Below are 104,891 nucleotides of genomic sequence, written 5' to 3'. Positions count from 1 at the left end.
ACTACGTCGGTGCGCTCCAAGCCGTACTCGGCTTGCATCCACACCAAACGGTTCACGATCGAACCATGACTGACCGCGACACCCTTCGGACGGCCCGTCGAACCCGACGTGAAGATCACATACGCCGTATTCGACGGACGAAGCGGCGCACGACGATCCGCATCAGTCACCAGTGCATCCGAGTAGTCCGACAGCTCCACGCGATCGAGCTCGACAGCGGGCGTCTTGCCCGCATCGAACTCATCACGCGCGGTAGTCAGTACACAGACCGGTCGCGCGGTGTCGAGCACGTAGTGGGTGCGCTCGGCCGGATGATCAGGATCCAGCGGCACGTAAGCACCACCAGCAACGCTGACCGCGTACATACCGACAACCAGGTCGATCGACCGGCGCATACCGAGCGCGACCATCGAGTCAGGGCCTACGCCCATCGAGATCAGGTGCCGGGCAAGACGATTAACCCTCGCCGAGAACTCGGCGTAGGACAGACTCGTCCCCTCGAACGTCACCGCGATCGCGTCAGGGGTCCGCGCGGCTTGCGCCTCGAACATCGACACCAACGTCGCCGAACCATCCACCGCATGCACGGTGTCGTTCCAGCGCGCGACAACCTGCGCGTGCTCAGCCGAATCCAGCAGCTCGACATCGCCGATCGCCACGGAAGGATCCGCCACAACAGCGGTCAACAGCCGGACGAGCCGATCCGCGACGCCGGCAATCGTGCCCGCATCGAACATGTCCGTCGCATAAGCGAATTCCGCGGTCATACCATCGGCGGAGCCGTCGGCATCGATCCGGTCGGACAGGCTCAGGTGCAGATCGAACTTGGCCGTCACCACGTCCAGGGGCACACCGGCGACCTCGAGACCGGGCAGCTCGAACGAGGCTTCGCCGGTGTTCTGGAACGACAGCATCACCTGGAACAGCGGGTGCCGCGCCTGCGAGCGGGCCGGGTTCAGGATCTCGACCAGCCGCTCGAACGGCAGGTCCGCGTGCCCGAAGGCGGCGAGGTCGCGGTCCTTGGTGTGCGCGACCAGGTCGGCGAACGGCGCGGCCGGGTCTACCTCGCTGCGCAGCACGAGCGTGTTGACGAACATGCCGATGGCGTCATCGAGCACCGCCTCACCACGACCGGCCACCGCGGTACCGATGGCGATGTCGTCGCTGCCGGACAACCGGGCGAGCAGCGCGGCGAACGCGGCGTGCACCACCATGAACAGGCTCGCGCCGTGTTCCCTGGCGAGCGCGTTCAGATCGTGCAGCAGCCGCGCGTCGAGCGAGAACTCGTACACGCCACCGCGATTCGACGCGACGGCGGGCCGCGAGCGGTCCGACGGCAGGTCGAGCTGGTCGGGCAGCCCGGCCAGGCTGCCGGACCAGTAGGCGACCTGCTGGGCGATCAGCGAGGTCGGATCATCTTCGGAGCCAAGGGTTTCCCGCTGCCACAGCGCGTAGTCGGCGTACTGCACCGGCAGTGGCGGCCAGGCCGGGGCGTCGCCGCGCGAGCGGGCCGCGTAGGCGATCATCACGTCGCGGGCCAGCGGGCGCACCGACCAGCCGTCGCCGGAGATGTGATGCACCACGAAGACCAGCACGTGGGTGTCCGGCTGGGAGCCGTCCATCGACCCGGCGACCCGGAACAGCTGGGCCCGGACCGGCACCTCGGTGGTGACGTCGAAGCCGGTCAGCACCAATTCGCTGACGCGGTCCTGGATTTCGGTCTCCGACACCTCGATCGGGGTGAGGTCGATGGTTTCCTGCCCGGCGGGCTGCACCACCTGGACACCTTGACCGTCGGCGGTCTCCGGGTAGACGGTGCGCAGCACCTCGTGCCGGTCGACCACGTCGGCGACGGCTTGGCGCAGCGCGTCGGTGTCGAGCGAGCCGGTGAGCCGGACAGCAAGGGGGATGTTGTTGACCGCCGAATCGGTGTCGAACCGGTTCAGGAACCACATCCGCTGCTGGGAGAGCGACAGCGGAATCCGGGCCGGCCGCTGCCCCGCGACCAGTTCGCGGCGACGTCCGGTGCCCTGGTGGGCTTCCATCCGCGCGGCCAGCGCGGCGACGGTCGGCGCCTCGAACAGCATCCGCACCGGGACCCGGGTGTCGAGTGCGGCACCGAGCCGGGCGACCACCTGGGTCGCGATGAGCGAGTTGCCGCCCAGTTCGAAGAAGTCGTCGTCGATGCCGACCGCGCGTTCACCGTCGGTGCTGGTGAGGCCCAGCACCTCGGCGAAGGTGTTGGCCACGATCTCTTCGATCGGGGTGGACGGTGCGCGGAATTCCTTTGCCTCGAAGGCGGGTTCGGGCAGCGCACGCCGATCCAGCTTGCCGTTCGGGTTGAGCGGCATGGCGTCGAGCACCACGAGCGCGGCGGGCACCATGTACGACGGCAGTCGGGTGGCCAGGTGTGTCCTGAGCTCATCGACGTCCACCGTCGCACCGCTCGCCGGCACCACGTAGCCGACGAGTTGATCGCCGGTGTGCCCGTCCGAGCGCACCATGGCGACCGACTGAGCCACCGAATCGTGTGCGGCGAGCGCGGATTCGATCTCGCCGAGCTCGATACGCAGGCCACGCAGCTTCACCTGGAAGTCGGTGCGGCCGATGTAGACGATGGCGCCGGTGTCGTCGCGGGTGACGAGGTCACCGGTGCGATACATCCGGGCACCGGCGGTACCGAACGGGTTGGCCACGAAGCGATCCGAGGTCAGGTCGGCGCGGCCGAAGTAGCCGCGCGCCAGCTGAGCGCCCGCGAGGTACAGCTCACCCGCGACACCGGAGGGCACCGGCTTGAGCCGGGCATCGAGCACGTAGGCCTGGGCGTTCCACACCGGCAGGCCGATCGGCACCGCGCCGGTCACGTCGCCGGCCACCGGGCCGTGCGTGGCGTGCACGGTGAATTCCGTTGGGCCGTAAAGGTTGTAGAGCTCGGCCGAGCTGACCCGGCGGATCGCGTCGACCGCCTCGGCGGTGAACGCCTCACCGGCGATGAACAGCGTCCGCAGCGAGGCGAGCGCGTCGCTGCCGTCGGTGATGTCGACGTTGCCCGCGAAGACGGTGAGCATCGACGGCACGAACGAGGTCATGGTGACGCGCTCGGCGGCGATCACGTCGGCGAGGTACTGCGGATCGCGGTGACCGTCCGCACTGGCCACCACGATGCGGCCACCGGTGGTCATCGGGCCGAACAGCTCCCAGACCGACACGTCGAAGGTGGCGGGCGTCTTGAACAGCACGACATCGTCGGCGCCGATGCCGTATTCACCGGTGATCCAACGGATCTGGTTGACCACCGCAGCGTGCGGCACCGCGACGCCCTTGGGGCGACCGGTCGAACCGGACGTGAAGATCACGTACGCCGGGTGCTCCGGCCGCAGCGGCGCGAGCCGTTCGGCATCGGTCACCGGCTCGTCCGAGTAGCCGGACAGATCCAGCTCATCGATCGACAGGATGATCCGCCCGTCCGCCTCGAACGCGTCGCGGGACGTGGTCAGCACGCACACCGGGTCGGCCGAATCGAGCACATAGTTCACCCGGTCGGCGGGCTGGTCGAGGTCGAGCGGCACGTAGCCACCACCGGCCTCGTGCACGGCGTACGCGGCGACCACCAGGTCCACCGAGCGCCGCAGCCCCAAGGCGACCAGGGACTCCGGGCCGACACCGGCCTCGATCAGCTTGCGCGCCAACCGATGCACGCGAGCACTGAACTCGGCGTAGGTAAGCGAGCTTCCGGTGGCCGGGTCGATCACGGCGACGGCATCCGGGGTGGCCCGAGCCTGCGCGGCGAACTCGGCGACCAAGGTGGTCGGTGCGCCGAGGTCACGCTCGGTGTCGTTCCACCCGCGCAGCGCCTGCTCGGTCTCCCGCTCGTCCAGCAGCGCGATATCGCCGATCGGCCGATCCGGTTCCGCCGCAAGCGCACCGAGCAAACGGTTGAACCGCTGCCCCAGCTCCGCCATTGTCTCGGGATCGAAAAGGTCGGTGGCGTAAATGAATTCGGCAGTGATACCGGCCGGGGCCGCCGCCGTACCGTTGACCGCCTGAGTGGCGTTCTTCTCCGACAGCGTCAGCTGCAGATCGAACTTCGCCGTGTCGATCGGCAATTCGACGCCACTGACCGTGAGGCCCGGCAGTTCGAGACTGTTCTGGCCGAGGTTCTGGAACGACAGCAGCACCTGGAACAACGGATGCCGCGCCTGCGAGCGCGCCGGGTTCAGGATCTCGACCAGCCGCTCGAACGGCAGGTCCGCGTGCCCGAACGCGGCGATATCGGTGGCGCGCACCGTGCGAAGCAGATCGGTGAATGTCGCACCGCTGTCGATCGGCGTCCGCAGCACCAGGGTGTTGACGAACATGCCGATCAGGTCGTCGAGGGCCCGCTCGCCACGACCCGCGACCGGGGTGCCGATGGCGATGTCGTCCGCGCCGGACAGGCGGGCCAACAGCACCGCGAGCGCGGTGTGGGTGACCATGAACAGGGTCGCGCCCCTGGTGCGGGCGAGTTCGGTGAGCCTGCCGTGGGTTTCGGCGTCGATCTCGAAGGTGTGCGTCGCGCCGCGACCGGAGGCGACCGCGGGGCGGGGCCGGTCGGTGGGCAGGTCGAGCTGATCGGGCAGCCCGGCCAGCGAGGTCGACCAGTACGCGATCTGCTGGGCGATCACCGATTCCGGATCGTCCTCGTCGCCCAGGACCGCGCGCTGCCACAGCGCGAAGTCGGCGTACTGCACTTCCAGTGGCCGCCAGGCGGGTTCGCCGCCCTCCACGCGAGCGCCGTAGGCGGTCATCACGTCTCGGGTCAGCGGGCCCATGGAGAAACCGTCGGCCGAGATGTGGTGCACCACCAGGGCCAGCACGTGCTCGGTCGGGCTGACCTCGAACAGCCTGGCCCGGAAGGGCACCTCGGTGGTGACGTCGAAGGCGGTCAGCACCAGCTCGGAAAGCCGTTGCGGCAGTTCGGCTTCGGTGACCTCGAAGGGCGCGAGGTCCGGAATCACCTTGGCGGTCGGCACCGTCTGCTGATGCGCGGTGCCGTCGACCTCCGGGTAGAAGGTGCGCAGCGACTCGTGCCTGGCCAGCACGTCGGCGACCGCGATCTGCAGCGCCTGCCGGTCCAGCAGACCGGACAGCCGCACCGCGGCCGGGATGTTGTCCACGGCCGAGTCCGGGTCGAAGCGGTTGAGGAACCACATCCGCTGCTGCGCCAGCGACAGCGGCACCAGGTCGGGCCGCTGCTGCGGCGCCAGGGCCGCGCGGGCACCGGCACCGGTGTGCGTCTCCGTCCGGGCCGCGAGCGCGACCACGGTGGACGCCTCGAACAGTTCCCGGACACCGAGATCGGCGTCCAGCGCGGCGGACAACCGCGCGGCGACCCGGGTCGCGGTCAGCGAGTTGCCGCCGAGCGCGAAGAAGTCGTCGTCCAGGCCGACCCGTTCCACGCCGAGTACCTCGGCGAAGGTGGCCGCGACGATCTCCTCCACCGGTGTCGTCGGCGCGCGGAACACCGCGGCCTCGAAGACCGGCGCGGGCAGCGCCTTGCGATCGAGCTTGCCGGAGGCGTTGAGCGGGAACTCGTCGAGTACGAGCACCACGGCCGGCACCATGTACGCGGGCAGCCGCTCGGCCAGGTCCTCGCGCAGCAGCTCGGTGTCCACCCGGACATTCGGCGCGGGAATGACGTAGGCGACGAGCTGATCGCCGGTGTGCTGGTCACCGCGGACCACGACGACCGACTGGGCGACCTCGTCCAGCGCGGTCAGCGCGGTCTCGATCTCGCCGAGCTCGATGCGCAGGCCGCGCAGCTTCACCTGGAAGTCGGTGCGGCCCAAGTACTCCAGCTCACCGGCAGAGGTCCAGGACACGAGGTCACCGGTCCGGTACATGCGCTCGCCGGTGGCGCCGTAGGGGTTCGCGACGAACCGGTCACTCGTCAGATCCGGCCGCGCGACGTATCCGCGGGCCAGCTGGGCGCCCGCCAGATACAGCTCACCCGCGACACCCACCGGCACCGGCCGCAGCCGCGAATCCAGCACGTACACCTGGGTGTTGAACACCGGAGCACCGATCGGCACCGTGTCCGTGTCGGTCTCGACGACCTCGTGGAAGGTGACGTCGACCGCGGCCTCGGTCGGGCCGTACAGGTTGTGCAACACCGCACCGGTCAGCTCACGCAGGCGATGGGCGGGCTTGGGCGGCAACGCCTCACCGGAGGCGAATACTAGGCGCAGCGAATCACACTGGGCCGCAGCGGCATCGGCGACGAACACCGCGAGCATCGACGGCACGAAGTGGGTGACGGTGATCCGCTCGGTGTTGATGATCTCGGCCAGGTAGGCCGGGTCCCGATGGCCGTCGGGCTTCGCGACGACCAGCCGCGCGCCGATCTGCAAGGGCCAGAAGAACTCCCACACCGACACATCGAAGGTTGCGGGTGTCTTCTGCAGCACCGCGTCCGTGGCGTTCAGCTCGTACGCGGACTGCATCCACACCAGGCGGTTGACGATCGCCGCGTGCGGCACACCGACACCCTTGGGGCGGCCGGTGGAACCGGACGTGAAGATCACGTACGCGGTGTTCGACGGACGCAACGGCGCCCAGCGATCCGCGTCGGTGATCGCCGCTTCGGACAGCCCGCTCAGATCGAGCAGATCGATACGCACCTGCGCGGTATCGATGTCGAGATCGGTGCCGGAGGTCAGCACACACACCGGATCGGCCGTGGCCAGAATGTATTCCGTGCGCTCGGCCGGGTGATCCGGATCCAGCGGCACGTACGCACCACCGGCAACGGTGACCGCGTACATACCCACGACGAGATCGATCGAGCGCCGCATACCAAGCGCCACATACGATTCCGCGCCGACACCGCGGGCGATCAGCCAGCGGGCCAGCTGATTCACTCGACTGGCGAACTCGTCGTAGGACAGAATTGTCCCCTCGAACGAGAGCGCGGTCGCATCGGGCGTGCTCGCGACCTGCTCGTAGAACTTCGAAACGAGCGTCGCGGTCGAATCCACCTCGTGCCCGGTGTCGTTCCAGCCGGACACCACGAGCTCACGCTCAACGGTATCGAGCAGCTCGATATCACCCACCGGCACAGTCGGTTCGGTGGTGATCGCGGTCAGCACGCGGATCAGGCGATCGGCGATCCGGCGCACGGTCTGCTCGTCAAACAGATCACGCAGGTAGCCCGCGCGGACCCGCAGCTTCGAGTCCAGCTGGGCGATCAGCGTCAACGGGTAATGCGTGGCATCGGCCGCGTCGAGGCCGACAACCGCCATGCCGTCGATGTCCGCCGCCTGCGCCTGCAGCCCCTCGGCATCCACCGGGTAGGACTCGAATACCACCAGCGTGTCGAACAGGCCACCGATGCCCGCGGCGGACTGGATGTCCGCGAGACCGACGTAGTGGTGATCGAGCAGATCCGCCTGCTCACCCTGGGTCCGGGCCAGCAGCTGCTGCGCGGACTCCGCCGGGTCGAAGCGCACCCGCACCGGCACGGTGTTGATGAACAGACCGACCATCGACTCCACGCCGGACAGATCCGCGGGACGCCCGGACACCGTGGTGCCGAACAGCACGTCGTCGCGACCGGTCATCCGGCCGACCAGGATGCCCCACGCGGTCTGCAGCACGGTGTTCGGCGTGACGCCGAGCGAACCCGCCAGCGCGGTGAGCCGCGCGGTGGCAGTCTCGTCGAGCTCGAAGAAGTATTCGCCGGACAGCGAGGTGATCTCGCGTCCGGCATCCGGGCGGGCCAGCAGCGTCGGCTCGGTGACCCCGCGCAGTGCGTTCGTCCAGGCCGCGACCGAGGCCGAATGATCCTGCTGCGCAGTCCATTCCAGGAAGTGCCGGTAGGACCGCACGGCGGGCAGCACGCTGGTGTCCGCGTGTGCCGCGTAGAGCACCAGCAGATCCTGCATGAGCAGCGGCATGGACCAGCCGTCGAGCAGGATGTGGTGGTTGGCCACCACGAACTGCCAGCGGTCGCGCGCCACCTGGATCAGCGTGAAGCGGATCAGCGGCGGCTCGGTCAGATCGAAGCGCTTGGTGCGGTCCGCGGCGATCAGGTCGTCGCCGTCGCCCTGCTCGATCCGATCGTGCTCGGACCAGGCGACCCGGACGCTGTCCAGCACCACCTGCACCGGGCTGCCGTCGCGATCGGTGACGAACGCGGTACGCAGGTTCTCGTAACGATCCACCAAAGCCTGTGCGGCCGAACGCAACCGGGCCGCATCCACCCGGCCGGTGAGGGTCAGCACCGCCTGCGCGGTGTACACGTCCACCGAGGAGGCGGCGAGCCTGGCGTGGAACAGCAGACCCGACTGCAGTGCGGACAGCGGCCAGATATCGGCCAGGTTCGGGAAACGCCGCTCCCAGCCGTCGATATCACCCTGCGTGCTGCGCACCAGCGCGAAGTCCGACGGCGTATGCCCACCCGCACCGGTCGAATTGGCGTGCCGGGCAACCGCTTCCAGCGCGGTCGTCCACAGCTCGCCGAACTCACGCACGGCGGCGGCATCGAGCAAGGTCGACGGGTAGCCGATGTTCGCGGTCAGCTTGTCGCCGGTGACGATCGCGTTGATGTCCAGGGGCGCCATCGCGGGCATGTCCGCGTCGTAGGCCCCACCCAGCGCGCCGAGCTCGGCGGCCGGGATCCAGCCGAAGCCGCGCAGCGACTCGGGCACGTCGCCCTCGGAGACGCGGCCCAGGTAGTTGAAGCTCACCTGGCCCGGCAGCTCGACGGGCAGCTCGGCGGCGGTCTCCGGGTTCAGGTAGCGCAGCAGGCCGTAACCGACGCCCTTGTCGGGCACCGCGAGCAGCTGCTCCTTGATCGCCTTGACGGCCTGGCCGAGCGCGGGCCCGCCGGCCAGCGCGGCATCGATGTCGATGCCGGACAGGTCGAAGCGGACCGGGAAGATCGCGGTGAACCAGCCGACGGTGCGGGACAGGTCCGCGCCGGGCACGATGTCCTCTTCGCGACCGTGGCCCTCCAGGCGGATCAGCAGCGAATCGCCGCGGGCGCCCGCCCGGCGGGCCCGCCACTTCGCGGTCGCCAGGGCGAGCGCGGTGAGCAGGCCGTCGTTCACGCCGCCGTGGAACAGCGCGGGCACCGTGGTCAGCAGCGCCTTGGTGACCTCGGCGGACACCTCGACCTGCAGCTTCTCGATGACGCCCGAGGTGTCGATCGCCGGGTCCAGCGGCCGCTCGGTGAGCAGCGGATCGGCCGCGTCGACCACCGAACGCCAGTGCTCGAGTTCGGCGACCCGTCCGGCACTGCGCGCCTCGCGTTCGAGCCCGTGCGCCCAGGCCCGCATCGAGGTGGCCGGTGCGACCAGTTCGGGCTGCTGACCGGCGGTGCGCTGACCCCAGGCCGCGACGAAGTCCGGCACCAGGATGCGCCACGAGACACCGTCGACCACCAGGTGATGACCGACGACGATCAGGCGTCCGGCGCGTTCGCCGCTCGACGGCTCCAGCCAGACGAACCGAACCACAACGCCCGCAGCGGGATCCAGCAGATCCAGCGAGGAATCCAGTGCGGCGGAAGCGATCTCGATCAGCTCGGCATCATCGATACCGGCATCGAAGGTGTGGTGATCGACCAACGCGTCCACGTCGACCGTGCTGGCAGCGGCGGTTTCGAGAATCCACTCGCCGTCTACCTGTCGCAGGCTCGCCCGCAGCATGTCGTGCCGATCGATGACCGCGCCAACCGTCGCGACGATGCCCGCCCGGTCGATGCCGACCGGCAGCTCCAGCGCGAGAGTCTGATTGAACCGGCCGAACGAGCCGCGCCGCTCCGCCATGAACCGCACCACCGGGGTCAGCGGCATCGTGCCGACGCCACCACCGGGCAGCTCGGCGAGTACCACGGCCGAAGCCGCCGCGGCGTCGGCGGTTCCGGCGACCGAGGCCAGCCCGGCCACCGTGCGCTGCTCGAAGACGTTGCGCGGCGTGAACACCACGCCGCGCGCCTTGGCGCGCGACACCAGCTGGATGGAGACGATGCTGTCGCCACCGAGCGCGAAGAACGAATCATCGACGCCGACCCGCGCCACGCCGAGCACCTCGGCGAAGACCTCGGCGATGGCCTGCTCGATCGGCGTGCGCGGGGCCCGGAACACGACCTCGGTCGCGAACACCGGCTCCGGCAACGCCTTTCGGTCCAGTTTGCCGACCGGGGTGAGGGGCACCCGGTCGATCACCATGATCGACGACGGCACCATGTACGCGGGCAACCGGTCCTCGACATGCGCGGTCAGCGCCGCGACGTCGATCGTCCGGCCCTGCGCCGCAACGACATAGGCCACCAGCGAGGTGGCACCGGCGGATCCCTTGTGCCCGACGGTGACCGCGAAGTCGACGTTCTCGTGCGCGGCCAGCGCCGCGTCGATCTCACCGAGCTCGATGCGGAAACCGCGCACCTTGACCTGGAAGTCGGACCGGCCGACGTATTCGACCTCACCGGTACGGGTCCAGCGGACCACGTCACCGGTGCGGTACATCCGCGCACCGGCCACGTACGGGTTCGCCACGAAGCGATCGGCGGACAGCCCGGCACGCGCGTGGTAGCCGCGAGCCAACTGGATGCCCGACAGATAGAGCTCACCTGCGACGCCCACCGGAACGGGCCGGAGCTGGGCGTCCAGGATCAGCGACTGCATGCCGCGGGTCGGGCCACCGATGGTGACCAGATCGCCCGGCGTCAGCGCGTCGCTGATGTTGGTCATGATGGTGGTCTCGGTCGGGCCGTAACCGTTGTGGAAGCGCCGCCCCGAACCGTCCGGCGCGCCACCCCACTTGGTGACCAGGTCGGCCGGGACCGCCTCACCGCCCGCCACGATCACCCGCATGCCGGCCAGCGCGGCCGGATCCAGCGAGGCGAGCACGGACGGCGTGATGAACGCGTGCGTGACGCGTTCGGTGCGGATCAGCTCGGCCAGCTCGTCGCCGCCGTACACGCCGGGCGGGCAGACCACCAGGGTGCCGCCGCGGCCGATCGCCAGCAGGAACTCGAGGATCGACGCGTCGAAGCTCGGCGACGCGAAATGCAGTGCGCGCGTGGACGAATCGACGTCGTAGCGAGCGTTCTGCTCGTCCCGGAAGTTGGCGAGACCGGTGTGGGTGACCACGACGCCCTTGGGGACGCCGGTGGAACCGGAGGTGTAGATGACGTAGGCCGGGTGTTCCGGACGCACCGGGCGCACGCGCTCGGCATCGGTGATCGCGGCCGCGTCGACGCCGGTCAGATCCAGCTCGTCGAGGACGAGCCATTCGACCGAGTCCGGCAGGTCACCGCGCACCGACGTCACGGTCAGGCCGACCGGCGAACCCGAATCGGTGACCATGTGCGCGATGCGGTCGGCCGGGTAGGTCGGGTCGATCGGCACGAACGCGGCACCGGACTTGGCGACGGCCCACTCGGCGAAGTAGGAGTCGTCCGAGCGCGGCACGGCGACCGCGACCAGATCTTCAGTGCCGAGACCACGCTCGATCAGCAAGCGGGCCAAGCGGTTCGAGCGCTCGTCCAGCTCCCCGTAAGACAGACTGCGCCCCTGGAACACGACCGCGGGTGCGGCCGGGTCGATGGCGGCGGCCTCGGCGATCAGGTCCGGCAGCGTCCGCGCGACCGTGGCCTCCGGGCCGGTGCGGGCGGTCAGGTCGGCCCGCTCCGACGCATCGAGCACGTCGATCTGACCGACCGCGATCGTCGGGTTCGCGGCGATGGCCTCGAGCACTCGCTGCCAGCGCTGCGCGATCTCCGCGGCGGTCGACTCGTCGAACAGCTCGGTCGCGTAGGTGAGCGCCAAAGCCATTCCGGCCGTGCCGGGTTCACCCAGTTCCGACAGCGTGAACTGCAGGTCGAAGCGCGCCACGTTCTCTTCGAGGTCGAGCGCGGACACCGACAGCCCGGGCAGTTCGAGGCTGGTGCGGTCCAGGTTCTGGAAGGCCAGCATCACCTGGAACAGCGGGTTACGGGCCTGCGAGCGTTCCGGTGCGAGCAATTCCACCAGTCGTTCGAACGGCACGTCGGCGTTGCCGTACGCGTCCAGGTCGGTGCGCCGCACCCGATCGACCAGTTCGGTGAACGATTCGGCGGCGTCGATGCCGGTGCGCAACACCAGGGTGTTGACGAACATGCCGACCAGATCATCGAGGGCCTGCTCGCCACGGCCCGCGATCGGCGTGCCGACCGCGATGTCGTCCGCGCCGGACAGCCGCGACAGCAGCACCGTCAGCGCGCCGTGCATCACCATGAACAGCGACGCACCGCGTTGCCGCGCAATGTCTTCCAGCGCGGCGATCAGGTCGCCGGGCAGCTCGCGGTGCAGCGTCGCGCCGCGGAACGAGGCGATCGCCGGACGCGGCCGGTCCGCGGGCAGGGTCAGCTCGTCCGGCACACCGGCCAGGACCTGCTGCCAGTGCGCCACCTGACGCGCCATGAGCGAGTCCGGATCGTCTTCGGTGCCAAGGACTTCGCGCTGCCAGACGGCGAAATCGGCGTACTGCACTGCTAGGGGCGCCCAGCCGGGCGCGCTGTCCTGGGTGCGCGCCGAGTAGGCGAGCATCACGTCGCGGGTCAGCGGTCCCATCGAGAAGCCGTCCGCGGCGATGTGGTGCACCACGACGACGAGCACATGCTCGTTCGGGCCTGCGCTGTAGAGCCTGGTGCGCAGCGGAACCTGTTCGGCCACATCGAATCCGGTGGTGACGAAGTCGGTCACCACGGCGGTCAGCTCGGCCGGATCCACCTGCACCGGATGCAGGTCGAGCGCGATGTTCTCGGCGGGCACGATCACCTGGACCGGGGTGCCACCGTGCTCCGGGTAGCGGGTGCGCAGCGATTCGTGCCTGCGCACCACGTCGGCCACCGCGAGCCGCAGCGCGGCCACATCGAGCGCGCCGGTGAGGCGGATGGCGACCGGCAGGTTGTAGGCCGCCGAGGAGGTGTCGTACTTGTTGAGGAACCACATGCGCTGCTGCGCGAACGACAGCGGCACCAGTTCGTCGGCATTGCGCGGCCGGGCGACCAGCCTGGCCCGCGCGGCACCGTCTGCGTGCGATTCCACCCGTGCGGCCAGCGCGGCCACGGTGGGTGCCTCGAACAGCGCGCGCACCGCGACGGTGGTGCCCAGCGCGGCACCGATGCGGGAGACCACCCGGGTGGCGATGAGCGAGTTGCCGCCGAGATCGAAGAAGTCGTCGTCGACGCCGACCCGGGGCAGGTCGAGCACCTCGGCGAACACCGCGGCCACCGTCTCCTGCACCGGGGTGACCGGCGCGCGGAAGGCACGGGACTGCACGGCGGGCGCGGGCAGCGCACGGCGATCGAGTTTTCCGTTGACCGTCAACGGAATCCACTCGAGCCGCACCAGCGCCGAGGGCACCATGTACGACGGCAGCCGCTCGGCGGCACCGTCACGAACGTGGTCGAGTACCGGCACAATGTCGGGCTCGGCGACCACGTAGGCCACGATCCGCTGATCGCCCGGCTGGTCCTCGCGCACGATGACGGCCGCCTGGGCGATGCCTGGCTGAGCCAGGATGGCGGACTCGATCTCGCCGAGTTCGATGCGGAAGCCGCGGACCTTCACCTGATCGTCGGCGCGGCCCAGGTATTCGAGTTCGCCGAAGCGGTTCCAGCGCGCGAGGTCGCCGGAGCGGTACAGGCGCGAACCCGCCGCGTCGGAGCCGCCGAGCGGGTTGGCGACGAAACGGGTGGCGGACAGGTCGGGGCGACCGAGGTAGCCGCGCGCCAATTGCGGTCCGGCCACATACATTTCGCCCGCGACACCGACCGGGACCGGCCGCAGCCGGTTGTCGAGCACGAACACCCGCAGACCGGCGATGGCCCGGCCGACCACGCTGCCGGAGGCGGCGGCAATGGTCGCGGCATCCAATGCGCGGTAGGACACGTGCACGGTGGTCTCGGTGATGCCGTACATGTTGACCAGCAGCGGAGCTGAATCGCCGTGGCGGGCAACCCAATCCGAGAGCCTGCGCAGCTCCAGTGCCTCGCCGCCGAACACCACGTAGCGCAGGGCCAGCGGTGTGGCGTCGGGTGCGGCGTTGCGATCCGCTTCCGCCAGTTGGTAGAACGCGGACGGGGTCTGGTTGAGCACCGTGACCCGTTCGGCGCGCAGCAGTTCCAGGAACTGCTCGGGCGAGCGCGAGGTGTAGTAGTCGACCACCACGAGGGTGCCGCCGAACAGCAGCGGACCCCACAGTTCCCACACCGAGAAGTCGAAGGCGTAGGAATGGAACAGCGTCCACACATCGTCGGGGCCGAAATTGAAGTCGCGATCGGTATTGGCGAACAGCCGCACCACATTCCGGTGCGTGACCGCGACACCCTTCGGGCGGCCGGTCGAACCGGAGGTGTAGATCACGTACGCGACATGGTCGGGCGAGAGCGCCGCGTTGCGGTCCGCGTCGGTGATCGGCGCGTCGTCGGCGTCCTCGATATTGCCGGTTTCCACGGCGAAGCCGTCCAGCACCACGCTCGGCAGGTCCACCGGCACCGTGACCTGGACCGTCGAGTCCAGGATCACGCTGGTCGGCTGGGAATCCCCGAGCACGTAGGCGATGCGATCGGCCGGGTAGGTCGGATCGACGGGGACATAGCCCGCGCCGGTCTTGACCACCGCGACCAGCGCGACAACCAGGTCGAGCGAGCGCGGCAGGATCACCGCGACCAGCGACTCGGGTCCCGCGCCGTCCGCGATCAGCCTGCGCGCCAGGATGTTCGCGCGCCGGTCCAGTTCGCCGTAGGTCAGCGTCTCGACGCCGAAGCGGGCCGCCGTACGGTTCGGGTGCGCGGCAACGGCCGCGTCGAACACCGTGCTGAGGGTGGCGTCGCGCTCGCCGAAAACGCCTGCGCCGCCGTCCATTCCGGAGGACACCCAGCGCTGCGAGACGTCGAGGCGCTCGGACTCGCCGAGCAGGTCGATGTCGCCGACGGCGATCTCGGGATCCTCGGCGATGGTGTGCAGCACGCGCACCAGCCGGTCGGCGAACGAGGCCACCGTCTCCGGATCGAACAGTTCGGTCGCGTAGTTCCACGACATGGCCAGCGAACCGTCGGCGTGCTCGCCGACGGTCAGCTGCACGTCGAATTTCGCAGTGCCCGCATCGAATTCGACCACATCGAGAGCGAGGCCGGGCAGTTCGACAGTGCCCATGTCGGCGGCCGAGGCCGCCTCGAAGGTCAGCGCGACCTGGAACAGCGGGTGGTGCGCCTGCGAACGGGCCGGGCTGATGACATCTACGAGGCGCTCGAACGGCACATCGGCATTGCCGAACGCCGCGAGATCGGTGCGGCGGACCTGCTCGAGCAGCTCGCTGAACCGTGCGGCGGGGTCGACCTCGCTGCGCAGCACCAGCGTGTTGACGAACATGCCGACCAGGTCGTCGAGGGCCCGCTCGCCACGTCCGGCGATCGGGGTGCCGATGGCGATATCGGAGCTGTTGGACAGCCGGCCCGCCCACGCGGCCAGCGCGGCGTGCACCACCATGAACAGCGTTACCCCGCGACGGCGGGCCAGCTCGGCCAGTGCGGCGTGCAGTTCGGCATCGATCGAGAAGCCGTGCGTGCCACCGGCATTGGAGGCGATCTCCGGGCGCGGCCGGTCGGCGGGTAGCTCGATCTGGTCGGGCAGATCACGCAGCTGCTCGGTCCAGTACGCGATCTGCTGGGCGGCAACGGATTCCGGATCGTGCTCAATGCCGAGCACGTCGCGCTGCCACAGCGCGTAGTCGGCGTACTGCACGTCCAGGGGTGCCCAGGAGGGTGTTTCGCCGCGGGTGCGCTCGCTGTAGGCGACGACCACGTCACGCAGCAGCGGCCGCAGCGAGAAGCCGTCGGCGCTGATGTGGTGCATGACCAGCACCACGACGTGATTGCGCTCGTCCAGGCCGAGCAGGCTGGCGCGGAACGCGATCTCACGGGTCACGTCGAAGTGGAAGCCGGCCAGTTCGACGATGCGCGCAGGCAATTCGCCCGCGGTCACCGGCTCGCGGGCGACCGTGAACGAGACCTCGGAAACCGGCAGGATGCGCTGGTAGCCGGTGCCTTCCACCTCGGGGTACACGGTGCGCAGCACCTCGTGCCGGGCCAGCACATCGCCGATGGCGGCGTTGAGCGCATCGATATCGAGTTCGCCGGTGAGCCGGATGGCGACCGGGATGTTGTTGACCGCAGTGCGGTTGTCGAACCGGTTGAGGAACCACATCCGCTGCTGCGCCAGCGACAACGGCACCAGGCCGGTGCGCTCCTGCGGCACCAGCGGCGCCCGGCCGCCTTGTCCGGCAGCCGATTCCACGCGTGCGGCCAGCGCGGCGACACTGGACGCCTCGAACAGCGCACGCACCGGAATCTGGGTATCGAGTGCCTCGCCGAGCCGAGCCGCCACCTGGGTGGCCACCAGGGAGTTGCCGCCGAGCTCGAAGAAGTCGTCGTCCAGGCCGACCCGCTCGACACCGAGCACCGCGGCGAAGGTGTCGGCGACGATCTCCTGCACCGGGGTGGTCGGCGCGCGGAAAGTCTTGGCCGCGAACGTCGGTTCGGGCAGTGCCCGGCGATCCAGCTTGCCGGACGGGTTCAGCGGGAACGCGTCGAGCTCCACGTAAGCCGAGGGCACCATGTACGTGGGCAGTTGCTCGCCGAGCGCGGCCTTGACCGACTCGACGTCCAACGCCCGATCCGGGTCGCCGACCACGTAGGCGACCAACTGATCGCCGGTCCGCTCGTCGGTGCGCACCAGCACCACCGCCTGCGCGACCGATTCCAGCGCGGTGAGCGCGTTCTCGATCTCGCCGAGCTCGATGCGCAGACCGCGCAGCTTGACCTGGAAGTCGGTGCGGCCCAGGTACTCCAGCTCGCCGTCCTCGGTCCAGGAGACCAGGTCGCCGGTGCGGTACATGCGCTGGGCATCGCCGAACGGATTCGCGATGAACCGCTCGGTAGTCAGGTCCGGGCGTGCCACGTAGCCGTGCGCCAGCTGCGCGCCGGCCAGGTACAGCTCGCCGGGCACGCCGACCGGAACCGGCCGCAGCCGCGAATCCAGCACGTACACCTGGGTGTTGAACACCGGGGCGCCGATCGGCACCGAGCTGGTGTCGGCCTCGGTCACCTCGTGGAAGGTGACGTCGACGGCGGCCTCGGTCGGGCCGTACAGGTTGTGCAGCCTGGCGCCGGTCAGCGTGCGCAGGCGCTGCGCGGTGACGGCAGGCAACGCCTCACCCGAGGCGAAAACATTACGCAGACTGACGCATTCGGCCGCGCGCTCCTCGGCGACGAACACCGACAGCATCGACGGCACGAAATGCGCTGTGCTGACGCGTTCTTCGATGATCAGCCGCGCCAGGTAGGCGGGATCGCGGTGGCCGTCCGGCTTGGCGACGACCAGGCGCGCGCCGACCTGCAAGGGCCAGAAGAACTCCCACACCGACACGTCGAAGGTGGCCGGGGTCTTCTGCAGCACCACGTCGTAGGCGGCGAGGCCGTACTCCGCGTGCATCCAGACCAGGCGGTTGACGATGGCCGCGTGCGAAACCGCGACACCCTTCGGGCGACCGGTCGAACCCGAGGTGAAGATGACGTAGGCCGTGTTGGCCGGGCGCAGCGGCTTGTGCCGGTCCGCATCGGTCAGCGGCGCGTCGGAGTACTCCGACAGGTCGAGTTCGTCGATGCGCACCTGCCGGGAGCCCGTGGACTCCAGATCGGTGCCGGAGGTCAGCACGCACACGGGGCGCGCGGTCTCCAGGATGTAGTCGGTGCGCTCGGCCGGGTGATCCGGATCCAGCGGCACGTACGCGCCACCGGCCGCATTCACCGCGTACATGCCGACGACGAGATCGATCGAGCGCCGCATGCCAAGGGCCACATACGATTCCGGGCCGACGCCGTTCTTCTTCAGCCAGCGCGCCAGCCGGTGCACCCGCCCGGCGAACTCGGCGTAGGACAGACTTGTGCCCTCGAACGTCACCGCGTGCGCCTCGGGTGTGCGCGCGACCTGCGCCTCGAACAGCGAGACCAGCGTCGCGGCCGCATCGCCCACCGGCGAGGTCAGCGCGGCGTCCACCGGGAATTCGGTGTCGTTCCACCGCTCGACGACCAGCTCGCGCTCGGCTCCGTCCAGCAGCTCGATATCGCCCACCGCCGCGGTCGGTTCGGCGGCGACGCCACCGAGCACGCGAAGGAAGCGCTCGGCGAAGGTGTTCGCGAACGCGCCGTCGAAAAGATCGGTGGCGTAGAGGAGTTCGGCATCCATTGACGCCTCGGTGCCCTGCACCTCGCTGAGCGTGAGCTGCAGGTCGAACTTCGCGGTCGGCTGGTCGATGCCGAGCTCGGACACCAGCAGGCCGGGCAGTTCGAGCGACGCGCGGCCCAGGTTCTGGAACGACAGCATCACCTGGAACAGCGGATGCCGCGCCTGCGAGCGGGCCGGGTTGAGCACCTCGACCAGCCGCTCGAACGGCACGTCGGCGTGCGCGAACGCCTGCAGGTCGCGCTCGCGGACCTGCGCGAGCAGCTCGGTGAACGACGCGTCGGTGTCGACCTGCGCGCGCAACACCAGGGTGTTGACGAACATGCCGACCAGGTCGTCGAGCGCCCGCTCACCACGACCGGCCACCGGGATGCCGATGGCGATGTCGTCGGAACCGCTCAGTCGCGCGAGCAGTGCCGCGAAGGCGCTGTGCACCACCATGAACAGCGTGGTGCCGTGTGCGTGCGCGACGCGGTTCAGCTCGTCGATCAGCTCGCCGGGCACCCGGAATCGGTGTGTCCCTGCTTGATACGACGCGACCGCGGGCCGGGGCCGCCCGGCCAGGCGCAGTTCGTCGGGCAGACCGTTGAGCGCGTCGCGCCAGTAGTCGAGCTGCTCGGAGATCAGCGAGGTGGGATCGTCCTCGGAGCCGAGCGTGGCCCGCTGCCACAGCGCGAAGTCCACGTACTGCACCGCGAGCGGCGGCCAGCCCGGCTCGGACGCAGAGGTGCGGGCCACGTAGGCGGTCATCAGGTCGCGGACCAGCGGCCGCATCGAGAAGCCGTCCGTCGCAATGTGATGCACCACGACAACCAGGACGTAATCCTGGTCGCCGAGCTGGTAAGCGCGCAGCCGCACCGGCGGCTCGGCCGTCACGTCGAAGCCACGCTCGACGAATTCGTACAGCGCGCCGAGCAATTGGCCCTCGGCGACCGTGAAGACCTCCAGGTCCGGGATCGCCCGGGTCGCGGGCAGTACCCGCTGATAGGCGACGCCGTCCTGCGACGGGTAGATGGTGCGCAGCGATTCGTGCCGTGCGACCACGTCGGCGATCGCGCCGCGCAGTGCCGCCAGATCCAGCGCGCCCTCCAGCCGCACCGCGGCCGGAATGTTGTTGGCGGCCGAGTCGGCGTCGAAGCGGTTGAGGAACCACATCCGCTGCTGCGCCAGCGACAGCGGCGGCCGCTCCGGGCGCACCTGTGCCGTAAGCGCTTGGCGCGCACCGGTTCCCGCCCGCGACTCGACGCGGGCGGCCAATGCGGCCACGGTCGGCGCCTCGAACAGCACGCGCACGCCGACCTCGGTGTCCAGCGCCGCGCTCAGCCGCGCGACCACCTGGGTGGCGACCAGCGAGTTGCCGCCGAGTTCGAAGAAGTCGTCGTCCACGCCGACGCGCGGCAGCCCGAGCAGATCGGCGAAGACCTCCGCGACGATCTCCTCGATCGGCGTCGCCGGGGCGCGGAACTGCTTGGCCTCGAACACCGGCGCGGGCAGCGCCTTGCGATCCAGCTTGCCGCTGGCGTTGAGCGGGAAGGCGTCGAGCACGACCAGTGCGGCCGGAATCATGTAGCCGGGCAGCAGACCGGCCAGCGCGAGCTTGACCGCATCGGTGTCGATGACCGAATCCGGTTCGGCGACAACGTAACCCACCAGCTGATCGCCGGCGTGCGCGTCGGTACGCACCACGACGACGGACTGCGCGACGCCCGGCTGGGTCAGCAGCGCGGCCTCGATCTCGCCCAGTTCGATGCGCAGACCACGCAGCTTCACCTGGAAGTCGGTGCGGCCCAAGTACTCCAGCTCGCCATCAGCGGTCCAGGTGACGAGGTCACCGGTGCGGTACATCCGCGCACCCGCCGCGCCATACGGATTGGCGACGAAGCGATCCGAGGTCAGGTCCGCGCGGCCGAGGTAGCCGAGCGCGAGCTGATCGCCCGCGAGATAGAGCTCTCCTGCGACACCCGGTGCGACGGGGTGCAGCCTGGCGTCGAGCACGAACACCCGAGTGTTCCAGACGGGCCGGCCGATCGGCACCGAGACCGAATCCGCGTCCGTCACTTCGTGATACGTGACGTCGACGGCAGCCTCGGTCGGGCCGTACAGGTTGTGCAGCTTGGCGCCGGTCAGCTCGCGCAGACGCTGCGCGGTTTGCGCGGGCAGCGCCTCACCGGAGGCGAACACCTGCCGCAGCCGCGACGACGGATACCCGTCCGCGTCGCCGTTCTCGCTGCCGAGGGTGGACACGAACACCGACATCATCGACGGCACGAAATGCGCCGTGGTGATGCCGTGCTCGGCGATGAGCTGCGCCAGGTACACCGGGTCGCGATGCCCGTCCGGCTTCGCGACGACCAGTCGCGCGCCGGTCTGCAAGGGCCAGAAGAACTCCCACACCGACACGTCGAAGGTGGCGGGCGTCTTCTGCAGCACGGCGTCGCCGGGCCCGATCGGGTACTCGTGCTGCATCCACAGCAGCCGGTTGACGATCGCGGCATGGCTGACCGCCACACCCTTCGGGCGACCGGTCGAGCCCGAGGTGAAGATGACGTAGGCGGTGTTGCCCGGCCGAAGCGGTCGGGTGCGTTCGGCATCGGTGATCGGCGCGCCGCTGGAGGCGGCGATGCCGGGCACGCCCTCGATGCCCTCGATCGCGATGACCGAGACCTCGCGCTGCAGGTCGATGCCGAACCCGTCGGCGGACCGGTACAGGATCATCCGCGGACGCGCGGTGTCGACAATGTGGTTGATCCGGTCGGCGGGCTGATCCGGGTCCAGCGGCACGTACGCCGCACCCGTCTGCAGCACCGCGTACATCGCGATGACCAGCTCGTTGGAGCGCCGGATGGACAGCGCGACCAGTGATTCCGGGCCGACGCCCGCCTTGATCAGCTGCCTGGCGATCCGGTTCGCCCGCACCTGCAGTTCGCGGTAGGTGAGCCGCTCCTCGTCGAAGAGCAGCGCCGGTGCGTCCGGCGTCGCCGCGGCCTGCGCGTCGAACAGCGAGACCAGCGTCTCGCCCGGCACCCGGTGCGCGGTGTCGTTCCAGTCGACGAGCACCTGAGCTTGCTCTTCGCGCGCGAGCAGGTCGATGTCGCCGATCGGCACGTTCGGGTCGACGGTGACGGCCGCGAGCACGCGGTCGAGCCTGCGCGCGAACGCGGCCACCGTGTCCTCGTCGAAAAGGTCTTCGGCGTAGGAGAATTCGGCCGACATGCCCGCCGCGTCGCCCAGCTCGTCCTGGGTCTCCTGCAGGGTCAGCTGCAGGTCGAACTTGGCCAGGCGCGCGTCGTAGTCGACGCCGTTGACCGAGAGTCCGGGCAGCTCCAGGCTGGCCTGCCTGGTGTTCTGGAAGGTCAGCATCACCTGGAACAGCGGATGCCTGGCCTGCGAGCGGGCCGGGTTGAGCACCTCGACGAGGCGCTCGAACGGCACGTCCGCGTGCGCGAACGCGTGCAGATCCTTTTCCCTGGCCTGCGCGAGCAGATCGGCGAAGCTGGCCGCGCCGTCCACCTCGGTGCGCAGCACGAGCGTGTTGACGAACATGCCGATCAGGTCGTCCAGCGCGGCCTCACCGCGGCCGGCCACCGGCGTGCCGATGGCGATGTCGCCGGTGCCGCTGGCCCGGGCCAGCAGCACGGCCAGCGCGCTGTGCATGACCATGAACAGCGAGGCGTTGTGCCTGCGGCCCAGGTCGACCAGCGCGCGCTGGGTCTCGCCGGAGATCACGAACGGGTAGGTGCCGCCGCGATAGGACGCCGCCGCGGGTCGCGGCCGATCCGAGGGCAGCACCAATTCGTCGGGCAGGTCCGCGAGTTCGCGGGCCCAGTAGCGAATCTGGTTGGCGATCAACGAACTCGGGTCGTCCTCGGAGCCGAGTACCTCGCGCTGCCACAGCGCGTAGTCCGCGTACTGGACGGGCAGCGCCGACCAGGCCGGGGCCTCCCACGAGGTGCGCGCGGCATAGGCCACCATCACGTCGCGGGCCAGCGGGCCCATCGACCAGCCGTCGGCGGAGATGTGGTGCACCACCATGCCGAGCACGTACTCGGTTTCGCTGATCTCGAAAAGCCTTGCATGCAAGGGCACTTCGTTGGTCACGTCGAACGCCATCGAGGCGAGCTGGACCAGGTGGTCGATCAGATTGTGCTCGGTCACCGGGATCGGCGTCAGGTCGGGCACGATCTGCGCCGCGTCGAGGACCACCTGCACCGGCCCGGTCTTGGTCTCCGGGAACACGGTGCGCAGCGACTCGTGCCGGTCGATCACGTCGATGACCGCGACCTGCAGCGCGGCCACGTCGAGATCGCCGGACAGCCGGATGGCGACCGGAATGTTGTTGACCGCCGAGGCGGTATCGAACCGGTTGAGGAACCACATGCGCTGCTGCGCAAGCGAAAGCGGCACCTCCTCGGGACGGACGCGGGCCACCAGCGCCTTGCGCGCACCGTCACCGGCGTGCGACTCCACCCGGGCCGCCAGCGCGGCAACGGTGGACGCCTCGAACAGCATCCGCACCGGCACACGGGTATCCAGCGCGATGCCGAGGCGCGAGGCGACCTGGGTCGCGATCAGCGAGTTGCCGCCGAGCTCGAAGAAGTCGTCATCGACGCCGACCCGGTTGATGCCGAGCACCTCGCCGAAGATCTGCGCGACGATCTCCTCGATCGGCGTTGTCGGCGCCCGGAATTCGCGCACCTCGAACACCGGCGCGGGCAGCGCCTTGCGGTCGAGCTTGCCGGAGGGGTTGAGCGGGAACGCCTCCAGCACCACGATCGCCGACGGCACCATGTACGCGGGCAGCGTGCGGTGCAGGGCGTTCTTGATGTTGTCGATGTCGACCGGGCCCGCCGGGGTGACCACGTACGAGACGAGTTGGTCGCCCGCGACGGTATCCAGCACGAGCACGACTGCCTGGGTGACGGCTGGATGGTCGAGCAGCGCGGCCTCGATCTCGCCGAGCTCGATGCGCTGGCCGCGGAACTTCACCTGGAAGTCGGTGCGGCCGATGTACTCCAGCACGCCCGCGGCGCCGACCTCGGGATCGTGCGGCTCGACCCAGCGAACCAGGTCGCCGGTGCGGTAGAGCCGGCTGCCGGGCGCGCCGAACGGGTTGGCGACGAAGCGTTCCGCGCTCAGGTCGGGGCGGCCGTGGTAGCCGCGGGCGGTCTGCACGCCGCCCAGGTACAGCTCGCCGGGCACGCCGACCGGGACCGGGTCCAGGCCCTCGTCGAGCACGTAGGCCTGCGCGTTCCACACCGGGCGCCCGATCGGCACCGAGGTGGGCGCCACCTCGTTGAGGTGCCACGCGGTGGCGTGCACGGTGAATTCGGTCGGACCGTACAGGTTGTGCATCGCGGCGGTGGAGAACTGCCGGAACGCGGCGACGGTGGCCGGCGGCAGCGCCTCACCGGCGACGAGAACCGCACGCAGCGAGGCGCATTCGGCGGTGGACGCGGCACCGGCGAACACCGAGAGCATCGACGGCACGAACGAGGTCATGGTGACCTGATGCCGTCCGATGATCTCCGAGAGGTACATCGGATCGCGGTGCCCGTCGGGCGCGGCGATGAGCATCCGGGCGCCAACGGCCAAGGTGCCGAACAACTCCCACACCGACACGTCGAAGGTGACCGGCGTCTTCTGCAGCACCACATCGGCCGGGCTCATCCGGTATTCACCGGTGATCCAGGCGATCTGGTTGAGCACACTGGCATGGCTGACGGCCACACCCTTGGGGCGGCCGGTGGAGCCGGAGGTGTAGAGCACGTACGCGGCGTTCGTCGGGCGCAGCGGTGCGCGGCGCTCGGCGTCGGTGATCGGCCCGTCGTCGAACTCGCTCAAATCCAAGGTGTCGACGGCGATCACCGGGCAGTCGCCGGACTTGACGTCGTCCGACAGGGTGGTCAGCACGCACACCGGCGTCGAGTTCGCCAGCACGTAGTCGGTGCGCTCGGCCGGGTGGTCGGGGTCGATCGGCACGTAGCCGCCACCGGCGGTCATGGTGGCGTAGATGGCGATCAGCATGTCCACCGAGCGGCGGATACCGACGGCGACCAGCTTTTCCGGGCCGACACCTTCGGCGATCAGCTTGCGCGCCAAACGGTTTACGCGCGCCGAGAACTCGGCATAGCTCAGCTGGACCTGCGGGCCGAATTCGCCTGCGCTGCGGGTACCGCCGTCGAACAGGACGGCAATGTCGTTCGGGCGCAGGCGAACCTGCTCCTCGAACAGGTCGAGCACGGTCGCCGCGGGTAACTCGTGCGTGGTCTGGTTCCAGCCGGTGAGGACGAGGGTGCGCTCGGCGTCGTCGAGGATGTCGATATCGCGGACCGCGGCCTGCGGGGTGGTGACGGCGGCTTCGAGGACACGCAGGTAGCGGCGGCCGAATTCGGCGACGGTCGCGGCGTCGAACAGATCGGTGGCAAAGGAGACCACGGTCGCCATGCCGGCGGGTTCGCCTTGGGCGCCACGTTCTTCGGTGACGGTCCACTGCAGGTCGAACTTGGCGATGTCGACGTCGAGCTCGTCGGCGGTGACCGAGAGCCCGGGCAGTTCCAGTGTCGCGTGCGACATTTCCTGGAACGACAGCATCACCTGGAACAGCGGATGCCGCGCCTGCGAGCGGGTCGGGTTGAGCACCTCGACGAGGCGCTCGAACGGCACGTCGGCGAAGGCGAACGCGGCGAGGTCGGTTTCCCTGGTGCGGGTGAGGAACTCGGTGAACGGCTCGCTGCCGTCGACCTCCGAGCGCAGCACCAGCGTGTTGACGAACATGCCGATCAGGTCGTCGAGGGCCTGCTCGCCACGACCGGCGACCGGGGTGCCGATGGCGATGTCGTTGGTGCCCGACAGCCGGGCCAGCAGCACGGCCAGCGAGGCGTGCATGACCATGAACAGGCTGACGCCCTGGGCCCGCGCCAGCGCCGAAAGCCGCTGGTGCAGTTCGGCATCGATGTCGAAGGTGACCCGGCCACCGCTGAAGCTCTGCACCGGCGGCCGCGGGCGATCCGCGGGCAGGTCGAGCTGATCGGGCAGCCCGGCCAAAGCCCGCCGCCAGTAGGCGATTTCACGCGCGGCCATGGAACCGGGGTCGGACTCGGCGCCGAGCAGCTCGCGCTGCCAGACGCTGAAGTCCTGGTACTGCACCGGCAGCGGCGCCCAGCTCGGCGCCTGCCCCGCGGCGCGCGCGAGGTAGGCGGCGGCGACGTCGCGGGCCAGCGGGCCGAACGAGAAGCCGTCCGCGGCAATGTGATGCACCACGAACGCGACCGCGTAATCGGCGGTGCCGTTCTCCCGGCCACCGGTCACCGCGTAGACCCGGACCCGGATCGGCAGCTCGCGCGAGACATCGAAGCCGGTGGACGCGAACGCGGTGAGCACACCGTGCAATTCGGTCTCGTCGATCGGCTCGATCGCGATGCCGAGGTCTACCTGGTCGACCGGCAGCACCTGCTGGTAGCCGCCGTCGCCGGACTCGGGGAAGATCGTGCGCAGCGACTGCTGGCGCGCGACCACGTCGGTCAACGCGGTCTGCAACGCGTCCAGGTCGACCTCGCCACGCAACCGCACCACGAACGGCAGGTTGTAGGCGGGCACGGTCGAGTCGAACTGGTTGATGAACCACATCCGCTGCTGCGACAGCGACAGCGGCACCCGCTCGGGCAGCTGCTGGGCCACCAGCGGCGGCCGGGCGCCCTCGGTCTGGCTGGCGTTCTCCGCGCGGGCGGCGATCCCGGCCACGGTCGGGGACTCGAACAGCGCGCGCACCCCGATCTGGGTGCCGAACGCCACACCGATCCGCGATACCACCTGGGTCGCGACCAGGGAGTTGCCGCCGAGATCGAAGAAGTTGTCGTCGATGCCGATGCGGTCCTGGCTCAGCACGTCGGCGAAGATGCCCGCCACGATCTGCTCGGCCTGGGTGCGCGGGGCACGGAAACTCGTCGCGTCCGCGCTGAAGACGGGCTCCGGCAAGGCCTTTCGGTCCAGCTTGCCGGAGGTGTTGAGCGGGAACCCGTCCAGCACCATGACCGAGGCGGGCACCATGTAGCTGGGCAGCTTCTCGGCCGCGAACCTGGTCAGCTCGGTCGGATCGACCGAATGTCCCGGCGCGGGAACAACATAGGCCACCAGCTGCTGACCGGTGGCGGTATCCATCACCAGCACCACGGCCTGGCTGACCGCCGGATGGGCGAGCAGGTCGGTCTCGATCTCGCCGAGCTCGATGCGCTGACCACGGAACTTCACCTGGAAGTCGGTGCGGCCGATGTATTCCATCGTGCCCGCGTCGTTCCAGCGCACCAGGTCACCGGTGCGGTACATGCGTTCGCCGTTGTCCGACAACGGGTTCGCGACGAAGCGATCCGCGCTCAGGTCCGGGCGGCCGCGATAGCCGCGGGCCAGCTGCCGGCCACCGAGATAGAGCTCACCCGGTGCGCCGATCGCGGCCGGTCGCAGCCGCGAATCCAGCACGTAGACCGAGACATTCCACTCCGGGATACCGATCGGCACGGTCACCGTGTCGGCGGCGGTCGCCTCCCAGTAGGTCACCGAGACCGCGGCCTCGGTCGGGCCGTACAGGTTGTGCAGACCGGCGGTGGTGATCGCACGGAAACCGGCGGCGGTCTCCGGCGGCAGCGCCTCACCGATCACGAAAACCGCACGCAGCGTGGCACATTGCGCCTGCGTCGCGTGCGAGACGAACACCGTCAGCATCGACGGCACGAAGTCGGTCACGGTGACCCCGTGCCGCTCGATCATGTCCGCGACATACAGCGGATCGCGATGGCCGTCCGGCGCGGCGATGACCAGTTTCGCACCGACCAGCAGCGGCAAGAAGTAACCCCACAACGACACATCGAACGTGGTCGCGGTCTTCTGCAGATACACGTCATCCGCCGTGAGCCGGTACTCGTCGAGCATCCACAGCTGCTGGTTGACGATCGCGTGATGAGTGACCGCAACGCCCTTGGGGCGTCCGGTCGAACCCGAGGTGTAGATGACGTAAGCGGTGTTGTCCGGGCGCAGCGGCGCGAGCCGGTCCGCGTCGGTCACCGGCTCGGCGGAGAACCCCGACACATCCAGGGTGTCGATCGGCAACTGCCGCACCGACTCCGGTAGATCGAGCACATCAGCCGACAGCGTCAACACGCAGACCGGTGCCGCGCTGTCGAGGATGTAGGCGGTGCGATCGGCCGGATGATCCGGATCGATCGGCACATACGCACCACCGGCCTTCAGCACCGCATGCATGCCGATGACCAGCTCCAGCGAGCGCCGCATACCCAGCGCGACAAGCGATTCCGGGCCGACACCGTCGGCGATCAGGAACCGGGCCAGCCGGTTGACCCGCGCGTCGAACTCCGCGTAGGTCAGCGTCGCGCCCTCGAAGTCGAGCGCGATGCTGTTCGGCGCCAACGGCATCTGCGCATCCAGCAGCGCGGACAACGTGGTGTCGGGCACGTCCTGGTCGGAGTCGTTCCACTCCAGCAGCGAACGCTCCCGCTCCTCGGCGGTGGTGACATCCAGCGCCCAGACCGCGGCGGCGTCGTCGGCCGCGAGGAAGCGGTCGAAGAACTCCAGGAAGCGCGAATGATGCCGCTGCGCTTCGTCTTCGGTGTAGAGGTTCGGGTTGGTCTCGAAGTCGATGTGCGAGCGGGTGCCCGCCACCGACTGATAGAAGTTGACGCCGAGATCCTCGATGCTGCCGGTGGACAGCACGTGCAACTGCCCGACCATCGGGCCCATCACCAGCTCATCGTGGAACAGCATGATGTTGACCCACGGGCCGAAGAACTCCGTGGTCACCATGCCGTCACCCGCGGTATCGCGGCGGATGTCCTCGTGCCGGTACCGCTGGTGCCGCAGCGCGCCGGACACCTCGACCGTCACCTGCTTGAGCAGTTCACTGACCGTCGTGTCGTGGCCGACGTGCAACCGCAGCGGCACGATGTTCGACGAAACACCACCCGAGCGACGCATCGCCGCGGTGGTGCGCGCGGTCACCGGCAGACTCAGGATGACGTCCTCGACGCCGTTCCACTGCGCCAGATAACCAGCGAACGCGGCGAGCAGCAGCCCGGCGGGCGTCGAATCATGGTGCCGCACAGCGGTATCGAGCAGCGTGTTCTGGTCATCGGACAGGGCCGCGCTGGCGATCCCGTTGATCGCGGCGGGCGGGGCGGACCGGCCGGTCAGGCTGGTGCCGTCCTCGAGCCCGGCGACCCGCTCGGTCCAGTACTCCTTGTCGGTGGCGAACCGCGTGCTCTCGCGGTAGGCCATTTCCTGCTCATAGAGCGTGTGCAGGTCGGTGGCCTTGGAGACGGCGGGCTCGGTGCCGTTCACGTACGAGGTGTACAGCTCGGCGATCCGGTTCAGGTTGGTCATGGCGCCGAAGCCGTCGAGCGTGACGTGATGGGCGCGCGAGTACCAGTACCAGTGGTCGTCGGCCAGCTGCAGCGCCGCGACCGCGATCAGGCGGTCGGTCGTCAGGTCCATCGGGCGGCTGTACTCGGCCCGCATCCACGCCATCGCGGCCGCGGCCGGATCGGCCTCGGCGCGCAGGTCTACATAGGTGACCTTGTCGTAGTCGGCGATGCTGTGATCGACGAACTGCAATGGCTCGCCGTCGCGTTCGATGATGCGCAGGAAGCCCGAACCGAGCTCGTGCGACGCGTCGATGCTCGCCTGTTCCAGGATCTCGACATCCAGCTCACCGTGCAGATCCACGTACTGCGCGATGTTGACCGGCACCTGCGGGTCGACATGCTGCGCGTACCAGATGCCCAGCTGTGCAGGAGACAGCGGGAAGTAGCCCGAACCAGCGTCCGCCCGTTCGCCACCAGCTTCGCCGTTTCCGCCGAAATCCAGCCGGTCCAACCGTAACCTCGCTTCCGGAACACCACGCAAGCGCTCCCCGACGACACCCGGACAGGACGCTCACCTATCCCAGCGTGGCGCCCGCGTCTCGGGGTTCAGTTCTCTAATCAATCAGGCAAAAAAAGCTCATTGGCACTATCTGTTCGCCAGGGTGACCTTGTTACATAGGCGCGACCGCGCCCACTACCCACCGACCGGCGATGCCGGGAATCTCGCTGCAGATCACCGAACCAATCTACCGTCGTCGCCCGCGCCGAACCAACCAACCTCGATAGCTGACCGACATCATCACAGGCAGTCGGGGTGTCAGTACTTTGCAGGGCTCATGTTGCAGACCTCACATCCTGCGCGACGCGCTGTGCGGGCGGCGCGGCGGGTCACCGATGGCGGGTGCGAGCCGGGTCGTAGAGGTGGGATTCGGCACACGACACCGTGCCCGCGAGGGCCTTGCCGACCAGGATGATCGCGGCCTGCCGCAGTTCGGCGGCCTCGACCTGATCGGCGATGTCGGTGAGCGTGCCGCGCAGGATCAGCTGGCCGGGCTGGCTGGCGCGGTACACCACGGCGACCGGACAGTCCCGGCCGTAGTCGGCGACGAGTTCGGCGGCCAGCGTGCGGATGCGGGTGATCGCGAGGTGCAGCACGAGAGTGGCGCCGGTGGCGGCGAAGTTGGCCAGTGCCTCGGAGTCGGGCATGGCGGTCGAGCGGGCTCGGGTGCGGGTCAGCACGACCGACTGCACCAACTCGGGGACAGTGAGTTCGGTGCCGAGCAACGCGGCCGCGGCGGCATAGGCGGGAACGCCGGGGGTGACGTCCCACGGAATGCCATGTGCGTCAAGCCTGCGGGTCTGTTCGGTGAGGGCCGAGTAGAGCGACGGGTCACCCGAGCACAGCCGGGCCACGTCTTTACCGGATTGATCGGCGCGCACCAGGTGTTCGGTGATCTGATCGAGGTCCAGGTGCTGGGTGTCGATCAATTCGGCGTCGGGCGCGCAATGACCGAGCACTTCGGGATCCAGATAGGTGCCCGCGTACAGGCACACCGGGGACGAGCCGAGCAGGGCGACCGCGCGGACGGTGAGCAGGTCGGCCGCACCCGGTCCGGCGCCGATGAAGTGCACGGTCATGCGGGTGAGTGTAAAACGATGGTCGGGTCAGGCCGTCGCGTCGAAGTGTGCGAGCACCTTGGTCGGCCGCAGGCGGACAACGAGTTCGCCGGGCACCCCGTTGCGCTTGCCGAATTCCTCGGCCCGGTCGGCACCCATGTACCGGCCGCCGATCTCGGTCGCCGTGCGGACCAGTTCTGCCGGATCCTCGGACAGGGTCACGGTGCCCTGCAACTGCACCGACGGGTACGGCGCCGCCTCGACGTCGACGATCACCGCGATGCGCCCGTCGCGGGCGAACGCCTTGCCCTTGGCGGTGTCCTTGCCGGTGTTGAAAACCAGTTCGTCCCCCTCGAGTACGAACCACACCGGGGTCACCACCGGCCGTCCGTCGGCGGCGACGAAAGCCACCTTGCCCGTCCGCGTGCCTTCGGAGAGGAACTCGCGCACCTGAGGATCCGAGAGAGAGGCCATTGCTTCACCCTAGGGGCACGCAGGCTGTCGAACAGGGCAGCTGCGGGCGCATGTCGCGGTCTTCGTCGCTCAGATAGCGCCTTGCTCGCGGGCACGGGCGACGGCCGAGGTGCGGGACCGGACACCGAGTTTCGCGTAGATGTGCACCAGGTGGGACTTGACGGTGGTCTCGCTGAGGAACAGCTCCTTGGCGATCTCGCGATTGGAGCGTCCGTCGGCGACCAGCCGCAGCACCTCGATCTCGCGAGCGCTCAAGGTGGTGTCGGCACGGCGCACCCGGGTCATCAACTTCGAGGCCACCGCGGGCGACAGCACGCTCTCCCCCGCCGCGGCCGAGCGGACGGCGGCGAGCAGTTCAGTGGGCGGGGTGTCCTTCAGGATGTAACCGCAGGCGCCCGCTTCGATGGCGCCGAGGATGTCGGCGTCGGTGTCGTAGTTGGTGACCACCAAGACATTCGGCGGCTCCGGGAGGGCGCGCAGCTCGGCGGTGGCGTCCGCACCGGAGCGGCCGGGACCGAAGCTCAGGTCCATCAGCACCAGGTCGACCGGGGTGGTCGCGCAGAACGCGACGGCCGCCTCGCCGGTGGGCACGTCGCCGACGACGGTGATGCCGTCGCCGCCGTCGAGCAGCGCGCGCAGGCCGGCGCGGACGATGGCATGGTCGTCGGCCAGCAGCAGGCGGATCATTCGCGCTCTCCCGAATCCGGTTCCGGTGCGGCGGGTTCCAGCGGGAAGGAGACGGTGACCGCGGTGTGGCCCGGTTCCGATTCCACCGCCATGGTGCCGCCCTGCTGCTCCACCCGCGACCGCATGGCGGCGAGACCGAACGAGCCGGACGGCGCGTGGTCGAGGACGTCGGGTTCGATCCCGACGCCGTCGTCCACCACGTCGAGCAGGACCTCCGCGTCGGCGTAGGTCAGCGTCAGGCGCATCCGGTCGGCCTTCGCGTGCTGCACCACATTCGAGACCGCGCCTTGCGCGATGCGCACCAGCGCTGCCTCGATCGGCATCGGCAACCGCTCGGGGGTGCCCTCGACTACCAGTTGGGTGGCGAGGCCGGGGGCGTTGGCGCGTAAGGAGATTCGTTCCAGTGCTTGGGCGAGTGATTGGCCGTCGAGTGCAGCCGGGGCCAATTCGGCAATGAGCCTTCGGGTTTCGGCAAGATTCTCTGCAGCCGTCTCCCTGGCCAACTGAATCCGTTGCAGTGCAGGATGATCCGGCGCGGACTGCTCGGCGGCATGCAGTAGAAGCTGGATGCTGCTCAAGCCCTGGGCGACGGTGTCGTGGATCTCCTGCGCCAGTCGTTCGCGTTCGGACAGTTTGCCCGCCGTGCGCTCCTGGTCCGCGAGTATCGCTCGGGTGCTGAGCAATTCGTCGATCAGCCGCTGCCGTTCGGCGGATTCGCGGAACAGCGCCTGATAGCCGAGGCCGATGCCGACGGCGACCGCCGCGCCGAACATCGGGCCGATCGCGCCCGCCACCGACCAGCCGCGGTGCACCCCGAAGCCGATCACCGCGATCGCCGTGGCCGCCGCCACCGCGACCATGTTCCACGGGCGCGGGAGCAGGTGCAGGTAGAGGAAGAACAGGCCGAAGGCCAGATAACCGGCGTCGGGAGCGAGCAGGACCAGGCCGAGCCACCAGACCGTCAGGGCGATCAACCAGACGGCGATCCCGCCGCGACGCCCGCTCAGCACATGCCCGGCGAAGTACGTCGCCAGGAAAGCCACCGTCAACGCCACGACCGGGATCGGGTGCGGCGCACCGGGCAGCAGCGCACGTACGGCGATCACCACCGCCAACGCCGTCACCAGCACATGCAGGCCGAGCCGCAGCGCGGTGAAGACCGGAGTGAGCGGGGACGAGTGCACCTTGCCAGCTTATGTGCGGCTACTCGGGTGGCATCCATCGAAAGGTGTAAACCGCCACCCACCCTTCGATGGTGCGCCTTTCCTTCCCGCGCGCGATGGCCGACGGCGCGCCGCGCGGAACAGTGAAGGCATGTTCGTCGCACTCCGAGACCTGCGCGCCGCCCGCGGCCGCTTCCTGCTCATCACCCTGGTCGTCACCCTGGTGGCGCTGCTGGTGAGCTTCCTCAGCGGGCTCACCGCCGGGCTCGCGCACCAGAACATCTCGGCCGTCGAATCGTTCCCCGGCGACACCATCGTCTTCGCCGACACCGGCGCCGCACCATCCTTCGACGCCTCGACGCTGACCGCCGAGCAGGTCGCCGCCTGGCAGGCCGCGGCGGGCCCGAACGGCACCGTCGACCCGATCGGCATCAGCCACGGCAAGGTCGATCCCAGCGGACGAGCCTCGGTGCAGGTCGCCTTCTTCGGCACCACCGGAACAGCATTCGGCAACCGCTCCGCAACCGAGAACGGCAGCGTGGTGCTCAGCACCGGCGCGGCCAAGGATCTCGGCGCCGGGGCGGGCGACTCCGTCACCATCAGCGGCCGCGCATTCACCGTTGCCGCGGTGCGCGGCGACGACTGGTACAGCCACACACCGGTGGTCTGGACAACCCTGGCCGACTGGCAGGCGATGAGCCCGCGCTCCGGCGCGGCCACCGTGCTCGCGGTCTCCGGCGTCGCCGATCGAACAGCGGTGAACGCCACCGCCCACACGCAGACAACCGACCCATCCGGCGCGCTGTCCGCGCTCAGTGCCTACAAAGCCGAGAACGGCTCACTGACCCTGATGACCGTGCTGCTGTTCGCCATCTCGGCACTGGTGATCGGCGCCTTCTTCACCGTGTGGACCGTCCAGCGCATGCCCGACGTCGCCACCCTCAAAGCCCTCGGCGCCACCTCCGGCTCCCTGGTCCGCGACGCCCTCGCCCAAGCCGCCATCGTGCTGACCGCCGGCGTCGCCGTCGGCCTCGGAATCACCGTCGCCGCAGCCGCTTTCATGGGCGACGCCCTCCCCTTCGTCCTGAGTCTCACGACTACGCTGCTGCCCGCGCTGGCCCTGATCGTGCTCGGCCTACTCGGTGCCGCCTTCGCCCTCCGCTTCCTGTTCACCACCGACCCACTAACGGCCCTCGGCGCCGCACGCTGACCCACCAGCATTGAGCCACTGGAGTTTTCGAGCATGACCACCGCGATCCGCACCAGCACCGCCCTCACCGTCGACAACGTGACCCTCACCTACCCCGACGGCACCGGCCGACTCACCGCCCTCGACCGAGTAAGCCTGCGCGTCACCGGCGGCACCATCGCCGCCATCACCGGCCCCTCCGGCTCAGGCAAATCCAGCCTCCTGGCCGTAGCCTCCACCCTCATCCACCCTGACTCCGGCCAGATCACCCTCGAAACCCCCACCGGCACCACCGATCTCGCCACCGTGGGCCGCCGCGAGGCCGCCGCCCTCCGCCGTTCCACCATCGGCATAGTTTTCCAACAGCCGAACCTCATCCCCGCCCTCACCGCAATTGAACAACTCGAAGTGATGTCCCACCTAGGCCAGCACTTCCACATCTCCGCTCACCAACGCCGCGAAACCCGCACCAGGGCAATAGAACTCCTCGACGCTGTCGGCCTGGCCGACCAACAGTCCAAACGCCCCGCCCAACTCTCCGGCGGCCAACGCCAACGCGTCAACATCGCCCGAGCCCTGATGAACAACCCCGCCCTACTCGTCATCGACGAACCAACCAGCGCCCTCGACACCGAACGAGGCTCCACCATCATCGATCTCATCCTCACCATCGTCCGTGATCACGACACCGCCACCCTCCTGGTAACCCACGACCGCACTCACCTCCACCGCATGAACGCCGTCTACACCATGACCGACGGCCACCTCACCGAAGACACAAGCGCACGCAACCTTGCCCGGACCATCGGGTCTTGAGACCGTCAGCGAGGTAGGCCGAGGAGCTCGTCGCGCTCGTGGTGGACCTTGGCGCGGAGGGCGTCCACGAAGGCGGCTACTTCGGGGCGGCGGAGGGTTTCGGCGCGGGCGACGAGCCAGTAGGCGAGTTGGACGGAGACCTGGTTGGGGAGGACTCGGGTGAGGTCGGGGTGGCGGTCGGCCATGAAACAGGGCAGTAGGCCGATTCCTGCGGCGGCTCGGGTGGCTTCTACGTGGACGAAAACGTTTGTGGAGGTTACGGATTCGCGCATGGCGGGGGCGAAGCTGGAGGCTAGGTCGAGGTCGTCTACTTGGAGCATGGAGTCGATGAAGTAGACGAGGGGGTGGGCGGCCAGGTCGTTGATGGTTGTGGGGGTGCCGTGTTCGGCTAGATAGTCTCGGCTGCCGTAGAGGCCTAGGCAGTAGTCGGAGAGGCGGATTGCGGTGGCGCGGTGGACTTGGGGTTCGCCTACTACTACTTCGAGGTCCAGGCCGGAGCGTTGGGTGGAAGCTCGTCTTGTGGTGGCGACGATTTCGACGGTGATCTTGGGGTGTTGGCGTTGCACCTCGGCGGCGGCGGGGGCGGCGAGGTAGGCGCTGAAGCCGTCGGTTGCGGAAATCCGTACTACTCCTTCGAGGACTCGGCTGCCGTCGGCATCGGCGGCGAGGGATTTGACGGCCGACTCGATCGCCTCGGCGGCGGCCAGCGCTTCCTTACCGAGTTCGGTGAGCTCCCAGCCGCCCGCGGCGCGCGTGAGGACCCGGCCCCCCAGGGTGTGTTCCAGCGCGGCGATACGACGGGAAATGGTGGTGTGGTTGATGCCGAGTTCCTCGGCCGCCGACACGAAACGTCCCGATCGGCCGACTGCGAGCAGCACCAGCAGGTCGTCCGCGCTCGGCCGACGGGCAGACCCCGCGGAACCGACGTTCATATCTGCATACTCGCAGATACCCACTGCACATCTAGTCATTGCGGACAAACCCATCTGCACTAATACTTCGTTGCAGCCGAGATTTGTGGGGGCCATCACATCTACACCCTGATGTGACCCCTGGCACGAAGGAGAGTTCGATGAGCGTGCGCAGTGCTTTGTGGCCGAGCGACCCGGACGGGGTGCCGACCGGCTTGAGACGGGTGGTAGCCGCGTCGATGGCGGGCACGGTCGTCGAATGGTACGAGTTCTTCCTCTACGGCACCGCCGCGACGCTGGTGTTCAGCAAGGTGTTCTTCGCCAAGGGCACCGACGATCTGGACGCGATTCTGGCCGCCTTCATCACCTATGCCGTCGGCTTCGCCGCACGCCCGTTGGGCGGCATCGTCTTCGGGCATTTCGGCGACAAGTACGGGCGCAAGAAGCTGTTGCAATTCAGCCTGATCCTGGTGGGCGCGTCGACGTTCCTGATGGGCTGCCTGCCGACGTTCGGTCAGATCGGCTACTGGGCGCCCGCACTGCTGGTGGTGCTGCGCTTCATCCAGGGTTTCGCGGTCGGCGGCGAATGGGGCGGCGCGGTTCTCCTTGTGGCCGAACACAGTCCGACGCGCAGTCGCGGTTTCTGGGCCAGTTGGCCGCAAGCCGGCGTGCCGATGGGGAACCTGCTGGCGACGGTGGTGCTGCTGGCACTGACCAGTTGGCTGTCCGACGCCGCCTTCCTCAGTTGGGGTTGGCGCGTTGCCTTCTGGCTGTCCGCGGTGGTCGTGCTCGTCGGCTACTACATCCGCACCAAGGTCACCGACGCGCCCATTTTCGTTGCCGCGCAACAGGAAGTGGAAAAGATCAAGGCGACGTCACTGAGCGTCGTCGAGGTGCTCAAGCGCTACCCGCGTGGCGTACTCACCGCCATGGGACTGCGTTTCGGCGAGAACATCCTGTACTACCTGGTGGTCACCTTCACCATCACCTACCTCAAGGTGCAGGTGCACGTCGACACCAAGGTCATCCTCTGGTGGCTGCTCGCCGCGCACGCCGTGCATTTCGTGACGATCCCGCTGGTCGGGCGGCTGTCCGATCGCTTCGGCAGGCGACCGATCTACCTGATCGGCGCGCTCACCGCGGGCACCTGGGGCTTCTTCGCCTTCCCGATGATGGACAGCGGCCACAACGCGATCATCCTGTTCGCCATCATCATCGGCCTGGTCTTCCACGCGTTCATGTATGCGGGCCAGCCCGCGATCATGGCCGAGATGTTCCCGACCCGCATGCGGTATTCCGGTGTGTCCCTTGGCTATCAGGTCACCTCGATCGTGGCGGGCTCGCTCGCGCCGATCATCGCCGTGCGCCTGCTCAACACCTACAAGTCCGCGGTGCCCATCGCGATCTACCTGGCCATCGCCGCGGCGGTCACCGTGGTCGCGGTCTTCTTCGCCCGTGAAACGAAAGGCCTGGACTTGGAAACCGTCGACCTCGCCGACGCCGAATACCTGGCAGGCAAGCCCGCCACGGTGGCCGCCACATGAGCGACCTCACCGGCCGTTCCGCCCTGATCACCGGCGGCGCCAGCGGTATCGGCGCCGCCTGCGCACGGACCCTCGCCGCCCGCGGCGCGCTGGTCACCATTGCCGATATCGACGAGGTCGGCGCCAAGGCGCTGGCCCGCGAACTCGACGGAAGGTCGTGGGCGGTAGACCTTCTCGACGTCGAGGCACTGGAAAAACTCGACCTCGAAGCGGACATCCTGGTGAACAACGCGGGGGTGCAAAGCATCAGCCCGATCGAGGACTTTGCCCCACGACAGTTCCGCACGCTGCTCACCCTGATGGTCGAGGCGCCGTTCCTGCTCATCCGGGCGGCTCTGCCGCACATGTACCAGCAGGGCTACGGCCGGATCATCAATATCTCGTCGGTGCACGGGATTCGGGCGTCCGAGTACAAGTCCGCGTACGTGACGGCCAAGCATGGCCTGGAGGGCCTGTCCAAGGTCACCGCGCTGGAGGGCGGCCGGCACGGCGTCACCAGCAACTGCGTGAGTCCCGGCTACGTCCGAACCCCGTTGGTGGACAAGCAGATCGCCGATCAAGCCAAGGCGCACAACATCCCCGAGCAGGAAGTGCTGGAGAAGATCCTGCTCACCGAGAGCGCGATCAAGCGCCTGGTCGAGCCGGAAGAGGTTGCCTCACTGGTGGGTTGGCTCGCCTCGGCCGACGCGGGCATGGTGACCGGCGCCTCCTACACCATGGACGGCGGGTGGAGCGCTCGATGACCGAGCGCTCAGCCCAAGGCCGACAGTGCCATTCGGCGCAGGATCGGCCTGGCGCGCACGGCGGTCGCCGTGCTCGCGCTGTGCGGGGTGGAGTTGATCAGCCCGAAGGCGGCGTGGGCCTGCACCCGCGCCGTCTCCTCGGGTAGCCCGGGATGCAGCTCGCGCAGCACCGTGACCCAGATCTCCACGTATTGCCGCTGGGTACGGCGCAGCTCCCGCCGGGCGGTGGCGGGCACGTTCTCCAGATCACGATCCTGGATCCGGATCAGATCCGGATCGCCGAGCGCGAAGTCCAGGTGGAAGTCGACGAGACCGTCCAACGCGTCCGCCGCGTCGGTGGTGCGCGCGACCACCGCCTTGCCGCCGTCGAGCAGCCGCTGGCTGACGCCGACGAGCAACTCCACCAGCAACGCTTCCTTGTTCGGGAAATGGCGGTAGACCGCGGGCCCGCTGATGCCGACCGCCGCGCCGAGGTCGTCCAGGCGCATGCCGAGGAAACCGCGGTCGGCGATGAGCCGGGCACCGGCATCGAGGAGCTGTTGCCGTCGCTGCGCCTTCAGCTGTTCACGGCGGGTGAGCGTGCCGGGGTCAGTGCTGGTCACACGCGCTCCTTTCGCCCTACCTGGACATCTCGGTTAACCAAGATTAACCTGGATTCCAGTTATCGGCGACTAACTGACCGACAGGATCACGTGATGACCGTTACTGATGAGGCCGTCGACAACCGAGTAGCCCACAAGGCACTGGTAAACGACCTGAGCGCCCGGCTTGCCACCGCCGCGCTCGGCGGGTCCGAGAAGGCGCGGGACCGCCATGTAGCACGCGGCAAGCTGCTGCCGCGCCAGCGGGTGGACCAGCTGCTCGACCCGGGCGGCCCCTTCCTCGAGCTCTCCCCACTCGCCGCGACCGGGATGTACGGCGACGAATCCCCCGGCGCAGGCATCATCACCGGAATCGGGCGGGTGTCCGGCCGCGAATGCGTGATCGTGGCCAATGACGCCACCGTCAAGGGCGGCACCTACTACCCGATGACGGTGAAGAAGCATCTGCGCGCGCAAGAGATCGCGTTGCAGAACCAGTTGCCGTGTGTGTATCTCGTCGATTCCGGCGGCGCCTACCTGCCCGAGCAGGACGAGGTGTTCCCCGACCGCGAGCACTTCGGGCGCATCTTCTACAACCAGGCGACCATGAGCGCCAAGGGAATTCCGCAGATCGCCGCGGTACTCGGCTCCTGCACCGCGGGCGGCGCGTACGTGCCTGCGATGAGCGACGAGGCGGTGATCGTGCGCAATCAGGGCACCATCTTCCTCGGCGGCCCGCCGCTGGTGAAGGCGGCGACCGGCGAGGTGGTCACCGCGGAGGAGCTCGGCGGCGGCGAACTGCATTCGCGCACTTCGGGTGTCACCGATCATCTGGCCGAGGACGATCAGGACGCGCTGCGCATCGTGCGCCGCATCGTCGCGACCCTCGGCCCGCGCCCGGCGAGTCCGTGGGCGGTGCTGCCGACGGTGGCGCCCGCCGCGCCCGAGTCGGAGTTGTACGACGTGGTGCCGGTCGACCTGCGCACCCCGTACGACGTCCGCGAGGTGATCCATCGCCTCGTCGACGGTGGTCCACGCCCGGGGACGGCAGCCGGCGAAGCCGGCGGGGTGGGTGAACTCCGCGACAGCGCCTTCCACGAGTTCAAGGCCGAGTACGGCAAGACCCTGGTCACCGGTTTCGCGCATATTCACGGCCACCCGGTCGGCATCGTCGCCAACAACGGCGTGCTGTTCAGCGAATCCGCCATGAAGGGCGCGCATTTCATCGAGCTGTGCGACAAGCGCAAGATCCCGCTGCTGTTCCTGCAGAACATCACCGGGTTCATGGTCGGCCGCGACTACGAGGCGGGCGGCATCGCCAAGCACGGCGCGAAGATGGTCACCGCGGTGGCCTGCGCCCGGGTACCGAAGCTGACCGTGGTGATCGGCGGCTCGTACGGCGCGGGCAACTATTCGATGTGCGGGCGCGCGTATTCGCCTCGCTTCCTGTGGATGTGGCCCAATGCCAGGATCTCGGTGATGGGCGGCGAGCAGGCGGCCTCGGTTCTGTCGACGGTGCGCGGCGATCAGCTCGACAGCTCGGGACAGCCGTGGTCGGCCGAAGACGAGGAGGCGTTCAAGGCGCCGATCCGCGACCAGTACGAGAGCCAGGGCAACCCCTACTACTCGACGGCCCGGCTGTGGGATGACGGCGTCATCGATCCCGCCGATACGAGAACCGTGCTCGGACTTGCCCTTTCGGTGTGCGCGCAGGCGCCGCTCGAACCCGTTTCCTACGGCGTCTTCCGGATGTGAGTGCGATGCTGAACAAATCTCATCCCGTCGGATTCGACACCATCCTCGTCGCCAATCGTGGCGAGATCGCGGTGCGCGTCATCCGCACGTTGCGCGCCATGGGGATTCGCTCGGTCGCGGTCTACAGCGACGCCGATGCCGACGCCAGGCACGTGCACGAGGCAGACACCGCCGTGCGGCTCGGTCCGGCACCCGCGCGCGAAAGTTACCTCGCCATCGACAAAGTGGTGGCCGCCGCCGTGCGCACCGGCGCGCAGGCCGTGCACCCCGGCTACGGATTCCTCTCCGAGAACGCCGCGTTCGCCGCGGCACTCGCGGACGCGGGCATCGTCTTCCTCGGCCCGCCCGTCCGCGCGATCGAGGTGATGGGCGACAAGATCGCGGCGAAGAACACCGTCTCCGCTTTCAATGTCCCGGTCGTGCCCGGCATCGCCAGGCCGGGCCTGACCGACGCGGACCTGATCGAGGCGGCAGCCGAGGTCGGCTACCCGGTGCTGGTCAAGCCCTCGGCAGGTGGTGGCGGCAAGGGTATGCGGCTGGTCGAGGATCCCGCCAAGCTGCCGGACGCGCTGCTCAGCGCGCGCCGCGAGGCCGCAGCCGCGTTCGGTGACGACACGCTGTTCCTGGAACGCTTCGTCACCCGCCCGCGGCACATCGAGGTGCAGGTGCTCGCCGACCAGTTCGGCAACGTGCTGCACCTGGGCGAACGCGAATGCAGCCTGCAACGCAGGCATCAGAAGGTGATCGAGGAGGCGCCCTCCCCGCTGCTCGACGCCGCGACGCGGGCCAGGATCGGCGCCGCCGCCTGCAACACCGCGCGCAGTGTCGACTACGTCGGCGCGGGCACGGTCGAGTTCATCGTCTCCGCCGACCGGCCGGACGAGTTCTTCTTCATGGAGATGAATACCCGGCTGCAGGTGGAACATCCGGTCACCGAGCTGGTCACCGGCATCGACCTGGTGGAAGCCCAGGTCCGGGTGGCGGCCGGGCAGAAGCTCGCGGTGGAGCAGGCCGAGATCCGGATGATCGGGCACGCCATCGAGGCCAGGGTGTACGCCGAGGATCCCGGTCGCGGATTCCTGCCCACCGGCGGCACGGTGCTCGCCCTGTCCGAGCCCGAAGGCGTTGGGGTCCGGGTGGATTCGGGCCTGCGCGTCGGCACCGTGGTCGGCAGCGACTACGACCCGATGCTGTCGAAGGTCATCGCGCACGGCGCCGACCGGACTGCGGCGATCGCGAAACTCGATCGGGCACTGGGCGATACGGTACTGCTCGGCGTGACCAGCAATATCGAATTCCTCCGCTTCCTGCTCGCCGACCCGAATGTCGCGGCGGGACATCTGGATACCGGGCTACTGGATCGCCGAGTCGCCGACTTCCACCCCACCCCGGTCGATGACGAGTTGTTCCTGGCCGCCGCCACCTACCTCTGGCTGCGGCGCTGGCCGACGACGCAGAGCGATCCCTGGCACGTCCCCTCCGGCTGGCGCATCGGCACCGCCGCCCCGACCCCGCTCCGCCTGGCCGGCGGTGATCGAACCGAACACGTCTACCTCACCGGTACCCCCACCGACGCGACGGCACGCATCGGCGAGGGCGAATCAACCTCGATCACAGCGACTTTCGATGACAACCTGCTGACACTGACACTGGACGGCATCCGCCGCGAATACCGGATCGCCGAACACGACGGACAACTGTGGCTGGCCGGACCATCCGGCATCGCGATGCTGCGCGAGGTCGCCGAGGCCAGCGTGCGCGGCACCACCGAACACGTCGGCGACGCCGAAATCAAGAGCCCCATGCCGGGTTCGGTGATCGCGGTGCAGGCCGACACCGGCAGCACCGTCGCCGCGGGCGCCCCGGTCGTCATCGTGGAAGCGATGAAGATGGAACACTCACTCACCGCGCCGATCGCCGGAACCGTCGAAATACTGGTGACACCGGGCACCCAGGTGCGCCTCGACCAAGTCCTTGCCCGCTTAACGCCTCCCCTGCCCGAGGCAGGAGATTTCACGCTCAGACCGCAACCGAACCAGCCGCCCGAAGGAGGTGATCCGCTTGTCTGACGTCGTCAACACGTGTGTGGCCGCGCTCTGCCACAGCCAGGATCACTCTGGCAGCATTCCGATCCCGACAGTCGGTGAACCCGCAGCTGTGGCACCGGAAAGTTCGCTCCCCGAGCTCGAGTCGCTGCTTGGCTCTCGCAAAACAACTCGAACACGTCATGCTCGTATAGGCGGGCCGCACCAACACCACCCTCCGGCCAGCCCGCACACCACGCTCGACCAACTCCCGCTTCGCCGCACCGATCGCCGCATCCGCAGCCTTCCGCGCCATCGTGGACTTCGCCAGGAACATCGGCTTGAAATCTTCCACCGCGATCACATCATGACGGTCGACAACACTTTTCGCCCAGACCCGCGAATCGTGCTGGGTTTGCCGAGCCGCCTTTTTATGCAGCTTCGCGGCCACTCGCGCGGCCCGCTGATACCCGCGCGACTGCGGACCGCGCTTGCTGTGCCTCCGCGCCATCTTGCGTTGCGCCCGAGCCAGTTCCGCCGCGCAGCGGGCACGGTACCCACGATAGGGAAGATCGAACGCAGGATCGGTAGTCGTGGCGGTGGTACGCATGCCCCAGTCGATGCCGATGTCACTCTCAGCCACGGGAGTGGGCTCGACGATACGGCGCACGACGAACGACGCGTACCAGTGGCCGAGCGAATCCCTGGTGATCCGCACACTGCTCGGTTCGGACGGCAACTCCCGCGACCACACCACCGGGATACTGATGCCCTTGGCCAGCATCAGCCGCCCATCACTGATAGTGAATCCGCAGCGCGTGTACTGCAACGAAACTCGGGACCTCTTGCGCGCCTTGAACACCGGCCGCCCCCGCCCCTTGACGGTGAACGACTGAGTCAGCGCTTGCGCGTAAGTCCGCAGCGTCTGTTGTTGGGCAACCTGCGATCCCTCTCGCAACCACATGTTCTGACAGCGGGCCGCGGTCAGGAGCTTGCTCAGCGTGCCGAAGGTCGGCTTGTTGCCCGACTTCTGCTGGTGGACAGCCTCATTCCACAGGAACCGGCATCGATCCCACTCGGCGAGCAGAGCAGATTTCGCAGTGCGGCCCGGCCGCAAACGAAAGCTGTACCGCACCACCTCATCCATGCCCCACAACCTAGCCCGCACCACCGACACCGAACGGAGGACAGCGCTTCCATCCCCTCGTAAACGAGGGGGTAACCGCGCTAAACATCTCATGACCGACTTCCTGTCCACCGGCGCGCTGCCGCAGGAGTACCGCGACCTCGCCATGACCGTGCGCGATTTCGCGCGGACGGTGGTCGCGCCGGTGGCCGCCGAGCACGACGCGAAGCACACCTTCCCGTACGAGGTGGTCGCGGGCATGGCCGACATGGGCCTGTTCGGCCTGCCGTTCCCCGAGGAGTACGGCGGCATGGGCGGCGACTACTTCGCGCTGTGCCTGGCGCTCGAGGAGCTCGGCAAGATCGACCAGAGCGTGGCCATCACCCTGGAGGCCGGTGTCTCGCTCGGCGCGATGCCGATCTACCGCTACGGCAACGACAAGCAGAAGCAGGAGTGGTTGCCGCAGTTGACGAGTGGGCGTTCGCTCGCCGCGTTCGGGCTCACCGAACCCGGCGCGGGCAGCGACGCGGGCGGCACCAAGACCACCGCGATCGTCGACAGCGGCGACTGGGTCATCAACGGCAGCAAGCAGTTCATCACCAACTCCGGCACCGACATCACCACGTTGGTCACGGTGACGGCGGTGACCGGCCAGCACGGTGGCAAGAAGGAGATCTCCACCATTCTGGTGCCCACCGACACCCCGGGCTTCGTCGCCGAACCCGCCTACAACAAGGTCGGCTGGAACGCCTCGGACACCCATCCGCTCAGCTTCACCGACGTCCGGGTGCCGGAGGAGAACCTGCTCGGCGAGCGCGGCCGCGGCTACGCGAACTTCCTGCGCATCCTGGACGAGGGCCGCATCGCCATCGCGGCGCTGGCGGTCGGCGCCGCGCAGGGCTGCGTCGATGAGAGCGTCCGCTACGCCAAGGAACGCGAGGCGTTCGGCCAGGTCATCGGCCGCAATCAGGCCATCGCCTTCAAGATCGGCCGGATGGAGGCGCGGGCGCACACCGCACGCACCGCCTACTATGACGCCGCGGCGCTGATGCTGGCGGGCAAGCCGTTCAAGAAGCAGGCGTCCATCGCCAAACTGGTGGCCAGCGAGGCGGCGATGGACAATTCCCGCGACGCCACCCAGATCTTCGGCGGCTACGGCTTCATGAACGAATACCCGGTGGCCCGGCACTACCGGGACAGCAAGATCCTCGAAATCGGCGAGGGCACAACGGAGGTGCAGTTGATGCTGATCGGACGGGAGCTCGGGCTGTGACTGAAACCGACAACTTGCGCCGAGTAGTACAGATCGGCATGTGGTTCGAGGAACTCGAAACCGGCGTGCTGTACGAGCACCGGCCCGGCCGCACCATGACCGAGACCGACAACGTGTTGTTCAGCACGCTGACCATGAATCCGCAAGGGCTGCATATCGATGCGGCCTATAGCGAAGCCCAGGAGCCGTTCCATCAGCGCCTGGTCAACTCGCTGTTCACCCTCGGCACCATGGTCGGCCTCGCGGTGGCGCACCTGACCCAGGGCACCACCGTCGCCAATCTCGGCTTCTCCGAGGTGAAGTTCCCGGCCCCGCTGTTCCACGGCGACACCGTCTACGCGGAAACCGAGGTGCTGGACAAGCGGGTGTCGAAGAGCAGGCCGGGCGAGGGCATCGTGACCTTCCGCCACACCGCGCGCAACCAGCACGGCACCGTCGTCGCGGTCGCGGTGCGCAACGCGATGATTCGCCTGCGCCCCGAATCCGGTCAGCCGTGACGTGGGAGATGCCGGGCCCGGCCTGGCTGTTCTGCCCGGCGGATCGACCGGAACGCTACGAAAAGGCCGCCGCGGCAGCGGATGTGGTGATCCTCGACCTCGAAGACGGCGTTGCCGCCGGCGACAAGGCGGCGGCACGCAAGGCGCTCGTAGCGACTCCGCTGGATCCCGAGCGCACGGTGGTCCGGGTCAATGCCGCAGGCACCGACGAGCACGCGCTCGATCTGGCCGCGCTGGCCGACACCCGGTATCGGCGCGTGATGCTGCCGAAATGTGAATCGGCCGAACAAATTACGGCGCTGGCCGAGTACGAGGTGATCGCGCTGATCGAGTCGCCGCTCGGCGCGCTCACGGTCGGCACCGCGCTGACGGCGGACAATGCGATCGGCGTGATGTGGGGCGCGGAGGATCTCGTCGCCGGGCTAGGCGGCAAATCGAGCAGGCACGCCGACGGCAGCTATCGCGAGGTGGCACGCCACGTCCGGTCCACCTCGCTGCTCGCGGCCAAGGCGTACGGGAAGTTCGCGCTCGACTCGGTGTATCTCGACATCCGCGACCTCGACGGCCTACGCGCCGAGGCCCTGGATGCGGTCGCCGTCGGATTCGACGCGAAGGTCGCCATCCATCCCAGCCAGGTACCGGTGCTGCGCGCGGCCTACGCGCCGTCGGCGGACGAGATCGACTGGGCCAGCAGGGTACTCGACGAAGTACCGAAGCATCGTGGCGTGTTCGCCTTCGAGGGCCGCATGGTCGACGCCCCCGTCCTGCGACATGCCGAGCAGATCGTGCGGCGCGCGGCGCGCGCCTGACCACCAGTTCGAACAGCCAGGAGGAACGCGGTGCAACCACAGTGGGTGCCGACCGAGCAGGATATCGCCGACGCCAGGATCACCGACTTCGCGAAGTTCGTCGAGGGGCGCACCGGTGTCGCCACCCCCGACTACCAGGCACTCTGGCAGTGGTCGGTCGATGAGCTGGCCGAGTTCTGGCGCGCGGTGTGGGACTACTTCGAGCTCGGCGAGGTCGCGGGCGAGGTGCTCGCCAGCGCCGAAATGCCCGGTGCGCAATGGTTTCCCGGTACCCGGTTGAACTATGTCGATCAGCTCATCCGCCAGTTCCGCAGCGACCGGCCCGCGATCATCGGCGTCTCCGAGGACGCTCCGCCGCGCGAGGTGTCCTGGGCCGAATTGATCGATGACACAGCGGCATTGGCGCGCACCCTGCGCTCCATGGGGGTCCAGGCGGGCGATCGGGTCGCGGGCTATCTGCCCAACATCCCGGAGACGGTCGTCGCGCTACTGGCTACCGCCAGCATCGGGGCGGTCTGGAGCGCCTGCGGCCAGGACTATTCGTCCAAGGCCGCACTGGATCGGCTCGGGCAGCTCGAACCCACCGTGCTGATCACCGTGGACGGCTACCGATTCGGCGGCAAAGCGCACGACAAGCGTGCCGACATCGCCGCGCTGCAAGCCGGTCTCGGCACGCTGCGCGGCACGATCGCGGTCTCCCAGCTCGGCCTCGACGTCGCGGACGCGACCGCATGGACCGACGCGATCGCCAACGACGAGGCCGCGCCCGCCGTGATCACCACGGAGCCGGTCGATTTCGACCATCCGCTGTGGATCGTGTTCTCCTCCGGCACCACCGGACTGCCGAAGGGCATCGTGCACGGCCACGGCGGCGTGCTGCTGGAACACCTCAAAGCCGTTGCCCTGCAAACCGATATCGGGCCCGACGACACCTTCTTCTGGTACACCAGCCCGAGCTGGATGATGTGGAACTTCCAGGTCTCCGGCCTGCTGGTCGGCGCGACCATCGTCTGTTACGACGGCAGCCCCACCTACCCGGCAGCGGATGGGTTGTGGCGCATCGCCGCCGAGACGCGGACCACCGTGCTCGGCACCAGTCCCGGCTACGTGCTCGCCTGCATCAAGGCGGGCGCCGTGCCGCGCACCGAGCACGACCTGTCCGCGCTGCGCTCGGTGGGCATCACCGGCGCGTCGCTGCCCACCTCGTCGGCGCTCTGGTTGGGCGAGAACGCCGGTGACCACGTCCAGGTCAATTCGATCAGCGGCGGCACCGACGTGGTGTCCGCCTTCATGGGCGCGTCCCGCATCGTCCCGGCCTGGCCGGGCGAGCTGTCGACCCGCTTCCTCGGCGCGGCGCTGGAGTCCTTCGACGGCACCGGGCAGCCGGTCCGGGGCGAGGTCGGCGAGCTCGTGCTCACCAAGCCGATGCCGTCGATGCCGGTCCGCTTCTGGCACGATCCGGACGGAAAGCGTTATCACGACGCCTATTTCGACATGTATCCCGGCGTGTGGCGACACGGCGACTGGATCACCATCACCGACCGCAACTCCATCGTCGTGCACGGCCGATCCGACTCCACCCTCAACCGGCACGGCATCCGGATGGGCAGCGCCGATATCTATCAGTCCGTCGAACGCCTCCCGGAGATCGCCGAGGCCCTGGTGATCGGTGCCGAGCAACCGGACGGCGGCTACTGGATGCCGTTGTTCGTGGTACTCGCCCCCGGCGCGGAACTCACCGAGGACCTGAAGACCCGCATCAAGACCACCATTCGCACCGAGGTCTCGCCGCGCCACGTCCCCGACGAAATCCTCCTCGCCCCCGGCATCCCGCACACCCGCACCGGCAAGAAGCTAGAGGTCCCGATCAAGAAGCTGTTCCAGGGTGCCGAGGCCGCCCGGGTCGTCGAACGCAGCGCCGTCGACAACCCGGACCTGCTCGACTGGTACTCGGCGCAGCGCCCGAACACCGGAAGCTAGCGGCCCAGCACCGGCCGCTAGGCGCCGGGGTCAGCGGTAATAGGGATGCCCGCCCATCGAGGCCGTGAAAATGGCGGCTCGGGCGGCGCGGGCCTCGGCAAGGTTGCGGTGCTCTTCGGGAGTGAGGCGGTACCGGGCCAGTACTCGGCGGGCCGAGTGGATCAGCGCGGGCCACACCGGTAGCTGACGGGGAAATGCGAACGTCATGATGGACTCCTTCGGGGAAAGGCCCACCACCACAACCGATTTCGGACACGACCGAATGCCCGAATCGAAAACGCTTCGGGGTTAGTCGATCACACGGCGGCAGTGGGCCGGGAGCGAGTGGGAGGTCGAATCCGTACTCGGATACGGACTATCGCCTGACTTCACGTCCCTCACCTCCTTGCTGCCGTGACGCACGCGCGTCGCCGAATACCGGTGCCGGGACCACACAAGGCAGGGGACGCCGGCCGAAACGGCTGGACGGGCACCCCTCTCGTCAGAGCTTCGGCACTGCACGACGTATCCCGTACCGGGAAGCCACCTGGGATCGCCCCTTAATCCGAAGCGATCTGTCCTGATCCTGGGCGTCTCTCGACGTCGTCGGATCAGTGGCCTGTGTTCGCGCAGGAGCCTCGCCTAGCGAGGTGCTGACCGATTCAGGATGGCCGCTCGGCGCGGCCGCGTCAAGTACGGTTGATTACCTGTCACGTTATAGACCCGGTGGGTTGTATCTCTTAGCGTGGGATGAAACAGGTTCGTCTCATACTCAACGAAGGTGGCACTGTGGCCGCACAGGATGTTCGAGAACGCGACGAGACCGCCACCTATCCGCCGGGGTCGCGACTGCCCGCCTTCGTGCAAAGCCTGCTGTTCCAGCTCAACCGCCAGCGCTTCGTACCCGCTGTCGCCCGCCGGTACGGCGAGGTCTTCACGCTGCGCATCCCGCCGGTCGCCGACCATTCGGTGGTGTTCTCCCGCCCGGAACACATCAAGGAGATTTTCGCGGGCAACCCGCGCGACCTGCACGCGGGCGAGGGCAACCAGGTCCTCGGCGTCGTCATGGGCCAGCACTCCCTGCTGCTCACCGACGAAGACGAGCACGCGCGCGCCAGACGACTGCTGATGCCCGCCTTCAACGGCTCGGCGCTGCGCGCCTACCGCGACCTGGTCGCCGACATCGCCGTCGCCGAAATCGACCGCTGGACACCGGGTTCCACGCTGCTCACGCTCGACCGGATGAACGCGCTCACCCTCGAGGTGATGATTCAGGTCGTATTCGGCGTCTCCGACGAACAGGCTCGCGCCGAGCTCGCGCCGCGACTGCGGCGGATCGTGCACCTCAATCCGCTGGTGTTCCTCGGGATCAAGTCGCCCCTGCTCAGCCGAATCGGGCCGTGGAAGCGCTTCGCCGAGAATCTGCACGCGGTCGACGCCCTGCTCTACGCCGAGATCGCCGGCCGTCGGCGCGCGCCGGACCTGGCCGAACGCACCGACGTGCTGTCCAGGCTGCTGCACGCGGGCACCGGCGACGACCACGATCCGCCGCTCACCGACGCCGAGCTGCGCGATCAGCTCGTCACGCTGCTGCTCGCCGGTCATGAGACGACCGCGTCGGCGCTGTCCTGGGCGCTGTACGAGATCGCGACGCATCCCGACATCCAGGAGGCGGCCGTCACCGCCGCGCGCACCGGCGACGACAAGTACCTCGAGGCCGTGCTGAAGGAAGCGATGCGGCTGCACGTCATCATCAACGGCACCAACCGAAAACTGACCAGGGACATGACAGTCGGCGGCCGTCGACTGCCCGCGGGCGCGGTGGTGAACACCTCGATCCTGCTCGCGCACCGCGATCCCGGCAACTATCCCGACCTCGCCGTCTTCCGGCCGGACCGCTTCCTCTCCGGTGAGGTGGCGCCGAATACCTGGCTGCCCTTCGGCGGTGGGGTCCGGCGCTGCATCGGCGCGGGCTTCTCCCTTATGGAGGGAACCGTGGTGCTGCGGGAAATCGTTGTGCGGCATGTCCTTTCGCGCCCCGAGGGCGCGGCGCCGGAACGCGCCAAAACTCGGAACATCACCACCGTCCCCGAGGGCAAGGCCCGCTTGGTCATCACGCCGCGCGACTGAGCGGGCAACGGCACTCGGCGCACCCGTGGCCGATCGGCTGTGGCGGCCCTCACCTGCGAAGACCCGCGCCTACGGGTCGGCTCGATGACCGCTGCCTTCCCGCAGGTACCACCACCGATTCCGGGTGACCTGGGGCACCCGGCCGGTCCGGTACCGAGCCGTAGCCCGTCCCACCTGCCCTGATCAGTACGATGTCCGCATGAGTGTCGACAATCGCCGTACGGCGCGGAAGGCGAGCACCGGCGACTCGGCACCCCGGGAGGTCCGGCGCAGGCCGAAGAATCGACGGGCGCAGATCGCCGCGGCTTCGGCCGCCGCGTTCGGCGCGCTCGGCTATCACGGCGTGAGCATGGAGGACATCGCCACCGGCCTCGGCATCAGTTCGGCGGCGCTGTATCGCCACTATCCGAGCAAGTACGCGCTGTTCCGGGAGGAATTGCTGCGGGTCGGCCGGGCGATGACCGAGTCGGTCGAGCTGCCCACGGAGGCCGCGGCATGGTCGCCCGAGCGGCGGCTGCGGCATGTGCTCGACGCACTCATCACCGTCACGATCGAGAACCGGCCGACGATCACCCTGGTGCGCTGGGAGGGCCGCTACCTCGAGCCCGACGATCTGACGCTGCTGAACGATCAGCAGTTCGCCGTGCTCGACGCGCTCGGCAGCCAAATCGCCGAGCTGCGGCCGGAACTGACCGAGGACGACACTCGCGTACTGCGGATGGCGCTGCTGAGCACGATCACCAGCATCGCCGACCACCACGCCACGCTGCCCGCGAAATCCCTTGCCCGACTGTTGAGTTCAGCGTGCTTGCCGATCATAGACACGGAATTGCCCGCGGAGCGGCCCGCCGAGCCGCTCCAGGTGGTCGAGATCCCGGACTCGTTCAAACACGAACTGCTGCTGCGCAAAGCGGTCGAGCTGTTCCATGAGCGCGGGTATCCCAATGTCAGCGTGGAGGACATCGCCACCGCCGCCGGACTGTCCGCCGCGTCGGCGGTGTACCGGTTCTATCGCGGCAAGAGCGATCTGCTCGCCGCGGCCTTTCGCCGTGCCGCGGAACGGGTTTCGGGCGCGGTCGGCCCGGCGGTCGCGACCGCCGCGAGCCCGGAGGGCGCCCTGACCGCGTTGATCGACCAGTACGTGGCGGGGTCGTTCGCCGAACGCGCGCTGACCTACGTGTATTTCACCGAGTTCCAGCATGTTCCCGCGGAGGAACGCACGGTGCTGCGAAACATTCAGCGGCTCAGCGTCGAAGAGTGGGCGCGGCTGCTGCGCGAGGTGCGGCCGGAGCTGTCGCCCGCCGAGGCGCGCTTCCTCATCCACGCCGCGTTCGCGTTGGTGGTGGATCTGGGGCGCGCGTTCGACAACCAGCCGATGGCGGCGCAGGGCCGGGTCCGCCTGTTGATGCAGGTGGTTCTTTTCGGGCGTCCCGCCGCGGTTTAGGCCCTCGGACAGCCGCGTGCGACCGAGGTACCGACCGGTCGCTTATGTTACGCAATATTCCACGCGCATGAGTCGGAATAGCTTCAGGTAGCAGACCAAATCATACAGTAATTGTGATCTTCAATTCAGTTTGATTCCAGGTCGGAAACGCCCCGCTGCCGAGCGTCCGGTTCGGCTACCATCGCGGCATGGGTGCCCAGGAAAGCCGTGCCGCGGACAAGGCGTCCGACCCGGCGGCGGCGCGCGTGGTCCGGCGGCGGCCGCGTGATCGGCGGGCGCAGATCGCGGCGGCCTCGGCGGAGGCGTTCGGGTCGCTCGGCTACCACGGCGTGAGCATGGAGGACATCGCGTCCCGGCTCGACATCAGCTCGGCCGCGCTGTACCGCCACTACCCGAGCAAGTACGCGCTGTTCCGCGAGGAAGCCCTGCGGCTCGGCACGCTCAGCGAAACGGCGGTGCGCCTGCCCGATTCGGCCGGTGGCTTGCCCGCCGCGATACAACTCGGGCGGGTCATCGATGCGCTCATCGCGTCCTCGATCGCCAATCGCCGCAGCGCCGCACTGCTGCGCTGGCAGCGCCGCTATCTCGACGAGGCCGACGCCGCGGTCCTGGACAGCCAACTGGCCAAGGTGAATTCGGTCCTCGCGTCGCTGCTCGCCGAGACGCGGCCGGAACTGAACAAGGCGGACCGGGCGGTGCTGTCGGCGGCGGTACTGAGCGTGCTCAGCAGCATCGGCGATCACCATGTATCGATCCCGGTGCGCGCGTTGACCACACTGCTCGGCACCGCCTGCCGGACGGCGGCAAGCTGTGCCCTGCCGCCCCCCGCCGAGCACGCCGAAACCCTTGCGGCAATAGAGATTCCGCTGACCTTCAAGCACGAGCTGCTGCTCGCGCGGGCGATCGAACTGTTCCATGAGCGCGGCTATCCGAACGTGAGCGTCGAGGACATCGCCACCGCCGCCGGGCTGCCCGCCTCGTCGGCGGTGTACCGCTTCTATCGCAGCAAGGGCGACATCCTCGCGGCCGCGTTCCGCCGTGCCGCGGAACGGGTTTCGGCCGCGATCGGCCCGGCGGTCGCGGCGGCGGACGGCCCGGAGCAGGCGCTGACGACGCTGATCGAGCTGTACGTGGCGGGCTCGTTCGCCGAGCGCGAGCTGACCTTCGTCTACTACGCCGAGATCAGCAATGTGCCCGCCGACGATCGGACGGTGCTGCGAAACATCCAGCGGCTCAACGTCGAAGAGTGGGCCAAGCTGCTCGCCGAGGTCCGGCCCGAGCTGTCCGCCGCCGAGGCCAGGCTGCTGGTGCACGCGGCGCTGGCCCTCGTCGTCGATCTGGGCCAGCGCTTCGGCTCCGACGACCCGGTGTGCTCGCGGCAGCGGGTGGTTCACCTGATGCGGGTCGTGCTGTTCGGTCGCGAGGGCGGGTAGCTACTGCTGCGGCGGCGGGGCGAGTGGCGAGTTCACCTTGTTCACCAGCCAGCGTCCGTCGACCTTCTCCAAGCGCATCACCATCGACAGCTGGCCGGGCGCGGGCTTGCCCTGGGTGCCCATACTGGTGATGGTCTGGCCGATCACCACGATGGCCTCGGCGGAGGTCTCGTCGCCGGTCTTGATCGCGCACTGGACGTCGTTGACCTTCGACACCACCGCGCCCTGGGTGAGCACATCGCGCAATTCCTTGCTGGTGCTGTCGAATTGCTTCTTCCAGTCACCGGTCGCGCCGTCCAGGACGGCGGCGAAGTAGGCGTCCAGCTTCTTGGCGTCGTAGTCGGCCAGGATCGGAGCGTACTTGCAGGCGGCGGTGCGTGCGTCCGCGTTGGCGGCGATGATCGCCTTGTTGCCTTTGTTCTGCATGTAGAGGACGGCGGTGGAAGTGATTGCGGCGCAGAGCAATACGCCTGCTGCCACGCGGAGCGCAATCCGTCCGGCTCGGCCAGGTATGAGCCGACTGCGTTTCGTCTCGACCGGCTGTGTCGCATCGGCCACTGCGGCCGAACCTTTTTTTGCCGCAACATCACTCGATTCGACGGGCGCCGATTCCTGGGTCAGCGCGTCGATCTCGCCCTCGTTCTTGTTCATCAGATGTGCTCCTATCTGCCAGGTGCCGGTCGGGACAGCTCGTTGCCGGTGACTCCGGGCGGCGGGCCGGATCCGTTGTCCGGCACGTTCGGTCGCGGCGCGTTGGCCGAACCACGAACCTGCAGCGCCGGATCGCTGGTGACGCAGTAGTTGTAAAGCCGCACCCTGGTATCGGCGGTCTTGTCGGTCGGCACCACGGGAATCGTGTCGTAGTCACAGCTCGGTCGTGGCCATGGATCGACGAGGGTGTGATAGGCGTTGTCGTGCGCCGGAATACCGATGGCCTCCGAACCGGTCCGCAGCGCGGGGAACAACGCGGCGATGGCCGGTGCGCGCAGCTTCGCGGCCCTGGTGATCGCGACGAAGTTGGTGACCAGGTTGGTCATCGGGTCCTCGGTGTCGCGCACGATGCCGCCGAGGGTGGCCAGCTGGCCGGGCCCGAGATCGAGGAACTTGCGGACCTCCTGATCGGCGGCGGTCATCTGCTGGAACAGCGCGCTGGAGCCGGTGGTCAGCGTGGTCAGGTCAGGTTGCGCGTGCGCGGTGGTGTCGGCGATCACCTCGAGGTTCTCGATGAGCTGCCTGGTCTGCGGCAGCAGATCGGTCAGCCCGGCCATGGCCCTGCTGATGCCGGAGATCATGTTGCGCAACCGATCCGGGCCGCCGGCCAGCGCCTTGTCGAGCTCGTCGACGATCACATTGAGTCGCGCCGGATTCATCCCGCCGATCAAGCCGCTCATGCTGCCGAGCACCGACTGCACCGTCACCGGTGTGGTGGTCCGTGCGCGCTCGACCACCGAACCGTCGCCCAGGTACGGTCCGCTGTCCACGTCCGGCCGGAAGTCGAGATACTGCTCCCCCGCCGCGGAGAGGCGGCCGACGGCGACGGTGCCGCCCACCGGAATCCTTGCGGTCTTGTCGATTTCGGCGATCGCCGCGACGCCGTCGCCGGAGATCCGCACGTTCTCCACCCGGCCGACGCGGGTGCCGCGGAAGGTGACGTCATTGTTCGCCGCCAGGCCGCCGGAGTTCTGCAACTCCACCCGCACCGTGTACGTGCTCGGCAGCGGATTGATCCGCAGCACGTTCACGCCGAGATAGGACACCCCGAGCACGAGCACCAGGATCAGGCCGATATTGGCCACCGCGACCCGATGCCGGACCAGCCATTGCCACAACGGCGGATTCATCGCCCACCGCCCTGCAGCCGGCCGATGACCTTCTCGATGACCTGCGCCAGACTGCCGATAAACGCAGGCACATCACCGATTTCGGGTGGCCTACTGCCCTTCGGATCGGTGAGCGCGCCGACGCTCAGATAGGACACGGTGGCCGCGACCGCGAGCGCCGGGCCGTCCAGGCTGGCCGAGATCGACGGGTAGATGGCGTGCAGCCCGTCCAGTGCGCCCGCGAGATCGTCACCCATCTGGGCGAATCCGGACATGAGCCGCTGGATGCTGTCGAACAGGCTGAGGAAATCCGGGCCGGTGGTATCGGTGAAGTCGCCGAGCGCGGCCATGGTCACCGAGACCTTGGCGATGAGATCGGCGATGGCCCTGTTGTTTTCGGCGACCAGGCCGATCAGCGGCGGAAAGGTGTCCGCGGCGGCGCCCAATTCGGCTTTGCGCCTGGCCAATTCGCCGGTGAGCGTGTTCATGCCGGACAGCACGCCATCCACGTCGGCGGTGCGCCGGTTGAGCGCGGCCAGCACGTCGGTCATCTCGGTGATCAGATGCGACAGCTCGGGCGCGCGCCCGGCGAACATGGAGTTCATCTCGGCGGTGATCCGCGCCGCCTGGTTGAGGCCACCGCCGTTGAGCAGCAACGAGACCGACATCATCAGCTGCTCCACCGAGGCGCCGGTCGCGGTGCGGTCGGGCGCGATGGTGTCGCCCGGCCGCAGCAACTCGGCGCTGTGCTGCTTGGTGGGCAGGGTCATCGCGACGAACATGTCGCCGAGCGGAGTGGCCTGCCGCAGCTCGGCGGTGGTGCCGCGAGGCAGCTGGATGTCCTCGCGGATCTGCATCTCCACGTCGGCGAGGAAGTCGGTGGTGCTGATCGCGGAGACCATGCCGACGTCGGTGCCGCCGATCTTGACGTGCGCGTTCGCGGGCAGGTTGAGGGCGTCCCGGAACACCGCGTGCAGGGTGTAACCCGGGCCGCCGATGCCTGGCTTGGGCAGCGGCACATTGTCCACCGTGACCGCACAACCCGAGGTCGCGCCAATGGCTGCTGCTACGGCGACCGCGGCCAGCGCGCGGGTCTTCATTTGGTGAGTCCGAGCAGTGCGGCGGTGAGCCCGAAGTCGGGGCCGAAGTCCTGGATCTTGCCGGTCCGGCAGCCGTCGAGACGCATCTGTACTCGTTCGCAGAACACCGACAGGGCCTCACCGTCGAGGACCGACTTGTCCAGCAGGCCGTGCAGGCGCAGCGCCTGATGTTCCCGGCTGGTCGCATTCGCCAGGTTCTGGAAGAACAACGGTGTGACGTCGGCGATTTCGGTGACCGAGCGCGCGTTCGCCCGCATCTGCGCGGTGAGGTTGGTGAAACGCGTTAAGGCGCCGAGCAGTTGCTCGCGATTGGTGCCCACCACCGTCGACGTGTTGGTGACGAAGTCGTTGAGCTGAGTCAGCACGGCCTGCAGCCCCGGCGCCTGATCACCCATCAGCTGCACCATGTCGGTGAGCCTGCCGCTGAAATCGCGCACCGTCTGGTCGTTCTCGGCGACGATCTGGGTGATCTCGTTGAGTTTCACGATGGTGTTGGAGATCTGGTCGCCATTGGCCAGGCTCACCTCGAACGCCGACGACATCGCGTCGAGCGTCGCGCGCAGCTTGTCTCCGTTGCCGTCGAGCAGCGGGAAGAGCACCCGGCTGGCCATCGGCCCGGTCTCGTTGTCGCCCTTCAACGCTCGGCCGAGCTGATCGAAATTATCCAGAATACGGTCGAGTTCGACCGGCGTGCGGGTGTGTTCGAGCGGGATGTGCGCGCCGTCGGCTAGCACCGGACCGTTGCCCTCGTAGGCGGGCGCGAGTTCGACGTGCCGGTTGGTGATCAGTTGCGGTGAGACAAGGGCCGCGATCGCGTCGGCGGGCACCTTGACGTTCTTGTCGATGGACATGGTCACCTCGACATAGCTGCCCTTGGCCGTCACCGTGTCGACCCGGCCCACCGGGACACCCAGGATCGCGACGTCGTTGCCCGCGTACAGACCGGCGACGTTCTCGAAATCGGCGCTGATTCGCAGGTGTTCGCCGAGATACTGGTCCGGCAGCCCGCTCAGGCTGTCCGGCAGCAGCGAACAGCCGGAGGCCACCGCGGTGACCCAGCACAACAAGGCGGTTTTCAGGAAAGTACTTATTTTCATCAGTTGCACCCCTGTACCGCGCCGGCGAAACACAGCCAGTTGTCCGGGAAGATCCACGGCGCCCACACATCGCCGTAGGGTCCGTTGCCGAGCGCATTGTTGAACTGCCGCAACGCGACCGGCATGATCTCGTAGAGCGAGTCGAGGTTGTCCCGGTTCTTCTCCAGGCCCTCGGACATGGTGTTCAGGCTCTGGATCATCGGCCCGAGCTGATCGTTGTTCTCCAAGCCCATCTGTTGCAGTAGCCGGGACAGCTCGGCGACATTGTCCAGCAACGACTTCAACATGGTCTGGCGCTGCGCGACGGCGTTCCCGATCGCCTCGCCGCGAGTCAGCAACAGCAGCACGCTGTTTCGGTTGTCCGACACCAGCTGCGAAACCTGATCCATGCCCTTCAACAACACGTCGACCTCGTCGCGGCGATCGTTTATCACCTTGGCGAGCGCACCGACGCTGTTCAGCGCCTCCACGGTGAGCTGCGGCGAATCGCCCATCTGCGTGCTGAGCAGGTCCAACGACTGACGCAGCTTGACCGGATCGATCCGCTCGATGCGCTCGAACGACGACTTGTACACCGGATCACGAATGACCTTGCCGAGGTTGTACGGCACCGAGGTGTTCACCAGCGCGATCCGGTTGCCCGGCAACCCTTTTCCGTTACCGGGTACCAACTCGACGTGCAGCTTGCCGAGAATCGTCGTCATCTTGATGGCTGCGTGCGCGTCCGGACCCAGCCGTAGGTCCCGGCGCACCCTCAGGTCCACCACGACTTTCGCACCATCGAGGCGCACCGCGCGCACCGAACCGACCTCGATACCGGACACATCCACCGACGTGCCCGCCCGCAGTCCCGCCGCCTGAGCAAACTCCGCCTGAATCGTCTTGTCTCCCAGTCGAGCCTGGGACAGGGCGCTGGAGCCGACCAGCAGCAGGACCACCGACCCCGCCGCGAGCAGGCCGAGCCACAGCAATCTGTTCCGCGGCAATCGGACCCGGCCGACCAGGGACCGCACTCGTGTCATCACCGGCACACCTCCGATTGCGAATTGCCGCCGACCTGCGAGAAGAGCCCGGGCGGCAGCAGTACACCCCACAGCGAGACATCGAGGCGGCAGATGTAGGCATTGCCGTAGGCGCCATAGCTGGTGAACCGGGCGATGCCATTGAGCAAATTCGGCAGCTCGACGGCCGCCTGGTCCAGCGAGGCGCCGTTGAGCAGCAGCAGCGCGACACCGCTCGTCGCATCGTTCTGTGCCCGAGCGATATTCGGCTTCACCTGCCCGATCAGCCGGGCCAGCGAGTCGGTCGAGGTGGCCACCTGATCGACCGAGCTTTTCAGCGACTCACCCTGCGCGTACAGCGATTCGACCAGCGAACGGGCCTGGGTGATCAGCGTTTCCAGCTCGCCGCTGCGGTGCGCGAGCCCGGCGATGACACTGCTCAGGTTGCTGATCACGTCGCCGAGGATCTTGTCGCGCTGCCCGAAGGTGCCCGCGAGCTCGGCGGCCTGGGTGATCAACGCGCTGAGCGAGACGTTGTTGCCCTGCAGGGCCTGGATCAGCGTCTCCGACAGCGAATTGATCTGATCCGGTTGCAGCACACTGAACAGCGGCTCGAACCCGGACAGCAGCGCCGACACATCGAACGAGGGCTCGGTGTGGTCGAGCGGTATCGCCGAACCCGCGGCGAGCACCTGGCCGCCGCCCGCGCCGGGCACCAGCGCGATATAGCGCTGGCCGATCAGATTCTGGTAGCGCACCAGGGCTTTCGTGGCGGTGGTCAGCCGCTGCCTGCGCTGGATGCGGAACTCGATGCGCGCGCGGTAGTCACCGTCGAAGTCGATGCCGTCCACCCGGCCGACCCGCACGCCCGCCATCCGGATGTCGTCGCCGACGCGCAGGCCGAGGACGTCGGAGAAGGTGGCGGAGTAGGAGTCGGTGTCGCCGGTCACCGAGCGCTGCAAGGTGGACCAGATCGTGTAGGTCAGCATGACCGCGACCACCGCGAAGAGGCTGAAGCCGATCAGCGCCTTACCTGACTTCATGGTCACCGCCCCTTGTCTGCCGGGGTCACCGAACCGCCGGCCAGCAGGGGCGACAGCAGCAGGTACTGCGCGGCGGTCGGCTGACCGCCGACGATCGCCGCCACCGCATCCGGCCCACGTAAACCGTTGGCCCCTTTGTTATTCGGTACCGGGTCTTTCGCCGCGGCCGGTGCGGTGAGCCCCGGGATCATCGGGATACCGGGAATTGCGGGCAACGGTGGCAGCACCGGTTTGGGCCCGGCCGCATCCAACCAATTCGGCGCCAGCTGCGCCGGATATTCCTGTGGTGGCGCAACTTCCGGCACCGAGGCGCCGCCACACCGTGGCCCGGCCATGCTGCCGTAACGCGGGCAATCCGCGGCCGTGTACTGCTGGAACGGGGTGAAGGACACGTCCATCTTCCAGATCATCTGGCGACTCGGCCCGAAGCCGAAGACCGAGCGCAACTTCCGCAGGGAGACATTGAGATTGGCCGCCGTCTGCTGCAGCGCCTGCGGATCCTCGGCCAAGCTGCCGAACAGTCCGCCGAGCCCGGAGACCACTTCCTTACCCGCGTCAGGGTTTCGGGCGAACAGCGAATTCACCGAGTCGACCGCCCCGCTCGCGTTGGTCAGCAGCGCGACGAACTGGTCGCGCCGTTCGGTGAGCGTCCGGGCGGTGGTCACCGAATCCGACAGCACCCCGACCAGATCGGGCGCGGACACGCTCAATGCCGTGGTGGCGCGGCCGAGATCGCCGAGCAGGTTGCCGATCCCCGGAATGGCATGCATCTGGGTGAGCCAGCGGTCCAGGCGTTCGATAGTCGAACCGGGAGCGCGCACGGACGGGTCGAGCGCGTCGGCGAGCGTGGCGAGCACCCGGCCCAGTTTCTCCGGCTGGATGTGGTCGAGCACATCCCGCAGCACGCTGAGCGTGGTCTGCAGCTGAACCGTACCCTCGCTGGTGTCCTCGGGGATCTCGGCTCCCGCGCGCAGGGTTTCGGTGGTGTGCCCGTTGTCGACGAGCTCGATCGCCGTCACGCCGAAGATGTTGTTCGGGATGACCCGCGCCGTCACCGCCGCCGGAATCATCGATGCGACAGCCGGTTTCAGGTCGATCTCGGCGCGCTGCCGCTCGCCCTTGGCAACGACTTCCACATCGGCCACCGAACCGACGATCATGCCGCGGAACTTCACGTCGGCATGTTCGGGCAGCCCGTCACCGGTGCTGGTGAGCAGGGCGACAACACCCACCTTGTCCTCGAAGCGACCGGTGTAGCGCAACCCGAGCAGGAACAGCAGCAGCAGTATCACCGTGGTGAGCGCGATGCCCGCGAGCGAGAGCTGGCGCGGGCTCGGCCCCCGGCCACTGGGGTCGATGATCACGGCGCCCCCTATCCCGAGATCCGGATGCCGGGATCGATGCCCCAGATCGCCAGCGTGAGAAACAGATTCGCGAACACCATGACAACGATCACCATCTTGATCGCGCGCCCTGCCGCCTGCCCGACGCCCTCCGGGCCGCCGGTGGCGACGTATCCGTAGTAGCACTGCAGAAACGTCGAGATCAGCACGAACACCACCACTTTGAGCACCGAGTAGAAAACGTCGGCGCCGTTGAGGAATTGGAAGAAGTAGTGGTCGTAGGTGCCGGCGGAGGTGCCGCCCAGGAAAAGCACCGACAGCTTGGTCATCAGGTAAGCGACCGCGAGTCCCACGCTGTACAGCGGGACGATGGTCAGCGTCGCCGCGATCATCCTGGTCGTGATCAGGTACGGAAGTGGGCGGATGGCAATGGATTCCAGCGCGTCGATCTCCTCGGAGATCCGCATCGCGCCCAGCTGCGCGGTGAAGCGGCAGCCCGCCTGAATCGCGAAGGCCAGGGTCGCCAGGATCGGTCCGATCTCACGCGTGGTGGCGAACCCGGAAATGGCGCCGGTCAGCGGGTTCATCGTGAGCAGGTTCAGCGCGGTGTAGGACTCCATGCCGACGGTGATCCCGCCGAAGCCGCACAGGATAACGACGACACCGACCGTGCCCCCACCGACGATCAGCGACCCGTTGCCCCACCCGACATCGGCGGTGAGCCGCAAGACTTCCTTGCGATAGTGCTTGAGCGCGAACGGTATTGCCACGATCGCCGCGACGAAGGTGATCGCCTGATGACCGAGCCGCCGATTGGCCCGCACCGGTCCGCGGACGGCACCACCGACGATCCGGAAGGGCTGCAACGCCGGTGGCGTATAGCGCGAGCCCATCTCAGAGCACCTTCGCCGGGAACAACGTGTTGTACACCTGGGTGATGATGATGTTGGTGGCGAACAGCATCAGCGCCGAATTGACCACCGCCGCGTTCACCGAATTCGCGACGCCGCCGGGTCCGCCCCTGGTGTGCAGGCCGATATCGCAGGCGATGATCGCGGTGAGCGCGCCGAAGACGGCGGCCTTCAGCAACGCGACGATCAGGTCGTTCGCGACGGCGAAGGAGGCGAAGGTGCTGATGAACGAGCCCGGCGTGCCGCCCTGCGCATAGACATTGAACAGGTAGCCGGTGGCAAAGCCGACGAAGACCACGAATCCGCACAGCAGCATGCTCACCAGCACCGCGGCCGCGAGCCGCGGCGCGACCAGCCTGCGGATCGGATCGACGCCCATCACCCGCATGGCGTCGATCTCCTCCCTGATCATCCGGGAACCGAGGTCGGCACAGATGGCCGAGCCGACCGCCCCCGCGATCATCAGCGAGGTGACCAGCGGCGCGCCCTGCCGGATGATGCCGAGCCCGCTGACCGCGCCGATGAAGGTGGTCGCGCCGACCTGACTCACCAACGCGCCCAACTGAATCGAGACCACCACCGCCACCGGTATCGCGACGAACACCGTCGGCGCGGCGGACACGCTGGCCATGAACGCGCACTGCTTGATGAATTCCTGGAACGGGAACCGGCGCGTGAGTAGCGCGCGGAACATCTCCAGCACCGCGTCACGGCCGAGCCGCACCTGCCTGCCCAGCGTCTCCAGCGAGCGCTGCGGGTGCCGCTGCCACAGACCACGCAGGTCGTCGACGGCTTTCTCCAGATCGGTCCGGTCCGGCGGTCGTTCGGTGATGGTCACGAGTTACTGCCTCTCCCCTTCACGCCGTGCCGCTCAACTGCCGCTGCAGCAACACGAGGAGGTAGCCGACGAGGGCGCTGCCCGCCGCTACGGTGCTCAGCACGGCCAGCCACAGCCCGAACCGGAGCACCGGATTGACCCGCGTGCGTCCACCGAGGACTTTCACGCCGATCACCACGATGTCGATGAGCCAGACCAGGATCATCATCAGGTCATGCACACGTTCGAGAAGGTGAGCACCGGCCAGCACACGATCGATCCGAGGAACGAGATGATCACGTCGATGCCGTGCATATCGCGTAGGTGGCTGGTGTGCGTCAGCGTCCAGACCACACCGATCAACCCGTACGGGATGCCGAGAATGATGAGCGTCCCGAGGAACTCCGAGACCTTCATCTCGTAGCTGAATATCCGATCCATCCTCTTGAGCATGCGCGTCCTTTCGCGTGCCGGTCGACGGTGACCGGCCGCCCACGGCGGGACCCGAATGGGGATCCGCCGTTGGATCCAGCCGAACACCTCGCGGTCCGGTATGGGCCCGTATGTTACGCATGATTCCGGAGTCTATGGAAGTCTTTCGCCTAGATTCGCAGCCAGACATGCAGCAATATCGCCACGCAACTCGACTCGTTGACGTGCGAGGCCCGCTGGACTTAAGTTATCAATAGTTCACATGTAGTTCACGCCTTGCGGAGTCGATTCCGGACACGAAAGGACTCCCTCATGACCGCCGCCGCCCACCCCTCGGAGCACACCGCACCGCTGACGAAGGACCGCACGCGGATCCACATCGGCACCGCCCATCACCCGGTCACCAAGCGGGCGATCAAGCTGACCGACGCACTGGACTTCTGGTCCTTCGCGGGCGCCGCGGCCAATGTCGCGATGCAGATGGCCCGGCCGGGCGTCGGGTATGGCGTCGCGGAGAGCAAGGTCGAGTCCGGATCATTGATACGGCACCCGTGGAAGCGTGCCCGCACCACGACGCAGTATCTCGCGGTCGCCATTCTCGGCACCGAGGAGGAACGGCTCGCCTACCGGGAGGCCGTGAATGTCGCGCACCGGCAAGTACATTCGGCGCCGGGCGCACCGGTGCAGTACAACGCGTTCGACCGCAATCTCCAATTATGGGTCGCCGCTTGCCTGTACATCGGCTTCGAGGACACCTATCAACTGCTGCAAGGCCGGATGAGCGACGAGCAGGCCGAGGCGTTCTACGTATCGTCCTCGACGCTCGGCACCACGCTCCAGGTGACCGAGCAGATGTGGCCCGCCACCCGAGCGGAATTCGATCAATACTGGAACGAGGCCTGCGAGCAGGTCGGGATCGACGAGTTCGTCCGCGGCTACCTGATTGACCTGCTGAACCTGCGAATGATCCACTGGTATCTGCGGTTACCGTTCCGAAACCTGTTGAAGTTTCTCACGATCGGCTTCCTCGCGCCGATTTTCCGCGAACAGCTCCAGGTCGAATGGACCACCACCGACCAACGTCGCTTCGAGCATCTTTTCGTCTTCGTCGCCTTCGTCAACCGGTTCATCCCGCGCTTCCTCCGGCACGGCGGAACCTACAGTTTGATGGCAGATGTCCGACGCCGAATCCGCAAGCAGAAGAACCTCATCTGAGCCGCGGCGGCGACAAGACACCGCCGTCCGGACGGCAAGCGCCCGGACGGCGGAGACCCCTCGATGCGAGCAAGTACTACGGGCAGAGCGCGTGTCCCAGCATGGCGATCAGGTCGGGCATCGCGTCCACTGATTTGGTGAAGGCGAAGGTCACCGCGCGACCCTCCGGCGTCGCGCCGGAGACGGTGTTGTAACCAGAGATTCCGCCCGTGTGGCCGAAATATTCTGCGCCGCACGGCAATTTTGTGTGCCCGAGGCCGAGTCCGTAGAACATCTGCATGCCCTCATCCATCAGCACACCATCGCGCATCTCGGGTAACTCCGCGGCGGGGACCACCTGACCGGCGAGCAGCGCCGAATAGAAGCGGTTCAAGTCGGCGCCCGTCGAGACCATACCGCCCGCGGCCCACGGCACCGACGGCTCGGTGCGCGTCACGTCGGTGAGCGTACCGTCCACCACCGCATAGCCTTTGGGATGCGGGCCACGGATCTCGTGATCACCCGCGCCGGGCAGATAGGTGTCGGTCAGCCGCTGCGGCTGGAGAATGCGCCGGTTCAGCTCGTCGACATACGGTGCGCTGGTGACCTTTTCGACGAGCATGGCCGCGACGTAATAGTTGGTGTTGCTGTACTCGAAACGCGCTCCTGGCGCGAAGTCGGCGGGCCGCGCCAACGCGATCGCCATCCCCTCGGCGGGCGTCATGATCCGGTTCTCCTGTGCCGCAAGATATTCGTCGACACGCGGATCCTTGGTGATCTCCGGCAATCCACTCTGGTGCCGCAAGACCTGCCGCACCGTGATCCGACGCCCGTCGATGCCATCGCCCCGCAGCAGTCCGGGCAGATAGGTCTCGACCGGCTCGTCCAGCCGCACCTTCCCCTCCGCGACGAGCTGCAGCACGATCGAACTCACAAAGGTCTTCGAGATGCTGCCGATCCGGACCTGCTGCGCCGGATCGGTCGGAATCGGTGCGCGCGTGGCGATATCGGCGACACCGCTGGTGAGCGCGACCGTCTTGCCGTTATCGGTGACGGTGACGATCGCCCCGGTAACTCCGGTTGCCACCACACCGTCGATATCGGCCTGCAGGGCACGAATCTTGTTGTCCGACACACCAGGCACGGCCTCCGCCTCCTTGTCCGTCGTGCACCCTGCGAGCAGAGCAACTGCGGAAATGGCGATGATGATCGGTCCGAATCGCATACCCGAAACGCTATGGACCACCCGACCACCCCCACATCGGGGACGCACCCTGAGATTCCCCCTGATCTCACCTCACTGGCAAGGATGAGTCAGCACTTGCGCTGGAGCGCACTCCAACTTCTACAGTCGTCCCCATGACCAGCACTCAGCAGACCACCGGCCAGAACGATCGTTTCGAGCGCGGACTCGCGCTGCTCCAGCAGGTCGGTGGGCAAGAGCGCCCGGCCGTGCTGGACAGCCTGGCCGATATCGCCCCCGACCTGGGCCGCATCACCGTGGAGTTCGGCTACGGCGACATCCTGTCCCGCCCCGGCCTGCCCCTGCGCGAGCGACAGCTGGCCACGGTGGGCGCGCTGGCCGCGCTCGGCAACGCGGCACCGCAGCTGCGGTTCCACATCGACGGCGCACTCAACGTCGGCGCTACCCGCACCGAGATCGTCGAGGTGCTCATCCACGCGAGCGTCTACGCAGGCTTCCCGGCGGCCCTGAACGGCCTGAACGCCGCCAAAGAGGTGTTCGCGGCACGAACGGACCTGCCCGCCGAGCCGCCCGCGGCCGGGGCACCGGACGGCGACCGGTTCGAGCGTGGTTCGGCCGCCTTGGCCGAGGTCGACGGTCACGCGGGCGAGCAGGTCATCGCCGCACTGCAGGACATCGCCCCGGACTTCGCCCGGCTGCTGATCGAGTTCTCCTTCGGCGACATCTACTCCCGGCCCGGGCTAGACCTGAAGACGCGCGAGATCGTGTCGGTGGCCATGTGCACCGCGCTCGGCGTCGCCCCGCAGCTCGGCGTGCACATCCACGGCCTGCTCAATGTCGGCGGCACCGAGACCGAGGTGGTCGAGGTGCTGATCCAGATGGCCGGATACGCCGGATTCCCCGCGGCGCTCAACGGAATCGCGGTGGCCCGCACGGTCTTCGCCGAGCGCAAGACCCATCAGAATTCCGATGTCTGATATCGGCGATCCCATTGGTTAGTCTACGGAGACAGTCCTAGTGTCGATGACATGGCGAAACTACTTTTTGTACTGACCGGTGCCGACACTTGGACGCTTGCCGACGGAACCCCCCACCCGACCGGATTCTGGGCCGAGGAGTTCGCCGTGCCGTATGAGGCGGCCAAGGCCGCAGGCCACGAGATCGTCGTCGCCACCCCGGGTGGGGTCGTGCCGCCGGTCGACCAGGGCAGCCTGTCCCCCGACTTCAACGGCGGCCAAGAGGGCGCCGACCAGCGGGCCGCGGTGCTGGCCGCCGCCACCGAGTTGCAGCACCCCATCAAGCTGTCCGAGGTCGACCTCGCCGACTACGCGGGGGTCTTCTACCCCGGCGGCCATGGGCCGATGGAGGACCTCGCGGTGAATGCCGAGTCCGGCGAACTCCTCACCGCCGCACTGCAATCCGGCAAGCCATTGGCCATCGTGTGCCACGGCCCCGCCGCGCTGCTCGCCGCCGTCGGCGCCGATGGCAGCAATTCCTTCGCGGGCTACACGCTGACCGGCTTCACCAATGAGGAGGAGCGGCAGGGTGGCCTGGCCGACAAGGCCAAGTGGCTGCTGCAGGATCGGCTGGTCGAAGCGGGCGCCGACTTCCAGGAGGGCGAGCCGTGGGCCCCGAAGGTTGTCGTCGACCGCAACCTGATCACCGGGCAGAACCCGTCCTCGTCCGCCCCGGTGGCGGCGGAACTGTTGCGCGCGATCGGCTGAGGTTTCGCTCGCGACGAACGCAACCCTCGTGCGGGGAATCGACGGCGCGGTACAGACGTTGCTTGCGGAAGCAACGTCGCCGCGCGACGTCCTATCGGCTTGTCCGCTTTCGTGTAATTCCACTTCGGAAGGAACCGCACTTATGAGCACCAACCTCCATGCACGGCCCGCCGAAGCGTCCGGCACCTTCGCGCTCGGCGGTGACCTCCCCGTCCACCGGCTCGGCTACGGGGCGATGCAGCTCACCGGCCCCGGCGTCTGGGGTGATCCGAAGGACCCCGACGAGGCGGTCCGGGTACTGCGCCGGACGGCCGAACTCGGCATCAACTTCATCGACACCGCCGATTCCTACGGTCCGTTCGTCAGCGAGCAGCTCATTCGAAAAGCCTTGCATCCCTACGCCGATGACCTGGTGATCGCCACCAAGGGCGGGTTCACCCGCAGCGGTCCCGGCGACTGGCGGGCGGTCGGCAGGCCCGAATACCTGCGCCAGCAAACCGAACTCAGCCTGCGCCACCTCGGCCTGGAACAGATCGGCCTCTACCAGCTGCACCGCATCGATCCGAAGGTGCCGCTGGCCGATCAGCTCGGCGAGCTGGTGCTGCTCCAACAGGAGGGCAAGATCCGGCACATCGGCGTGTCCCAGGTGAGTGTCGAGCAGCTGCGGCAGGCCCGCGAGATCGCCACCGTCGTCTCGGTGCAGAACCTCTACAACCTGGCCAACCGCACCGACGAGGACGTGCTCGACTACGCCGAGCGGGAGAACATCGCGTTCATCCCGTGGTTCCCCATCGCCACCGGTGAACTCGCCAAGCCCGGCGGGCCGCTCGACGCGATCGCCAAGGAGCACGGCGCGACCCCCGCGCAGCTCGCGCTGGCCTGGCTGCTGCGCCGTTCGCCGGTGGTGCTGCCCATTCCGGGCACCTCCAGCATCGCGCATCTCGAGGAGAACACCGACGCCGCGCGGATCACGCTGACCGACAAGGAGTTCGAGGCGCTGGCCGCGGCGGCCTGAACCAACCCCCGGCACAGGGCGGGCTCGGCTTCGGCCGGGCCCGCCTTGCTCATGCGCCGGCGGGCCTGCGGAAGCAGTAGGCCGAGGCGGCGAGGTATTGGTGACAGCGGGCGCCGTGACCACCGTGCACGGTGAGGATGAACCGCGCTCGTTCGTAGCTGAGGGCCACCGGATCTTGTGTGCAGTCCCGGCTCTGTACCAGCCACAATTCTCGTACATCCGAGTGCAATACGTCCATTGTTCACCTCCACGTAAAGTCAGTGCACCCGGCGCCTAAAGGCGCCCCGGATTCCCGCTCGACACGGATGGATCGGGCCGTGTCAGGACCGTGCGTCAGATTCCGGAATGCCGGCGCCCCGGTAAGGGTTTGGGCAGAACCCCGGCGCCGGGTGCTGATTCAGCGTGCATGTTGCGATTCGGTAGATAACAGACCCGAATGCGGTAATTGCGGGTAGTTTCCGTTTGTATCAGCCTGGTGCGAGGAGTCAGGACCTATGGTTGAGATCGACTGGACGGGCGAGGATGTCCGTGCGCTTCGCGCCGCGATGCGGCGAAGTCGTTACGAATTCGCGCGTCTGGTGGGCGTCACCCCGCGCACCGTGGTCTTGTGGGAAAACGGCCGGACAACCCGGATGCATGCCGCAAGCCAACGTCTGCTCGACCGGGTCGTGTCAGAAGCCGATCCGGTCGTCGTCGCACGATTCGAGCGGGCCGTCACCGCGGGCCGGGGTACCGACTTCGAACCCGAAGTCATCGACTCGGCGCTCGATACGGAAACCCAGCTCGGTAGGGACATCGGGCTCGACAAGGAAGTCGAGGATGACGACGTGAGAAGGCGAGAGTTATTGGCCTGCATCGGGGTTGGCCTGACCGGCAAGGCCGCTGACCTGGTCGCGGGCGAGCCGGAGAAGATGCTGGCCACCTTGGATGCGGGCTCGATCAGCGAGCGGCGACTCGGTCTGCTGGAGCAGTCGGCGGAGGCGCTGGGTAAACGCGTGGTGCAGGTGCCGCCGCACGAGTTACTGCAGACCACACTCGAGCAATTCCGTACTGTCCGTGGCACTCTCGCGCAGCGGCAGGCCACCCACCATCAGGTCCGGCTGGTGCGCACGGCGGGCAGGCTGGCCAACGTGGTCGGCGAAATCCTGTTCAACGAAGGACATTTGGGACAGGCCAGGATGTGGTACGGCACCGCGATCCACGCCGCGCAGGACATCGGTGATCGCTATTCCGAGGATATCGCGCTGGCCGGTCTCGCTTATTTACCGACGTATAGTGACAAACCGAAGGAAGTCTTGAACTTGCTCGGTGGACGTCTCGAAGAAAATCCGGCACACGGCCCGGCAGCGGCCTGGTTGTGGGGAATGGCGGCCAGGGCGCACGCCAGCTTGGGAAATGCCGTCCAGTTTGCTCGGTGTATCGAGAAATCCGGCCGTGCATTGGAAAATGTTGGGCAAGAAGAGCTTACGGTGGGGATCTTTTCCTATCGCCCGGAAAAGCTCGCCTTCTATCAGGCGATCGGCTACTCCAATCTCGGCCGCGCGGCCGAAACCGCCAAGGCCGCAGCCCGCGCGCTCACCCTGTACGACCCACAGGAAACAATGGAGCCTGCCCTGGTCCGCTTCGAGCACGCCACCGCGTTGCTGAGTGCGGGCGAGATCGATGAAGCGTGTTCCGTTGCGACACAAGCGATCACCAGTCATCACACCTATATCGGGCTGACCGTCACCAAGCGCGCCAGGCAGTTCGACGCGGCGCTCACCGGATTTCGCGGGCGCACGGTCACCGAGTGGCGCCAGCATGCCCGCTCGGTGCTCGAGTCGGCGCGAACGAAGGCATAGCGGAGCGGCATTCGACACCGGCGGGTCTGCCGGAGCTCACCGCCGGAATCGCGCGTCGGTGAGGTCTCGGGCGGCCCGCTGCCGGGCGCCGCTGCGGCGCTAGGACTTCGCGGCGTCCTGGGTGCGGCCGCGCTGCATGATCGCGTCCAGCCAGCCGCTGATCTGTTGCGTTTGTGCGGGTGTCGGCCGCCCGCCCGCCCAGCGACGGGCCGCTTCGATCAACGTTTCCGGCAGCGAGGGGGTGAACCGTTGATTCGTCATACGTCCATGATGCACTGGGGCGCAGCGAAGTACGAGTAGGGGGCGGGGCGCGCCGGTCAGCAGGGGGGATGTGGACCGACGTGCCCCGCCGATACGGGTGGATTTGGGCGGTTTCCCTGAACCTCAGGGACTTTCGTTGGACATGGCTTCGATGAGTGACTTGGGTCGCATATCGAGCCAATGGGTTTCGACGTAGTGCAGACAGGCTTTACGGGGGGCGGCACCGTAGGCGATGGTCCATCCGCCCGGTACGGCGGCGAAGATCGGCCAGAGGGAATGCTCGCCCTCCTCGTTGATCAGCACGTAGAACTGTGCGCCATCGTCATCGAAAGGGTTGTTCATCCGGTTTTCCTTCTTCCTGGTTGGGTCAGGTATGAGGGGTCTCAGGTGCGGTCAGCGAGCTCCAGCAGGGCGGTGAGGACGTGGCCGATCCTGGCCAGCGCCGACTCGGTGGTCATCCGCCAGTGCGAGGTGTGCACGGCGTGGTTGTGCACGGTGCCGTCGACGGCATCCGCCCAGGTCGCGGCCCCGGTCGCGCCGGTGGGATCGTCGAGGGCCGCAGTGAAATAGACGAGGTTGCCCTTGTAGGGCCGGGGCCGGTAGCGCGCGATCAGGTGCGGCGCGCGGGTTCCCGCGTCCAGCACCCGGCCGAGCCGCTCGGCGCCGAATGAGGCTAGCGGTTCGGGCAAATCGGCCAGCCGCCGCGCCATTCGGTCGAGGTTCAGGTCGGCGTCTTGTTCGCCGAGCAGCCCGCCGAGCAGGTCCGCCAGCGGGATCTTCGCGGATTCGCCGACGGTGGCGTGCCGCGCGCTGTCCATCATGGCGAGCAACGCGACATGCGCCCCGGCGGCCTGCAATTGGACCGCGACCGCGTGCGCGAGCACGCCGCCGAGCGACCAGCCGAGCAGGTGGTAAGGCCCCTCCGGCTGGACGGCGCGGATCTCACGCACATACCTGGCGGCCCAGTCCTCGATCGACTCCGGCAGCGGCGCCGCGGAACTCAGTGCGGGCGACTGGATGCCATATACGCCGCGCTCCGGGTCGATGTGGGCGGCGAGCCCGGCGAACGACCATGCGATGCCGCCCGCCGGATGGAGGCAGAACAGCGGCTCACGCGATCCGCCGGACCGCAAGGGCAGCAACACATCGAACGCGGCGGCCGTGTCGACTCGGCCACGGCCGGACCGATGCTGTGTCAATTGGGTCACCACGGCCCCCGGAGTCGGCGCGGAGAACAACCACACCACCGGAATCGGCTCACCGAGAGCGGCGCTCAGCCGGGTCGCGAGGCGGGTGGCGAGCAGTGAATTGCCGCCGTGTTCGAAGAAGTTGTCGTCCAGGCCGATCCGGTCGGCGCCGAGCACCTCGGCGAAGCAGGCGCAGCACTGCCGCTCCAGTTCGGTCGCGGGGGCGCGGAACTCGGCGGTGCGCACCTCGGGCTTGGGCAATGCGGCCCGATCGACCTTGCCGTTGGCGTTGCGCGGCAGCGTTTCCAGTTGCCGCAGCACGGCGGGCACCATGTAGCTCGGCAGCAGTTCCGCCACGGTTGCCCGCAGCATGTCCGGATCGACCGCCTCGGTGGCGGTGAAATACCCGGCCAACATGGCGTTCTCGCCGCCGGTGTGCTGCGCGACGACGATCGCCTCGGACACCGCGGGCCGCGACCGCAACGCGTGCTCGATCTCGGCGAGCTCGATGCGGTAACCGCGGACCTTCACCTGGAAGTCGCGGCGCTCGACGTATTCGAGGTTCCCGTCGGCGCCCCAGCGCACCAGATCACCCGTGCGGTACAACCGGGTGCCCCGCGCGCCGAACGGATCCGCTACGAACCGCTCAGCGGTCAATTCGGGCCTGCCGTGGTAACCGCGGGCCAATTGCGCGCCGCCGAGATACAACTCGCCGGTCACGCCGGTCGGGACCGGGTGCAGTCGATCGTCGAGCACGTAGACCCGGCTGCCGGATTCCGGCGTGCCGATGGGCACCAGTGTGTGTCGTGTCACCTGTCCGGTCCGGTAGCGCGTCACCGACACCGCGGCCTCGGTCGGCCCGTACAGGTTGTCGATCCGGGCGCCGGTCCGGCCGCGCACCCGCTGCACCGTGGTGGCGGGCAGCGGTTCACCGATGACGAGTAGCCTGCGCAAGCTGCCCGGCAGCCGATCGCCCGCCACCTCGGTCAGCATGGCGAGCAGCGACGGCACCAGCGTCACTGTGGTGATCGAGGCACGCCGGATCAGCTCGAGCACCTGCGCCGGATCGCGGTGGGCGGCGGGCGGAGCCAGCACGATCCGGGCTCCGGTCCGGAGCGCCCACCAGAATTCCCAGATCGAGAGGTCGAAGGCCGCCGAGGTCATCAGCAGAGTGGCGTCGTCGGCGCCGAGAGCGTATTCGGATTGCATCCAGGCCAGCTGATGGGCGACCGCCGCGTGCGGAACGGCAACGCCCTTCGGGGTTCCGGTGGAGCCCGAGGTGAAGATGAGATACGCGGTGTTCGACGGCGACAGCGGCGCCGACCGCTCGCGGTCGCGCACCGGCCGTGCGTCGGCGGACGGGTCGACCATCGAGATATCCAGCACGACGGCGTGGTTCGACACGGTGACGGGCAGCATCGGCTGAGTCGCCGAGGTCAGCACCAGTTCCGGGCTCGCCGCGGTGAGTATCCGCACGGTCCGGTCCAGCGGGTGCGCCGGGTCGAGTGGCAGGTAGGCCCCGCCCGCGGCAACCACCGCGTACATCGCGACCAGCAGCTCGACGCTGCGTGGAATAGCCAGGGCAACAACCGATTCCGGTCCAACGCCGCGGCCGATCAGCACGCGGGCCAACCGGTACACTCGCGCACCGAATTCGCCGTAGGTGAATGTCTCGACACCGTCGACGACGGCCACCGCGTCCGGGGTCAGGGCGACCTGTGTCTCGAAGGCGGAAATCAGTGTTTCCGAAGCGAATTCCCGGTCGGCCTGGTTCCACGCGACGAGCATGCGCTCGGACTCCGCCGGGTCGAGCAGGGCGAGATCGCCGACGGGCAGCTGCGGGGCGGCACAGACCGCGTCGAGCAGTCGTTGCAGCCGACCGGCGAAGCCGGCGACGGTGCCCTCGTCGAACAGCGCGGTCGCGTAGGTGATCGAGGCCGCCAGCCCGGTCGGGACGCCGTCGGCGGCGTAGCGGTCGGTCACCACCAGATGCAGATCGAACTGAGCCACTTCGGCGTCGAAATCGACTGCGGTGGCTACCAATCCGTCCAACGCGAAGTCGGCGCCGGCTTGATTGTGGAAGGAGAAACCGACCTGGAACAGCGGGTGCCGCGCGGTCGATCGCTCCGGGTTCAGCACCTCGACCAGACGCTCGAACGGAACGTCGGCGTTGGCGAACGCGGCCACGTCGGCGGTGCGCACCTGATCGAGCAGCTCGGTGAACCCGTTGCCCGCGTCGACCCGGGCCCGCAGCACGAGGGTGTTCACGAACATGCCGACCACATCGTCGAGTTCGGCGGCACCACGCCCGGCGACCGGGGTGCCGACCGCGACGTCCGTGGTGCCCGACAACCGGGCGAGCAGCACCGCGAACGCGGCGTGCAGCACCATGAACAGCGTGGCCCCCGACTCCCGGCCGAGCGCGATCAGCCCGGCGTGCGACCGCGCGTCGATCGCGAAGTCGACATGGCCGCCCCGGGTGGCGACGATGGCCGGGCGCGGCCGATCGGTGGGCAGGGTCAATTGGGCGGGCAGCCCGGCCAGGGTGTCGGTCCAGAACCGGAGTTGGCGCGAGACCAGCGAATCCGGGTCGTCCTCGGTGCCGAGCAGCTCGCGCTGCCATCGGCTGTAGTCGGCGTATTGGACCGGAAGCGGGGTCCATTCGGGCGCGCGACCTTGTCTGCGGGCGGCATAGGCGACCATCACATCGCGGGCCAGCGGCACCAGCGACGAACCGTCGGCGGCGATGTGATGCACGACGACCACCAGCACGTGCTCGCGCGCCACCACGTCGGCTTCGACCGGCACGAACAACCGGGCCCGCACCGGAACCGCCTCGGCGACATCGAATCCGTCGCCGACGAAGTCCGCGACGGCGGCGGCGAGGTCGTCGGCGGGGACGGCGATGGGCGCGAGCACCGGCGTACCCGACTCGCCCGCCGGGAGCACCACCTGCACCGGACCCGCATCGTGCTGCGGGTAGACGGTGCGCAGCACCTCGTGCCGGTCGACCACGTCCGCGATCGCGGCGTTGAGCGCGGCGATGTCGAGATCGCCGGTCAGTCGCACGGCGAGCGGGATGTTGTAGGCGGTGGACTGCCGATCGAGGCGGTTGAGGAACCACATGCGTTGCTGTGCGAGCGACAGTGGCACCGGACCGGCTTCGGCGCGCCTCGTCAGCACCGGACCCGACGGGGCCGCACCGCAAGCAGCGAGCGCGGCGACGGTCGGGTGCTCGAATACCTGCCGCACGCCGATATCGACGGCCAGCCGATTGCCGAGCCGGGCGGCGAGTTGTGTTGCGGTCAAAGAGTTTCCGCCGAGTGCGAAGAAGCCGTCATCGAGGCCGATCGGCCCGGCGAGACCGAGCACCTCCGCGATGACCTGGGCGACGGCCTGCTCCGCGACGGTCCGTGGCGCACGGAACTCGGCCACCCGGAATTCCGGTGCCGGCAGTGCCTTCCGATCGAGCTTGCCGACCGGGGTCAGCGGGAGTTCGTCGAGCACCATCACGATGGCGGGCACCATGTAGGCCGCCAGCGAGCGGCCGGCGAAGGTCCGCAGTTCTTCGGGGTCCATCGCCCGGCCGACCACATAGGAAACCAGCGACGTCACGCCCGCGGCATCGGTGTGCCCCAGGGTGGCCGCTGCCTCGACCGACGCGTGCGTGGTGAGCACCGCATCGATCTCGCCGAGTTCGATGCGCAACCCACGTACCTTCACTTGCTGATCCGAGCGCTCAACGTAGCGGATCGCTCCCGCCGTGGTCCACCGGACCAGATCTCCGGTCCGGTAGAGGCGTCCGCCCGCGGGACCGTGCGGGTCGGCGACGAACCGCTCGGCGGAAAGTCCAGGTCGCGCGTGATATCCCCGGGCCAGGCCGGGGCCGCGGAGATACAGCTCACCGGTAACGCCGACGGGTACCGGCCGCAGCCGGCCATCGAGGATCACCGCGGACATACCGTGGATCGGTGTGCCCATGTCGAGCTGGTCGCCCGGGCGCAGGCGGGCGCTGATCGTGGCGATGATCGTTGTCTCGGTGGGGCCGTAGGTGTTGTAGAAGGCGCGGTCGATTCCCCAGCGGCGCACCATGTCCGGGCCGTAGGACTCGCCGCCGACGGTCAGGTGCCGGAGGTCGCCGAGGTCGGCCGGGTCCAGGGTGCGCAGCACGGCGGGGGTGATGAAGGCGTGCGACACGCGTTGCTCACGCAGGAGTGTCGTCAGTTCGGTGCCGCCGTAGCCGCCGGCCGGTGCGATCACCAGTGCCGCGCCCGCCGACAGTGCGAGCAGCAGCTCGAGCATGGCCGCGTCGAAGCTCGGTGAGGCCACGTGCAGGATGCGTGCGGCGGCGGTGATCTCGTATCGATCGCGTTGGGCGCGGGCCACTCCGGCGAGACCGGCGTGGGTCGCGAGCACCCCCTTCGGGCTCCCGGTCGACCCGGAGGTGTAGACCATCCAGGCCGGATTGCCCACGCGCACAGGGCGAATCAGCTCGTTCCCGGCAATAGGCGCCGCGCTGGTGTGCCGCATCCGCGCCGCGGTCGCGGGTGCGTCGAGCACCAGCCATGCGGTGTCTGCCGGTAGCGCGCGGGACGACCTACTCGTCGTCAGTCCGATGGCGGCCGCGGAATCCGTGAGCATGTGGGTGATGCGCTCTGCGGGATAGGTCGGGTCGACGGGTACGAAAGCGGCACCGGTCTTCGCTACCGCCCACACGGCGAGCAGTGCCTCGACCGAACGGGGAATGGCGATCGCGACCACGTCCTCAGCCCCGAGCCCGTGCCCGATCAGCATTCTGGCCAGGCGCGACGATTGTTCGTCGAGGGCGCGGTAGGTCAGCGTGCGATCCGTCGCGATCAGTGCGGTGGCGTCGGGGTTCATGGCTACCGCCGCGGTCATCAGTTCGGCGAGCGTGCGCGGTTCGACGGGTTCCGCGCCGCGCCTGGCCAGTAGCTCGGCGCGTTCGGCCGGGGCGAGCAGATCCGCTGTGCCGATGGGCCTTTCCGGTTCAGCGGTGAGCGTGCCGAGTAGGCGGCCGAACCGGCGCAGCAGGCCGGCTGCGGTGGTCTCGTCGAAAAGGTCGGTGGCGTAATCGAGTTCGACGGCGAGGTGCCCGTCGGCGTCGGGCTCGGCGGCGACGGTGAACTGCAGATCGAACCGGGCTACCCGCTCGTCGAATTCGACCGCGGTGAGTTCCAGGCCGGGCACCGAGTAGGAAGCCGCGCCGGTATTCAGGTAGCTCAGCGCGACGGTGAAGAGTGGATGCCTGGCCGGGGAGCGTTCGATGCCCAATTCGTCGACGACCCGCTCGAACGGCACGGTCGCGTTGTCGAATGCGGCCAGGTCGGTGGCCCTGGTCTGGGCGATCAGGTCGGTGAACGATCGGTCGAGATCCGGCCGGGTACGCAGCACCACGGTGTTGACGAACATGCCGACCAGGTCGTCGAGGGCCGCCTCGCCGCGTCCGGCCACCGGGGTGCCGATCGGGATATCGCCGGAACCGGAGAGCCGGGACAGCAGCACGGTCAAGGCCGCGTGCACCACCATGAACGGAGTTGCGTTGTGCTGCAATGCGATGTCACTCAAGCGGCCGGCGACCTCGCGGCCGACTCGGGCCCGCACGCTCGCACCGCGCTCGGTGGCGATGGCCGGGCGCGGACGGTCTGCCGAGAGCGCCAGTTCCACCGGGAGGTCGTGCAGCGTCTCCGCCCAATACGAGAGTTGGTCCGACGCCGTGGAATTCACCGCATCGATCTGCCACAGCGCGTAGTCGGCGTACTGCGCGGGAAGTTCCGGCCAGTTCGGCGTTGTATCCAGCGCGCGAGACAGATAGGCGGACAGCAGGTCTCGCAGCAAGGGGTGCATCGAATAGCCGTCGGCGGCGACGTGGTGCAGCACCACGACCAGCACGTGCTCGGCCTCGTCGGTGCGTAGCAGCATCGCGCGCACCGGCACTTCGGTGGTGACATCGAAACCGGCGACAAGGAATTCGGTGATCCGCTCGGCAACCGGGCGGCCGTCGAGCTCCGCCATGACGAGGGCTACCGGCGTCGGCTCGGCGGGCAGGATCACCTGGTGGCCGCTGCCGGTGGCGTCCACCGGGTACCGCGTGCGCAGCACCTCGTGCCTGGCAACGACATCGGCGAACGCCGCGCGCAGCGCCACCACGTCGAGTTCACCCGCGATGCGCAGCGCTACCGGGATGTTGTGGGCCGCCGAGGCGGGGTCGAGCCGGTTGAGGAACCACATGCCGCGCTGCACCGGTGCCAGTGGAATCGTCGCCGGGCGGGGGCCCGCGCTGAGCGGCACCGAGTATTCCAGCGCGGCAGCCGCATCGGTGATCCGCGCGGCCAGCGCGCGTACGGTCGGCGCCTCGAAGACCAACCGGACGGGAACGCGATGGCCGAGGCGGGCACCGAGCCGGGCGATCACCCGGGTGGCGATCAGCGAGTTGCCGCCCAGGTCGAAGAAGCTGTCGTCGGCGCCGATCGGACCGTTCGCCAGCACTGTCTCGAAGGCTTCGGCCACTAGACGTTCGGCCGGGGTGACCGGCGTGCGATACGTCACTCGATCGAACACGGGTTCCGGCAGCGCTTTTCGGTCCAGCTTCCCGGATGCGTTGAGCGGGAAGGCCGCCAGCACAACGACTGCTGACGGGACCAGGTAAGACGGCAAGGTCTCGCCGACCGCGTCCAGCACTTCACTTTCGGCCACTCGGGCCTGCGTGGTCACGTAACCGACAAGGTGGTCACCGGCGCGAGTGGCGACTACAGCCGCGGCAGCTTGGGCTACGCCCGGTACGGCGGCAAGAGCCGCCTCGATGTCGCCCAGTTCGAGGCGCTGGCCGCGGAACTTCACCTGGAAGTCGGTGCGGCCCAGGTACATCAGCTCCGCAGTGTCGCCGTGGGTATCCCAGCGGACGAGGTCGCCGGTGCGGTACATGCGCTCACCAGGCGTGCCGAAGGGGTTGGCGACGAACCGATCCGCGGTCAGATCAGGTCTTGCGTGGTAGCCGCGCGCCAGCTGGGTACCGGCGAGGTACAGCTCGCCCGCGACGCCGGGCAGGGTCGGGCGTAGCCGCGAATCCAGCACGTAGACCCGGCTGTTCCACTCCGGGTTGCCGATCGGCAGGACCGTGCGATCGATGTCGCCGGTGACGTCGCGGTAGGTGATGCTCACCGCCGCCTCGGTCGGGCCATACAGGTTGTGCAGCCCGGCCGGACTGACGGCACTGAAGGCCCGCACCGTCTCGGCGGGCAGCGCCTCGCCGATCACGAAGACGGTGCGGAGCGAGGCGAGAGCCGCACGCAGACCGGCGGTTTCGATGTGCCCGGCGAAGACGCTGAGCATCGACGGCACGAAATCGGTGACAGTGACGCCATGGCCGGCCATCACCTCGGTCAGGTAGCCCGGATCGCGATGGCCGTCCGGGGCGGCGAGCACCAGGGTGGCGCCGATGCGCAACGGCAGGAAATACCCCCACAGCGATACATCGAAGGTGGTGGCCGTCTTCTGCAGATACACATCCTCGGCAACGAGCCGGTATTCGGACTGCATCCAGGTCATCTGGTTGACGATCGCGGCGTGGGAGACGCTGACGCCCTTGGGTTTTCCGGTGGAGCCGGAGGTGAAGATCACGTACGCCGGGTGCTGCGGGTGGATCGGCGCGATGCGTTCGTGCACGGCGATCGGGTCATCGGCGTATCCGTCGAGCGCGAGGGCGTCCACGCACAAGATCGGACCGGCGTAGTCGATGCTCGCCCGATCGGCCGCGGCGGTGAGCAACGCTGCGGGCCGGGCGGTATCGAGGATGTGCGCAATCCGCCGGGCCGGGTGATCCGGATCGATCGGCACATACGCGCCGCCGGCTTTGAGCACCGCGTACATGGCGACGACCAAGTCCGCCGAACGCCGGATCGCCAACGCCACCAACGATTCCGGGCCGACATTCGCCGCGAGCAGGTGGCGGGCCAGCTGGTTGGTCCTGCGGTCGAGCTCGCCGTAGGTCATCGTCGTCGCGGCCGTGGCATCGTCGGGAACGTAGATCAGCGCCGGATCGTCCGGTGTCGCCGCGGCCTGGGCCTCGAATTCGTCGAGGAGCATTTCGGCGAGGCAAGCGGTGTGCGCGGAGTCGTTCCACTCGGTCACCACCCGATGCAGCTCGCCGGCGCCGAACAGGTCGATGTCGCCGATCACCTGCTCGGGATCCGCGGTGACGGCACCGAGTAGCCGGAGGAATCGGGAGCCGAGGGTCGCGATGGTGCTCTCGTCGAAAAGGTCGGTGGCGTAAGTGAACCGGAGCACGCCGTCGGTCACGGTCAGCTGTAGGTCGAATGGTGTTGTCTCGTAATCCAGCTCGTGCTCAGTGACGGCGACTCCCGCCATATCCAGCTCGACGTGGGCGAGATTCTGGAAGAACAGCGCGATCTGGAAGAGCGGATGCCGCGCCTCGGATCGCACCGGGTCGAGCACCTCGACGAGTCGCTCGAACGGCACGTCCGCGTTGGCGAAGGCGTCGAGGTCGCCGTCCCGCACGCGACGCAGGACCGCGGCGAACGGGTCCGCCCCGGCGACCTGGGCACGCAGCACGAGGGTGTTGACGAACATGCCGACCAGGTCGTCGAGGGCGGCGTCGCCGCGGCCCGCGATCGGTGCGCCGATGGCGATGTCGTCGGTGCCGGACAGCCGCGCCAGCAGGGTGGCGAGCGCGGCGTGCACCACCATGAACGGGGTCGCGTCATAGCGGGCCGACACGGCGGCTATGCCGTCGCGGACCGTGCTGTCCAGCGCGATGGTCGTGCTGGCCGCCCGGTGGGTGGCGACCGCCGGGCGCGGTCGGTCGGTGGGCAGATCGAGCTGTACGGGCAAGGCGCGCAACGCATCCTGCCAGTAGCTCAGTTGGCGGGCAGCGACCGAGTCCGAATCGTCCTCGGCACCCAGGACTTCACGTTGCCACAGCGCGTAATCGGCGTATTGCACCGCCAATTCGGCCCACGCGGGTGTTGTTCTGGTGGCGCGCGCCGCGTATGCGGTGGCGATGTCGCGGGCCAGCGGGGCCATCGAGAAGCCGTCGGCGGCAATGTGATGCACGACCAGGGCGAGCAGGTGCGCACGATCCGTCAAGCGGATCAAGCCGATACGCAACGGCACCGCGCCGGTCACGTCGAACGGCGTAGCGACGAATTCCGGCAGCGATGCGGCCGAATCCAGGGTTTGCAGCGGCGGTACGTGGTCGGCATCGAGAATCCGCTGGTAGCCGGTGCCGTCGATGTCCGGGTAGACGGTGCGCAGCGTTTCATGCCTGCCGACGACATCGGCGATGGCGGCGGCCAGCGTATTCGGGTCGAGGTAGCCGGTGAGCCGGACGACTACCGGGATGTTGTGCACGGTCCCGGTCGGGTCGAAGCGGTTGAGGAACCACATGCGCTGCTGGGCGGGCGACAGCGGCACCGGTTCGGGGCGCGGACGCGCCGTGAGCGGCGGCCGGGTGCCGGTACCGATGTGCCGTCCGGCTCGGGCCGCGAGTCCGGCGACGGTCGGTGCCTCGAACAGCATCCGCACCGGGATCTCGGCGTCGAACGCGGTGCCGAGTCGGGCCGCGACCTGTGTCGCGATCAGGGAGTTGCCGCCGAGGGCGAAGAAGTCGTCGTCCGCGCCGACCTGGTCGAGGCCGAGTAGCTCGCCGATGATGTCGGCGACAGTGCGTTCGGCGTCGGTCGCCGGCGCACGATACGCGGTCGCCTCGATGAGCGGTGCGGGCAGTGCTGCGCGGTCGAGCTTGCCGGACGCGTTGAACGGGAACTCGGCCAGCGACATGATCACCGAGGGCACCATGTACGCGGGCAATTCCGTGCCCAACATGGACCGCACCCGGTTGCTGTCCACCGAATGCCCCTCGGCGGCAATGACGTACGCCACCAACCGGTCCCCGAGCCGGTCATCGGAACGCAGCGCGACAACGGCCTGCGAGATCGAATCCACTGCGGTCAGTGCCGTCTCGATCTCGCCGAGCTCGATGCGCAGACCGCGCAGTTTCACCTGGAAATCGGTGCGGCCCAAGTACTCCAGTTCGCCGTCGACCGTCCACTTCACGAGATCGCCGGTGCGGTACATCCGCTCGCCGAGGACGAAGGGATTGGCGACGAACCGGTCCGCGGTCAGTTCCGGTCGAGCCAGGTAGCCGAGCGCCAGTTGCGCACCGGCGAGATACAGCTCCCCGGGCACCCCGGCGGGTACCGGCCTGGTCCGCGAATCCAGCACCAGCAGTTGGGTATTGAACACCGGACGGCCGATCGGCACGCACACGACATCGGCATCGGTCACCTCGTGAAAAGTGACGTCGACGGTGGCCTCCGTCGGTCCGTACAGGTTGTGCACCCGCGCTCCGATCACCTCACGCGCCCGCTGCGCGGCCAGCGCGGGCAATGCCTCACCGGAGGCGAATACGTTGCGGAGCGTAATGCACTCGTTTGCCCTTCGCTCGAGAATGAACATCGACAACATGGCCGGCACGAAATGGACGGTGGTGACCCGCTCCTCGATGATCAATCGGGCCAGGTAGGCGGGGTCGCGGTGACCACCGGGCCGGGCGACGACGAGGCGCGCGCCAACCTGCAACGGCCAGAAGAATTCCCACACGGAAACGTCGAAGGTGGCCGGTGTCTTCTGCAGCACCACGTCGTCGGCGGACAGCCGGTAGGTGTGCTGCATCCACAGCAGCCGGTTCACGATGGCGGCGTGCGGCACGGCGACACCCTTGGGGCGACCGGTCGAGCCGGAGGTGAAGAGGACGTAGGCGGTGTGGGCCGAGGTCAGCGCGCCGATCCGGTCCGCCGGTGTCAGCGGTGTCGGCGGGTAGCCGGTGAGATCGAGTCGGTCGATCCGGATCTGCTGGGCCGCAAGATCATCCAGGTCCTGTCCGGAGGTGAGCACGCAGACCGGCTTGGCCGTCGCGAGCACGTGGTCGATGCGCTCGGCGGGATGATCGGGATCGAGCGGCACATACGCGCCGCCCGCCACGATGACCGCGTACATGCCGGTTACCAGATCGATCGATCGACGCATACCCAGTGCCACAATCGAATCCGGGCCGACGCCCTGACCGATGAGCCATCGCGCCAGACGATGTACCCGGGCCGCGAAGTCCGCATACGACAGACTGGTCCCTTCGAAGGTGAGCGCGATCGCCTCCGGCGTCCTCACCACCTGGGCCTCGAACAGGGAGACCAGGGTGTGTTCGGCAGCTACGGGATGCGCCGTGTCGTTCCAGCGTTCGAGCACGAGCGCACGTTCCGTGGCGTCCAGGAGTTCGATGTCGCCGAGCCGCACGGACGGGGTCGTCACCACGGTTTGGAGCACTCGCACGAACCTTGCCGCGAACGACTCGACGGTGCAGCGATCGAAAAGGTCTGTCGCGTAGCGCATCACGGCGCGCAGCGCGGTACCCGCGTCGGCGCTGTATTCGGTGAGTTCGAGGGCCAGATCGAATTGTGCGACCTGGCTGCCCATCGGGTAGGCCGACACCTCGAGCCCCGGCAGCCGCAGCACTGTGTCGTCGCGATGCTCGTAGGTGAGCAGTGTTTGCACGATCGAAGAATGCGACTGCGCGCGTGCCGGATTCAGTTCTTCCACGAGCCGCTCGAAGGGCAGCTCGGCGTGCGCGAACGCGCGCACATCGGTATCGCGGACGTCCCTCAGTAGTTCGGCGAACGACATACCGGGGGCCACTCGGGAGCGCAGCACGAGCGTGTTCACGAACATGCCGACCAGGTCGTCCAATGCCGCCTCGGACCGCCCTGCGATCGGGGTTCCGACAGCCACGTCGTCCACTCGGGCAAGCCGGGCCAGCACCGTCACGAAGGCGGCGTGAATGACCATGAACGACGAAACACCTTGTCTACCCGCCAGATCCGAGACCGCCTCAGTCAGCGCGGCGGACACCGTGAATTCGACAGCGGCACCGCGTCCGGAGGACACCGGCGGGCGCGGGCGGTCGGCGGCCAGTTCGAGAACCGGGGCGAGCCCGGCGAGTTCCGTTCGCCAGTGCGTGATCTGCGCGGCCAGCAGCGAATTCGGGTCGTCGGCCGCGCCGAGCACCTCGTGCTGCCACAGGGTGAAGTCGGCGTACTGGACCGGCAGCGGACGCCATTGCGGGGCGGCACCCGTCGTCCGTGCGGTGTAGGCCACCATGAGATCCCGGGCGAGCGGTGCGGTCGAGACACCGTCCGCGGCGATGTGATGCACCACGACGACCAGCACATGGTTGCCCGGCGAGACGCGGAACAGGCTTGCGCGCGTCGGCATCTCGGTGCGCAGATCGAAGCCGAAGGCGGTCACCGCCAGTACCGATGAGGCGAGCTCTGCTTCGCTCACGTCGACGGGGTGCAGGTCGAGCTCGGCTACTTCGTCGACGGCGTGCACTACCTGCGTGGGGCCTGCCTGGTCCGACGGGAATACGGTGCGCAGCGATTCGTGCCGGCCGATGACATCGCCCAGGGCTGCCCGCAGTGCGTCCGTGTCCAGTGTTCCGGTGAGCCTGATGGTGATCGGGATGTTATAGACGGCCGATCCCGGGTCGAGGCGATTCAACAGCCACATCCGAGTCTGCGCGAGTGACAAAGGAATACGAGCCGGTCGCTCGCGAACTGTTAGCACCGGGCGTGAGACGTCAGCGGCACCCCGGGTGGAATGCACGATCCGCGTGGCGAGTTCGGCCACCGTCGGCGCCTCGAACACCGTACGCACCGTCAACGCGCAACCGAATGTCGCATTGGCCCTGGCGACGAGCCGCATGGCGAGCAGCGAGTTGCCGCCTCGGGCGAAGAAGTCGTCGTCCGCGCCCATCCGGCTGTCCGCCACACCGACCAGGTCCGTGATCAACGCGACGAGCACCGACTCGACACCTTCGCGCGGGGCGCGGAACTCGGTGGCAGCGCCGCTGAATTCGACGGCGGGCAGCGCCGCGCGGTCCAGCTTGCCTGCCGTGGTCAACGGCATCTCGTCCAGCACGATCAGGTGCGCGGGAACCATGTACGCGGGCAACCTATCCCGCGTCTGGGTGAGTACCGTGTCGGGAGCCAGGTCGCTACCGGTGACGTAGCCGACCAGGCACTCATATCCGGCGGCATCCCGAGCGAGCAGCACAGCGGCATTCGTCACGCCTGCGGCCCCCGCCAGCACCGACTCGATCTCGCCGAGCTCGATCCGCTGACCGCGCAGCTTGATCTGGAAATCGTTGCGGCCCAGGTAAACCAGATCGCCGTCGCGGTTCCAGCGCACCAGGTCGCCGGTGCGATACATCAGCCGTCCCGGTACGCCGAACGGATCGGCGGTGAACCGCTCCGCTGTCAGCCCTGGACGTCCCTGGTAACCGCGAGCCAACTGGTCGCCCGCCAGGTACAGCTCGCCGGTGACCCCGATCGGCACGGGGCGCAGCCGCGAGTCCAGCACGTACGCGCGGGTGTTCCAGCAGGGACGGCCGATCGCCAGTTCCCTCCCGGAGTCGACGTCGGCCTCGGTGAACTCGTGGAAGACGGCCGAGATCGCCGCCTCCGTCGGCCCGTAGGCGTTGTGCACCGCACCGTCGAAGGTAGCTCGCAGCGAGGCGAGCAGATCCGGGGTGAGCGCCTCACCGCCGCAGTGCAGGTGCCGGAACGACCGCAACGCGTCGCCCATGCCCTCACCGATCAGCGCGGCGAGCACCGACGGCACATACTCGGCGATGGTGATGTGTTGCGTGCGAATGAGATCCGCGAGGTACGCCAGCTCGAGATGCCCGCTGGGACGAGCGATCACCAGTGGCGCGCCGACCGCGATCGCCAGGAAGCATTCCCACACCGACACGTCGAAGGTCAGCGGCGCACGCTGCAGGATGCGGTCGGCGGCGGTTACCTCGTACCGGAATTCCAGCCAGCGCAGCTGATTCATGATGGCGCGATGGGTGACGGCAATGCCCTTCGGGCGGCCGGTGGAGCCGGAGGTGAACAGCACGTACGCCGTATTATCTTGTCGCAGCGTCACTCTCCGCTCCGCATTGGTGACAGGAGCGTCGGACAGGTCGTCTAGGACGAGGTCGGCGATCTCGACCACCTGGACGCCGTCCAGTCGCGGTAGCACCGCACCGCCGACTGTCAGCACCAATGCCGGTGCGGCGCCGTCGATGACCTGGGCGATGCGGTCGGCGGGGTGAGCTGGATCGATCGGCAGATAGGCACCACCCGCACGCACGATCGCGAACATCGCGACGAGCATGTCCACGGACCGCAGTGCCGCCAGGCCCACGATCGTCTCCGGGCCGACACCCGCCGTAATCAACCAGCGGGCAAGGCGATTCACCCGCGACGCGAGCACGGCGTACGTCACCGAGAGACCCTCGTAGTACACGCCGACATCGTCAGGACTTGCCGCGGCCCGCGTGCTGAGCAGGTCGTCGAGTGTCTCCGGTGGCAGCGCTCGGGCGGTGGCGTTGCGATCGCACAGCAGCAGGCCGCGTTCGGCGACCGACATCAGGTCGACATTCCCGACCAGCGTGCGAGGGTCGCGCACCATCGCCCGCAAAGCCCGCTCGAAGGCGGCGAGAAAGCCGAGCACGGTGTGTTCATCGAACAGGTCGAGCGCGTAATGCAGATGGATGTCGATGCCGGCCGGCCCACCGTCCGCGTCGTAACGGTCGGTCAGCGTCCAGTCCAGGTCCAGCTGGATCGGTGCCGGGCCCACCTCGAGTGCGGCGATGTTCAGCCGGTGCAGTTGGAAGTCCGGCTCCGCCTGGTTCTGCAGGGTGAGCGCGACCTGATACAGCGGCGAGTGTGCCTGCGAGCGGACCGGATTCAGCGCGTCGACGAGTTGCTCGAACGGCACCATCGCATGGTCGAAGGCGGCGAGGTCGGTCGCGCGGACGGCCGCCAGCAACTCGGCCAGGGTCGCGTCCGGCCGCGACTCGGTGCGCAGCACCAAGGTGTTGACGAACATGCCTACGAGATCGTCGAGTGCCGCGTCTCCTCGGCCCGCGACGGGCGCTCCGATCACGATGTCGGTGGTCGCGGCGTAGCGGCTCAGCACGACCGTCAGTGCGGCGTGCAACACCATGAACGGCGTCACCCGGTGCGCCGTAGCCAGGTCTTGAATCTCTCGATGCAGCACCGGATCCAACCGGCCGGTAATGGCGCCACCGCGGTTGGTGGCGACCGCGGGCCGTGGCCGGTCCGACGGCAATGTCAGCACCTCGGGGAGGCCCGCGAGTTCATCTGTCCAGAACCGCAACTGACGCGACAGCACCGAGCGTGGGTCTTCGGCCGAGCCGAGTGCGGTGCGCTGCCAGACCGCGAAGTCGGCGTACTGCACCGGGAGCGGACTCCACGCCGGGATCGTGTCCGCGCATCGGGCGACGTACGCGGCAGCCAGGTCGCGCGTCAGCGGCGCGAAAGACCAGCCGTCGGCGGCGATGTGGTGCACGACGAACAGCAGGATGTGCACGCGCCGCACCGCTCGGCTGCCCTGCAATATCGACGGCTCGCCATCGTCCAAGCGCAGCAACCGAACACGCAGCGGGACTTCCGCCGTGACATCGAACCCGCTCGACGCCGCGTTGGCGATGAGGTCGGGCAGCTCGCCCGAGCGCACCGGGCGGGCCACCAGATCGATGAGCTTCGTTTCGGCGGGCAGCACCACCTGTGTTGCGGCACCGTCGTGTTCGGGGTAGATCGTGCGCAGCGTCTCGTGCCGGGCGATGACGTCGACGATGGCCGCTTCCAGCGCGGTGACGTTCAGCGCGCCGGTGAGCCGCAGCGCGAAGGGAATGTTGTAGCCGCTGCTCGTGGTGTCGAACCGGTTGAGGAACCACATGCGCTGCTGGGCGATCGACAGCGGGATCGGGTCAGGGCGTTCCGGTGCCGTGAGCGGCGGCAAGGCAGCGGATTCGGTGTCGGCCGGGCGGTCTGCCGCGAGCCGCCAGGCCAGCTCGCGCACGGTGGACGCGTCGAAGATCATGCGTACCGGGACCTCGGTGCCGGTGGCCTTCCCGAGGCGGGCGGCGAGTTGGGTGGCGATCAGTGAGTTTCCGCCGAGTGCGAAGAAGTCGTCATTCGCGCCGGCTCGGTCGGTGCCGAGCAGAGCGATAAATGTCTCGGCCACAAGCGATTCCGTTGGGCCGGTGGGTTCCTGGAATTCCGTGGACGGTGCGACGGGCGCAGGCAAGGCTTTTCGGTCCAGCTTGCCGGAGGCATTCACCGGGAGACGGTCAAGTGTGACGAAGGCGTGCGGCACCATGTATCCCGGTAGTCGCGTAGCCAATTCGGCACGTAGCTCGTCGATCTCGATCGGACCGGCCGCCACCAGGTAAGCCACCAGGTGATCGCCGATCCCGTGGTCGTCCCGGACAAGGACAACCGCTTGGCCGACAGCAGGCGTGGCCACCAGCGCCGACTCGATCTCGCCCAGCTCGATCCGCAGGCCGCGGACCTTCACCTGGAAGTCGGCGCGGCCCAAGAACTCCAGCTCTCCGGCAGCGGTCCAGGCGACCAGATCGCCGGTGCGGTACATCCGGCCGCCTGCCGGATCGAACGGGTCGGCCACAAACCGAGCACCGGTCAACTCCGTCCGTCCCCAATAACCGCGAGCCAACTGCGCGCCCGCCAGATACAGCTCGCCGGGCACACCCGCCGGCACGGGCCGCAGTCGCGCGTCGAGCACATACGTCCGGGTGTTCCAGACCGGTGCGCCCATCGGCACCGTGCGGGTATCGGCGTCGGTGACCTCGTGGAATGTCACCTCGACCGCGGCCTCGGTGGGTCCGTAGCCGTTGTGCACCCGTGCGCCGGTCAGCGCGCGCATCCGCTGAGCTGTCGCGGCAGGCAGCGCCTCGCCGGAACAGAACACCTCGCGCAGCGTGGGCACCTCGACCTTGTCCGTGACAAACACCGACAGCATCGACGGCACGAAGTGCGCCACGGTCACGCCTTCCCGGCGCATCAGCTCCGCCAGGTAGGCCGGGTCTCGATGGCCGTCCGGCTCGGCCAGGACCAGCCGCGCGCCGACCTGCAACGGCCAGAAGAACTCCGGCACCGACACATCGAAGGTGGCCGGCGTCTTCTGCAGCAGCACATCGTCGGCACCGAGCGCGACATACGCCGACTGCATCCACCGCAGCCGATTCACGATGCCGGCGTGACTCATCGCCACGCCCTTCGGCTGCCCGGTCGAGCCGGACGTGAAGAGGACGTACGCGATATTCGCGGCACGCAGCGGTGCCCGCCGGTCGGCGTCGGTCAGCGGCTCATCCGAGTAGCCGGACAGGTCCAGCCGATCGATTCGCTCATGCGCTACACCGGAATTCAGGTCGACGCCTGCGGTGAGCACACAGACCGGTGCCGCGTTGTCGAGAATGTGTGCCGTGCGGTCGGCCGGATGATCCGGATCCAGCGGCAGGTATCCGCCGCCCGCAGTGATCACCGCATACATGCCGACTACCAGGTCGAGCGACCTCCACATACCCAGCGCCACAACCGAATCCGGGCCGACGCCTTGCCCGACGAGCCAGCGGGCCAACCGATTCACTCGGTTCGCAAACTCGGCGTACGACAGACTCGTCCCCTCGAAAGTGAGGGCGGTAGCTGCTGGAGTGCGGGCTGCTTGATCGGCGAATAGCGAAGCGAGTGTGCAGTTCTCGTCCACATTTTGCGTTGTTGCGTTCCACCGCCGCAGTACGAGCTCGCGTTCATGGTCGGCGAGCAGCTCGATATCACCGATCGTCACCTCCGAGTCCACCGCCACCGCGGTGAGCATTCGCAGGAAACGGGCGACGAACGATTCGATGGTCGCCGCGTCGAACAGATCGGTGGCATAACGCAGGCTGGTCGTCAGGCCGGCGCCGTCGCGACGCTCGCCGACCACCAGGTGCAGGTCGAATTTGGCTCCGCTGTCCTCGATCTCGACCGGCTCTATCGCCAGCCATGGCACCTCCACCGCGCCGGTACGTAGCGCAGGCTGTGTCTCGCCGAAGCTGAGCATCACTTGGAACAGCGGATGGGCACCGGCGCCGCGATCGACGGCCATGGCGTCGACCAAACGCTCGAACGGCAGGTCGGCATTGGCGAACGCGGCCAGATCGGCATCCCGTACCCGGCGAACCAGTTCACTGAACGAGACGTCCGCAGCGACCGGTGTGCGCAGCACGAGCGTATTGACGAACATGCCGATGAGAGCGTCCAGTTCGCGTTCGCCACGACCGCCGGTGGGTGCGCCGATCACGATGTCGTCGCTACCGCTCAGCCGCGCCAACGTGGCCGCGAACGCGGCGTGCAGCACCATGAACAGGGTCGCGCCGGTGCGCTGCGCGATGACGCGCAGGCTCGCGACTACTGCGGCCTCGACCGTGAAATCCACCGCCGCTCCGCGGTTCGACGGCACCGCCGGTCGTGGCCGGTCGGTCGGCAGGGTGATCTGCGCCGGTGCGCCATCGAGGACATCGCGCCAGAATCGCAGCTGCTGATAGGCCGGATCGCCCGGAACGTCCGCCGCACCGAGCAATTCCCGATGCCACAGGCTGTAGTCCGCGTACTGCACCGGAAGGTCGGCCCAGTCCGGCGCATGCCCGATCAGCCGGGCGAGGTAGGCCCGGACCAGATCGGTGACCAAGGGCGGCATCGACAGGGCGTCGGCGGCAATGTGGTGAACCACGAACACCAGTACGTACTCATCGCCGACGACACCGGGTGCGTCGTCGGCTCGGTCGATCAGTAAAAGTGCTACACGCGAGGGCAATTCGGCCGTGACATCGAATCCGGCTCGAGCGATCGCCGTGACAGCCGACGCCACCGAGGCCCGCGCGACCGGCATCGGCTCGAGCGAGAGGCCGACGTCCCCGCCGTCCAGAATCAACTGATAGGGACCCGAATCGGTATCGGGATACAGGGTGCGCAGCGACTCGTGCCTGACCAGCACATCCAGCACGGCCCGCGACAGCGCGGCGACATCGAGGCGACCGGTGAGCCGGAGCACGACCGGCAGGTTGTAGACGCTGGTCGACCCATCCTGGGTCTCCACCCGGTTGAGGAACCACAGCCGTTGCTGCGCAGGCGAAAGCGGCACTCGCTCGGGCCGAGTCCGTCGCGTCAGCGCGGGCCGGGGCTCCCCCTCAGTGCTCAATGCGGCTACGGCGGCGGCGAAGCCGTCGACGGTGGCGGCTTCGAACAAGGCCCGCAACGGAACTCGCACGCCGATGGCCTCGCCCACCCGCGCGGTCACCTGAGTGGCATCCAGCGAGCTGCCGCCGAGCGCGAAGAAGTCGTCGTCCAGACCGACCCGGTGGACGCGGAGCACCTCGGCGAACACCGAGGCGACCAGGCGTTGCGCGGCGTCGACGGGAGCACGGAACCGCTCGACTTCGAGCACCGGGACAGGCAGTGCCGCACGGTCCAGCTTGCCACTGCTACCCAACGGGAACTCGGTGAGCTCTACGAGCGCGGTCGGCACCATATAAGCGGGAAGACGCTGCGCCAAAATGGCTTTGAGAGCAGCCGAATCCAGCTCGGCACCTGGCGTCCGGACTAGATAGCCTGCGAGGTAGTCGCCGGACGCACCGGTGACGAGTCGCGCCGCCGCCTGGTTCACCTCGGGCGCTGCCAGCAACGCCGTCTCGATCTCCGCCAGTTCGATGCGCTGGCCACGAAACTTCACCTGGAAGTCGGTGCGGCCCAGATAAACCAGCTCACCATCCTGGCTCCACCGCACCAGATCGCCGGTCCGGTACATGCGTTCGCCGGTGTTCCCGAACGGATTCGCGAGGAAGCGATCCGCAGTGAGGTCCACCCGGCCGTGATAGCCGCGAGCCAACTGGTTGCCGCCCAGGTACAGCTCCCCCGGCACGCCGATCGCGACCGGTCGCAGGCGGACATCCAGCACGTACACCTGGGAGTTCCACTCCGGCTCACCGATCGGCACGACCGTGGTGTCCTCGGCGGTCACCTCGCGGTAGGTGATCGACACGGCTGCCTCGGTGGGGCCGTACAGGTTGTGCAGACCGGCGTCGCTCACCGCTCGGAACGCGGCCGCCGTCTCCGGTGCGAGCGCCTCACCGATGACGAAAACATCTCGGAGCGAATCGAGTTCGCCCGATGCGGCGTGTGCGGCGAAGACGGACAGCATGGCAGGCACGAAGTCGGTCAGCGTGACGCCGTGGCGGGCAATCGTTTCCGCGAGATAGCGCGGATCGCGATGGCCTTCCGGTGCGGCGAGCAGCAGCGTGGCACCCGCGCGCAACGGCAGGAAGTAGCCCCAGAGCGAGACGTCGAAAGTCGTTGCCGTCTTCTGCAGATAGACATCACCGGTGCGTGGACGGTATTCGGCGTGCATCCACGCCAACTGGTTCGCGATGGCGCGATGGCTGACCGACACGCCCTTCGGCTTGCCGGTCGAGCCTGACGTGAAGAGGACATAGGCGGGATGTTCCGGATGCAGCAGGGTACGGCGCTCGCGGTCGCCGATCTTGGCAGCCGAGTACACCGACAGGTCGAGCTCATCCACATGGTGGACGCGCACTGTGTCGGGAACTGTTGCGGGGAGGGTGAATCCAGCAGTTCGCGTGGTGAGTACCGACTGCGGCCGTGCGGTATCGAGAATGTGCCCGATCCGCTCGGCCGGATGCGTGGGATCCACCGGCACATAGGCGCCACCCGCCCGTGCGACCGCATACATGGCGACGACCAGTTCGATCGAGCGCGGCATCGCCAGCACCACGAGGGATTCCGGGCCGACACCGGAGTCGATGAGCATTCTGGCCATGCGGTTGGCCTGATCGGAAAGTTCGGTGTAAGTCAGATTCAACGAATCGGTCGCCAGGGCAACGGCATTCGGAGTACGGCGCACCTGGTTGTCGAATCCCTCGTGCAGGAAGCGGTCGGCGACCTTGTGGCCGCTGGCATTCCAGCTCGCGGTGACGTAGTCGAGTTCACCCGCGTCGAGCAGGGCGACATCGCCGACCGGCGCCTCCGGTTCGGCCACCGCCGCACGCAGCAACCGGAGGAACTTGGCCGCGAACTCACGCACAGTCGGCGCGTCGAACAGATCGGTCGCATAGGTGAATTCGGCGCGGTACTCCGAGTCGTGTTCCGAGATCGTGAGCTGCAGATCGAATTTCGCGAATCCGGGGTCGAAGTCGACCAACTCGGTGCCGAGATCCGGCAACTCCGGGGTGACCGGTCCGAGGTTCTGCATGAACAGCGCCACCTGGAACAGCGGATGCCTGGCCTGGGATCGTGCCGGATTCAGCACCTCGACCAGTCGCTCGAACGGGATGTCCACGTGGGCGAACGCGCGCAGGTCGCGGTCGCGAGCGTGCGCGATCAACTCGGCGAAGGTGGCCGCGCCCTGGACCTCCGTGCGCAATACGAGGGTGTTCACGAACATGCCGACGAGGTCGTCCAGCGCCGCATCGCCGCGGCCCGCCACCGGCGTGCCGATCGCGATGTCGGTGGTGCCCGACAGCCGGGCCAGCAGCGCGGCCAGCGCGGCGTGCAGGACCATGAACGGCGTTGCGTGACACCGGGCGGCCACGTCGTCGATCGCGGCCCGCAGCGCGGCGTCGAGGCGGAACTCGTATGTGGCGCCACGATAGGTGGCCCGCGCCGGTCGCGGCCGGTCAGCGGGCAGCTCCAATTGTGCGGGCAGGCCGGACACTTCGGCATGCCAGAACGCCAACTGCCGGGCCGCGACCGAATCGAGGTCGGCCTCGTCGCCCAGGACCCGCTGCTGCCAGAGCGCGTAGTCCGCGTATTGCACCGCAAGCGGGGTCCACCCGGGCGGGCGCCCAGCGCGCCGGGCAGCGTATGCGGTGCCGAGGTCGCGCACCAGTGGGCCGAGCGAGACACCATCGGCGGCGATGTGATGGACGACGAGCACCAGCGTGTGATCCGCCGGCCCACAACGCAACAGGCGCACGCGGACCGGAATCTCCTCGGCGACATCGAAACCCTGGGCGGCGACCACGCGGACCGCAGCCGCAAGCTTGTGCGCGGGCACCTCGGACGGTGTCAGGTCGAACACCGCGTGCACCCGGCGGATCAGTTGCGCGGGTCCGGCCACCGTCTGCGGGTAGACGGTGCGCAGGACTTCGTGGCGCGCAACAAGATCGGTGATGGCCGCGGAAAGAGCGGGTACGTCGAGCTCGCCACGGAGCCGCAGCGCCACCGGAATGTTGTCCACAGCGGCGGTGTCGAATTCGCGGGCCGACTCCGCGTCGGTGCCGAATCGGTTCAGGAACCACATGCGCCGCTGCGGCGGCGACAGCGGAATGTGCTCCGGCCGCGGTCCCGCCGCCAACGGCGGGCGGTCGATACCAGGCGCCGACAGGGCCGCGACCGCAGCCGCCGTCGGCCGGTCGAAGAAGTCACGGACATCGATCGTGACACCGAGCGCGGCGGAAATACGGGCGATGGCTCTGGCCGCGATGAGCGAATTCCCGCCGAGGGCAAAGAAATCGTCCTCGGTACCGGCGTGGTCGAGACCGAGCAACTCGGCGAAGATCTCGGCGACCGCCGCCTCGGCGGCCGTCTCCGGCGCACGGTATGTAGCGGCGCCGGAACCGAATTCGGGTTCCGGCAAGGCACGTCGATCCAGCTTTCCGTTGGCGTTCAACGGCATAGCCGCCAGCACCATGACCTGCGACGGCACCAGGTACTCCGGTAGTTCCCGCCGCATGGACCTCAGCAGCGCAGCGGGGTCGATCGTGCCGCTGCCCACCACATAGCCGACGAGATGATCGCCGTTGTGCTGCCGGTGCACCGTGACCGCCGCCTGGGTCACCCGTGGCTGCCGCAGCAGTGCCGCCTCGACCTCGCCCAGCTCGATCCGCAATCCGTGCACTTTCACCTGGAAGTCGGTGCGGCCCAGGTATTCCAGTTCATCCGGCCCGCCGCCGCTGTCGCGCACCCAGCGCACCAGATCACCGGTGCGGTACATCCGCTCACCCGCAGGCCCATCCGGGCTGGCGACGAACCGCTCGGCCGTCAGGCCGGAGCGGGCGACGTAGCCGCGTGCCAGCTGCACACCGGCGAGGTAGAGCTCACCCACCACACCGGTGGGCACCGGGCGCAGATTGTCGTCCAGCACCTTCAGATCGGTGTCGTCCGCGGCTGTCCCGATCGGCACGCTCAGCACGTCCGCGGCGGTTACCTCGTGCGCGGTCACGTCGACCGCGGCCTCGGTGGGGCCGTACAGGTTGTGCAGCGTCGCGCCGCTGATATCGCGGAAGGCCGCGGCGGTCGCGGCCGGAAGTGCCTCGCCCGAAGCGAAGACCAAGCGCAGCGATTCCACTGCGGCCGGTGCCCCCGGTTCGCCGGCGAACACCGCGAGCATCGAGGGCACGAAATGGGCTACGGTGACCCGGCTTTCAGCGATGACCTCGGCGAGGTAAGCGGGTGCGCGATGCCCGTCCGGCGCCGCGATCACCAGCCGGGCACCGATCTGCAACGGCCAGAAGAACTCCCACACCGAGACGTCGAAGGTGAAGGGCGTCTTCTGCAGCACGACATCGTCCGCCCGCAGCCGATACAGCCGCTGCCGCCAGCGCAGATTCGCCAGAATCGAGCGATGCGAGACGGCAACCCCCTTGGGGCGGCCGGTCGAACCGGAGGTGAAGATCACGTACGCGATGTTGTCCGCGGACAACCGCGGCAAGGATTCGTCGGCAGTCGGCGATTCGGATACGAAGCCACGGCATTCATCGATGCGAAGCGCGCGAGTCGCGCCGAGCTCCGGCTGATCGCGCGTCGTGGTGAGCACCAGGACCGGCCGGGCGACCTCGACTAGGTAGGCGATGCGCTCGGCAGGATGGTCGGGATCGATCGGTACGTACGCGCCACCCACCTTCAGGATCGCGTACATGCCGATCAGCAGGTCGAACGAGCGGCGAACAGCCAGTCCGACCAAGACGTCCGGGCCGACACCGAGCGAGACCAAGCGATAGGCAAGCGCATTCGCCCTGCCGTCGAACTCGGCATAGGTCAGCGTGTCGCCCGCGCAGTCGAGCGCCACCGCGTCCGGGGTGCGCCGCACCTGTTGCTCGAATTCGCTGACCAGCGTCTCGACGGGCGCGAGGTCGATGGGCAGCACCTGCCGGGCCGCGGCGAGCGCATCGTCCAGCAGTTCGATCAGCACCGCACCCAGTGCCCCATCGGCCGATTCCAATAGCGCGGGCAGCTGACTCGACACCACGACCTGCACCAAGGAGTCCGTACCGAGGCCATCGCCCATGGCCTCGGCCAGCACCGACAATTCGGCAGCGAGTATCTCGTAGGTGACGGTCACGTCGTTGTGGCGCAGCGCGACTCGCCCCGGTGCCAGCTCGGCGACGGTCTCGATCAGCCAGGGCAGGTCACCTACTCCGTAGGCACGACGCAGTGCGGGACCATCGAGCCCTGACCTGGAGCCGAGTCCATCGGGTGTGACCGAATCTAGGTGGGACATCAGCTGTTTCCTTCCGAATCGACTACCGCCGCCGAATCGGCGAGCACCGCACGCACCTCGGCCAGCAGGGTCCGCAGCAGCGCCGCGAGACCGCCACCACCGAGGGCGGCGAGAATGCCGGGCACCAGCCCAGCGAGCGAGACATTGATCAGGGCTTCCGGTTTCGCCGCGGCACCCATCGCCCTGGCGACCACCGTCAGCTTCGCGTCGAGTTCGCGATAGGAGATGGTCCGATCGCCGTGGGTGAATGCGATCGCGTCCGGTACGGCGCGGGCCGCCGCGGCGATGAGCGAAGGCAGGTCGGCAGGGGCAGGCAGCGGTTGTCGTTCCGACTCGGAGCGGATATCGATCGAGCGGATCGCGGTCGCGGGGTCGGCGGCGACCGCGGCCAACACCCGCAGCAGCCGTGCCGCGAAGGAGCGGACTGTCACGGCGTCGAAAATGTCTGTCGCGTAACCGAACCGCATGTTCAGCCCGGTTCGTGCGCGGTCGGTGCCGAACCGCTCGACAGCGGTGAGCTGAAGATCGAATTTCGCCTCGTCGAGGCTCAGGTCGAGCGCCTCGACGTCGAGGCCGGGTAGCGCGACGGTGCCGTTCGGCATGTTCTGGAAGGTGAACAGCACCTGGAACAGCGGTGAGTAGGCACCGGATCTGGGGCGGCCGACTGCTTCGACCACTTGCTCGAAGGGGACATCCGCGTGCGAGAGGGCCGCCAGGTCCCGCTCCCTCGCTCGGCACAGCAGGTCGTGGAAGGCGGCGCGTGGGTCGACGTCGGTGCGCAGCACCACCGTGTTGACGAACATTCCGATCATGTCGTCGAGTTCGCGTGCTCCCCGTCCGGCGACCGGGATTCCGATGGTGATGTCGTTCGTTCCGGCCAGTTTGGCGAGCAATACCGCGAACGCGGCGTGGAGCACGGTGAACAACGTGGTGTGGTGCGCCCGCGCGAGGGCGTCCAACCGGGCGGTGAGTTCGGCGTCGACGTCGAATTCGATGGTCGCGCCGCGCGTGTCGCGGCGGCCGGGCCGCGGTCGATCGGTCGGCACCGCGATCAGCTCGGGGGCGCCAGCCAATTCCCTTGTCCAATAGGCGAGTTGGCGCGATGCCAGGCTGTCCGGATCCTGCTCGGAGCCGAGTAGGTCCCGCTGCCAACTGCTGTAGTCCGTGTACTGGATGTCCAGCGGTACCCAGCCGGGTGTCCGACCTGCCGATCGAGCAACGTAGGCGCGCACCAGGTCCCGAATCATCGGTGCCACCGAGTACCCGTCGGAACTGATGTGGTGTAGCACGACGACGAGCACGTATTCAGCGGTATCCACTGCGAACAGCGCAGCTCGCACCGGTGGCGTCACCGTGATATCGAAAGGAGCGCCGACGAATTCGCTGATACGGGTGGTGTGGTCTACCTTCGGCACCGCTATCGGGGTGAGATCGACAGACAGCTCGGCGACCGGGACTATCTCCTGCACCGGCCCGTCCACAGTGTCCGGGTATCTGGTGCGCAGCGCCTCGTGGCGGTCGAGGATGTCCAGGATCGCCGCAGTCAACGCGGCGACGTTCAACGCACCGGTGAGACGCAGCGCCATCGGGATGTGGTAAGCCGCCGAATCCGGTGCCAGCCGGTTGACCACCCACATCCGTTGCTGTGCAGGCGACAACGCCGCAGGCCCGGGGTCGGTTCGCCGCACCGGCACGGGACGAGCGCCGGTGCCGTCCACAGCCGCGAGGTGCTCGGCGAGCCCGCCGATCGTCGGTTCCTCGAAGACCGCGGACACCGGCACCAGGATGCCCAGCGCCGCGCTCAGCCTGGCGGCTAAGCGCGTGGCCATCAGCGAATTGCCGCCCATGGCGAAGAAGTGGTCGTCGAGTCCGGCGGTCGCGGTGCCGATCACGTCGCCGAAGGTCGCCGCGACCACCTTCTCCAGCTCCGTCGTGGGAGCACGGAACGCCGTCTCGGCGAACACCGGCTCCGGCAGCCGCGCGCGATCGACTTTGCCATTCGCGGTGAGCGGCAATGCTTCCAGCACCACGACCGCGGCGGGAACCATGTACACGGGCAACTCAGCCGCGAGAGCGCTTCGCAATCCGGCCCCGAGGTCAGGTGAATCTGCTTCGGACACAGCGACGTACGCGATGAGCCGAACACCGGCGCGCTCATCATCCCTGGCCACCGCGACCGCCGCCCGCACCCCCGGCTGCCGTCGCAGCGCGGTCTCGACTTCGCCGAGCTCGATCCGGAATCCACCGATCTGCACCTGGAAGTCGGCGCGCTCCAGGTACTCGAGCGTGCCATCCGCCCGCCAGCGCACGATGTCACCGGTCCGGTACATCCGGCCGCTCGCGTGCGGGTCGGCTACGAACCGATCCGCGGTCAGCCCCGGTCGGGTCTGATAGCCGCGGGCCAACTGCGTACCCGCCAAATACAATTCACCCGGAACGCCGACCGGCACCGGCCGAAGCCGCGAGTCGAGCACGTATACCCGACTGTTCCAAACAGGCGAGCCGATCGGCACCGTGTGCAATGGATCGGTGTCCACCTCGAAGGCGGTAATCGATACCGCGGTCTCGGTCGGGCCGTAGAGATTGAACAGTCGCGCCGACGTGCGGCGACGGAACTCGAGCGCGGTGGCCGGTGGCAGCGCCTCGCCGATGGCAAGCACCTTGTTCAGGGGAATCGGCAGCGAAACAGCCGACAGCAGCATGCCGATCAGCGAGGGCACCGCGTACAGGACGGTGACGCGATGGCGCTCGATCAGGGCACGTAGCTGAACCGGATCTCGTTCGGCGCCTGGCTCGGTGACGATCAGGCGGCCACCGGTCACCAGCGGAGACCAGAACTCCCAGACGGACAGGTCGAAGGTGGCCGGGGTCTTCAGCAAAACGCGGTCGGCCGGGCCCAGTGCGAAATAGGCGCGCAGCCAGGCGAGTTGGTGCACGATCGCCGAGTGCGGGACGGTGACGCCCTTGGGCAGGCCGGTCGAGCCGGAGGTGAAGATGACGTAGGCCGGATGATCGGGGCGCAGTGGACGGATCCGCGTCGCGTCGTCGATCGCTGTCGCCGCCAAGCCGGTGAGGTCGAGACGATCGACTTCCAGGGTGGGAACCGATGTTTCGATCGGCAGACCGGCACCGGCAGTGGTGAGAATTGCCACGGGCGCCGCGGTATCTACGGTGTAGATAATGCGGTCCACGGGGTGGTCGGGATCGATGGGAACGTAGGCGCCGCCAGCGCGGATCACGGCGTACATCGCGACGACCAGGTCGATGGAACGCCGCATCGCGAGCACCGTCGTCGTCTCCGGGCCGACGCCGCAGGCGATCAACTTGCGCGCCAGCCGATTCACCCGCGCGTCGAATTCCGCGTAGGTGAGCTGGTGCTCGGTCACGGCGTCGATCAGTGCTACCGCCCGCGGCGTCCGCGCGACCTGCGCATCGATCAGATCCGCCAGCGTCACCGACGCGACCGGGTGCGCGGTGCGGTTCCACTGCTGGAGTACCTGTTCTCGTTCGGCACCCAGCACATCGATGTCACCGACGACGACTTCCGGCCGGGCAACCACAGATTCGAGCACCCGTAGCAGTCGTGCGGCGATCCGGTCGGCGGTGTGCGGCTCGAACAAGTCCGTCGCGTAACCGAGTGCCAGGTCGAGGCCTTCGGGGGTGCCGTCGGAAGCGTACTGATCGACGGCGAACAGATGCAGATCGAATTGGGCGACCTCGCTGTCGAATTCGAGCTCGCGCACCTCGAGGCCGGGTAACCGGAAGGTCCCGCGATCGTGGTTCTGGAACGAAAAGCCGACCTGGAACAGCGGATGCCGCGCCGTCGACCGGGTCGGATTGAGCTCCTCGACGAGTCGTTCGAACGGCACGTCCGCATGCGAGAACGCTGCCACATCCGCGGCTCGCACGCGCCGCAACAGCGCATCGAACGGCTCGTCTGCCCTGACATCGGCTCGTAATACCAGTGTGTTGACGAACATTCCGATGACGTCGTCGAGTTCGGCCATCCCGCGCCCCGCGATCGGCGTTCCGACGGCGATATCCCCGGTGCCGGACAGCCGCGCGAGCAGCGCCGCGAAGGCCGCGTGCACCACCATGAACAGGGTCGCGCCATGCTTCCGGCCGAGTCCGACGAGGTCCGCGTGTAGTTGGGCGTCCACCGTGCACCGCACCTTGTTGCCATGCAGGCTCTGGCGGGCGGGACGCGGATGGTCCGTCGGCGCCGACAATTGGTCCGGCAGGCCGGTCAGCGTTTCGGTCCAGAACTGGAGCTGCTGCGCACCAAGCGATTTCGCGTCGTCCACCGCGCCGAGCAGTGCGCGCTGCCAGAGCGCGTAGTCCGCGTACTGCACCGCGCTCGGTGCCCAGCCGGGCGCGTTGCCTGCCAGCCGTGCCGTGTAGGCGACCAGCAGATCGCGGACGAACGGCGCGACCGATGAGCCGTCCGCGGCGATGTGGTGCAGGACCGCGGCAAGCACGAACTCACCGTCGGTGTGAGCGGGGTCGCTGATGCGGAACAGACGCATTCGGACCGGCACTTCGGCGGTCACGTCGAAGGTGGTGTCGGCGAGCTCGCGAATTCGTTGTGGCAGTTCGGATTCGAAGACATCGATGGGCCACAATGACGGAACCGCGTGCGCCGCAGGCAGGATCAGCTGTACCGGAGCGCCGTCGAGCTCCGGATAGCGCGTGCGCAGGGCTTCGTGCCTGCCGATCACGTCGCCGACGGCGGCCTGCAGTGCCGCGACATCCAATTGACCGGATAGGCGAAGGGCCAGTGGGATGTTGTAGGCGACGGAGTTTCGATCGAAACGGTTGAGGAACCACATTCGGTGCTGCGCGGGTGACAGCGGGATCTTGTCCGGGCGGGCACCCGCGACCAGTGGCGGCCGGGTAGCGCCCGCCGCGGTGGCGTGCACGAGTGCCGCGAGGTCGGTGACACGTGGCGCTTCGAACAGCGCACGGACGCCAACGGTTCGGTCCAGCGCCGCGCCGATTCGCGCGGCGGCCTTGGCCGCCAGCAACGAGCTGCCGCCGAGGGCGAAGAAGTCGTCGTCCGCACCCACCGCCGCGTCCGATCCGAGCACCTCGGCGAAGACCGCGGCAACGATCTGCTCGGCGATCGTGACGGGTTTGCGGTAGACGGTCGACTCGAAGACGGGCGCGGGTAGCGCAGCGCGATCGAGCTTTCCATTGACTGTCAACGGGATCCGGTCCACCCGGACAATCGCGGCGGGCATCATGTACTCCGGTAGTCGAAGCCCGAGCGCCTGCCGCAGTCGCGCGATATCGAGGTCTTCGTCGGCCACCGCGTAGGCCACGATGCGTGCTTCGTCGACCAGATCGGCGCGAACGACAACGGCCACCTCACGAATCGCCGAATCGTCGAGCAGTGCGGCTTCGATCTCGCCGAGTTCGATGCGGAAGCCACGCAGGTTCACCTGCTGATCGGCGCGGCCGAGGTACTCCAGTTCGCCGTCGGCGGTCCAGCGGGCCAGGTCGCCGGATCGGTAGGCCGGTGCGCCGTTGGCGGCGTAGGGATCGGCGACGAACCGGCTCGCGGTCAATGCGGGGCGGCCGAGATAGCCGCGCGCGAGTTGGCCGCCGGAGACATAGATCTCGCCGGGCACCCCGACGGGCACCGGCCGCAACCGGTCATCGAGCACCCGGACCGCCAATCCTGCTATGGCACTGCCGATTACGCTTGCTGTGCCCAGGTCCGCATCGATAGTCCGGTAGGACACGTGCACCGTTGTCTCGGTGATGCCGTACATGTTCACCAGACGCGGGCCGTTCGGATGACGGCGCAACCACCCGGCGAGACGCTGCGGCTCGAGCGCCTCGCCGCCGAAAATCACGTGCCGCAAGGCGAATTCGGCAGCGTGTTCGTCGGCGAGTTCTGCGGCGATCAACTGATAGAACGCCGATGGGGTCTGATTGAGCACCGTGATCCGCTCGGCGATCAGTAATTCACGGAACTGCTGCGGCGAGCGGGAGGTGTAGTAGTCGACCACGACGAGCGTCCCGCCGTGCAGCAACGCGCCCCACAGCTCCCACACCGAGAAGTCGAACGCGTAGGAATGGAACAGCGTCCACACATCGGACGGGCCGAAGCCGAACTGCCGCTGGGTGTTGTCGAGCAGGCGCAGCACGTTACGGTGCGGGACGACAACGCCTTTGGGCTGCCCGGTCGAGCCCGAGGTATAGATGACATACGCCACCTGCGCCGGGTGCAGTGGCGCGCGTCGATCGGCATCGGTCACGGCAGAGCCATCGATGGTGGCCGGCAGCGTCGCGTCGATGTCGATCACCGGTCCGCCGAACCAGCCTCTGGCCAATTCGGTGGTGGCACTGGTGACCGCGCAGATCGGCCGGGCGTCGTCCAGGATGTACTCGATCCGATCGGTGGGATAGTTCGGATCGATCGGGAGACAGCCTCCCCCTGATTTGACCACCGCGAGCAGCGCGACGACGAGTTCCGCCGTCCGTGGCAGTGCCACCGCCACCAGTGTTTCCGGACCGACGCCCGCGGCGATGAGGCGGCGCGCCAGGCGGTTGGACCACTCGTCGAGCTCGGCGTAGCTCAGTGTGCGTCCTCCGGCCCGGACCGCGGCGGCAGCCGGGTCGAGTGCGGCGGCCGCCGCGAACCGATCCGCGAGGGTGCCGTCGGCGACCGCCTCGTCCGCGCCGGAGCTCGCCCATTCGTAGAGCGCACGCTGCTGCTCCTCGGCGCTGAGCAACTGGATATCGCCGAGCACCACGGTCGGGTCGGCCGCGATGGCGGCCAGCACCTGGGTGAACCGGCGGCCGAGCACCGCGATCGTCCCCGGCTCGAAAAGATCGGTGGCATAGGTGATCTCGATGTCCATGCCGTCGGCCCGGCCACCCTGGTCAATGGCCTCGACCACCGTGAACTGGAGGTCGAATTCGGCCGCGGCCGCATCGAATTCGCAAGGTTGCGCGCGCAGGCCCGCCACCTCGAACCGGGGCACGGTGAAATTCTGGAAGGTCAGCGCCACCTGGAACAACGGGTGGCGGCTCTGCGCGCGGGCGGGTGCGAGCAGCTCGACGAGGCGCTCGAACGGGACATCCGCCTGCGAGAGCGCGTCGATGTCCTGGTCGCGCACGGCATCCAGCACGGTCTCGAACCGCGCCCTGGCGTCGACCTGGGTACGCAATACGAGGGTGTTGACGAACATGCCGACGAGTTGATCGAGCGCGGCGACACCGCGACCGGCGACCGGGGTGCCGATCGCGATATCGGTGCTGCCGGAGAGCCGAGCGAGTAGCACGGCCAGCGCGGCGTGCACGGTACTGAACAGGGTGGTCTCCCGCTTGCGGGCCAATTCGCCCAGCTCGCTGTGCAAGTCGGAGTCGATGCGCAGCCGGTGCGTCGCGCCACGATGCGACGCGACTGCCGGTCGGGGTCGGTCGGCGGGGAGGTCGAGCTGTTCCAGTAGGCCGTCGAGGGCGTGGCGCCAGAATTCGAGCTGGCGGTCCGTGTGCGCGAACTCGGCCTGCCACAGCGTGTAGTCGGCGTACTGCACCGGCAGCGCGTCCCACGTCGGTGCCGTACCTCCTTGCCGCGCCGTATAAGCGGCCATCAGGTCGCCGGCCAAGGGGCCGAGCGAGAAGCCGTCCGCCGAAATGTGATGCAGCACAATCGCTAGCACGTACCCGGTGTCGGAGACCGCGAACAACGCTGCCCGCATGGGGGTTTCGCGGGTCAGGTCGAACGTTGCCGAGGCCAGTGCGGTGAGATGTTCGGCCAGTGCGTCTTCGGTGATGTGCTCGACCCGGAGGTCTGGAACAGCTTGCGCCGCTGGGCGGATTACTTGCTCGGGGCCGTCGGGTCCATCCGGGTAAACGGTCCGCAGTGTCTCGTGGCGGTGCACTACGTCGGCGAGTGCGGCTGCCAGCGCAGCGATGTCGAGAGCGCCGGTCAACCGGAGCGCGATGGGGATGTTGTCGACAGCGTCACCCGGGCCGGTTTGTTCGTCCGCGAGGAACCGGTTGAGGAACCACATGCGCTGCTGGGCGGGCGAGAGCGGGATCCGGTCCGGTCGAGGACGTGGTGCCAGCGCAGCGCGTCCACCGAGGCCGCGCTGCGCTTCGGCGTAGTCGGCCAGTGCCGCGACAGTCGGTGCGTCGAACAGCGCGCGCACGGCCAGGTCCGCGTCCATGGCCGCGCCGAGCCGGGCCACCGCCTGGGTAGCGGTCAGCGAGTTACCGCCGAGGGCGAAGAAGTCGTCGTCCACACCGACGCGCTCCGCACCGAGCAGGTCGGCATAGATGCCGGCGACGATCTGCTGCGCGGGAGTGACCGGCGCGCGGAACTCCGTCGCTTCGAATGCGGGTGCCGGCAAGGCTTTACGGTCCATCTTGCCGGACGCATTGACCGGCAGCTCATCGAGCACCACGTAGGCCGTCGGCACCATGTAGGCGGGTAACCGGCGGGCGAAGTCGGCTTTCATCTCATCGAGATCTGTTGCGGCAGTTGCCGCGGTGACGACGTACGCGACCAGTTGCTCGCCCGCCGGGCTGTCTGCGCGGAGCACGACGACCGCCTGCGTGATCGAGTCCAACGCGGTGAGCGCTGCCTCGATCTCGCCGAGTTCCAGGCGCTGACCGCGCAGTTTCACCTGGAAGTCGGTGCGGCCCAGGTATTCCAGCTCGCCGCACGTCGGCTCACCCGTCGCCCGGGCAGCACCCCGCATCGAGTCGCTTCGCGATGCAGGCACCCATTTGACGAGGTCGCCGGTTCGGTACATCCGAGCGCCGGTCGCGAAGGGATTCGCCACGAAGCGATCACTCGTGAGATCCGGCCGGCCGACGTAGCCACGGGCCAGCTGAGCGCCTGCCAAATACAGTTCACCCGCGACACCCGCCGGGACCGGGTGCAGGCGTGCATCCAGCACGTGTACCTGCGTATTGAATACCGGAGCACCGATCGGCACCGTGTCCACGTCGGTGTCGGCGACCTGGTGGAAGGTGACGTCGACCGCCGCCTCGGTCGGGCCGTACAGGTTGTGCAGCACCGCACCGGTCAGCGCACGCAGGCGATGGGCAGGCCCGGGCGGCAAAGCCTCACCCGAAGCGAACACCAGACGCAGCGAATGGCACTGGCCTGCAGCGGCATCGGCGACGAACACGGCGAGCATCGACGGCACGAAGTGCGCGACGGTCACCCGCTCGCTGTGGATGACTCTCGCCAGATAACGCGGATCGCGATGTCCATCGGGCTTCGCGACGACCAGGCGGGCGCCGATCTGCAAGGGCCAGAAGAACTCCCACACCGACACATCGAACGTGGCGGGAGTCTTCTGCAGCACTACGTCGGTGCGCTCCAAGCCGTACTCGGCTTGCATCCACACCAAACGGTTCACGATCGAACCATGGCTGACCGCGACACCCTTCGGACGACCCGTCGAACCAGATGTGAAGATGACGTACGCGGTGTTCGACGGACGCAGCGGCGCACGACGATCCGCGTCGGTCACCTGCGCGTCGGAGTAGTCCGACAGCTTCAGGCGATCGAGCTCGACAGCGGGCGTCTTGCCCGCATCGAACTCATCACGCGCAGTGGTCAACACACAGACCGGTCGCGCGGTGTCGAGCACGTAGTGGGTGC

Annotated in this window: 44 protein-coding genes and 1 riboswitch (1 of these 45 running past the window's edge); of the genes, 18 read left to right on the top strand and 26 right to left on the bottom strand. The window is 68.0% G+C overall.

Annotated elements, in window-relative coordinates:
* From ACFWF1_RS19385 to ACFWF1_RS19365, 5 genes are all read right to left on the bottom strand, one after another.
* A partial coding sequence (locus tag ACFWF1_RS19385) for a non-ribosomal peptide synthase/polyketide synthase (RefSeq protein WP_379322197.1) occupies window positions 1-29,150 on the bottom strand: 29,150 nt, incomplete at its 3' end.
* A gap of 377 nt (window positions 29,151-29,527) precedes the next feature.
* The gene (gene cobM, locus ACFWF1_RS19380; RefSeq protein ID WP_379281151.1) at window positions 29,528-30,277 is read right to left on the bottom strand and encodes a precorrin-4 C(11)-methyltransferase; all 750 of its coding nucleotides are present in this window, start codon (window positions 30,275-30,277) and stop codon (window positions 29,528-29,530) included.
* Window positions 30,278-30,304: 27 nt separating this feature from the next.
* Window positions 30,305-30,730, bottom strand: a complete 426-nt coding sequence (locus tag ACFWF1_RS19375) for a PPOX class F420-dependent oxidoreductase (protein WP_379281152.1) — start codon at window positions 30,728-30,730, stop codon at window positions 30,305-30,307.
* 69 nt (window positions 30,731-30,799) lie between these two features.
* Window positions 30,800-31,417: a LuxR C-terminal-related transcriptional regulator gene (locus ACFWF1_RS19370; RefSeq protein ID WP_379281153.1), complete on the bottom strand. Its 618-nt coding sequence runs from the start codon at window positions 31,415-31,417 to the stop codon at window positions 30,800-30,802.
* Window positions 31,414-32,601 (bottom strand): sensor histidine kinase, encoded by a 1,188-nt coding sequence (locus ACFWF1_RS19365; protein WP_379281154.1) that lies wholly within the window; start codon window positions 32,599-32,601, stop codon window positions 31,414-31,416. Before ACFWF1_RS19365 ends, ACFWF1_RS19370 begins: the two co-directional genes overlap by 4 nt.
* 130 nt (window positions 32,602-32,731) lie before the next feature.
* Here ACFWF1_RS19365 and ACFWF1_RS19360 point away from each other — a divergent pair, with 130 nt between their 5' ends.
* Together ACFWF1_RS19360 and ACFWF1_RS19355 are read left to right on the top strand one after the other, a co-directional pair.
* Window positions 32,732-33,790: an ABC transporter permease gene (locus ACFWF1_RS19360; protein ID WP_379281155.1), complete on the top strand. Its 1,059-nt coding sequence runs from the start codon at window positions 32,732-32,734 to the stop codon at window positions 33,788-33,790.
* A gap of 33 nt (window positions 33,791-33,823) precedes the next feature.
* Window positions 33,824-34,585: an ABC transporter ATP-binding protein gene (locus ACFWF1_RS19355; RefSeq protein WP_379281156.1), complete on the top strand. Its 762-nt coding sequence runs from the start codon at window positions 33,824-33,826 to the stop codon at window positions 34,583-34,585.
* Window positions 34,586-34,590: 5 nt separating this feature from the next.
* Here the strand turns inward: ACFWF1_RS19355 and ACFWF1_RS19350 are convergent, their stop codons facing one another.
* Window positions 34,591-35,517: a LysR family transcriptional regulator gene (locus tag ACFWF1_RS19350; protein WP_379281157.1), complete on the bottom strand. Its 927-nt coding sequence runs from the start codon at window positions 35,515-35,517 to the stop codon at window positions 34,591-34,593.
* A gap of 140 nt (window positions 35,518-35,657) precedes the next feature.
* Here ACFWF1_RS19350 and ACFWF1_RS19345 point away from each other — a divergent pair, with 140 nt between their 5' ends.
* Complete coding sequence (locus ACFWF1_RS19345) at window positions 35,658-37,040, top strand: MFS transporter (protein WP_379281158.1); 1,383 nt, start codon at window positions 35,658-35,660, stop codon at window positions 37,038-37,040.
* Window positions 37,037-37,783 (top strand): 3-hydroxybutyrate dehydrogenase, encoded by a 747-nt coding sequence (locus ACFWF1_RS19340; RefSeq protein WP_379281159.1) that lies wholly within the window; start codon window positions 37,037-37,039, stop codon window positions 37,781-37,783. The genes ACFWF1_RS19345 and ACFWF1_RS19340 overlap by 4 nt, the downstream gene beginning before the upstream one ends.
* An 8-nt stretch (window positions 37,784-37,791) precedes the next feature.
* Here ACFWF1_RS19340 and ACFWF1_RS19335 read toward each other — a convergent pair whose 3' ends face one another.
* On the bottom strand, window positions 37,792-38,385 hold the full coding sequence (locus ACFWF1_RS19335) for a TetR/AcrR family transcriptional regulator (protein WP_379281160.1): 594 nt from the start codon (window positions 38,383-38,385) through the stop codon (window positions 37,792-37,794).
* A gap of 93 nt (window positions 38,386-38,478) precedes the next feature.
* On the opposite strand from ACFWF1_RS19335, the gene ACFWF1_RS19330 reads away from it, so the two are divergent.
* Window positions 38,479-40,119, top strand: coding sequence for a carboxyl transferase domain-containing protein (locus ACFWF1_RS19330; protein ID WP_379281161.1), 1,641 nt, complete (start codon window positions 38,479-38,481; stop codon window positions 40,117-40,119).
* A 5-nt stretch (window positions 40,120-40,124) separates the two neighbouring features.
* A complete protein-coding gene (locus tag ACFWF1_RS19325; protein ID WP_379281162.1) occupies window positions 40,125-42,188 on the top strand; it encodes an acetyl/propionyl/methylcrotonyl-CoA carboxylase subunit alpha in 2,064 nt (687 codons plus the stop codon).
* Here the strand turns inward: ACFWF1_RS19325 and ACFWF1_RS19320 are convergent.
* Window positions 42,139-43,290, bottom strand: a complete 1,152-nt coding sequence (locus ACFWF1_RS19320; RefSeq protein WP_379281163.1) for an RNA-guided endonuclease InsQ/TnpB family protein — start codon at window positions 43,288-43,290, stop codon at window positions 42,139-42,141. The genes ACFWF1_RS19325 and ACFWF1_RS19320 overlap by 50 nt on opposite strands.
* A gap of 91 nt (window positions 43,291-43,381) precedes the next feature.
* Here ACFWF1_RS19320 and ACFWF1_RS19315 point away from each other — a divergent pair, with 91 nt between their 5' ends.
* From ACFWF1_RS19315 to ACFWF1_RS19300, 4 genes are read left to right on the top strand one after another with little or no spacing between them, the layout of a single operon-like run.
* The gene (locus tag ACFWF1_RS19315) at window positions 43,382-44,542 is read left to right on the top strand and encodes an acyl-CoA dehydrogenase family protein (RefSeq protein ID WP_379281164.1); all 1,161 of its coding nucleotides are present in this window, start codon (window positions 43,382-43,384) and stop codon (window positions 44,540-44,542) included.
* A 38-nt stretch (window positions 44,543-44,580) separates the two neighbouring features.
* Window positions 44,581-45,039 carry a MaoC family dehydratase gene (locus ACFWF1_RS19310; RefSeq protein WP_379281225.1) on the top strand — a complete coding sequence of 153 codons (459 nt, stop codon included), beginning with the start codon at window positions 44,581-44,583 and terminating at the stop codon, window positions 45,037-45,039.
* Complete coding sequence (locus ACFWF1_RS19305; RefSeq protein WP_379281165.1) at window positions 45,036-45,848, top strand: HpcH/HpaI aldolase/citrate lyase family protein; 813 nt, start codon at window positions 45,036-45,038, stop codon at window positions 45,846-45,848. The genes ACFWF1_RS19310 and ACFWF1_RS19305 overlap by 4 nt, the downstream gene beginning before the upstream one ends.
* Before the next feature lie 30 nt (window positions 45,849-45,878).
* Entirely contained in the window at window positions 45,879-47,828 is a 1,950-nt protein-coding gene (locus ACFWF1_RS19300; RefSeq protein WP_379281166.1) for an acetoacetate--CoA ligase, read from the top strand.
* A 30-nt stretch (window positions 47,829-47,858) separates the two neighbouring features.
* Here the strand turns inward: ACFWF1_RS19300 and ACFWF1_RS19295 are convergent, their stop codons facing one another.
* Window positions 47,859-48,035: a hypothetical protein gene (locus ACFWF1_RS19295; RefSeq protein WP_379281167.1), complete on the bottom strand. Its 177-nt coding sequence runs from the start codon at window positions 48,033-48,035 to the stop codon at window positions 47,859-47,861.
* 259 nt (window positions 48,036-48,294) lie between these two features.
* Window positions 48,295-48,464, bottom strand: a riboswitch (M-box (ykoK) riboswitch).
* 132 nt (window positions 48,465-48,596) lie between these two features.
* On the opposite strand from ACFWF1_RS19295, the gene ACFWF1_RS19290 reads away from it, so the two are divergent.
* The 3 genes from ACFWF1_RS19290 (at window position 48,597) to ACFWF1_RS19280 (ending at window position 52,814) form a co-directional block, all read left to right on the top strand.
* Window positions 48,597-49,937: a cytochrome P450 gene (locus ACFWF1_RS19290; protein WP_379281168.1), complete on the top strand. Its 1,341-nt coding sequence runs from the start codon at window positions 48,597-48,599 to the stop codon at window positions 49,935-49,937.
* Between the two features lie 199 nt (window positions 49,938-50,136).
* Window positions 50,137-51,381, top strand: coding sequence for a TetR/AcrR family transcriptional regulator (locus tag ACFWF1_RS19285; protein ID WP_379281169.1), 1,245 nt, complete (start codon window positions 50,137-50,139; stop codon window positions 51,379-51,381).
* A 188-nt stretch (window positions 51,382-51,569) separates the two neighbouring features.
* The gene (locus ACFWF1_RS19280) at window positions 51,570-52,814 is read left to right on the top strand and encodes a TetR/AcrR family transcriptional regulator (RefSeq protein ID WP_379281170.1); all 1,245 of its coding nucleotides are present in this window, start codon (window positions 51,570-51,572) and stop codon (window positions 52,812-52,814) included.
* Here the strand turns inward: ACFWF1_RS19280 and ACFWF1_RS19275 are convergent, their stop codons facing one another.
* From ACFWF1_RS19275 to ACFWF1_RS19225, 11 genes are read right to left on the bottom strand one after another with little or no spacing between them, the layout of a single operon-like run.
* Entirely contained in the window at window positions 52,815-53,465 is a 651-nt protein-coding gene (locus ACFWF1_RS19275; protein ID WP_379281171.1) for a hypothetical protein, read from the bottom strand.
* A gap of 11 nt (window positions 53,466-53,476) precedes the next feature.
* Window positions 53,477-54,655, bottom strand: coding sequence for an MCE family protein (locus ACFWF1_RS19270; protein WP_379281172.1), 1,179 nt, complete (start codon window positions 54,653-54,655; stop codon window positions 53,477-53,479).
* On the bottom strand, window positions 54,652-55,734 hold the full coding sequence (locus ACFWF1_RS19265; protein WP_379281173.1) for an MCE family protein: 1,083 nt from the start codon (window positions 55,732-55,734) through the stop codon (window positions 54,652-54,654). The genes ACFWF1_RS19270 and ACFWF1_RS19265 overlap by 4 nt, the downstream gene beginning before the upstream one ends.
* Window positions 55,731-56,831, bottom strand: a complete 1,101-nt coding sequence (locus tag ACFWF1_RS19260) for an MCE family protein (protein WP_379281226.1) — start codon at window positions 56,829-56,831, stop codon at window positions 55,731-55,733. The genes ACFWF1_RS19265 and ACFWF1_RS19260 overlap by 4 nt, the downstream gene beginning before the upstream one ends.
* Entirely contained in the window at window positions 56,831-57,853 is a 1,023-nt protein-coding gene (locus tag ACFWF1_RS19255; protein ID WP_379281174.1) for an MCE family protein, read from the bottom strand. Before ACFWF1_RS19255 ends, ACFWF1_RS19260 begins: the two co-directional genes overlap by 1 nt.
* Window positions 57,853-58,875 (bottom strand): MCE family protein, encoded by a 1,023-nt coding sequence (locus ACFWF1_RS19250; protein ID WP_379281175.1) that lies wholly within the window; start codon window positions 58,873-58,875, stop codon window positions 57,853-57,855. Before ACFWF1_RS19250 ends, ACFWF1_RS19255 begins: the two co-directional genes overlap by 1 nt.
* 2 nt (window positions 58,876-58,877) lie before the next feature.
* The gene (locus ACFWF1_RS19245) at window positions 58,878-60,239 is read right to left on the bottom strand and encodes an MlaD family protein (protein WP_379281176.1); all 1,362 of its coding nucleotides are present in this window, start codon (window positions 60,237-60,239) and stop codon (window positions 58,878-58,880) included.
* 8 nt (window positions 60,240-60,247) lie between these two features.
* Entirely contained in the window at window positions 60,248-61,111 is an 864-nt protein-coding gene (locus tag ACFWF1_RS19240) for an ABC transporter permease (RefSeq protein WP_379281177.1), read from the bottom strand.
* Window position 61,112: 1 nt separating this feature from the next.
* On the bottom strand, window positions 61,113-61,967 hold the full coding sequence (locus ACFWF1_RS19235; protein ID WP_379281178.1) for an MlaE family ABC transporter permease: 855 nt from the start codon (window positions 61,965-61,967) through the stop codon (window positions 61,113-61,115).
* 19 nt (window positions 61,968-61,986) lie between these two features.
* Window positions 61,987-62,175: a hypothetical protein gene (locus tag ACFWF1_RS19230; RefSeq protein WP_379281179.1), complete on the bottom strand. Its 189-nt coding sequence runs from the start codon at window positions 62,173-62,175 to the stop codon at window positions 61,987-61,989.
* On the bottom strand, window positions 62,175-62,399 hold the full coding sequence (locus ACFWF1_RS19225; protein ID WP_379281180.1) for a hypothetical protein: 225 nt from the start codon (window positions 62,397-62,399) through the stop codon (window positions 62,175-62,177). The genes ACFWF1_RS19230 and ACFWF1_RS19225 overlap by 1 nt, the downstream gene beginning before the upstream one ends.
* Before the next feature lie 291 nt (window positions 62,400-62,690).
* Here ACFWF1_RS19225 and ACFWF1_RS19220 point away from each other — a divergent pair, with 291 nt between their 5' ends.
* On the top strand, window positions 62,691-63,593 hold the full coding sequence (locus ACFWF1_RS19220) for an oxygenase MpaB family protein (protein WP_379281181.1): 903 nt from the start codon (window positions 62,691-62,693) through the stop codon (window positions 63,591-63,593).
* Between the two features lie 76 nt (window positions 63,594-63,669).
* Here the strand turns inward: ACFWF1_RS19220 and ACFWF1_RS19215 are convergent, their stop codons facing one another.
* Window positions 63,670-64,797, bottom strand: a complete 1,128-nt coding sequence (locus ACFWF1_RS19215) for a serine hydrolase domain-containing protein (protein WP_379281182.1) — start codon at window positions 64,795-64,797, stop codon at window positions 63,670-63,672.
* A gap of 134 nt (window positions 64,798-64,931) precedes the next feature.
* Here ACFWF1_RS19215 and ACFWF1_RS19210 point away from each other — a divergent pair, with 134 nt between their 5' ends.
* The 3 genes from ACFWF1_RS19210 (at window position 64,932) to ACFWF1_RS19200 (ending at window position 67,515) form a co-directional block, all read left to right on the top strand.
* On the top strand, window positions 64,932-65,753 hold the full coding sequence (locus tag ACFWF1_RS19210) for a carboxymuconolactone decarboxylase family protein (RefSeq protein WP_379281183.1): 822 nt from the start codon (window positions 64,932-64,934) through the stop codon (window positions 65,751-65,753).
* Between the two features lie 51 nt (window positions 65,754-65,804).
* Window positions 65,805-66,500, top strand: a complete 696-nt coding sequence (locus ACFWF1_RS19205; protein ID WP_379281184.1) for a type 1 glutamine amidotransferase domain-containing protein — start codon at window positions 65,805-65,807, stop codon at window positions 66,498-66,500.
* Between the two features lie 142 nt (window positions 66,501-66,642).
* Entirely contained in the window at window positions 66,643-67,515 is an 873-nt protein-coding gene (locus ACFWF1_RS19200; RefSeq protein ID WP_379281185.1) for an aldo/keto reductase, read from the top strand.
* A 49-nt stretch (window positions 67,516-67,564) separates the two neighbouring features.
* Here the strand turns inward: ACFWF1_RS19200 and ACFWF1_RS19195 are convergent, their stop codons facing one another.
* On the bottom strand, window positions 67,565-67,753 hold the full coding sequence (locus ACFWF1_RS19195) for a hypothetical protein (protein ID WP_379281186.1): 189 nt from the start codon (window positions 67,751-67,753) through the stop codon (window positions 67,565-67,567).
* 256 nt (window positions 67,754-68,009) lie between these two features.
* Here ACFWF1_RS19195 and ACFWF1_RS19190 point away from each other — a divergent pair, with 256 nt between their 5' ends.
* Window positions 68,010-69,356, top strand: coding sequence for a helix-turn-helix domain-containing protein (locus tag ACFWF1_RS19190; RefSeq protein WP_379281187.1), 1,347 nt, complete (start codon window positions 68,010-68,012; stop codon window positions 69,354-69,356).
* Window positions 69,357-69,455: 99 nt separating this feature from the next.
* Here the strand turns inward: ACFWF1_RS19190 and ACFWF1_RS19185 are convergent, their stop codons facing one another.
* The 4 genes from ACFWF1_RS19185 to ACFWF1_RS19170 all read right to left on the bottom strand — a co-directional run.
* Window positions 69,456-69,617, bottom strand: a complete 162-nt coding sequence (locus ACFWF1_RS19185) for a hypothetical protein (protein WP_357385692.1) — start codon at window positions 69,615-69,617, stop codon at window positions 69,456-69,458.
* Between the two features lie 123 nt (window positions 69,618-69,740).
* Window positions 69,741-69,959: an MbtH family protein gene (locus ACFWF1_RS19180; protein WP_379281188.1), complete on the bottom strand. Its 219-nt coding sequence runs from the start codon at window positions 69,957-69,959 to the stop codon at window positions 69,741-69,743.
* A 41-nt stretch (window positions 69,960-70,000) separates the two neighbouring features.
* Entirely contained in the window at window positions 70,001-95,260 is a 25,260-nt protein-coding gene (locus tag ACFWF1_RS19175) for a non-ribosomal peptide synthase/polyketide synthase (RefSeq protein WP_379281189.1), read from the bottom strand.
* Window positions 95,260-104,891 carry the 3' portion of a non-ribosomal peptide synthase/polyketide synthase gene (locus ACFWF1_RS19170; RefSeq protein ID WP_379281190.1) on the bottom strand. The gene runs 8,122 nt beyond the window's last position, so only the last 9,632 of its 17,754 coding nucleotides appear in the window; the start codon falls outside the window, past its right edge; its stop codon occupies window positions 95,260-95,262. The genes ACFWF1_RS19175 and ACFWF1_RS19170 overlap by 1 nt, the downstream gene beginning before the upstream one ends.

Source organism: Nocardia sp. NPDC060255 (genome assembly GCF_042727395.1).
Taxonomy (GTDB): domain Bacteria; phylum Actinomycetota; class Actinomycetes; order Mycobacteriales; family Mycobacteriaceae; genus Nocardia.
Note: the sequence above shows the minus strand (reverse complement) of the source record. Positions and strands in the feature narration are given on the sequence as shown.

What these genes read in the sequence shown, in the direction of transcription:
- ACFWF1_RS19350 (WP_379281157.1), bottom strand. Translation starts at nt 35,517, where the DNA reads ATGAACGTCGGTTCCGCGGGGTCTGCCCGTCGGCCGAGCGCGGACGAC.
- ACFWF1_RS19320 (WP_379281163.1), bottom strand. Translation starts at nt 43,290, where the DNA reads ATGGATGAGGTGGTGCGGTACAGCTTTCGTTTGCGGCCGGGCCGCACT.
- ACFWF1_RS19375 (WP_379281152.1), bottom strand. Translation starts at nt 30,730, where the DNA reads ATGGCCTCTCTCTCGGATCCTCAGGTGCGCGAGTTCCTCTCCGAAGGC.
- ACFWF1_RS19270 (WP_379281172.1), bottom strand. Translation starts at nt 54,655, where the DNA reads ATGAATCCGCCGTTGTGGCAATGGCTGGTCCGGCATCGGGTCGCGGTG.
- ACFWF1_RS19190 (WP_379281187.1), top strand. Translation starts at nt 68,010, where the DNA reads ATGGTTGAGATCGACTGGACGGGCGAGGATGTCCGTGCGCTTCGCGCC.
- ACFWF1_RS19255 (WP_379281174.1), bottom strand. Translation starts at nt 57,853, where the DNA reads ATGACACGAGTGCGGTCCCTGGTCGGCCGGGTCCGATTGCCGCGGAAC.
- ACFWF1_RS19200 (WP_379281185.1), top strand. Translation starts at nt 66,643, where the DNA reads ATGAGCACCAACCTCCATGCACGGCCCGCCGAAGCGTCCGGCACCTTC.
- ACFWF1_RS19210 (WP_379281183.1), top strand. Translation starts at nt 64,932, where the DNA reads ATGACCAGCACTCAGCAGACCACCGGCCAGAACGATCGTTTCGAGCGC.
- ACFWF1_RS19265 (WP_379281173.1), bottom strand. Translation starts at nt 55,734, where the DNA reads ATGAAGACCCGCGCGCTGGCCGCGGTCGCCGTAGCAGCAGCCATTGGC.
- ACFWF1_RS19345 (WP_379281158.1), top strand. Translation starts at nt 35,658, where the DNA reads ATGAGCGTGCGCAGTGCTTTGTGGCCGAGCGACCCGGACGGGGTGCCG.
- cobM (WP_379281151.1), bottom strand. Translation starts at nt 30,277, where the DNA reads ATGACCGTGCACTTCATCGGCGCCGGACCGGGTGCGGCCGACCTGCTC.
- ACFWF1_RS19325 (WP_379281162.1), top strand. Translation starts at nt 40,125, where the DNA reads ATGCTGAACAAATCTCATCCCGTCGGATTCGACACCATCCTCGTCGCC.
- ACFWF1_RS19310 (WP_379281225.1), top strand. Translation starts at nt 44,581, where the DNA reads ATGTGGTTCGAGGAACTCGAAACCGGCGTGCTGTACGAGCACCGGCCC.
- ACFWF1_RS19215 (WP_379281182.1), bottom strand. Translation starts at nt 64,797, where the DNA reads ATGCGATTCGGACCGATCATCATCGCCATTTCCGCAGTTGCTCTGCTC.
- ACFWF1_RS19220 (WP_379281181.1), top strand. Translation starts at nt 62,691, where the DNA reads ATGACCGCCGCCGCCCACCCCTCGGAGCACACCGCACCGCTGACGAAG.
- ACFWF1_RS19180 (WP_379281188.1), bottom strand. Translation starts at nt 69,959, where the DNA reads ATGAACAACCCTTTCGATGACGATGGCGCACAGTTCTACGTGCTGATC.
- ACFWF1_RS19295 (WP_379281167.1), bottom strand. Translation starts at nt 48,035, where the DNA reads ATGACGTTCGCATTTCCCCGTCAGCTACCGGTGTGGCCCGCGCTGATC.
- ACFWF1_RS19230 (WP_379281179.1), bottom strand. Translation starts at nt 62,175, where the DNA reads ATGATGATCCTGGTCTGGCTCATCGACATCGTGGTGATCGGCGTGAAA.
- ACFWF1_RS19370 (WP_379281153.1), bottom strand. Translation starts at nt 31,417, where the DNA reads ATGATCCGCCTGCTGCTGGCCGACGACCATGCCATCGTCCGCGCCGGC.
- ACFWF1_RS19330 (WP_379281161.1), top strand. Translation starts at nt 38,479, where the DNA reads ATGACCGTTACTGATGAGGCCGTCGACAACCGAGTAGCCCACAAGGCA.
- ACFWF1_RS19315 (WP_379281164.1), top strand. Translation starts at nt 43,382, where the DNA reads ATGACCGACTTCCTGTCCACCGGCGCGCTGCCGCAGGAGTACCGCGAC.
- ACFWF1_RS19360 (WP_379281155.1), top strand. Translation starts at nt 32,732, where the DNA reads ATGTTCGTCGCACTCCGAGACCTGCGCGCCGCCCGCGGCCGCTTCCTG.
- ACFWF1_RS19225 (WP_379281180.1), bottom strand. Translation starts at nt 62,399, where the DNA reads ATGCTCAAGAGGATGGATCGGATATTCAGCTACGAGATGAAGGTCTCG.
- ACFWF1_RS19280 (WP_379281170.1), top strand. Translation starts at nt 51,570, where the DNA reads ATGGGTGCCCAGGAAAGCCGTGCCGCGGACAAGGCGTCCGACCCGGCG.
- ACFWF1_RS19175 (WP_379281189.1), bottom strand. Translation starts at nt 95,260, where the DNA reads ATGTCCCACCTAGATTCGGTCACACCCGATGGACTCGGCTCCAGGTCA.
- ACFWF1_RS19275 (WP_379281171.1), bottom strand. Translation starts at nt 53,465, where the DNA reads ATGAACAAGAACGAGGGCGAGATCGACGCGCTGACCCAGGAATCGGCG.
- ACFWF1_RS19285 (WP_379281169.1), top strand. Translation starts at nt 50,137, where the DNA reads ATGAGTGTCGACAATCGCCGTACGGCGCGGAAGGCGAGCACCGGCGAC.
- ACFWF1_RS19185 (WP_357385692.1), bottom strand. Translation starts at nt 69,617, where the DNA reads ATGACGAATCAACGGTTCACCCCCTCGCTGCCGGAAACGTTGATCGAA.
- ACFWF1_RS19240 (WP_379281177.1), bottom strand. Translation starts at nt 61,111, where the DNA reads ATGGGCTCGCGCTATACGCCACCGGCGTTGCAGCCCTTCCGGATCGTC.
- ACFWF1_RS19355 (WP_379281156.1), top strand. Translation starts at nt 33,824, where the DNA reads ATGACCACCGCGATCCGCACCAGCACCGCCCTCACCGTCGACAACGTG.
- ACFWF1_RS19340 (WP_379281159.1), top strand. Translation starts at nt 37,037, where the DNA reads ATGAGCGACCTCACCGGCCGTTCCGCCCTGATCACCGGCGGCGCCAGC.
- ACFWF1_RS19260 (WP_379281226.1), bottom strand. Translation starts at nt 56,831, where the DNA reads ATGAAAATAAGTACTTTCCTGAAAACCGCCTTGTTGTGCTGGGTCACC.
- ACFWF1_RS19250 (WP_379281175.1), bottom strand. Translation starts at nt 58,875, where the DNA reads ATGAAGTCAGGTAAGGCGCTGATCGGCTTCAGCCTCTTCGCGGTGGTC.
- ACFWF1_RS19205 (WP_379281184.1), top strand. Translation starts at nt 65,805, where the DNA reads ATGGCGAAACTACTTTTTGTACTGACCGGTGCCGACACTTGGACGCTT.
- ACFWF1_RS19195 (WP_379281186.1), bottom strand. Translation starts at nt 67,753, where the DNA reads ATGGACGTATTGCACTCGGATGTACGAGAATTGTGGCTGGTACAGAGC.